This is a genomic window from Chitinophaga cymbidii, from assembly GCF_007992715.1.
GTDB lineage: Bacteria > Bacteroidota > Bacteroidia > Chitinophagales > Chitinophagaceae > Chitinophaga > Chitinophaga cymbidii.
Genome location: NZ_BKAU01000001.1, coordinates 1,037,710 through 1,153,052 on the forward strand (window position 1 = coordinate 1,037,710; position 115,343 = coordinate 1,153,052).

Annotated in this window: 81 protein-coding genes and 2 tRNA genes (2 of these 83 only partly in view); 41 read left to right on the forward strand and 42 right to left on the reverse strand. The window is 53.3% G+C overall.

Annotation, left to right across the window (positions count from 1 at the left end; genetic code table 11):
• On the forward strand, positions 1 to 666 hold the 3' portion of the coding sequence (locus tag CCY01nite_RS04085; protein WP_146858054.1) for a phytanoyl-CoA dioxygenase family protein. 162 nt of this gene lie to the left of the window's left edge; only the last 666 of its 828 coding nucleotides appear in the window; its start codon lies off the left edge, out of view; its stop codon occupies positions 664 to 666.
• Positions 667 to 871: 205 nt separating this feature from the next.
• On the opposite strand, the gene CCY01nite_RS04090 is transcribed toward CCY01nite_RS04085, so the two are convergent.
• The 10 genes from CCY01nite_RS04090 to CCY01nite_RS04135 form a co-directional block, all read right to left on the reverse strand.
• A complete protein-coding gene (locus tag CCY01nite_RS04090) occupies positions 872 to 3,070 on the reverse strand; it encodes a c-type cytochrome domain-containing protein (protein WP_146858056.1) in 2,199 nt (732 codons plus the stop codon).
• 6 nt (positions 3,071 to 3,076) lie between these two features.
• The gene (locus CCY01nite_RS04095; RefSeq protein ID WP_146858058.1) at positions 3,077 to 4,102 is read right to left on the reverse strand and encodes an NHL repeat-containing protein; all 1,026 of its coding nucleotides are present in this window, start codon (positions 4,100 to 4,102) and stop codon (positions 3,077 to 3,079) included.
• A 7-nt stretch (positions 4,103 to 4,109) separates the two neighbouring features.
• A complete protein-coding gene (locus tag CCY01nite_RS04100; protein ID WP_146858060.1) occupies positions 4,110 to 5,564 on the reverse strand; it encodes a DUF1501 domain-containing protein in 1,455 nt (484 codons plus the stop codon).
• A gap of 4 nt (positions 5,565 to 5,568) precedes the next feature.
• Positions 5,569 to 7,890 carry a PSD1 and planctomycete cytochrome C domain-containing protein gene (locus tag CCY01nite_RS04105; RefSeq protein ID WP_146858062.1) on the reverse strand — a complete coding sequence of 774 codons (2,322 nt, stop codon included), beginning with the start codon at positions 7,888 to 7,890 and terminating at the stop codon, positions 5,569 to 5,571.
• Positions 7,891 to 8,098: 208 nt separating this feature from the next.
• Positions 8,099 to 9,367, reverse strand: a complete 1,269-nt coding sequence (locus CCY01nite_RS04110) for a glycoside hydrolase family 99 protein (protein WP_222614304.1) — start codon at positions 9,365 to 9,367, stop codon at positions 8,099 to 8,101.
• Positions 9,368 to 9,471: 104 nt separating this feature from the next.
• Positions 9,472 to 10,794, reverse strand: a complete 1,323-nt coding sequence (locus tag CCY01nite_RS04115) for a glycoside hydrolase family 99 protein (RefSeq protein WP_222614305.1) — start codon at positions 10,792 to 10,794, stop codon at positions 9,472 to 9,474.
• 75 nt (positions 10,795 to 10,869) lie between these two features.
• Positions 10,870 to 11,553 carry a DUF3823 domain-containing protein gene (locus CCY01nite_RS04120; protein WP_146858068.1) on the reverse strand — a complete coding sequence of 228 codons (684 nt, stop codon included), beginning with the start codon at positions 11,551 to 11,553 and terminating at the stop codon, positions 10,870 to 10,872.
• Positions 11,554 to 11,571: 18 nt separating this feature from the next.
• On the reverse strand, positions 11,572 to 13,458 hold the full coding sequence (locus CCY01nite_RS04125) for a RagB/SusD family nutrient uptake outer membrane protein (RefSeq protein ID WP_146858070.1): 1,887 nt from the start codon (positions 13,456 to 13,458) through the stop codon (positions 11,572 to 11,574).
• A gap of 11 nt (positions 13,459 to 13,469) precedes the next feature.
• A complete protein-coding gene (locus CCY01nite_RS04130; protein ID WP_146858072.1) occupies positions 13,470 to 16,610 on the reverse strand; it encodes a SusC/RagA family TonB-linked outer membrane protein in 3,141 nt (1,046 codons plus the stop codon).
• A gap of 104 nt (positions 16,611 to 16,714) precedes the next feature.
• On the reverse strand, positions 16,715 to 18,946 hold the full coding sequence (locus tag CCY01nite_RS04135; protein ID WP_146858074.1) for a GH92 family glycosyl hydrolase: 2,232 nt from the start codon (positions 18,944 to 18,946) through the stop codon (positions 16,715 to 16,717).
• A gap of 276 nt (positions 18,947 to 19,222) precedes the next feature.
• Here CCY01nite_RS04135 and CCY01nite_RS04140 point away from each other — a divergent pair, with 276 nt between their 5' ends.
• The 6 genes from CCY01nite_RS04140 (at position 19,223) to CCY01nite_RS04165 (ending at position 25,413) form a co-directional block, all read left to right on the forward strand.
• Complete coding sequence (locus tag CCY01nite_RS04140) at positions 19,223 to 21,697, forward strand: galactose oxidase (RefSeq protein WP_146858076.1); 2,475 nt, start codon at positions 19,223 to 19,225, stop codon at positions 21,695 to 21,697.
• 110 nt (positions 21,698 to 21,807) lie between these two features.
• Positions 21,808 to 22,434 carry a PAQR family membrane homeostasis protein TrhA gene (trhA, locus tag CCY01nite_RS04145; protein WP_146858078.1) on the forward strand — a complete coding sequence of 209 codons (627 nt, stop codon included), beginning with the start codon at positions 21,808 to 21,810 and terminating at the stop codon, positions 22,432 to 22,434.
• A gap of 62 nt (positions 22,435 to 22,496) precedes the next feature.
• The gene (locus CCY01nite_RS04150) at positions 22,497 to 22,841 is read left to right on the forward strand and encodes a YciI family protein (RefSeq protein WP_146858080.1); all 345 of its coding nucleotides are present in this window, start codon (positions 22,497 to 22,499) and stop codon (positions 22,839 to 22,841) included.
• On the forward strand, positions 22,828 to 24,078 hold the full coding sequence (locus CCY01nite_RS04155; protein ID WP_222614306.1) for an RNA polymerase sigma factor: 1,251 nt from the start codon (positions 22,828 to 22,830) through the stop codon (positions 24,076 to 24,078). The genes CCY01nite_RS04150 and CCY01nite_RS04155 overlap by 14 nt, the downstream gene beginning before the upstream one ends.
• The gene (locus CCY01nite_RS04160) at positions 24,075 to 24,737 is read left to right on the forward strand and encodes a hypothetical protein (protein ID WP_146858082.1); all 663 of its coding nucleotides are present in this window, start codon (positions 24,075 to 24,077) and stop codon (positions 24,735 to 24,737) included. Before CCY01nite_RS04155 ends, CCY01nite_RS04160 begins: the two co-directional genes overlap by 4 nt.
• The gene (locus tag CCY01nite_RS04165; RefSeq protein ID WP_146858084.1) at positions 24,700 to 25,413 is read left to right on the forward strand and encodes a tetratricopeptide repeat protein; all 714 of its coding nucleotides are present in this window, start codon (positions 24,700 to 24,702) and stop codon (positions 25,411 to 25,413) included. The genes CCY01nite_RS04160 and CCY01nite_RS04165 overlap by 38 nt, the downstream gene beginning before the upstream one ends.
• Positions 25,414 to 25,679: 266 nt before the next feature.
• Here the strand turns inward: CCY01nite_RS04165 and CCY01nite_RS04170 are convergent, their stop codons facing one another.
• Complete coding sequence (locus CCY01nite_RS04170; protein WP_146858086.1) at positions 25,680 to 26,426, reverse strand: hypothetical protein; 747 nt, start codon at positions 26,424 to 26,426, stop codon at positions 25,680 to 25,682.
• A 233-nt stretch (positions 26,427 to 26,659) separates the two neighbouring features.
• Between CCY01nite_RS04170 and CCY01nite_RS04175 the strand changes: the two genes are divergently transcribed.
• From CCY01nite_RS04175 to CCY01nite_RS04205, 7 genes are all read left to right on the forward strand, one after another.
• The gene (locus CCY01nite_RS04175) at positions 26,660 to 27,289 is read left to right on the forward strand and encodes an RNA polymerase sigma factor (RefSeq protein ID WP_186830885.1); all 630 of its coding nucleotides are present in this window, start codon (positions 26,660 to 26,662) and stop codon (positions 27,287 to 27,289) included.
• Positions 27,290 to 27,369: 80 nt separating this feature from the next.
• Complete coding sequence (locus CCY01nite_RS04180; protein WP_146858090.1) at positions 27,370 to 28,344, forward strand: FecR family protein; 975 nt, start codon at positions 27,370 to 27,372, stop codon at positions 28,342 to 28,344.
• A 77-nt stretch (positions 28,345 to 28,421) separates the two neighbouring features.
• The gene (locus CCY01nite_RS04185) at positions 28,422 to 31,796 is read left to right on the forward strand and encodes a TonB-dependent receptor (protein ID WP_186830886.1); all 3,375 of its coding nucleotides are present in this window, start codon (positions 28,422 to 28,424) and stop codon (positions 31,794 to 31,796) included.
• 21 nt (positions 31,797 to 31,817) lie between these two features.
• Positions 31,818 to 32,657: a hypothetical protein gene (locus tag CCY01nite_RS04190; RefSeq protein ID WP_146858094.1), complete on the forward strand. Its 840-nt coding sequence runs from the start codon at positions 31,818 to 31,820 to the stop codon at positions 32,655 to 32,657.
• A 143-nt stretch (positions 32,658 to 32,800) separates the two neighbouring features.
• Positions 32,801 to 33,415, forward strand: a complete 615-nt coding sequence (locus CCY01nite_RS04195) for a dihydrofolate reductase family protein (protein ID WP_146858096.1) — start codon at positions 32,801 to 32,803, stop codon at positions 33,413 to 33,415.
• The gene (locus CCY01nite_RS04200) at positions 33,412 to 33,966 is read left to right on the forward strand and encodes a dihydrofolate reductase family protein (RefSeq protein WP_146858098.1); all 555 of its coding nucleotides are present in this window, start codon (positions 33,412 to 33,414) and stop codon (positions 33,964 to 33,966) included. The genes CCY01nite_RS04195 and CCY01nite_RS04200 overlap by 4 nt, the downstream gene beginning before the upstream one ends.
• 8 nt (positions 33,967 to 33,974) lie before the next feature.
• Positions 33,975 to 34,364 carry a DUF1801 domain-containing protein gene (locus CCY01nite_RS04205; RefSeq protein WP_186830887.1) on the forward strand — a complete coding sequence of 130 codons (390 nt, stop codon included), beginning with the start codon at positions 33,975 to 33,977 and terminating at the stop codon, positions 34,362 to 34,364.
• A 1-nt stretch (position 34,365) separates the two neighbouring features.
• Here CCY01nite_RS04205 and CCY01nite_RS04210 read toward each other — a convergent pair whose 3' ends face one another.
• The 4 genes from CCY01nite_RS04210 to CCY01nite_RS04225 all read right to left on the reverse strand — a co-directional run bounded on the left by CCY01nite_RS04210 (position 34,366) and on the right by CCY01nite_RS04225 (position 37,112).
• A complete protein-coding gene (locus CCY01nite_RS04210) occupies positions 34,366 to 34,596 on the reverse strand; it encodes a peroxiredoxin family protein (protein WP_222614307.1) in 231 nt (76 codons plus the stop codon).
• Between the two features lie 26 nt (positions 34,597 to 34,622).
• Positions 34,623 to 34,697 (reverse strand) — tRNA-Pro (locus tag CCY01nite_RS04215).
• A 12-nt stretch (positions 34,698 to 34,709) separates the two neighbouring features.
• Positions 34,710 to 34,798 (reverse strand) — tRNA-Ser (locus CCY01nite_RS04220).
• Positions 34,799 to 35,063: 265 nt separating this feature from the next.
• Positions 35,064 to 37,112 carry a M13 family metallopeptidase gene (locus tag CCY01nite_RS04225; RefSeq protein WP_222614308.1) on the reverse strand — a complete coding sequence of 683 codons (2,049 nt, stop codon included), beginning with the start codon at positions 37,110 to 37,112 and terminating at the stop codon, positions 35,064 to 35,066.
• A 232-nt stretch (positions 37,113 to 37,344) separates the two neighbouring features.
• Here CCY01nite_RS04225 and CCY01nite_RS04230 point away from each other — a divergent pair, with 232 nt between their 5' ends.
• Together CCY01nite_RS04230 and CCY01nite_RS04235 are read left to right on the forward strand one after the other, a co-directional pair.
• Positions 37,345 to 37,863: a hypothetical protein gene (locus CCY01nite_RS04230; protein WP_146858102.1), complete on the forward strand. Its 519-nt coding sequence runs from the start codon at positions 37,345 to 37,347 to the stop codon at positions 37,861 to 37,863.
• Positions 37,864 to 37,878: 15 nt separating this feature from the next.
• Complete coding sequence (locus tag CCY01nite_RS04235) at positions 37,879 to 39,138, forward strand: replication-associated recombination protein A (protein WP_146858103.1); 1,260 nt, start codon at positions 37,879 to 37,881, stop codon at positions 39,136 to 39,138.
• A 67-nt stretch (positions 39,139 to 39,205) separates the two neighbouring features.
• Here CCY01nite_RS04235 and pbpC read toward each other — a convergent pair whose 3' ends face one another.
• The 3 genes from pbpC to CCY01nite_RS04250 form a co-directional block, all read right to left on the reverse strand.
• Entirely contained in the window at positions 39,206 to 41,587 is a 2,382-nt protein-coding gene (pbpC, locus tag CCY01nite_RS04240; protein WP_146858105.1) for a penicillin-binding protein 1C, read from the reverse strand.
• Positions 41,588 to 41,672: 85 nt separating this feature from the next.
• A complete protein-coding gene (locus tag CCY01nite_RS04245) occupies positions 41,673 to 47,240 on the reverse strand; it encodes an alpha-2-macroglobulin family protein (RefSeq protein WP_146858107.1) in 5,568 nt (1,855 codons plus the stop codon).
• Positions 47,241 to 47,270: 30 nt separating this feature from the next.
• Positions 47,271 to 48,746, reverse strand: a complete 1,476-nt coding sequence (locus tag CCY01nite_RS04250; protein WP_146858109.1) for an ATP-binding cassette domain-containing protein — start codon at positions 48,744 to 48,746, stop codon at positions 47,271 to 47,273.
• Between the two features lie 155 nt (positions 48,747 to 48,901).
• On the opposite strand from CCY01nite_RS04250, the gene CCY01nite_RS04255 reads away from it, so the two are divergent.
• From CCY01nite_RS04255 to CCY01nite_RS04265, 3 genes are all read left to right on the forward strand, one after another.
• Positions 48,902 to 49,345 carry a GNAT family N-acetyltransferase gene (locus CCY01nite_RS04255; protein ID WP_146858111.1) on the forward strand — a complete coding sequence of 148 codons (444 nt, stop codon included), beginning with the start codon at positions 48,902 to 48,904 and terminating at the stop codon, positions 49,343 to 49,345.
• A 21-nt stretch (positions 49,346 to 49,366) separates the two neighbouring features.
• The gene (locus CCY01nite_RS04260) at positions 49,367 to 50,113 is read left to right on the forward strand and encodes an SMI1/KNR4 family protein (RefSeq protein WP_146858113.1); all 747 of its coding nucleotides are present in this window, start codon (positions 49,367 to 49,369) and stop codon (positions 50,111 to 50,113) included.
• A gap of 251 nt (positions 50,114 to 50,364) precedes the next feature.
• Positions 50,365 to 51,489, forward strand: coding sequence for a terpene synthase family protein (locus CCY01nite_RS04265; RefSeq protein ID WP_146858115.1), 1,125 nt, complete (start codon positions 50,365 to 50,367; stop codon positions 51,487 to 51,489).
• A gap of 11 nt (positions 51,490 to 51,500) precedes the next feature.
• Here CCY01nite_RS04265 and CCY01nite_RS04270 read toward each other — a convergent pair whose 3' ends face one another.
• From CCY01nite_RS04270 to uvrA (CCY01nite_RS04285), 4 genes are all read right to left on the reverse strand, one after another.
• Positions 51,501 to 53,264, reverse strand: coding sequence for a hybrid sensor histidine kinase/response regulator (locus CCY01nite_RS04270; RefSeq protein ID WP_186830888.1), 1,764 nt, complete (start codon positions 53,262 to 53,264; stop codon positions 51,501 to 51,503).
• Positions 53,265 to 53,439: 175 nt separating this feature from the next.
• Positions 53,440 to 54,150 carry a DUF6048 family protein gene (locus CCY01nite_RS04275; protein ID WP_146858119.1) on the reverse strand — a complete coding sequence of 237 codons (711 nt, stop codon included), beginning with the start codon at positions 54,148 to 54,150 and terminating at the stop codon, positions 53,440 to 53,442.
• On the reverse strand, positions 54,122 to 54,586 hold the full coding sequence (locus tag CCY01nite_RS04280) for a DUF6452 family protein (RefSeq protein WP_146858121.1): 465 nt from the start codon (positions 54,584 to 54,586) through the stop codon (positions 54,122 to 54,124). The genes CCY01nite_RS04275 and CCY01nite_RS04280 overlap by 29 nt, the downstream gene beginning before the upstream one ends.
• Complete coding sequence (gene uvrA, locus CCY01nite_RS04285) at positions 54,583 to 57,417, reverse strand: excinuclease ABC subunit UvrA (protein WP_246129844.1); 2,835 nt, start codon at positions 57,415 to 57,417, stop codon at positions 54,583 to 54,585. The genes CCY01nite_RS04280 and uvrA (CCY01nite_RS04285) overlap by 4 nt, the downstream gene beginning before the upstream one ends.
• A 183-nt stretch (positions 57,418 to 57,600) precedes the next feature.
• On the opposite strand from uvrA (CCY01nite_RS04285), the gene CCY01nite_RS04290 reads away from it, so the two are divergent.
• The 9 genes from CCY01nite_RS04290 (at position 57,601) to CCY01nite_RS26540 (ending at position 76,288) form a co-directional block, all read left to right on the forward strand.
• Positions 57,601 to 58,200, forward strand: a complete 600-nt coding sequence (locus CCY01nite_RS04290; RefSeq protein ID WP_186830889.1) for an RNA polymerase sigma factor — start codon at positions 57,601 to 57,603, stop codon at positions 58,198 to 58,200.
• A gap of 81 nt (positions 58,201 to 58,281) precedes the next feature.
• Positions 58,282 to 59,418, forward strand: coding sequence for a FecR family protein (locus CCY01nite_RS04295; protein WP_146858128.1), 1,137 nt, complete (start codon positions 58,282 to 58,284; stop codon positions 59,416 to 59,418).
• A gap of 243 nt (positions 59,419 to 59,661) precedes the next feature.
• Complete coding sequence (locus CCY01nite_RS04300) at positions 59,662 to 63,048, forward strand: TonB-dependent receptor (RefSeq protein WP_186830890.1); 3,387 nt, start codon at positions 59,662 to 59,664, stop codon at positions 63,046 to 63,048.
• Positions 63,049 to 63,069: 21 nt separating this feature from the next.
• Complete coding sequence (locus CCY01nite_RS04305) at positions 63,070 to 64,647, forward strand: RagB/SusD family nutrient uptake outer membrane protein (protein ID WP_146858132.1); 1,578 nt, start codon at positions 63,070 to 63,072, stop codon at positions 64,645 to 64,647.
• 21 nt (positions 64,648 to 64,668) lie between these two features.
• Positions 64,669 to 65,610 (forward strand): DUF5017 domain-containing protein, encoded by a 942-nt coding sequence (locus CCY01nite_RS04310; RefSeq protein ID WP_146858134.1) that lies wholly within the window; start codon positions 64,669 to 64,671, stop codon positions 65,608 to 65,610.
• Positions 65,610 to 67,016: a sialate O-acetylesterase gene (locus CCY01nite_RS04315; RefSeq protein ID WP_146858136.1), complete on the forward strand. Its 1,407-nt coding sequence runs from the start codon at positions 65,610 to 65,612 to the stop codon at positions 67,014 to 67,016. Before CCY01nite_RS04310 ends, CCY01nite_RS04315 begins: the two co-directional genes overlap by 1 nt.
• A gap of 1 nt (position 67,017) precedes the next feature.
• Complete coding sequence (locus tag CCY01nite_RS04320) at positions 67,018 to 68,991, forward strand: polysaccharide lyase family 8 super-sandwich domain-containing protein (RefSeq protein ID WP_146858137.1); 1,974 nt, start codon at positions 67,018 to 67,020, stop codon at positions 68,989 to 68,991.
• A gap of 12 nt (positions 68,992 to 69,003) precedes the next feature.
• On the forward strand, positions 69,004 to 73,011 hold the full coding sequence (locus tag CCY01nite_RS04325) for a polysaccharide lyase family 8 super-sandwich domain-containing protein (RefSeq protein WP_146858139.1): 4,008 nt from the start codon (positions 69,004 to 69,006) through the stop codon (positions 73,009 to 73,011).
• Between the two features lie 16 nt (positions 73,012 to 73,027).
• Positions 73,028 to 76,288, forward strand: coding sequence for an FAD-dependent oxidoreductase (locus CCY01nite_RS26540; RefSeq protein ID WP_186830891.1), 3,261 nt, complete (start codon positions 73,028 to 73,030; stop codon positions 76,286 to 76,288).
• A 102-nt stretch (positions 76,289 to 76,390) separates the two neighbouring features.
• Here the strand turns inward: CCY01nite_RS26540 and fabF are convergent, their stop codons facing one another.
• From fabF to CCY01nite_RS27145, 12 genes are all read right to left on the reverse strand, one after another.
• Entirely contained in the window at positions 76,391 to 77,653 is a 1,263-nt protein-coding gene (gene fabF / locus CCY01nite_RS04335) for a beta-ketoacyl-ACP synthase II (RefSeq protein WP_146858141.1), read from the reverse strand.
• A gap of 93 nt (positions 77,654 to 77,746) precedes the next feature.
• Positions 77,747 to 79,219, reverse strand: a complete 1,473-nt coding sequence (locus CCY01nite_RS04340) for an MBOAT family O-acyltransferase (RefSeq protein ID WP_146858143.1) — start codon at positions 79,217 to 79,219, stop codon at positions 77,747 to 77,749.
• Positions 79,176 to 80,372 carry a GDSL-type esterase/lipase family protein gene (locus tag CCY01nite_RS04345; protein WP_186830892.1) on the reverse strand — a complete coding sequence of 399 codons (1,197 nt, stop codon included), beginning with the start codon at positions 80,370 to 80,372 and terminating at the stop codon, positions 79,176 to 79,178. Before CCY01nite_RS04345 ends, CCY01nite_RS04340 begins: the two co-directional genes overlap by 44 nt.
• Before the next feature lie 37 nt (positions 80,373 to 80,409).
• Positions 80,410 to 81,780, reverse strand: coding sequence for a GDSL-type esterase/lipase family protein (locus CCY01nite_RS04350; RefSeq protein ID WP_146858147.1), 1,371 nt, complete (start codon positions 81,778 to 81,780; stop codon positions 80,410 to 80,412).
• A gap of 43 nt (positions 81,781 to 81,823) precedes the next feature.
• Positions 81,824 to 82,336 carry a glucosaminidase domain-containing protein gene (locus CCY01nite_RS04355; protein ID WP_146858149.1) on the reverse strand — a complete coding sequence of 171 codons (513 nt, stop codon included), beginning with the start codon at positions 82,334 to 82,336 and terminating at the stop codon, positions 81,824 to 81,826.
• 182 nt (positions 82,337 to 82,518) lie between these two features.
• Complete coding sequence (aspS, locus tag CCY01nite_RS04360; protein ID WP_146858151.1) at positions 82,519 to 84,267, reverse strand: aspartate--tRNA ligase; 1,749 nt, start codon at positions 84,265 to 84,267, stop codon at positions 82,519 to 82,521.
• A 59-nt stretch (positions 84,268 to 84,326) separates the two neighbouring features.
• Positions 84,327 to 85,358, reverse strand: a complete 1,032-nt coding sequence (locus CCY01nite_RS04365; protein WP_146858153.1) for an NAD(P)/FAD-dependent oxidoreductase — start codon at positions 85,356 to 85,358, stop codon at positions 84,327 to 84,329.
• Positions 85,359 to 85,432: 74 nt separating this feature from the next.
• Positions 85,433 to 86,320, reverse strand: a complete 888-nt coding sequence (gene sucD, locus CCY01nite_RS04370; RefSeq protein WP_146858155.1) for a succinate--CoA ligase subunit alpha — start codon at positions 86,318 to 86,320, stop codon at positions 85,433 to 85,435.
• 93 nt (positions 86,321 to 86,413) lie between these two features.
• Positions 86,414 to 87,235, reverse strand: a complete 822-nt coding sequence (locus tag CCY01nite_RS04375; RefSeq protein WP_146858157.1) for an ABC transporter ATP-binding protein — start codon at positions 87,233 to 87,235, stop codon at positions 86,414 to 86,416.
• Positions 87,236 to 87,260: 25 nt separating this feature from the next.
• The gene (locus CCY01nite_RS04380; RefSeq protein ID WP_146858159.1) at positions 87,261 to 88,004 is read right to left on the reverse strand and encodes an MlaE family ABC transporter permease; all 744 of its coding nucleotides are present in this window, start codon (positions 88,002 to 88,004) and stop codon (positions 87,261 to 87,263) included.
• A 52-nt stretch (positions 88,005 to 88,056) separates the two neighbouring features.
• The gene (locus tag CCY01nite_RS04385) at positions 88,057 to 89,088 is read right to left on the reverse strand and encodes a hypothetical protein (protein ID WP_146858161.1); all 1,032 of its coding nucleotides are present in this window, start codon (positions 89,086 to 89,088) and stop codon (positions 88,057 to 88,059) included.
• Between the two features lie 8 nt (positions 89,089 to 89,096).
• On the reverse strand, positions 89,097 to 91,406 hold the full coding sequence (locus tag CCY01nite_RS27145; protein WP_146858163.1) for an NADP-dependent malic enzyme: 2,310 nt from the start codon (positions 91,404 to 91,406) through the stop codon (positions 89,097 to 89,099).
• A gap of 113 nt (positions 91,407 to 91,519) precedes the next feature.
• Here CCY01nite_RS27145 and CCY01nite_RS04395 point away from each other — a divergent pair, with 113 nt between their 5' ends.
• Positions 91,520 to 91,969, forward strand: a complete 450-nt coding sequence (locus CCY01nite_RS04395) for a DUF4293 domain-containing protein (RefSeq protein ID WP_146858165.1) — start codon at positions 91,520 to 91,522, stop codon at positions 91,967 to 91,969.
• A 78-nt stretch (positions 91,970 to 92,047) separates the two neighbouring features.
• Here the strand turns inward: CCY01nite_RS04395 and uvrA (CCY01nite_RS04400) are convergent, their stop codons facing one another.
• Positions 92,048 to 94,849 (reverse strand): excinuclease ABC subunit UvrA, encoded by a 2,802-nt coding sequence (uvrA, locus tag CCY01nite_RS04400; RefSeq protein WP_146858167.1) that lies wholly within the window; start codon positions 94,847 to 94,849, stop codon positions 92,048 to 92,050.
• Positions 94,850 to 95,204: 355 nt separating this feature from the next.
• Between uvrA (CCY01nite_RS04400) and CCY01nite_RS04405 the strand changes: the two genes are divergently transcribed.
• Positions 95,205 to 95,786 (forward strand): RNA polymerase sigma factor, encoded by a 582-nt coding sequence (locus CCY01nite_RS04405; RefSeq protein WP_186830893.1) that lies wholly within the window; start codon positions 95,205 to 95,207, stop codon positions 95,784 to 95,786.
• Between the two features lie 41 nt (positions 95,787 to 95,827).
• Here the strand turns inward: CCY01nite_RS04405 and CCY01nite_RS04410 are convergent, their stop codons facing one another.
• Together CCY01nite_RS04410 and CCY01nite_RS04415 are read right to left on the reverse strand one after the other, a co-directional pair.
• Positions 95,828 to 96,751, reverse strand: a complete 924-nt coding sequence (locus tag CCY01nite_RS04410; RefSeq protein ID WP_146858169.1) for a DMT family transporter — start codon at positions 96,749 to 96,751, stop codon at positions 95,828 to 95,830.
• A gap of 73 nt (positions 96,752 to 96,824) precedes the next feature.
• Positions 96,825 to 98,024 carry a thiolase family protein gene (locus CCY01nite_RS04415; RefSeq protein WP_146858171.1) on the reverse strand — a complete coding sequence of 400 codons (1,200 nt, stop codon included), beginning with the start codon at positions 98,022 to 98,024 and terminating at the stop codon, positions 96,825 to 96,827.
• Positions 98,025 to 98,141: 117 nt separating this feature from the next.
• Here CCY01nite_RS04415 and rlmN point away from each other — a divergent pair, with 117 nt between their 5' ends.
• The 4 genes from rlmN (at position 98,142) to CCY01nite_RS04435 (ending at position 103,225) form a co-directional block, all read left to right on the forward strand.
• Positions 98,142 to 99,182: a dual-specificity RNA methyltransferase RlmN gene (rlmN, locus tag CCY01nite_RS04420; RefSeq protein WP_146858173.1), complete on the forward strand. Its 1,041-nt coding sequence runs from the start codon at positions 98,142 to 98,144 to the stop codon at positions 99,180 to 99,182.
• Positions 99,183 to 99,223: 41 nt separating this feature from the next.
• Positions 99,224 to 100,810, forward strand: coding sequence for a pseudouridine synthase (locus CCY01nite_RS27175; protein ID WP_146858175.1), 1,587 nt, complete (start codon positions 99,224 to 99,226; stop codon positions 100,808 to 100,810).
• A gap of 11 nt (positions 100,811 to 100,821) precedes the next feature.
• Positions 100,822 to 101,544, forward strand: coding sequence for an RluA family pseudouridine synthase (locus tag CCY01nite_RS04430; RefSeq protein WP_146858177.1), 723 nt, complete (start codon positions 100,822 to 100,824; stop codon positions 101,542 to 101,544).
• Positions 101,545 to 101,683: 139 nt separating this feature from the next.
• Positions 101,684 to 103,225, forward strand: a complete 1,542-nt coding sequence (locus CCY01nite_RS04435; RefSeq protein ID WP_186830897.1) for a S41 family peptidase — start codon at positions 101,684 to 101,686, stop codon at positions 103,223 to 103,225.
• Positions 103,226 to 103,560: 335 nt separating this feature from the next.
• On the opposite strand, the gene CCY01nite_RS04440 is transcribed toward CCY01nite_RS04435, so the two are convergent.
• Together CCY01nite_RS04440 and CCY01nite_RS04445 are read right to left on the reverse strand one after the other, a co-directional pair.
• Entirely contained in the window at positions 103,561 to 104,196 is a 636-nt protein-coding gene (locus tag CCY01nite_RS04440; RefSeq protein WP_146858181.1) for a peroxiredoxin, read from the reverse strand.
• Between the two features lie 95 nt (positions 104,197 to 104,291).
• Positions 104,292 to 104,879, reverse strand: coding sequence for a hypothetical protein (locus tag CCY01nite_RS04445; RefSeq protein WP_146858183.1), 588 nt, complete (start codon positions 104,877 to 104,879; stop codon positions 104,292 to 104,294).
• Positions 104,880 to 104,976: 97 nt separating this feature from the next.
• On the opposite strand from CCY01nite_RS04445, the gene CCY01nite_RS04450 reads away from it, so the two are divergent.
• Entirely contained in the window at positions 104,977 to 105,981 is a 1,005-nt protein-coding gene (locus CCY01nite_RS04450) for a helix-turn-helix transcriptional regulator (RefSeq protein ID WP_146858184.1), read from the forward strand.
• A 48-nt stretch (positions 105,982 to 106,029) separates the two neighbouring features.
• On the opposite strand, the gene CCY01nite_RS04455 is transcribed toward CCY01nite_RS04450, so the two are convergent.
• On the reverse strand, positions 106,030 to 106,752 hold the full coding sequence (locus CCY01nite_RS04455; RefSeq protein ID WP_146858186.1) for an outer membrane lipoprotein-sorting protein: 723 nt from the start codon (positions 106,750 to 106,752) through the stop codon (positions 106,030 to 106,032).
• A gap of 85 nt (positions 106,753 to 106,837) precedes the next feature.
• Here CCY01nite_RS04455 and ade point away from each other — a divergent pair, with 85 nt between their 5' ends.
• Complete coding sequence (gene ade / locus CCY01nite_RS04460; protein ID WP_146858188.1) at positions 106,838 to 108,481, forward strand: adenine deaminase; 1,644 nt, start codon at positions 106,838 to 106,840, stop codon at positions 108,479 to 108,481.
• Here the strand turns inward: ade and CCY01nite_RS04465 are convergent.
• Positions 108,461 to 109,552, reverse strand: a complete 1,092-nt coding sequence (locus CCY01nite_RS04465) for an anhydro-N-acetylmuramic acid kinase (RefSeq protein WP_146858190.1) — start codon at positions 109,550 to 109,552, stop codon at positions 108,461 to 108,463. The genes ade and CCY01nite_RS04465 overlap by 21 nt on opposite strands.
• Before the next feature lie 96 nt (positions 109,553 to 109,648).
• On the opposite strand from CCY01nite_RS04465, the gene CCY01nite_RS04470 reads away from it, so the two are divergent.
• The 3 genes from CCY01nite_RS04470 to CCY01nite_RS04480 all read left to right on the forward strand — a co-directional run bounded on the left by CCY01nite_RS04470 (position 109,649) and on the right by CCY01nite_RS04480 (position 113,621).
• Positions 109,649 to 111,502, forward strand: a complete 1,854-nt coding sequence (locus tag CCY01nite_RS04470; RefSeq protein ID WP_146858192.1) for a YfbK domain-containing protein — start codon at positions 109,649 to 109,651, stop codon at positions 111,500 to 111,502.
• Between the two features lie 208 nt (positions 111,503 to 111,710).
• Positions 111,711 to 112,364: a uracil phosphoribosyltransferase gene (gene upp, locus CCY01nite_RS04475; RefSeq protein WP_146858193.1), complete on the forward strand. Its 654-nt coding sequence runs from the start codon at positions 111,711 to 111,713 to the stop codon at positions 112,362 to 112,364.
• A gap of 240 nt (positions 112,365 to 112,604) precedes the next feature.
• A complete protein-coding gene (locus CCY01nite_RS04480; protein ID WP_146858195.1) occupies positions 112,605 to 113,621 on the forward strand; it encodes a PorP/SprF family type IX secretion system membrane protein in 1,017 nt (338 codons plus the stop codon).
• Here the strand turns inward: CCY01nite_RS04480 and CCY01nite_RS04485 are convergent.
• The gene (locus tag CCY01nite_RS04485) at positions 113,618 to 114,223 is read right to left on the reverse strand and encodes a DNA-3-methyladenine glycosylase (protein ID WP_146858197.1); all 606 of its coding nucleotides are present in this window, start codon (positions 114,221 to 114,223) and stop codon (positions 113,618 to 113,620) included. The genes CCY01nite_RS04480 and CCY01nite_RS04485 overlap by 4 nt on opposite strands.
• A 94-nt stretch (positions 114,224 to 114,317) precedes the next feature.
• Between CCY01nite_RS04485 and CCY01nite_RS04490 the strand changes: the two genes are divergently transcribed.
• Positions 114,318 to 115,097: an EI24 domain-containing protein gene (locus tag CCY01nite_RS04490; protein ID WP_146858199.1), complete on the forward strand. Its 780-nt coding sequence runs from the start codon at positions 114,318 to 114,320 to the stop codon at positions 115,095 to 115,097.
• Positions 115,081 to 115,343, forward strand: partial view of an SAM-dependent methyltransferase gene (locus CCY01nite_RS04495; protein ID WP_146858201.1) — the 5' portion only. 451 nt of this gene lie beyond the right edge of the window; the window shows 263 of its 714 coding nt (coding positions 1-263); the start codon lies at positions 115,081 to 115,083; its stop codon lies beyond the right edge, outside the window. The genes CCY01nite_RS04490 and CCY01nite_RS04495 overlap by 17 nt, the downstream gene beginning before the upstream one ends.

Genomic DNA, 115,343 nt, shown 5'->3' on the forward strand with positions numbered 1-115,343 from the left:
ACCGGCAAAAAAACAAAGCTGACGCTTTGGTATACGCCGGGGAATGATGCATACGGACTCCTCACCAAAAGCCGGCGGATGGTGGAAACGGCGGACACGCTCATGGAAGGGAACAGCCAGGTCTGCCATTTTCACAGCAAGCTGATGCAGAAAGAGCCGCGTGTTGGCGGCGCCTGGGAATGGCACCAGGATTACGGCTATTGGTATAAAAATGAATTTCTCTTCCCTGACCAGATGCTGTCTATCATGGTAGCCATCACCGATGCCAACAAAGAGAACGGATGCCTGCAGGTGATCAGGGGAACACATAAAATGGGACGCATTGAACACGGCTTTTCGGGAGAGCAGGTGGGGGCTTCGCAGCATTATGTGGACCTTGCGCTGAAAACCATGCCGCTGGTATACGTGGAGCTGAACGCCGGCGACGCGCTGTTCTTCCATCCCAACCTGCTGCACCGCTCGGAAGCCAACCTATCTGATAATCCCCGCTGGTCGTTGATATCCGTGTACAACAGGGCCGGCAACGTGCCTTATAACGAACCTTCGAAATCCAGTACGGTCCCTGTACAAATGGTGCCTGATGAAGCGTTGCTGGAATGGGAAGCGGAAGAGATCAGTGAAAAAGCGGGATTTCTGGAGAAGGATAAAGATGAAGCATTGAAATAAAAAAAAGGCGGTAAGAATACCGCCCTCAATATTTTTAACCATATCCTATGAAAAACCTTTGCAAAGATCGGAACTGGATCTTTGCCTGTCAACCGGAAATTGGTATATGGCATAATTTGGCTTGTAAACGCGCGGAAAATGACCCTGTTAACTACGATTTAACAAAAACCGGCACTCTTTTACGTGCGGGATTCCCCCTAAATGATCAATTCACGACAATTTCGCTGATAAAGGCCCATCCGGGTTTTCCTTTCGCGTCGTGCCACCTGGGCAGCGAGCGGAGGGGCTGCACCACGAGCTTGATGCATTGCACTTCCGCGGGCGCGAAGTGCACGCGGTCCTGAATCAGCCGTGAAGGCTCATCTTTCGCGGGCGTGGCATGCGTTACTTTTCCGAACGGCTTCAGCTGGTCTTTATCCATGCCGCCCCAGACTTCTATTTTCATGGGCGGGAATATGTGGCCGCGGAGGTTCTGCATCATGCTGAGCAGTACGCTTTGCACGGTGACAGGTTGATTGAAGAGCAGGTAATAGGCGGCCTCGTTTTTCTGATAACCGAACCATTCGCCATTGGCGTAGTTGGCGAAGTCGCCGAGCTGGCCGTCTGTTAGCAGGGCTGTGCTGGTGGGCGCGTATTTCGGGTCAGGACTGGAAGCCAGTATGATCGAATCGGGCGTCACGCCGCGGCGGATGAACGAAGACCGTACCGTCTTGCTGCCATACCACCCGGGTTTGAACGCTTTCGCGATAACGGTCACATTGCTGTCGATCGTGAGCGGAGCGGAATATACAGGGCTGCTGATGCTGTCCGGCTGCGATCCGTCCAGCGTATAGCGGATCTCCACGCCACCGAAAGGATGTTTCATTTCCAGCGCGATGCTTTTGTCAAAAACGCCGGCGGGTGTTTTGATCACCGGCGGGCTCAGCGCAATGATCTCTCCTTTATCGCCCGTAAAACCTGATTCGATATACACCTTCGCGAATTTCTTTTGCAGCGATTGCAGTTGGCTGCTGTCGATCTTCGTATCCCAGACGTATAATGATGAAATGGACAATGCGGGCAACAGCTTCTCGAGGGCGGCAGACGTAATGCCGGTGCCGGATAGCGCCAGCTCCTGCAAATGCGGCAGCCCGCCCAGGTGTTCCAGTCCTTTGGATGTAACGCTGGTGTAGTTGAGATTCAGCTTGCGCAGGTTTTCCAGCTGGCGGACGATCTTCAGGTCTTCATCCTTCACGGGAAGCCGGGCGAGGTTCAGCTCAACGATCTGCTTTTTTAACGGGAGGATCTCTTCGAGCGCTTTGGCGTTGTATACGTTCTTTCCGTAGAGGTTCACGGAAAGCGCGGGTGAATTTTTTCCCAGCGGCACAATGCCCCGGTAGTTATTGTTGAGCGAAGCGATCTTCTCTTCATCCGCCGCTTCAAAATCATAGGAAGGCATGGACTGCTCACCGGCGGGCGACAGGAAGGCGCTGGCCAGTACGCGGAACGAATCTTTTTCCGGCAGGCTGAACAGCTTCGCGTCCGTACCGGCGCCAGACCTGATCCAGGCGTAGAGCAATGCCGCTTCCGTTTCGGTCAGTTGCGGCTTGTTGGCGGGAGGCATTCTTTTTTTGTCTTCCAGCGGAAGATGAATACGTTTGATCAGCAGGCTGGCTTCGGGCTGACCGGGCAGGAACAAGGCGCCCGATTTGCCACCATCCAGCATACCTTCCACATCTTTCAGCGACAGGCGGCCTTTCAGGCTTGATCCGCCGTGGCAGCTCACGCATTTTCTTTTCAGGATGGGCTGGATGATATCCGCGAATATTACCGCTTCTTCGGGGGCTGCCAGCTTTTCTTCGCCGCGGATGGGCGCCAGTACAAAGTTTTCACCGTGTGTAAGGTCCGCGCCCCAGTGCCCGGTTACAATAATGGTGATGGTGGCGATGATGGTAAAGGGCCGTACCCACATTGCTTTCTTTAGCAGCAGGTCGTAGCAGGAATAGAACAGGAAACCGAAAACGGCTACCAGCACGCCGCCCCATTTGTGCCATACCAGCGTTTCCCCGGCCTTATCGCCTTCCAGCGACAGCAGCATTCCCATGACGGCGGCCACCACAGCGGATAGCGCGGCTACCAGCCGCAGCAGGTCCAGCCACTCGTTTTTCTTATCAGCGCCGGTATCCTCGCCAGCATCTGCATCTGCACCCGCGCCCGCACCGGTATCGCTACCAGCAGGAATCCACACCGTAAAAAACGATATCAGCAGCAATACGATCGGGAAGTGCAGGAACATGGGATGCATCCTGCCCGCAACTGCCAGCCACGAAGGTATCTCAATGAAACGTTCAAATGCTACCAGGAAAAGAAGGAAGATGATGCCGCCGAACAATATGCCGTTGCCGATTTTTTTAACCTTTTGCATGAAGCGCTATACTCTTGTGAACTTATAAGGATATACTTTGCCGGAGGCCCATTGCGCCACGTACAGGTTGTCTTCATCGTCTACACATACGTCGTGCGGATTGGCGAATATTTTGTCTGCCTGGCTCATGGGCTGCAACTGGCCGTTCTGGTAAACAGGCTCGGAGCCGCCGATGTTGGACACTACTTTGTTCTGCTTGTCCAGTATCGTTACAAAACCCGAATCGGCCACATTCAGGCCGGGAGACCGCAACACGGCGGCATAGAGATAATCACCTTTGATAACGGGACGGCAAACGCAGGCGCCGGGCAGGGCAATGACTTCCAGCAGCTTTCCATCCAGCGAAAAGCGCTTGAAGCAATGGCGGGTGCGGTCGGTCACCAGCAAGGTGGGCGTTCCCTGTCTTTTATCGATCGTGATGCCATGCGCATTATCGAGATGGGCGGTTGTTTCGCCTTTGCCGCCAAACCAGCTTTTGATCTTTCCCCGCTCGTCATAGTGAATGATATACTGCGCGCCATATCCATCGGCTACATAGAACTCGCCGTTATCGAGGATAACGGTTTCCGTGGGCACGAATGCTTCGCGGTTCTTGTATACGCCGGTGGCTTCCGGGTAATCGATGGTGAGCAATACTTTTCCGTTCAGATCGGTTTTGTACACCTGGTGCCGGTTGGTGTCTGTAATGAACAGGTATTCCTCTCCTCCGGCGGCATGCAGGCTCAGGCCGTGCGCGCCGGGAAATTCATGCCCCCAGGATTGCTGCAGCTTGCCTGATTTGTCGTAGATGAGGATGTTGTTTCTGGTTTCATTGGTCAGGAGGATGATCCGCCCTTTGCTGTCCTGCACCATTTCATGGCAGTCATTCACAGGATGCTGGGAAGGATTCAGCGCGCCCCATTTTGCATTCATTGTATAGCGCATGTTGTTATGCCCGTATACAGGATCGTTCTGATGAGCGAACAGGTCTTTCATAATTCCAAAAGATGCGGCTGCGAGCCCGGTTTGTTTCAGGAAGTGTCTTCTTTTCATGCGCATATCAGGTTAGGATATCTCTTACCACGTGCCCTGCTACGTCGGTCAGCCGGTAGCGGCGGCCCTGGAAGCGGTAGGTCAGGCGTTCATGATCAAAACCAAGCTGGTTTAATATCGTAGCGTGGAAATCATTTACATGTACAGGATTTTTAACGATGTTGTACCCGAACTCGTCCGTTTCTCCGTACACCATACCGGGCTTGATGCCGCCGCCGGCCATCCAGATGGTGAAACAGCGGGGATGATGATCACGGCCATAATTATCTTCAGCGAATTTTCCCTGGCAGTAGTTGGTGCGGCCAAATTCGCCGCCCCATATCACGAGGGTTTCATCCAGCAGCCCGCGTTGCTTCAGATCGGTGATCAGCGCGGCGGAAGGCTGGTCCACATCCTTTGCCTGGCCTCTCATTTCATTCGGCAGGTTGCCGTGCTGGTCCCATCCCTGGTGATATAATTGAATGAAGCGAACGCCGTTCTCGGAGAGCTTGCGCGCCAGCAGGCAGTTGGCCGCGAAGGTGCCGGGCACCAGGCATTCCGATCCGTATAACTTTACGATATCATCGCTTTCATTGGAAACGTCCATGATCTCGGGAACGGCGGTCTGCATGCGGTACGCCATTTCATATTGCTGGATCTTCGCGGCGATCTCGGGATCACCGAAATGCTTCAGCTGTATATCGTTCAGCTCCGCTACCTTGTCCAGCATCTTGCGGCGTGCGGCCCTGTCCATTCCCGCGGGGTCCTGCAGGTACAGGATGGGATTCTCGCCGCTGCTGAACTGCACGCCCTGGTGAATGGAATCAAGAAAACCGTTCGACCATAGTTTGGAATATACGCCCTGCCCGTTGCCTTTGCCGCGTGACAACAGCACGCAAAAAGCGGGGAGGTTCTTGTTTTCCGTTCCCAGCCCGTAGCTCACCCAGGAGCCCATGCTCGGGCGGTTGCCCTGCTGTGCGCCGGTCTGGAAGAACGTGAGCGCGGGGTCGTGGTTGATCGCTTCGGTGTGCATGGAGCGGATGATGCAGAGGTCATCCACTATTTTGGACATATGCGGGAATATCTCGCTGACCCATGTGCCGGACTCGCCATGCTGGTTGAATTTGTAATAGGAACCGACGAGCGGAAATGATTTCTGCCCGGAGGTCATGCCGGTGAGGCGCTGGCCGTTGCGGATAGATTCCGGGAGGTCCTGCCCCATCATTTTATTGAGTACAGGCTTATAGTCGAATGTTTCCAGCTGCGAGGGGGCGCCGTTCTGGAAAAGATAGATCACCCGTTTGGCCTTCGGCGCGAAGTGCGGGATGCCGGGCATAAAACCGGCTTCTTCTTCCGCCGCGCCGCTGAAAAGATCAGGCACGAGCAAAGAGCCCAATGCAACGCTTCCCAGGCCGATGCTTAACCTTGAGAGGAACTTCCGGCGGCTGATGTTGAGCCCGTGCTGTAGCAGTTCGTTTTCCATGAGCTTATGTTTTTGTGATGGCCTCGTCCATATTATAGATCACCTGTATGGTCCTTGTCATGGCGGCAAGATCGGCTGACGGAGGGCTTTTCAGTTTATATTCGCCCACTTCGGTCACCACGTCTTCCACGGTTTCCGGATGGGCTTTGAAATAATCGTCCTGTTCTTTCCAGTATTGCAATAAAATGTCCAGCTCCTGCTGATCCGGCCGCCGGTTGATGATCCGCATGAATGCGCTGGTGATGGATGCATTCGTCTGCTGTTTCCCGGCCACCAGCAAGTCTGCCAGCGCAATGGAGGATTCAAGCACAGTGGGATCGTTCATCATGATCAACGCCTGCAGCGGCGTGTTGGTGCGGGAGCGTTTCACTTCGCACAGATCACGGTTGCTGGCGTCGAATATCATCATGGACGGCGGCGGTACGGTGCGTTTGATGAACGTGTACATGCCCCGGCGGTAGAGCTTGTCGCCATGATCCTGCCGGTAATTAGCCAGCAGTCCTCTTCCCGAAGTAGCCAGCTCCCACAGGCCGGGCGGCTGATAAGGCTTCACGCTCGGCCCGCCGATGATGGGCCGCAGCAGACCGCTGCTGGACAACACCAGGTCACGCACCATTTCTGCGTTCATGCGTATCCGTGGGGAGTAAGAAAGGTATATGTTTTCGGGATCGGCTTTCAGTTTTTCGGGACTGATGACGGATGACTGGCGGTAGGTGGCGGACATGCAGATCTGTTTCACGAGGCGTTTGATGTTCCAGCCGTTTTCCCTGAAATCCACTGCCAGCCAGTCCAGCAGCTCGGGGTTGGAAGGCAGCTCGCCCTGCATGCCGAAGTCCCCGGAAGATTTTACGATGCCGCGGCCGAATATCTCCTGCCATACCCTGTTCACGTAAACCCTTGCTGTGAGGGGGTTTTGCGGGTGGAATAACCATTTGGACAGCCCCAACCTGTTTTTGGGGAGGCTGTCGGGGTACGACATGATAGCAGCGGGCGTACCGGCCGTTACTTCTTCCGCATGCTGATCGTAGTTACCACGGCTAAGGATATACGTTTTCCGCACGGTGTCCATGTCTTTCATGATGGATACCTGCAGGTTGTGCGTATCGGTTTTGTTCATGAAGTTGAGTACACCTTCGAGGTCTTCCTTCGTGATGTCCATGCGGGGATTCTTGGCGAAGGTTTCCGGCCCGCCTACGGTTGATTCCAGCCCTACTTCCTTTATGCTGTTGAAGAACGCGGAGAGCTGGAAGAAGTCTTTCTGGGAGACGGGATCATATTTATGGTCGTGGCATTTGGCGCATTCGATGGTCATGCCGAGGAATGCGGTGCCGAGGGTGTTGGTTCTGTCTACTACATATTCCACACGGTATTCCTCATCTATCACGCCGCCTTCTTCCGTGATCTTGTGGTTCCTGTTAAAGCCGGTGGCCAGCAGCTGTTCCTTGGTGGCGTCCGGCAAAAGGTCGCCGGCCAGCTGCCAGGTGACGAACTTGTCGTACGGCATGTTCTCGTTGAAAGCATGTATCACCCAATCCCGCCAGGGCCATTGCGTGCGGTAGTTATCGTCCTGGTAACCGTGCGAATCCGCGTAGCGCGCAACGTCCAGCCAGGGAATTGCCATGCGCTCGCCGTAAGCGGAGCGGCTCAGCAATTCATCGATCTTTTTCTCATACGCATCCGGCGCCGTGTTTTTCACAAACGCATCTATTTCCTCCGGCGTGGGAGGCAAACCGGTGAGGTCGAGGGAGATTCTTCTGAGCAGCCTTTCCTTGTCTGCTTCTTCATTTGGCGCAAGCCCATGCTGCTCCATTTTTTGCAGCACAAAGAAATCTATTTCATTGGCGGGCCAGTCCGTATGCTCCACTTCCGGCGCGGGGGATTTCACCGGCGGCACAAAAGCCCAGTGCTTTTCATACTTCCCGCCCTGTTCGATCCATTTTTTGATAATAGCGATCTCCGCCTCCGTGAGCGGAGGAAGGTTACTGGAGGGTGGAGGCATCCGCTGTGACGAGTCTGTGGAGCTGATCCGCAGGAAGACTTCCGATTTTTCCGGATCGCCGGGAACGATCGCGTGGGCCTGTGGATTTTCTTTCAAAGCCTTGTAGGCTTCCGCTTCGATATCCAGTCTTAATCCGGCCTCACGTTTATTGGCATCGGGCCCGTGACAGTTAAAACATTTGTCGGAGAGAATTGGTCGTACCTGAAAATTGTAACTGATCTTACCACTGGCGGCTGCGCCTGACGCTGACCTGAAAAAATATCTGGTCGTAAAGATCGCTGCCGCACACAACAAACATAACAGTAGAATTATATATATCTTTCTCATGCCGTAGTTATAACAACTTGATATTTAAAATATTATCCGATAGCTATTTTAAACAAGCCGTTTTTCTGGCGCTGAACGTTGCACTGAAATCCCTCAAAGCCGGGATTCTCCCTTTCTTACTGTAATATATTAAGTTTTGGCAACTTTTCTATCTTAATTCCATTAGTGGTAACCGCTTTAAAACGCAGGGGCAATCGCGACAAGCCGTTTAATTTCTTTGCGGCATGGTGAGCGTCAACGGTTTTTGATGCCGCAGCATGCGCGCCGCCTCTCCCGTCAGCCAGAGATAATGATCGGATGGCTTTCCATCGTTGCCGATGAATGATGTAACAGTGCTTACCGGCGGGTTATCGGTCACTTTGAAGATCGCGGTGGCTTCGTTCACTTCATCGAACATCGCCACGTACAGCATCTCCGCGCCCGCATTCAGCACCGTGGCGATCTGCTGCCAGTAGAAACGCCCGCCCTGCCGGGGAATGGAGCCTACGGGCTTCACATCGTCCGGGAACTCGTAGCGGCTGAGGTTGTGCCAGCTGAAGCCGGGATATACGCAGGGAACATAGTCCACGTTATTTTTCCGGCACCATTGTATGTCCGCGATGGTATTGTCGCGCAGGCGGTCCATATCATTATGTAACAACGGAGAATACCGCTGCACCGTCCATGGCAGCACAATGTCGCAGCAGCGGATCAGCTCATGCAGGTAGGGATCGTTGATGCAATCCGCGTTCAGCTCGCGCCAGGCGGTAGGTACGCCCAGCATCACGGAACAGCCGCCATACACCGGATCATTTTTTAGAAAGTCGATGAACCGTTCCAGCCCGATGTTCCGGATATTGTACGGCCGGTCCGGGAAGCCAACGCCCCAGATGGTCACCAGCGGGCGGCCGCGGTGATGGAGGTAGGTTTTCTTTCCTGTTTGATCCGTCACCTTCAGTTCGTCTACCAGGTACTTCCAGTCTTCGATCAGCGCGGAGCAATCTTCGCCGGAGGCTTTGAGACCGGAAAGGTCGTACATCACAGCGATCGCGCGGCCATACTTTGATGCTGCTTCAAATGCGTTCCGGAGGATTGCGGAGGAGATGGCATCGCGGTTCTTTGCGTTGTTGAAAAAACGCTGCATAAAAACGCCATCCAGGTTGTATTGCTGCATCCATGAAAAATGCAGGTCTACCGTGCTTTTGTCGTGCGAGCTGAAGAACCGCGCGTTTTCGCCGTTCTTCAGCTTCCAGGGTGTGGCGTATGTTTTTTCATATTCGCTGACATCCGGCCACATGTCAATGCCGCTGCGTTCTTCATTGCCGTATGCATAGCGCCTTGCGCCTGTGCCGTCGCCTTCGGCCCGGAACCATCCCTGGTAGCCGGCCATCACGAGCCCTTTGTAGGAAGGATAGGCGGTCTGTTTGCTGTGTTTCAGTTGCGCCTGTGCGGCGATCATGCACAGGAGGCAGGTGATTATCAGAATGCTTTTTCTCATGTTCATCATTGTTTTAAAAGCCCCGCGCCCGGCCGGGCGCGGGGAAAATATCGCGGGCGGATCATCGCATGCATACGCTTGCCGCGCGGAATATTACGGACAGATCACCGCACCGGCTTCGTAGCCGAAAACCCGCTCTCCCCGCGGAACCACCGGCCAGCCTGTCCTGTCAGCCATAAATAATAATCGGAATCAAGATCGCTTTCAATACCCACAAACCGTTTATCCCCATGCAACGGCAGCTCCCCTTCCTTCGCACATTTATAAATAGCCGTTCCTTCATCGATCTCATCAAACATCGCTACGTATAATGATTGTGCGCCGGACATCTTCGCACCGGCGATCTGCTTCCACAGGAAATCGCCTTTCAGCCGCGGGATGGAATTGTATTGCGACGGATCATTTTTCAGGTTGCCCCAGCTGAAGCCGGGAAAGGCCAGCGGCACGTAGGTGACGTTGTTATTCTTACACCACTGGATGTCGCCTGCCAGTTCCGCGCCTGCCACATTATTGTAGTTCTCGTTACGGTAGCGGCCAACGGCCCAGGGCATGATGATATCGCTTTTTTTAATGAGGGCATGCAGCAGCGGGGAGTTCTCGGTGTCGTTCTTCATCGTGCGCCAGTAGTAGGGAACGCCCAGCATCACGGACACCTTTTTCTCAGGCCCTTTCAACCGGCCCACCAGCTTGTCCACATCCGCGATGGTATACTTCCGGTTATCATTGAAGCCCACGCCCCAGATGGTGACCAGCGGCTTTTTGTTATGCCGCAGATAGGTGGGATGTGTTTTGTTATCGAACAAATTGAAGATGCGTTGCAGCTCTTCCCAGTCCTTTTCAAGATAGGCCACGTCCGCGGAGGTGCAGCCGCTGAGGTCGTACATTACGCAGATCGCGCGGTCATATTTCTTCGCTGCTTTCAGCGCATTTTCCAGCACTTTGTTGAAATGCCGCTTGCCTTTGGGATTGGATTCCTTGATCTCCACCACGAAGCGTTGCATGAACACGCCATCGATGCCGTAATCTTTCATCCATTTAAAATGCAGGTCAATCGTTTCTTCATCATACGGACTGTACATATACACATCCGATCCGTCCGGGTATTTGAACGCCGTTTTATAGGTCTTTGTATATTCTTTCATATCCGGCCAGAAGTCCACCGTAGAGCAGCCGGGGAAGAATCCGCCGCAGCTGCCGTTCTGCAGGTGATACCATCCTCTTTCGGAAGCATCGCCTTCCGCGGCGAACCATCCCTGGTAGCCGGCCATCACCAGCTTGTCGTACGACGTATACAGGCAGCCGGTTTCATCGTATACAATTTCTTCCACCGGCGGCTCCGGTGGTTCGGGACCGGGTTCCGTTCCGTTGCTGTTCCTGGCGCAGCTTAGCAACAATATTATTCCTATGCCAATGAAGCTCTTCATCATCGGGTAACATTTTGTGTGGACCAGCCAGCAGCATTGCTACCGGCCGGCCCGCAGTTTTCAATAAAAGTATTTCTATCAAAGCGCTATCTCCACCACAGGCGCGTAGTTCAGCTTGGCCTGCGAAATATCCACCACGGCGCCTGCGCGGAAATAATATTTTCTTCCGGTGGGCAGCTGTGAGGAATAAGCGGACACATCTAACGTAAGCGTATATACGTGATTAGGATCGGACACGGCGTTGATGTCCTGCTCCGCCGCCACCAGCCGCATCGGTTCACCCACGCGGGAATCCGAATGCACATACAGCCCGATCTTGCGGATGTTGGTGGTCACGTTCTGCTGCAGCTTGAAAGTGGCGGTAACGATGTTGCCGCTCTTTGTGATGCTGGGTTCCAGCACACGGAGGTAAGGCGTTACGGTGAAATCCAGGGTGGTTTTCCCGGCGATCCTGATATCCTGCGGCTCCACGTCTATGAAGTTGCCTCTTACCGGCGTAACGGTGTACATGTTCTCGAACAGGAGGCTGTTCTCGTAGGTGCCGTCGTTCTTCACAATGAGGAACTGCGGGGATACGGGATCATATCCATGCTCTATCAGTTCTATCTGTGTGCCGGCAATGATGTCCTGCTCCACCAGCTGTTTGGTGTTCGCATCTATGAAGCGGCCGGAGAGCCCTGCGGTGGGGCCGTCGTAATTATCTTTCTCACAGGATGCGAACGCCACCGCCGCTATTAAAAAGATCGATCTTAACATTTGCATATAAAACAGTTTTTCAGTTTAGTACTGCGGGTTCTGCACAAGGCCGTTGGAGCCGATGCCCGGAATATAGCGGTAGTAGGACCTTTCATTGAAGGTCTTCGGGTTGGAGTTGGGCAGGTTCACCCGCACGAAAATGTACTTCGTGGCCGGTAATGCGCGCAGGTCGCGCAGCGGCAGGAGGGAGTGGGTCATGCGGTTGTTGAACTGCGTATGATATTCCCTTCTGCGGATGAGGTCCCAGAACCTTTTGTTCTCGAATGCCAGCTCCACTCTCCGCTCCCTTTGCACGTTGTCCACGGTCAGCGGGATGTCTACCGTATGGCCCGCGCGTTTGCGGATGTCGTTCAAAGCCTTTGCTGCAGCAGCCGCATCGCCGGTGCCGCTTTCCACCACGGCTTCCGCGTAGTTGAGCAGGATCTCCGCATAACGGAATTCAATAAAATCCGATGTGCTCTGGTTCCAGCCGGGCGTAATGGGATTGAGCTGGTTCATGAACTTCTTGAAGGAGAAGCCGGTGCGGGTGTTGTTGCCACCATAGGTGTCGAAGCCGGAATATTGCGTGGTACTGGCGGCGCCGTAGGTGTAGTAAGTGGTGCCGTCGATGGTGATGTTGTCGTTCGTGCGGATCACGGCCGATCCGTCAGGTTTTACATAACCGGCCTGAATGATGATGGGCGTGCCTTTCCAGGTGGTTTGCGGCAGGATGGCCGTTCCCCAGAGGCGGGCGTCTTTGCCTTTGAAGATATCGTTCGGTGAATCGAAGCGGATATAGTTCAGGGCGGGGTTGTAGCCGTTGTAATCATTGACGTTGCCGCCGGTGACGGTCTGCACGGGTGCGCTGACGCCGGGATTGTCGTACCGCTCATACGCATCCACGAGGTCCAGCGTGGGATTCATGCGGCCGGGGTGCGGCCATCCGTTGGCTACCTGCGCGGGCTGGTACCAGATATCGTAGTTATGGCCGAGGTTGTTGCCGGTCAGCGTATATCCCTTGATCATGATCGCTTCGTTACCTGCCGTATTCGGGTTCTGGAACAGGAGGCGGTAGTTCTCCGCAGCGGCCTCGGGGCTGGCGGGGTCGGGCATGAACAAGCCGTATTTGCCGGAGGTCATGATAGCTTCGCTGGCCTGGATGCAAAGGTTATAATATCCCGCGGCGGCGGATGCGTCCATGCCTACCAGTTCCTGGCTCACGGCGTCGCCGGACAGCGGCGCGCGGTTCCAGAATTTCGCGATGGAAGCGGCGTGCAGCGCGGCGCGTGATTTCAGCGCATAGGCCGTCCATTTGGTAGCGCGGCGGCCGGTGCCATCCCCGAGATTGTCGATCGCCTGATCGCACAGCTCCATCACATAGTCCCAGGTTTCTTTCTCCGTGCTGCGGGGCACTTTGAGGCTTTCCACATCGCTGGTGTATTCCTGCGTGGCTTTGATCAGCGATACGCCGCCGTATCTTTTAGCCAGGCCGAAATAAGCAAATGCCTTGATGAAAGCGCTTTCGCCGATGAGGGCGCGGCGTTCTTCATCGAGAATGTCCAGCGTGGGTATCGCATCGATCATCAGGTTCACATCGCGGATCAGCTTGTAGCCCTGGTCCCACCAGTGGAAATCGCCATCACCAACGAAGTCGCCAAACTCGCTGTGTGCAGCCTCATCCGTTACCATGGCCGGCGCGAAGCCGCCGTTATTGGGATCGCCGCCGTTCTGGTTGAATCCTGCGCGGAAGTAGGCGAAGTCTTCAATGGGCAGCTGGTAATACAGATTCGCCATGTAAAGCTTCACACCCTCGGGATCGCTGAACAGGTCTTCCGCCCGTATCTTGTCCGTCGGTTGCAGCTCCAGCACGGAGTTGCAGCTAAACAGCATCACTCCCGCGAACAGCATTAATATTTTCTTATAGCAATTCATAACCAAAGTCTTTAGAAGTTTACGTTGAGGCCAAAGTTGAAAGTCTTCATGAGGGGATAGTTAAACCCTGCATTGAACAAGCCTTCCAGCCTTTCCGGGTCAAATGCCTTTACGAAGGGATCGGCAAAGGTGAGGAGGTTGAAGCCGCTGGCGAACACCCGTATCCTTTTGATGCCGGTAACGCTGTACAGTCTTGGCTCTACGGTATATCCCAGCTCAAGACTTTTCAGCCTGGCGTAGGAGGCGTCTTTTCTCCACACGGAGCTTTCCGCGTACATTTTGCCCACGTCGCCATTGAAGCGGGAAGCGGGCCATTTGCCGGGTATCCATTCGCTGTTGGGATCATAAGGATCGGCCTTATGCCAGCGGTCGAAGAAATACGCGGGCGTATTGCCGCGGAATGCGAGCACTTCCGCATATACTTCGCTGAAACGTACGGTATACATGGCGGCGCCCTGCCAGAGCATGTTCAGGTCAAATCCTTTCCAGGACATGTTGAGGTTGAGGCCGTAGTTCATCTTGGGATTTTTGCCGGCAGGGTTCAGGTTGCTGTTCGTGCCGTTGGCGCCGATGAAAAGCGGCAACATGTCCCGGTCATCCACCACTCCATCGTTATTTACGTCCGCATACTTGAAATCTCCGGGCAGTTCGCGGATGTTAGCCAGTCCGCCATTCTGGATCGGATATTTCGATATCTCGTCGAGGGACTGGAACTGGCCGAGATACGTGTACGCCCATACGACATCGTTGTACCGGTTGGCAGCACCATTACGCCATTTCTCCCAACTGTTCGTAAAAGGCGTGCTCTCCACGTAGAGGTTCATCATGCGGGAGAAGTTGAAGTTGGCGGAGACGTTATACGAGAACTCGCCGATCCTGTTCTGATGCCCGATGGTGAAGTCGAAACCCTTTACACGGTCGCTGTTGAGGTTTTCCTGCGGCAGCGTGCCTCCGAAAGTATTCGGCAGGGAAACGTTCCTGAAAGCGGGGATGCCTTCGCGGTCTCTTTTATATACGTCAAACTCGAAAGTGAATTTGTTCTTCCACAGGCCGATGTCGATGCCGATGTCCGTCACCTTTGATTTCATCCAGCGAAGCTGCGGATTGGTGATGGCGGGCGCGGCAGCGCCGGTGGTAAGGGAACCGTCTTCAAATTCATAGGTGCCGCCACCGCCGGTAGAAAATCCTGCGATGTACTGGAAGGGATTACCGGCGTCCTCACCTACGATGCCATAAGAAGCCCTGATCTTCAGGTTGCTGATCACCGGCACATTGTCCTTGATGAAATGCTCTTCGGACAGCCGCCATCCGCCTGATATCACGGGGTAGAACGACCATCTTTTATCAGGATGATAACGGTAGGAACCATCCTGCCGGAATGCAAAATCGATCAGGTATTTGCTTTTAAAATCGTAGCTGAGGCGGCCTACGTAAGAAAGATTAGCGGTCTCTGTTTCAATGCCGCTGTTCTCCATTCTGGCCCTTGCGGCAGCATCCACCTGGTCGGTGGTAAAGAAATCATAGAAGCGGCGCAGGTAGCCGTCCCGCACCCAGAACTGCTGCTGTTCTACTACTAGCGTGGCGCCTACGTTATGCACCTGGTTGAAGGTATGCGCGTAATTCAACTGCGCCTGCAGGGTCACGCGGTTGTTGTTGGAGTAGTTGTTGCCGATGCTGGAAGTGCCCACCCGCTGCGGTTGTGGAATGTATTCATCATCCACATAAGTGTACAGCTTGTAGCCTTTCTGCACGTCCTTGTTGGAATAGTTGTTCATGTCGTACGAAGCGAGACCGCGCAGGCTCAGCCCTTCCACAAACGGGAAAGTATAGGTGAGCGCAACGGATGACTGCACGTTACGGTTGATGCTTTCGTTGTAACCGGTAATGCCGGCCTGTGAAAGCGTAACGGGGTTCTGGTTGGAAGGTGTGACCACAGCGGGATACAAAGGATTGTTGTTGGCGTACACCGTTTCCGTGGGCAGCGTTACGCGGGTGCCTTTGAAGATGTTGAAGAAGTTCTCGCCGGGCACCATTCTTACATCGTACCGGCCGGCGATGAACACCTCGGCTTTGAGGTTCTTGTGCAGCATGGTGGTGATGTTGGAGCGCAGGTTGAAGCGCTTGTAGTACATGTCGTTGCTTTTGAGCAGGCCCAGCTCGTCCGCGTACCCGAAGCTGAAGAAGTACTGCGTTTTATCATTGCCGCCGGAAGCGGAAATGTTGTGCTGTTGCTGCATGGTAGACTTTTTCATGGCGGCGTCGTACCAGTCGGTGCTTTCATATCCGGGTGCGCCGTCGATCCATTTTTGCAGCTCGTCTTTCGGGAGAAAGGGCGTACCGCGGCCGAAGATGTCCGCATCGTTCCGCATCTGCATCCATTCCGCGGCATTGGCCATGCGCGGCACGTCTGTCGGTTTCATGATGCCTACCACGCCGGTGTAGTTGAAGTTCACTTCGCCGGCCTGTCCCTTTTTGGTGGTGACGATCACTACGCCGTTGGCGGCGCGCAGGCCGTAGATGGCGGCGGAGGCGTCTTTCAGGAAAGAGATGCTTTCGATGTCGTCAGGGTTCAGGCGCTGAAATTCGGAGGCGCCGTCCCGCGCGATGCCGTCGATCACAAACAACGGCGTACCGAAACCGCGGATGTTGATCATATTATCGAAAGTGCCCGGCTCGCCGCCCAGCTGGCGTACCTGCAGGCCGGCCACCTTGCCCTGGAGCTTTTGCGCCATGCTGATGTTGGTGGTGGTCTGAATATCTTTTGCCGTGATATTGCTTACCGCGCCGGTGAGCGTTTCCTTGCGCTTGGTACCGTAACCTACTACCACTACTGCGTTGAGCTGTTCTTCCGTGGAAACGAGGGCGATGTTGATCGTACTGCGGCCATTGAGCTGCTCCGTAACGGACTGCATGCCGAGGAAAGCGAAGGTGAGCTGTGTGGCCTGTGCGGGGAGGGTAATGGAATATTCGCCGCGGGTGTTGGTGGTAACGCCCACTCTTTTACCGGCGGCGTCCAGGGAAAAGACGCTGACACCCGGGATGGCGGTGCCGTCTTTCGCGTCTGTGACTTTCCCGCTGATCACTTTCTGCTGCGCCAGGAGGCATAGCGGTAAAGTGCATAGTAAAATCACGAGGAAATAAACTTTCTTCATAACGTTTGTTTTCGTTCAGTCGAATAAATAATGGTGATAAAACGGTAATGCGTGTTACCGGGATTTACGGTGGATAGAAAATGGCGTGTAGCATGAGCGTTGAATTAGGTATTGGTGAACAATGCTTTATTGGGCATGGGCCCCATTTCCAGCTCCAGGTGCCCGCCGGCTGTCAGCTGGTCGTGCGTGAACCAGGGGGTGTTGAGCGTTTTGCCGTTGAATTTTGCCTGTTGTATGTATTTGTTGACGGATGAGCAATTGTTGGCGGTGATGCGGAAGGTCTTTCCGTTGGGCAGCCGGATGCTTACCTTGCTGAAAACGGGGCTGGTGATCGTGTACACCGGCAGGCCGGGCGTAACGGGATAGAAACCCATCGAAGTGAATACCACGAACGCTGTCATGCCGCCGCCATCTTCATCGCCGGGGATGCCGAAAATGTTGTCCGCGAACCAGGTTTCCAGCAGGAAGCGGGTGCGCTTCTGCGTTTTCCAGGGTGAAGCGGTGAAGTTGTAGAGGTACGGAATGTGGAAGCTGGGCTCGTTGCCCATGGAGAACTGTCCCACCAGCCCCGTGGCATCCGGGAACTTGCTCCAGAACTCATATTTGGAACGGTCCAGTCCCTCGCGGAACAACTGGTCCAGTTTCTCTTCGAATGCTTTCTTCCCGCCCATCAGGGCCATCAGCCCGGGTATGTCCTGCTGCACCTGCCACATATAGGTGTAACCGTTATTCTCATCGTAATAATCCCTTCCGCCCATGCCGCCATCGAATTTCGGATCGATCATGATCCAGTTGCCCTGCTTGTCTTTCGGCATGAAAAGCTGTTTTTCTTCATTCCAGAGATGGCGGTAATTCCGGCCGCGGGCGGCGAACAGCGCCGTATCTTCATTTTTTCCGAGGTCCTTTGCGAACTGGCCGAGTGCCCAGTCGTCATAACTGTTGCCGAGCGTGACGGCCACAGCCTGCCGTTTCTCGAAATGATGCACTTTGCTTTCGGTTTCTTTTTCGCCGGGATGCAATGCGGGAAAATAGCCGTGTTCGTAGTAATGATCGTCGAGCGGTGTTTTGTCCCCGTTCCGCCAGGGCAGCATGGTAGCGGCGGTGGCGTTCCTGTACATGCCTTCATAGGCTTTCTGCACATCGAAGTTGCGGAGGCCCTTGCGGTAAGCGTCAAGAAAAACGATAGAGGAATGGAAGCCGTTCATGCAGGCGTGGTCGCCGAAGAGCACCGGGAAAGTGGGCACCCAGCCGCTTTGCTCGTACATGCGCACGTACGATTGCAGCATGTCTTCTTCGGCGGCGGGGTCCAGTATCATGCGCAATGGATGATGGGCCAGATAGCTGTCCCACGACCAGTCATCAACATAAAACGGACGTTCATCCCGGTTGACCTTTTTATTATATCCGCTGTAATATTGTCCATCCTCCGTAACGTCCACCATCCTTTCATAACAACGGTACAGGGAAGTGTAGAAAGAACGGCGCTGCGCTTCGGTGCCGCCTTCCACCTGTATCTGCGACATCACCTTTTCCCAGGCCTTCCTTCCTTCTTCCGCCAGCTCATCAAAAGAACGGTCCCGCACCTCCGCCTCAAAATTCTTCCGCGCCTGCTCCGGGCTCACATAACTGATCGCATATTTCAGCACGACTTCCTGCACGGACGCCGGGAAAGTGACATACGCTTTTACGCCCTCTCCCGACACAGCGGCCCGTGATACAGGCTGACCGTTTTCCAGCACGCCATGCTCACCCGCCGCGCTGAACATGCCATATAAATATACCTTCACATCGCCCTGCCAGGTTTCCATACCGGTGAGCACATTGCCTTCCTGGAATTCCCATCTGGCGGCGCCGGGATTATACACATCCAGCAGGATGGACTTATGCGGCACTTCAGGAAAGCGGAAACGAAGGATGCCGGTTTTCTTCCCGGCGGTGAAGTCCACCGTCACCTCCTGATCTATTAAATAAGTGGAATAGCGCCAGGGACGGTTCACTTCCAGGTCATGGTCCCAGGTCATCTTCGTGCGCCACAGCTCCGCGCTGAGCGGCTGCACCGCGGGCTTCACCGAAAAAACCTGGCCGAGGCGGTGAGATACCACGTTCAAGGGAAAGCTGGATATCTGATCGTCCAGGAAATCTTTCCGCTGCGGCGTGAACCGCACCATCTGGTTCGGCACCTGCACCGTGGGACGGGTAGGTTCCAGCAATCTGCCCACCGAACCGATCGTGGGGTCTACGTAATCAAGATTGGACTGCTCCGCGGAATTGGTGGCATTACAGGCCATGCATAACATGCAGCCGAAGAAAAAAATCGATCGTAATTGTTTTTTCATAACCGGAATAAGTAACTCATCGAATATGCATGCAATAAACCCTCAAGTCACTAACAAAAGCATTAACGAAAACGTTAACCCGGAAATTAATTTTATTAATTTTATCAATTGACTGATTACCAAATAAATAAAACGGTATTAATTTTATAATCCGATGGATGATTTTCGTATCTTTTTTAAGTGTAAGTATTACGTATAAGTGCCGCCAGATCGGCTTGCGGCTATTTTTGAATAAGAAATTGAGTACTTTACAGCTCATTGGATAACAAGCCTCCCATGAGGAAATATTTTTACTGTTTAATCTATATTATATTATCTGTTCAGGCAGCCAGCGGTCAGTCACACGGCCTGGAATTTTCCAGTCATGAGGTGGTGCCTGAAAAAAGGACCTCGCTGAACCTGACGCCAGTGGACCCTGTTTGCCTGCGGAACGTTGCGGAAATTTCCTTCGACCTGATGCTGCGGCCGAACCAGGAAACCTATTTCGGATATGTGATGCGGTTGCTCACGAGCGATCATCAGAATATCGACCTGGTTTATAATCAGCGGCTGGCTACGTTCAATTTTGTGGTCGGGGAGATCATCATCGGCAGCTTTGTGATCGATTCGGCGCAGATATTCCGGAGCTGGAACCGGTTTCGCTTCCGCTTTGATGAAAAAAAGAAGGAGGCTTCTTTTTATTATAACGACCAACTGGTGTCCCGCGGCCGGCTGGTGCTTTCTCCCGCACCCTGCTGCCGCGTCTTTTTCGGCACCAACAGTTTTGAAGGATACCAGACGCTGGACGTACCGCCAATGCGCATCAAAGACATCCGCATCAAGGAAGACGGCCAGCTGCGGTATTATTACCCGCTCTCCGAAAGCGCCGGAACGGTGGCGAAAGACCAGGTGGAGCAGCGAACCGCGCAGGTGAAGAACCCCATTTGGGTGAAACCGCGGCACCAGCACTGGGAGCAGGTGGCGGCTTTTGAAACGACGGGCGCCCCCAGCACCGCATTCGACAAAAAAAGAGAGATCCTTTACATCATCACGACAGATTCCCTCTACCAGCTGTCCCTCCGCAACATGACGCTGTCCGGGAAGCCTTACGCCCGCAGCCGGGAGATATTGCCGGCGGGGAACCAGTCGGTGTACGATCATCATCACGACAAACTCTACAATTTCTATATCGACGAACGGAAGGTAAGCACCTACGATTCGCTGCAACGCACCTGGGATTCGGCGTTTGCTTCCACGGAGCTGACGGAATACTGGCAGGCCAACAAGTTCCTCTCGCCCCGGGACTCCTCTTTATATATTGTATGCGGCTACGGCCAGCTGCGTTACAAAAACCTGGTGCAACGCTATCACTTTCCTTCGCGGCAGTGGACGGTGGTGCCTACCAGGGGCGATACGCTGATGCCGCGTTACCTCGCGGCGCTTGGCCTCAATGAAACGAACGACACCGCTTTCATCATGGGCGGATATGGCAGCAACACCGGCGACCAGGCGGTCAATCCCCGGTATAATTATGAACTGACGGCTTACAGCATCGCGGACAGCACTTTCCATCTGCGCTACCGCCTGCCGGAACCAACGCGGCAGTTCTGCTTCGCCAACAGCCTGGTGATCGACAGCGCCGCACAGGAATATTACGCGCTGATCTATCCGAACAACCAGTTCAATTCCTCCCTCCAGCTGATCCGTGGCTCGCTGCATAAACCGGAGTACCAGCTGATCGGGGATTCCATTCCTTATTCGTTTTATGACATCCGTTCCTTCGCCGATCTTTTCTACGCCGCCGTCAACCAGAAACTGATCGCGGTTACGTTATATCATTCCAAAGACGAGATTTCCAGCGTGAAGGTCTATACGCTGGACTTCCCGCCGAATCCCGCAGAGCCGGCGGCGGTCACCGCCACGGGCGGCCGGGGCTACTGGTTCTACCTGCTGGCGGGCATTGGCCTGGTTGCGGTGCTTGGCGTTGTGTGGCTGGCAAGAAAGCGCAAACCTGCAAAGCAAGCCACACCTTTGCTGTTTGAGGAAGAGGAAGTGAAAAGTCCGGATACCTCCGCCATTTACCTCTTCGGGCAATTTGAGGTGTTCGACCGCGAAGGACATGATATCACGAAGCAGTTCACGCCGCTGCTGAAGGAATTGTTCCTCCTCCTGCTCGTTCACTCCATGAAAGACGGGAAGGGTATTGCCACGGAGGAGCTGTATGATATCCTGTGGAACGACAAACTGCCGAAAGATGCGCGGAACAATTTCTCCGTGAACATCGTCAAGCTGAAAGCCATCCTGGAAAAAATCGGCGAGTTCCACATCGGCAGGGAATCCGGCAAATGGAAGCTGGAAGCCTTGCAGGAGCATATCTATATCGACTACGCCCAGTATATCCAGCTGCTGAACACTCCTTCCATCAACGGACTGCTGAGCATCGTGCACCGCGGCGCATTTTTGCGCACCACGCATTACGAGTGGCTCGACCCGCTGAAATTCGACATTTCGGTACAGGTGATCGACATCCTCCTGAAATATGCCGCGGCGGCCGATCCTCATACGGAAGCGGAACTGATCGTGAAGATCACCAACGCCATTTTTCATTTCGACAACCTTAACGAAGAAGCGCTGCTGTACAAATGCAAAAGCCTGATCCATCTCGGCCGGCACAGCATGGCGAAAGAAACGTACGAGAAATTTGCGAAGGAATACCGCGAGAGCTACGGACAGGATTTCGGAAAATCATTTATCGGGATCACGCAACATTAACGCATCATTGCAAAATGAAACGTTAGTCATGTGAAACGGCAGCAAAAACTGATATCAATCATCGCCGCACAGCAGTCCGCCCCGCTATAAATGCCTATTTTAGCATAAAAATGTTTGTATACAGCCGTAAGCAGGAAATCGTCAATGGGTTGATCCATGGCCTGGGGATCGCATTTGGAGTAAGCGGGCTGCCGGTGCTGATCGGGCTGGCGGCGGCGCATGGCAATACCGCGGGCGTGGTGGGCGCGGGGGTGTACAGCTTCTGCTTCCTGCTGCTTTTCACCAGCTCCACCGTATATCATCTTTCCATTGAAACGTCCATCAAAAAGATCTTTCTCGTATTTGACCACATCAGCATTTATTTTCTCATTGCCGGAACCTATACGCCGTTCCTGCTCGTTTATATGAACGATGCCTTCGGCATCTCGCTGCTATCCGTATTGTGGGGATTGACGGTCGTTGGCGTGCTTTTCAAAAGCTGGTTCACGGGCCGGTTCGATTTTATCAGCACGATCATCTACCTGCTGATGGGATGGATCATGATAGTAGGCGGAAGACGTTTTTTTGACGAGCTGCCGCTTTCCGTATTGATATTGATCACCATCGGCGGCGGCCTGTATACGGTCGGCGTGATCTTTTATATGATGGACAAACGGACGTACAGCCATGCCGTATGGCATACCTTCGTGCTGGTGGCGGCTATTTGCCATTATGTAGCCGTGCTGATGGCGATGTAAAAATAATTTGTCCCCATTGGGGAATGTCGATCGTTATTAGATCGAACCATAAAATTTACGACATGAAAGAGTTCTTATTGATCTTCCGGCTCAGCAGCGTTCCTACCAGCAGCCCTTCGCCGGAACAAATGCAGGAAAGGATGAACTGGCTGGCCAGCGTAGCCGCGCAGAACAAGCTGGCTGATAAAGGCAACCGGCTGGCATACGCCAACGCAAAGACCGTAAAACCCGGTGACATTGTTACCGACGGCCCTTTCACCGAAATCAAGGAATTCATCACCGGCTATATGGTGGTGAAAACCGCTACGATCGAAGAGGCCGTTGAACTGGCGAAAGCCAACCCCATCCTCAAAATGGGCGGCAGCGTGGAAGTACGGACCATATTAACGCCGGATGAAAAAGCTTAATGAGCTTTTACCACACCTGTTCAGGTTGGAATATTCCAAAATGACGGCCGTGCTGTGCCGTCATTTTGGCTTGCAACATATTGAAACAGCCGAGGACATTGCCAGCGAAACCTTCCTCAAAGCAACAGAAACCTGGGGCGTAAACGGCATTCCGGAGAATCCCACCGCCTGGCTTTACACCGTTGCCAAAAACAAAACGAAAGATCATCTCAAACGGCTTTCCATTTTCGAAACACGCATCAAAGGAAATATTCAGCCGGAAGCAGCGCATACGGAACCTGATTTTGATTTCACCCAACAGACCATTGCGGACAGCCAGCTGGCGATGATCTTCGCCGTCTGCAACCCGGCCAACTCCACGGAAGCGCAGATATGCCTGGCGCTGCAAATACTTTGCGGGTTCAGTGTGGAAGAGATCGCGAATGCATTCCTCACCGGCAAAGAAACCGTCAAAAAACGACTGCTGCGCGCGAGGGCCAGTCTGCGCAATGATAATTTCCAGATAAAACAGTTGACAGAAGACGCTATCCGGTCCAGGCTGGATACCGTGTTGCGGACCCTGTACCTCCTGTTCAACGAAGGATATTTCTCCCGGTCCGGCGATCACCTGGTGCGGAAAGATCTTTGCTCGGAAGCCATCCGGCTGACGCTTATCCTGGTTGAAAACCCATTGACCAATACCACCAAAGCCAATGCCCTGCTGGCGTTGATGTGCTTTCAAAGCTCGCGCCTGGATGCCAGGGCCGATGATGCGGGAGATGCGATCCTGTTTGAGCAGCAGGATAAAACGCTGTGGAGCAAAGAGCTGATCGAAAAGGGTAATTATTATTTCGTGAACGCCTGCTCCGGCAACGACCTTTCCAAATACCACCTGGAAGCCGGGATCGCCTACTGGCATGCCGCTCCGGCAAATAAAAACAAGTGGGCGCACATTCTGGAATTATACAACCAGCTCATCCTCCTGGAATATTCTCCCATGACGGCGCTGAACCGCACGTTCGCCTTCGCTAAAGTGTATGGCAACGAATCCGCCATTGTGGAAGCGGAGAAGCTGGGACTGGAAGAGATCAATTATTATCATTCCCTGCTTGGTTACCTCTACGCCGGCATTGATACCGGTAAAGCCATCGCACATTATACCACCGCCATCCGGCTGACGCGCTCACCGTCGGAAAAGAAAACCCTGGCGAAAGAGATAGAGCGGCTTGTGCAAAAGAACGGCCCGCCTCCTCTATGAGATGGATAAGTAAACTAAAAGGAAAAAGTACGAACTATCTCCGCAAGTTGAATATTTATCACTCTCAAGCACTAAACCATCTAAAAACCAGCCTGGCAGGAACCGAAGGATTGTTCCGGGAAGCAAATACCAAAATTATTTGGCGTATGTTTGGATTACATCCGTTAAGTAGTGAAGTATCTAATTTTTTTTGCCGGCGGAGAAATCCAAAAACCGACTACATGTTTGACGAACTTATCAAATACAAACACGCTAACCACTTTTTCTTTTCATCTGTTGACAACTTAGCGCAAGTTTGCAACGCTCCGGCAGACAAGAGTGGTGTTTACGTTATTTATGCCTTAAAACGTGGGAAAATAGAACTTATTTATGTCGGGCGTTCCGGAGAAATTAAACGTGATGGCTCACTTTTTATTCGCAAAGCAGGACTTGGCGGACTAAAAGACCGGCTGGTAAACGGGAAACAGTTTGGTGAGCCAAGACGAAATTCCTGGAGGCGGCAGATGCTCTTCGAAGGAATTGAGGCGCTGGATATATACTGGTATGTAACACACAATGAAGAGTTTACCGACTGTCCAAAAATTTTAGAAAATAAGCTGTTATTAAAACATCTGGACATTTATGGCCAATTACCAAGATGGAATAGTAAGCATTTTTAACCGATGCCGGCCTTTGAGCCCGCTGCTGGTTTTCACAATTATCCTCACAAGCTTTGGATGTAAGTCCGCCGGGGATTATTTAAACGAAGCAAATAACCTTTCGGAGAAAGGGAAATATCAGGAAGCCATTTTACTGCTTGACAAGGCGATAGAAAAAGACAGCAAATATGTGGGGGCCTACATCAATCGTGGCGCGGATAAATCAGCACTCGGGGATTATACAGGTGCTATTCATGACTACCAGAAGGCGCTATCAATTGATCCTGACAATACACTTGCGCTATTTAATACAGGTAACGATTATAAAAGACAGGAAGACTACCGGACGTCAATCAAATATTACAATAAAGCTTTTGATTCAAAAGGCGGGCCAGTACTATATTTCGATGCGAGACCAAACGATTTCGTTGATCTGACCGAATTTGATGTTGAGGGATGCGCAATACATTTTGAGCGGGGCATATCTTACTTCTATATTGATAGTCTTCAGCACGCTTTCAATGATTTACATGCGTCAATAAGCCAGAACTATATGATAGGGGATTGTCATTACTGGATTGGCTTCGTTTATTTAAAGACGGGACAACCAGATCTGGCCTGCGAGAGTTTCCTGAAATCAAAGCAATTGGGCAACAAAGACGCGGAGCAGGAATTAAAAAGATACTGCGGCAAATGATAACCGGGTTGAGGTAGTGTATGGGGCTTTGATCTCTATAGGATCGCTGAAGGATCACACCAGGCAAGGTGGACTTGATGCGGAGATGATCTGTGGTTGATCTGAAGTTGAAAAATTGGGGAATAATGGGGCGAAGGAATATTAAGACAATAGAAAGCCTTCCGCAGCGAAGACTTGCAGCAGAAAATGAAAATATAATGTAAGGAGAATGTGGCTTTCAATAGATATATTAACTCATCTGAATACAGCTTTCTGGCGGAGATGGCCTATTCCCGCTGCACCACAGCTGGAGCTGGAAACAGTGACTGAAGCCGTTGCCGCAATACCAGCTCCTGCGGATGTGCCGCCTTGTGAAATATTTCCCCTGTTTTGGGTTCCATCACAGCGATGATATCAGCGGCCAGGTACTTCCTGTTACCGGAAGGTTGCGCGCCGTACATGCCTCTTACCTGCATGGTCACTATCAGTGTTCCCTTACCCGATACATCCACGTCCAGCGCCGCGCCTGCAAATGCCTCCCGCGGGTCCAGCATAATCAGGGCGGTTTCGGTGCCCACCACCCGGCGTTCCGCGAAGTTGATGCGGGCGGCGATCACTTTTACTTCCAGCCTGGTGACGCCTTTGAGCTGTGGCAATGTTTGCGGGGGAATGTGGAATATGCCGTTCCGGGAAAGCGTGGGCGCTTCCGTGAAAAACCGGTCTGTTCCCGTATGCTGATTGAACCGGAAACCTGCCAAAGGGGCGTTATTATTCCTGCCGGCTTCGATAAGAACTTTGTTTAACCGGTTGACGCGGCTGCCATCGAAACGAACATCCAGTTCGCTTGCGAATGCACTGCGAATAAGGCGCCCTTTTCTGCTGGCTGCGCCAAAGCCCAGGGCAGCCCGCCTGGTAGCCGCAGTCTGCCGGACGGTTTCCGGCATGCTGCGGAAGTAGTGTTTACCGTCACGGTAATAGCCGATCATATTGCCGGCTTTCCCCGTAAAGGTGAACAAAGAAGTTTGTCTTGCCATAAAAATGTATTTAGATGAATAATAAATATAACATTACTTCCTGAAAGAAGGTTCGCGAAGCAATTACCGGCTGTCGAAGGCCGGCAAACCGGAGCATAGAAAATGTTCAACGGCCGGCTATCCGGTATTGAATAACGGTCAATGCCGGTCGAATGGGGTTTGGAAAATTTCGAAAGTCTATGAACAGGCTCCTTAACTTTAAGTTAACCTGCCAAAACTACCTTCGCACCACAATGCATCCACCTGATACCTTTTCTTCCTTCACCGATGCTGAACTGGTCGGACTGATGCAATCAGGCCATGAAAGCGCCTTTGCGGCAATATATGACCGCTACTGGGAGCAGCTGTACGTCAGCGCGGGAAAGCGGCTGGGCAATATTATGGTCACACAGGATATTGTGCAGGATATCATGGAAAGCATCTGGATAAAGCGGCACGCCCTTACCACTCAAAACGGGTCGCTGGCGCCCTACCTGTTTACCTTGCTGAAATACCGCGTCATAGATACGCTCGCGAATACACGAAAACAGGAGGTTTGCTATCATGCCTTTGGTCAGCTGCTGGCCTTGCAGGAGCAGCGCATCCTGGAGGGGTTGATATCAAAAGAACTGCAGGCGCACATCGATCTCGAAATCTCCGCAATGGCCGCCAACATGCAGAAAGTGATACGGCTCAGCCGCGAAGAAGGAAATTCCGTGGCTGAAATAGCGCTCCTTTTATCCTTATCTGAGCAAACCGTCCGTAACCTGCTGTCGCAGGCTGTTAAAAGACTGAAGGTTTGCGTAGAACGGTTTTACAGCGACCAGCCCTCGCAGGCGCCATCCGCTTTCATCGCCGCTACGATCGTTTTCCTCGGCCTGTAATGATTGTTTACAATTTGGTAACACCCGTCAGAAGTATAAAATCTCTCTTTCGGCAGTAATAGTACTGAACACGTACTATTATGAATTTCTTTCAGCAAATATTCAGGCGCTATCAGCAAAATACTTCCGGCCGGCAGGAAAAGGAACTGGTAGACCGCTGGTATGACGCTACCGGCGATATGCAGCGCCCCGACTGGATGAACGAAGAACATACCCGGCAGCTAAAGGAAAGCACCTGGCAGCAGGTCACGGCCAATCTCGGGCTGGAAACCTCCACCACCCGGACTACCCGCATCCGCCGGATGCGCCCGATTGCCCGGTACGCAGCCACAGCCGCGATCACCGGCCTGGGCATATGGGGAATGGTGCAATACTTCTCAAAGCCTTCCCGCCAGCATACCGCGCAGCCCACATTCACCACATTCCTGGCCGGGCCGGGCACACAAAAGCATATCACGCTGCCGGACGGAACGGAAATATGGCTGAACAACGGCTCCTCCCTGCAGGTAAGGAACACCTCCAACAACGATACCACCCGCGAAGTATGGCTCACCGAAGGCGAAGCCTACTTCGAAGTGGCAAAAGACCTCAGCAAACCTTTTATCGTGCATGTGGATTCCCTGCAAACCCGGGTGCTGGGCACCGCATTCAATATCCGGGCATACCGGGAGCTTTCAAAGCTGCAGGTGGCCGTAACAGAAGGCCGGGTACAGGTGGGATACAATACAAATGTGCTGGACACCCTTACGCGAAACATGCAACTCGACTACCACCCGGCTACCGGCGAGTTTTCTATTGTTCACAGAGAATCGTCAGGACAGAATGGCTGGCGGGATGGCCGCTTTGTGCTGGACAGAGCGGACTTTAACGAGCTGGCCCTGCGGATAAGGTTGAGGTACGGCGCCGTATTGAACAGCAAAAACGAACGCATCAGGCATACTGCCTTTTCAGCCAGCTTTCAGGCGGGCGCCTCGCTGGAAAGCGTGCTCGAAACCCTGTGCGCTTTATACAACACCCGCTATTCCATCGAAAGAGATACGCTTATTATTCACTAAAAAACTGTCCCGTTGGAGCGGGACAGCAGGATCGCCATTGGGAGATGGCAATTGTTCTATTCAAACAGTATAAAAGTATGAAAAAAACTGTACAGTGTAGTACCGGGAAACGGTGCGCCGGCGGCAAGTCTGTGCTGCTGGCAATGGTGCTGCTGCTTTCCTGCATCGGAAGCTACGCACAAGGGGTGTTAAACAAACGGATCTCGGCGGATTTCCCCGCGGCTTCCCTGATCCAGCGATTAAAAGCGCTGCAGCAGCAATCCGGCGTTACCATCGCTTTTGATGAAAAGGAAATCGGCGCCATGCGGTTGCCGGCGGCGAAATTCAGCAATGCCGAACTGAAAGAAGTCATGCAGCAAACGCTGGCCCATACTTCCTTCAGCTGGAAGCAGGCGGGAACATCTGTGGTAGTGATCGCCAGGCCCGGCGCTGCTTCCGGTGCGGCCGCGCACACTGAACCGGGCAGCATCGCCGGTAAGATCATCGATGGTAAAGGCACAGCATTACCTTTCGCCACCGTCAAAATTTTACAAAGCGGCAAAGCGGTGTTAAGTAATGCGGAGGGCCTTTACAAGCTCAACCTGCCGCCGGGCACCTATACCATTGAAGTCAGTTACACCGGTTACCAGTCGAAACGCATTACCGGCATACAAGTGAAGGAAGGCAAGGCAACCGCGCTGGACATCGTATTGCCGCAATCCACCAAAACGCTGGGCACGGTAGTGATATCGTCCACCTACAACAGAGCCTCTGTGGAAGGGCACTATACCCGGCAGAAGAACGCCGCCACGGTAACGGACGGCATCAGCGCCGAGCAGATCGCACGCACGCCGGACAACGACATGGGGCAGGCGCTTAGAAGGGTTTCAGGTTTGACAACGGTGGATAACAAAACCGTGATCGTACGCGGTATGTCTGACCGCTACAACCAGGCCATGCTGGATGGCGTGGTGATCCCCAGCACTTCCATGAATAAAAGGAATTTTTCTTTCGACATCATCCCCGTGGAAATGGTGAGCAACGTAGTGGTGAATAAAACCGCCACACCGGATATGAGTTCCGAATTCTCCGGCGGCCAGGTGTCCATCAATACGCTGGACATCCCCACACAGAATTTCACCACCATCACCATCGGCACCGGCGGCAACAGCCAGACCACCGGTAAGGATTTTTACCGGCTTGGTGAACGCCACAACAGCGAGTACTTTGGCTTCTTCGACAAATCCGCCAGGAAACCCGAAGGCTTATTGCCCTGGTACTGGAACAATGATGCCATTCAACTGGACGCCCCTCCCGGCACCAGCAACGATCCGGTGCTGGACGACTGGAGCCTGAACCACGAACGCCCGGATCTGAAATATAATGATCTCGATGCGATCGCACAGTCCCGGAAGCTGGATAACGCCGCCCTGAAAACAGTAAAATATACCGGAGCGCCCAACCAGAACTACCGCGTGGCATTGGGCCGCGTGTACAACCTGAAGAATGACATGAAGTTCGGCTTTTCCGCCAGCGCCAACCTGCGCAACGAGCAGAACATCGTTCATTTCAATAATGTGCGTGGACAGGAATTTACAAAAAGCTATATAGACAGTACAAAATACGGACAGAACGGAGCAGGGACCTCTTACCGCTTCAACAGCAGCAGCGGGTTAGTGGGCAACCTGGGGCTTCAGGGGAAAAACTTCAAGGTGGCGCTGAAAAATATGTACGCCCGTACCTATAGTGATAATTACAATGAGTCCGTACGCCTTGATTACAGGGACGAAACGAACCCGATGCGGAAAGAATTGTACCAGTTGCCGGAAGCCATGTCTCTCCAGCAACACCAACTCACCGGTGAATACCAACTGCCCGGAGGCATCCGGTTCGATGGCCTTTTGGCTTATAACAAGATCAGGCAGGAGATACTGGACGAAAGAAAGCTGCAATACCGGCTTACCGCCCAGGTTGGCAATGAATATTATTTCCAAAGCCCCAATTTGCTGACCCATTCCGGATGGTCCAACAATACCGTGGCGCTGGACTCCAGGATGTGGACCGGCATCAATGAACAGGATTATAACTGGGCGGCTAATTTTTCGAGACCATTCGGCATGGGAACTGCACTGACAACGGTTGTCAAGCTCGGTTACCAGGGCTGGACGAAAAAGCGCGAACTTGATGTATTCCGGATGCTGCCGATGACAAGATCCGCAAAAGCCGGCGAGATCCTGGAAAATATCCAGATGCCTTATGAGGTGCTGATGGACCCCGCCAATGTGGGAGCGGGTACCAACCAGGCTTACTACTATGCGGAGAATATCGGTGGAAGGGCCTTCAACGGCAGCATGAACAATCACTCCATATACCTGATGGCCGATCAAAAACTGTTTAATAAACTGAGGCTGGTGTATGGCGCAAGACTGGAATATTATGACCTCAGCAACCGGCAGGCTGAATTGTTGAAGCGCCGGTATGGCAACGACATCCCTGATTACCTGGATTTCCAGGAAGAAACCAGAGAGCAGGACTGGCAATTACTGCCGTCCATCAACGCGACCTACAGCTTTACCAATACATTGAATCTCCGGGCCAGCTATTCCAAAACCGCTATACGGCCGGATTTCCGGGAAACCTCTTTCTTCGGTTTTTATGATTACGAGCTGGATGCCAACGTATCCGGGCAGGATGTAGTGTCTTCCATGGTAGATAACGTGGACCTCCGCCTGGAATGGTACCCCAGTCCCGGCGAGATCATTTCGCTGACCGGGTACTACAAGTATCTTGATAAACCGATCGAACTGGTCAATAATCCTTCCTTTCAGGATGGCAACTACTACGTTTATGCCAACATGGCTGCTGCCAGGAACTACGGCCTCGAAATGGAGCTGCGCAAGAACCTTTCCTTCATTGCCGACAGGTCATGGCTGGCAGACCTGTTCATCTATGCGAATGGAACGCTGCTGAAATCGCAGGTCGATTATGAAGGGCCCTGGGAGTTCAGAACGGTGAATGGTGTCATTGAAAGATACAAAGAACGGGTTCCGGGCATGGACCGTCCGCTGATCGGACAATCGCCCTGGCTGCTGAACATTGGCATCGGGTATTGGGGAGAGTATTTTGGCGCAACGGCGAGTTACAATCATCGGGGATACCGCTCCAATCTGATCATGAAAGACCCGAACGCCATTGAATTTGAACTGGCCCCCAGGCTGCTGGATTTCCAGTTGTATGGAAGGTTCCTGAAGAAAAAGCTGGAAGTCAAGATCAATGCGGCCAACCTGTTGAATGAATGGACCCGCTACTATGTGAACGCAAAAGCATACGAGTATGTGAACGACAACAGCGGTCAACCCAAGTACAACCTGGTAAAAGGCAATAACGGTTATAAAAAAGAAGATGGCGACCTGATCATGTATCGCAGGCAGGAAGGGCTCCGCTTCAGCATCTCTGCTACTTACAAGTTTTAGTCATTGTTAAAATTCCGATCTATGTACAACAACATAAAAAATACTTTCCGTTCCCTGCTGCTGGCAGCTGCACTGGGCGCATGTCAGAAAGCGGAACCGGTGGAAACCTGGACAGATTTTGTAGATGTATCTTTTGATGCAAGCCGGGTTGCACTGGCCAATAGCGGACAGGGCATCTTCATCGCCGCAAAGTATAACGGGTATCCTATCAAGTGGGACCTCAGTCAAAAAAAAATCAAGGTAGTGGAAGGAGAAGGAAAGTTTGAGTTTTATGATATCCGGACGGGGGAAACCGTGGCCGAGAAGACGATTGACGTAAAATCCGGAACAGCTGATGAATACATCCTGTTTCAACCTACGCTTGCATCGCCCGTCAGCTTTATCGACCCCAGGGCCCTGGATAACGAAACCGCCCCGCCGCCGGGGCATATAAAGCTGAAAGTCTCCAATTACGCGCAGGACCTGATCCCTTTCAACAAGGTAGATGTAAAAATGTATATTATGTATTACGACCAGGACTTTAATGAGATCAGGCACGAAGTGGGTATGATACGTGATATCGGAAATTCCGTAGATGAAGGAGATTACCACATTCTCCCGGATGGCGTTCCTGACGGGATCAGCGACTACGCGTACGTATTCGAATTTATGGACAGCGAAACCGGCGCACCGCTGCTCAACCATGGCGGCACGCCTTACTCCAACTACGGGTTCATGCCGGTATATCTTTCCCCTGCGCCGGAAAAGCATATCTTTTCCGTGTACCTGAACACTATAAAAGCCTGGGGGGAAACGCCGGTCTTCATCAGGAAGGGAGAAGATTTTTATGAAATAGCGGTGAACATCCTTAATTACAAATAACATCCCGTCATACCTGTGAAATAACAAAGGCCGGTAAAGCGTATGTTTTACCGGCTTTTTGCATAATTAGCCAATTTGTCGTAAAAGACCCCTCACAATGTCATATTCAACCGCTATGGTTGTGAAAACCTATCATTACTTTTATGAAACAGCATCATAAAATGGGAAGCCTGAAACTACTAATGCAAATATCTGTTGACGGATATGTCGGAGGCCCGGAGGGTGACCTCGACTGGCGGACATGGAACTATGACGACCAGTTAAAAGCGTTCGCGGATAACCTGCGCGATAGCTGCGACATCATTCTCCTCGGCAGAAAAATGGCAACTGTTTTTATTCCACATTTCGAAGAAACGGTGAACGATCTGCAAGCTCAAAATGGCGACAAGACATTGGATGAAAAGTTTGCATACGCGAACCGGATGGTCAGCATGTCAAAAATTGTTTTCAGCAAAACAATGGCATCAATTGATGGAAAAAATGCTGTTGTGGAAAACGGCGACCTTGCAACTGCCATTCAAAACCTCAAAAGCAAAGAAGGTAAAGACATGATCGTGTATGGCGGTGCGGGATTCGTTTCCTCGCTCATCAAAGAAGGATTGATTGACGAGTTCAACTTTTTTGTCAACCCGGTGATGATCAACAAAGGTCTGAGGATTTTTGATTTGCTTGAACACCGGCAAAAACTGTCCCTGATAAATGCAACGCCTTATGCGTGCGGAATTGCAGTTCTAACATTTAAACTCAATCAGTCATGAGAAAAATAATTGCAGGCATCAATATGACGCTTGATGGAAATTGCGACCACACAGCGGGCATAGCGGATGATGAACTACATCAGCATTACACCGATCTGCTGCGTAATTCAGGCATCATTTTATATGGAAGAAAAACATACCAGCTCATGGAAAGCTATTGGCCGGCTGTGGCCCAAAACCCGACCGGCAACAAATCAAACGATGAATTTGCCATAGCAATAGACAACATTCCCAAAGTTGTTTTCTCCCGTACGCTGAAAAATGTTGAATGGGAAAGCGCAACGCTGGCAAAGAAGGATATTCAGGAAGAAGTCCTAGCGCTGAAACAACAAGCAGGCAAAGACATTCTAATAGGCAGCCGGAGCCTGATCATAACCTTATTGAACCTTGGTTTGATCGATGAATTCCAGCTCTGCGTTCACCCGGTTATAGCAGGAAAGGGATTGCAGCTCTTCGAAAATATCAGCGATAGAATAATGCTTAAACTGATAAAAACAAAAACCTTCGCATCCGGTGTTATAGCGCTTTATTATGAGCCCCGCCAAAAATGACCACTCCGATGAAAATCCGCAACCTGGTTGAACTGTTTTCCATTCTTCCTGAAGACGAAAGGATCATTGTAGATGTGCTGCGGCAGATAGTCATTGAAGCGCTGCCGGAGTATTGCAAAGAGAAAATATCATACAATGTACCCTTCTTCTATGGGCATAAAGGCATCTGTATCATATGGCCGTCAACTGTTCCTCGGGGAGGTATCAAAGAAGGCGTTCTTTTAGGTTTCTGGTATGGGAACAAACTAAATGATCGCGATGGCTTTCTGTCGCACGGCACGAACAAACAAATTTTCTATAAGATCTATCATACCCCGGAGGAGATCGATGAAAGACCTATAAAAAAGCTTTTGAAGGAAGCGATCAAACTAGATGGCGCTTTCAGGAGAGTATCCTGATTTATTCTCCGGCGGAGGCAGGGCCTAACAGTTCTTCCAGTTTGCTGAACAGCTTCTCGCCGCGGAGGTTCTTGGCTACGATAACACCATCCGGCCCTACGAGCACGTTGGAAGGAATGGAGCGGATGCCGTACAGCTGGCCCGTGGCATTATTCCAAAAACTAAGATCGGGATTGAAGAACGCCCCCGCGGAAGTGGAAAATAAAAAAGCTCCGGGAATCTTGACTGGCAAGTATCTCGGAGCATTTTTAAAGCTTGTCGGGATGGCAAGATTCGAACTTGCGACCTCCTGGTCCCAAACCAGGCGCGATGACCGGACTACGCTACATCCCGTACCTTTTTAAGCGGTGAGGGCGGGATTCGAACCCGCGGTACAGTGTTACCCGTACGACAGTTTAGCAAACTGCTCCTTTCGGCCTCTCAGGCACCTCACCTACGCTTTGCAGGGCTGCAAAAATAGGAATTATTTGCAACTTTCCAAAAGTGCCGGAAACATTTTAAAAAGAGCTTTCCGGCTGATAATGAGCGGTAAAAAAGAAACCGGTGCAGCAAAATAAGCAGCTGCACCGGCGATTGCCATTTGGGGTTAGAATGATGGACAGGCCGTTTGTGATGACAGCCCAAAGATCTAACACCCATCAATATTTGTAAAGCGTATTACTACTGAATTTCAATGAGTAGAAATACGCAAAATTCATTTTACCAGATCACCACGCGGCTCGCGGCGGGCAGTACCATCTTCGATCCTTCGCCGCAGCTCCAGGCTTCCGCGAACTCGGCCATGTGCGGCAGCGGGCCGTTGATCCGGTAGCGCGCGGGGGAATGCGGGTCTGTCTGGATCTGGTTGCGCAGCCCGGCTTCGGTGATATTGGCATGCCAAACCTGCGCCCAGCCGAGGAAGAACCGTTGCTTCCAGTTATACCCGTCGATCAGGGCAGGCTCTTCCTTGCCTTCCAGGGATTTTTTCAGGGCATAATAAGCCAGCGTCAGGCCGCCGAGGTCGGCGATGTTCTCACCGATGGTGAGCGCGCCGTTGATGGAGAAGCCCGGCATCGCCTCCAGCCCGCTGAAGTAGGTGATATATTTTCTAGCCAGGGTGTCGAAGTTCTGGCGGTCCTGATCGGTCCACCAGTTCTTCAGGTTGCCTTCGGCATCGAACTGTGAGCCCTGGTCATCGAAGCCATGCGTGAATTCGTGGCCGATCACTGCTATGATACCGCCGTAGTTGATGGCATCGTCCGCATCAGGATTGAAGAACGGCGGCTGCAGGATGCCCGCGGGGAACACCACTTCGTTGTTCAGCGGGTTGTAGTAAGCGTTCACCGTCTGCGGCGTCATCAGCCATTCTGATTTGTCCACTTCCTTGCCGATCTTTTTGATGGCCTCCTTGTGGCGGAACAACGCAGCGCTGACTACGCTTTCGAACAGTTTGTCCTTCTCCACGTCGATGCTGGAATAATCCTTCCATTTATCCGGGTAGCCGATCTTGTAGGTGAAGGCCTGCAGCTTCTTGTGGGCCATTTTCTTGGTGGAATCGCTCATCCAAGTAAGTTTGTCGATGCGCTCCCCGTATACGGCGCGCACGTTCTCGATCATCTGGGATACTTTCTCCTTGCTGGATTCCGGGAAATATTGCTTCGCGAACAGCTTGCCCAGCGGCATGCCGAGCATACCGTCGGTGGAGCGGATAGCGCGTTCCACGCGGGGGCGCTGCGCCTTGCGGCCGGTCATCACCGTACCGAAGAAGCGGAAGTCCTCGTCGTCGAACTGCTTCGGCAGGTAGCCGGCAAAGCGGCTCAGCAGCTGGAAGCGGGTATATGTCTTTAACGTTTCGATGGGCGTGGCTTTCAGCAATTGCCCGCCTTTGGAGATATAATTCTTGTTCTGGAGGATGAGGGTGTCTGTTTTAACATCCTGCTCATCCGCGAAAGCTTTCCAGTCGAAGGCCGGCGCGAGGGTGGACAGCTCGCTGAAAGCGATCTTGTTATAGGTCTTCACCGGGTCGCGCAGCTCCACGTTGGTGAGCTGCAGTTTCGCCAGCGCTGTTTCAAAAGCGAGGATGGTGGCGCCGGGGTTGGCGTCTGTGAAACCCGCCATGGAGAACATTTTGTCCACATGCCCCTGGAACTCCTTCCGCACATTTTCGGTGCTGGAATCGGTCCTTTCATAGTAGCTGCGCTCACCGAGGCTCAGCCCGTCCTGCCCGCCGTACACGGCGTTCATTTTGCTGTTGCGCGCATCGGCTTCCACGCCAAAGCCCGCCCAGGTGCTCACGCCGATCTGCTGCAGCTCGCCGCAGACCTTCGCCCAGTCTTCCAGGGTGGTAACGCCGTTGATCTTGTCCAGGTAAGGCTTCAGCGGCTCCAGGCCACGCTTTTCAATGGTTGTTGTGTCCAGGAAAGCGGTGTAATAGTCTGCAATCTGCTGTTCTTCGGAGCCTTTGGACAGGCCGGTGCGTTTGGCGATCTCCAGGATGATGCCTTTGAGGCGTACTTCCTTGTTTTCCTTGTCCAGTATGTTAAACGCGCCCCAGCGGCTGTCTGTGCCGGGAATAGGATTGGCCTTCTTCCAGTTCGCATTGGCAAAGCCGTCGAAATCCTCGCAGGGACTGATGGACTTGTCAATGGAAGTAGTGTCAAAGGCCGGGATTTTGGCTGTCTTGTCCGGACTGGCCGTATTACAGGCGGCACAGGCAGCGAGCGCCAGTGCGGCCAGCATATGCCTGCCGGCAGGTTTGTTTTGATGCATATCTATCAGGTTTAGTCCGATAAATTTATTGAAGATTGCGCATTTATGAGCATATTGATTGGATAAACGGCAGGATCGCTGGCCCGGCCGCCGTTGTGTCACTCCCTTCAGCGGCCGTATTTCTCTTCACCGGAATGCCAGGCGCCGCCAGCTGTATTGCCAATGGTTTGTGCCTCCCGGCTACTTCTTCCCCCATATAATTCGTAGGTTTGCAGGGTAAACGTTTTTGCTTATGTCCTTTTCTTTTGGCCTGTTCCGTTTCCTTACGTATGGCAATATTTTCGTGGTCGGGCTTTTTATGTTGCTGATGCTGATGGCCATGCTGGTGGCGCCTTCCATGACCTCTGTGGTGATCTCGCTGATGATATCCGGTGTTGTGCTGTACCATAACATCCTTTGCCTGCAGCTGCAACGCAGCACTATGGAGCCTTCCGTGCCGCTGAAAAGGAATTTCCCCCCGCTGCTGATCATTGTCAGTGTGCTGAGCTTCATTTACAGCATGTTCGTGTTCAGCACGGTCATCGAAATGGCAAGACTGTCTTCCGGCGAATTTGCGAAAATGACGATGGGCGGGCAGATGAAGCAGGAAGAGGTGACCGCTGAAATGCTGGATACGATCCGTAAAACCGTGCTCGTACTCTTTGGCATCCACGGCCTGGCCATCGCCGCCAACTGCGTCCTGTCCAGCGTCTTCCTCAATAAGTGGAAGAAAGAACGGCAGGAGGAGAACGATTCATTCCTTGATATTTAAACCCGGTATAGCATCATGCGCGCACCATTGGCGGAAAGATTGAGACCCGCTTCCCTGAACGACCTGGTGGGACAGGAACACCTCACCGGCCAGGGCAGCATCCTGCAAAAAGCAATACAGCAGGGCAAAGTACCTTCCATGATCCTCTGGGGGCCGCCGGGCGTGGGCAAGACCACCATCGCCAATATCATCGCCAATTCCCTGCAGGTGCCGTTCTACACCCTCAGCGCCATTTCTTCCGGCGTGAAAGACATCCGCGAGGTGATCGACCTGGCCAAACAGCGCCATGCCGTGTTGTTCATCGATGAGATACACCGGTTCAACAAATCGCAGCAGGATGCGCTGCTGGGCGCCGTGGAAAAGGGCATCATCACGCTGATCGGCGCTACCACGGAAAATCCTTCCTTTGAAGTGAATGCGGCCTTGCTCTCCCGCTGCCAGGTATATGTGCTCAAACCGCTCGGCGAAGCGCAGCTCCGGCAGCTGCTGGATCAGGCCATGCAGAAAGATGAGTGGCTGGCCTCCAAAAAGATCGAGCTGAAGGAAACCGAAGCGCTCTTCAATATCGCCGGCGGCGATGCCCGCAAGCTGCTGAACCTCTTTGAGCTGGTGGTAGACACCCTTTGGGAAGAAGACCCCATCATCTTCACCAATGAAAAAGTGATGGAGATCGCGCAGCAGCGGGTGGCTATTTACGATAAAAGCGGGGAACAGCATTACGACATCATCTCGGCATTCATCAAATCCATCCGCGGCAGCGATCCGAATGCCGCCGTTTACTGGCTGGCGCGGATGATAGAAGGCGGTGAAGATGTGAAATTCATTGCGCGGCGGATGGTGATCCTCGCATCGGAGGATGTGGGCAACGCCAACCCCAACGCGCTTTTGCTCGCTACCAGCTGTTTCCAGGCCGTGAACCTCATCGGTCATCCCGAAGCCCGTATCATTTTATCGCAATGCGCTACTTACCTCGCGTCCTCGCCCAAAAGCAACGCCTCCTACATGGCTATCGGCGCGGCACAGGGGCTGGTATCGCAAACCGGCGACCTGCCGGTACCGCTCCATATCCGCAACGCCCCCACGAAGCTGATGAAGCAGCAGGGATATGGAAAAGGATATGAATACTCGCATAGTTACGAGAACAATTTCTCCATGCAGGAATATCTGCCCGATGCCATCAAAGGCACTAAACTCTATGATCCGGGGAAGAACCCGCGGGAAGATGAGCTGCGGAGGTATCTGAAGGCGCTCTGGAAAGAGAAGTACGGGTATTGATCCGGAAAACGCCGGAGAAAAAGCAGGCGGTTGCGGCCGGCCATGAAAATTACAGCATTTCATCCGGTCACTTTTCCTTCTCCAATATTTCAAACGTCTGCCGCACCTGTTCCCCATCATCATCTACAATCGTAATAACATGCTTCCCCGCGGACGGCCGCAAAGGCATCTGGTGGAAATCCGTTGTTGTACCTACAAATGCATTATCCAGGTGCCAGAAGATCCTTGCGCCGGGATGCCGGTGCGTGGCTTTGAACACCGTTTGCCCCCGCGATCCGTCCAGCTCCACGGGTACGTATATGCGTGCCTGTGGCCTCGGGTAGATCAGCTCCATCGAACGCCCCTGCTCCGTTTCCGTGATGCATCCCGGTTTCCAGGGTGGTAATGCGGCATAGCTGTGGGTAGCTTTGTAATAATGTTCCATCGCCGGCGGCAATACGAACCAGGGTTTATGCTGCATGCGGTGAGGCGGCTCACAGTCCGCCGTAACGCGGTAGCGGCCGGTGGCGTCCAGGTGTATCAGCTGGTGATACGGACAAACAGCGGAGCGCAAGCCCGCGGCGGGAACGGCCAGCATATCCGCGTCTCCGCAATATTCCCCGGCGCGGTAGCCGCTTTGCCGGCATACCGCAATATTCCGCAGTTTGGCAACCGGCGCGGGAAAAGAACCAGAGGTACGCAGCAACCGGAAAATATCGAACATCACCGGAGCGGCGGTGGAGATGCCCGTCAATCCCGGCCGGCCTTCGCCGTCCGCATTCCCCACCCATACGCCTACCACATGCTGCGGCGTTACCCCGATGGCCCATCCATCCCTGAAACCAAAGCTGGTGCCCGTTTTCCAGGCGATCCGCTTCGATGATGAAAATTGCTGCCACACAAATTCCTCACCGGGCCGCATCACTTCCTCCATCGCCTGAAAGGCATACCAGATGGCGCTTGCATCCAGCAGGCCGTATTGCGACGGCACATGCCGCGAGGGCAGCGTAACATCGGGACGGTAACCGGGAGCATGATAATCATCCGCATCGTATTTTCCGTTGTACTGTTCCAGGTGCAGCATGGTGCGGGCGAGGCTGGCATATACGCCGGCCAGCTCCCACAGCGAGGTTTCGCCGCCGCCGAGTATCATGGAGAGACCGTAATGATAAGCGGGTTTGCTCATGGTGCTGATGCCCAGCTTTCGCAGCAGCAGCAAAAAGCGCTCTGAACGGTACTGCTGCAGCATGCGCACGGCGGGAATGTTCAATGAGCGCGCCAGCGCCTGCGAGGCGGGCACTGCGCCGTCGTACCCGAGGTCAAAGTTTTGCGGAACGTATCCGCCCATCTGCGTGGGAACGTCCGCCACGAGCGTGTGCGGCAGCAGGAGGCCGTCGTTCAGCATGGCTGCGTACAGCAGGGGTTTCAGTGTGCTGCCGGGACTGCGGGGCGCCTGTATCACGTCCACATAACTTTCCATTTCAGGATCGGCGGGATCATACACATTGCCAACGTATGCCAGCGCCAGGCCGGTTTCCACGTCCAGCACCAGCGCGGCGGCATTGTTGATGCCGTTGGCCCTGAACTGGCGGTGATGACGCAGGAGGATGTCGTTCACATTTTCCTGCAGCTCGCCGTTCAGCGAAGAGCGAAGCCGTGTAGGCGCTTCCGTTGGATGCTTTTTATAGTCGGCCCGGAAACGGTCGAGCAGGTGCGGTGCGAGCTGGGGTAAGGGATGCGGTTTGTCGGGCAGCGGTTCGATGGATGACAAAGCGCAGGTGGCGCTGTCGATCGTACCGTTTTGCCAGAGTTTTTTCAGCAGATCATTTCGTTTACGCATGAGCGTTGTACGGTTCCTGCCCGGATGGATCAGCGCGGGGCTGTTCGGTAATACGGCCAGGGTAGCCGTTTCGGCCCATGAAAGCTGGTTGGCGTTCCGGCCATAGTAGCGCCAGGCCGCCGCTTCCAGCCCTACTACGTTTCCGCCGAAGGGTGCATTTCCGGCGTATAAAGCAAGGATACTTTTCTTTGAACGGGAGAATTCCAGTCTGGTGGCCATCAGCATTTCTATCGCCTTTTGCCACAGGTTGCGTGGTTTGTTGCGATAGAGGCGGACCACCTGCATGGTAATGGTGCTCGCGCCGCTGACCACGCGGCCGCCGGAAATATTCTGCCGGATGGCTCTGCCGAGTGAAAGGGGATCTACGCCCCAGTGGTAATGAAAACGTTTGTCCTCATACGCCAGAATGCATTTTTCAAACTTCTCGGGCACCTGTTTGTCCGCCGGAAAGCGCCACTGCCCGTCAGATGCGATAGTGGCGCCGAGCAGTTCGCCTTTGCTGTCTTCCAGCACGAAAGACGTAGGTGAAAGAAAGAGCTTGCGGGGCAGCATGAAATAATAAGCGATCAGCAGCACCGCGAGGATGCCTAACCGCCATTTTCGTTTGATCGCCCATTGTTTAAAGCGCATCCATTTCATAATCTGCTATCGCAACAGCGCCGGAGCATGTACTCCGGCGCCCTGTTTTTAGTTTTTACCTGACACGCTATTACAGCTACTTCACCACTTCCACCCATCTGCCGGGTGCAAAAGCATGTATCGTATTATCGTACATCGCTTCGCAGGAAACGGCCGGAAGGTAGTACCTGCCCAGGTAAGCGGCATTCAGCAATACCTGGTAAGTCACTGTTTTATTCTCTTCAAGATTGAAATATGTGTACACTCGGTCATCGCGGATATCACGGTAAGTGTAGGGCGATGAACGCATGGTGCTGTCGTTGCCCATGAGGCGGGTATTGATGATCTCCCAGCCGGAAGGGAATACCTGCGTGAGCGCCATTTGCTCGTAGTAGCCGCGCCTGCCGGGATTCTTCAGCGTAACAGTGGCCACGAAGTCTGTTCCCTGCTTCAGCTGTTCCGGGTCCAGCGCCTGGCCGTTCCGGCTGTTGTACTGCACCTGCATGTTCAGCACGTCCGGGTTGTTTTCCGCGTAAGGATTGGTGCCTGCTTCCGGCTGGCCTTTGAGGATCAGGCGGGCGTACAGTACATTCTGTCCTTTGTTCTGCAGCTGTACATGGCCGTCTGTTCCCTTGAACGCCACCGGCGTCTGCGATACATATGAATTGCTGCTCACATTCCCGTTCGCGCCGTTCAGGCGGTAGGTGAAGGTCATCTTTCCCCCGGCCTTGTTCACACCGCAGAACTTCGCTACGGCGATCAGCGCGAATGCGGTGGTCTGGGTGCTGTACCAGTCGTTCTGCCCGAGGCGCGCCGCTATCTGCCGGAGCAGTTCATTGGCGGTGTTGCGCTGGCCCATGATGGTGAGCGTTTCCAGGATCATGGCCTTGTCACGCAGATCGGAGCCAAAAGTTCCGCCGAGTTGCGTATATGGCTGCACGTTAGTGCTCAATCCTTTGATAAGGCTGTTGGCTGCTTCCGTCTGCCCGGCCAGTTTATAAGCACCCGCCAGGCGCCATTTTGCGGCGACGGACAAATACTGGAATTCTTTCAGGCGGTTCATGGCGCCCAGCTCGGGTGTTTTGGCCATGGCCAGCAGGTATAACCGGTACGCCTGTACGAGGTCGCCGCCGATATAGTTATAGCTGCTGGGGCTCCAGCTTACGGCTTTGTTGCGCTGGAATTTCTTCCAGAGATCCAGGAACCCCGCCGGCAAAGCGTACCCCTTCGCCTGCGCTTCCAGCATAAAATGGCCCACATAGTTGGTGCTCCATTCGTCCGCCTCACTGGCGCCGGGCCAGTATCCCAGCCCGCCGCTCGTCAGCTGAAAACCTTTGAGCCGGTTCAGCCCCGCTTTCACGTTCCTGTCGATCTCCGCGGTTTGCTTCTCGCCAAGGTCCATCAACTGCGACAAAGCCAGCTGGGGAAACACGGAAGAAGTGGTTTGTTCCACGCATCCGTGCGGGTATTGAATGAGGTATTCCAGCCGTTTGCCAAGGTTCATGGCGGGAATGGTGGACACTTCCAGCACGCCGCTGTTGGTGCCGGGCATGCCCACAGCATTGAACGCCGTGTTCCAGGACGCGCCGGGCTCCAGCGTTTGCTCCATTACGTTCGTGAGGTAAGGATTCGGGTTACGCACGTCCAGCTCCACGTTTTCTTCCGCGCTTTCCTTGCCGCTGCTGGCCGTGATCTTGAACTTGCCAATGCCTACCTGCGACCGGATCTTCACATCAAAATAAACCATCTGCTCGCCGGGCTGCGGGAAGCTCACCTCTTTCGTGCTTTCGCCCAGCACTTCAAAGAAGGCGTTGGAGGAAAGCGTTACCCTGGCTTGCCGCACCTGCGGTTCCAGGCCGAAAACGGTTACCGGCAGCTGTAGGGTTTCACCGGGACCGAGCACTCTCGGCACGGTGGCGAGCAGCATCAGCGGTTTCTTCACGGCGGCGGTCTTCTCCGCGGAACCGTAAGCGCCCTCCTGGCCTGCTACTACCATCGCCTTCACGGAACCGATGTAAGGCGGCAATTTGAATTTATGCGTTTTCTTTTCTCCCTTCCGCAACGCGAACGGCCCCATGAATTTCACCACCGGTTTGAAGCGGTTGGCTTTGGCAGCGCTGGCGTTTTTGTCCAGCCCCTCGTCACCACCGATGCTCAGGATACGCTCCAAATCAGCACCCCAGGCGCCCAACACATAATCGAACAGGTCCCAGGTTTTCACGCCGAGTGCTTCCCGCGCATAGAAAACACTATGCGCGTCGGGCGTTTTGAAGCGCGTGAGGTCCAGCAAACCTTCGTCCACCACCGCGATCGTATAGGTCATGGCTTTGCCGTTGGTTTCGGACACGGTGATGGCCGTTTCTGTTTCCGGGCGCAGCGTGGCGGGCAGGCTCACAACGGGTTTGAGAATGGTATTCGGATCTTCCACCAGCACGGGAATAGTGCCGTACATGCGGATGGGAAGGTCGTTCGCTGTTTGTGCATGCGGTTGCAGCAGGCTAACGTTCACGTATATATTCGGCGCCATGCTCTTGTCCGCTTTGAAGCGGTACACGGTCTGCCCCTTCTCCGTTTTGATCCAGTCCGTTTTCAGCACCTTGCTGCCGGACTCGATGCTGATCAGCCCGCGGCCGCCTTCGCTGCTGGGGATGGTCAGGGTTATTTCTTCTCCTACATTATATTTCTCCTTGTTGGACGTAAATACGAGCATGGCGGCTTCCGCGGGATTCTCCTTTTGCAGGCGCTCCGCGAAAGTGGGCCAGTCGATGTACACGGACTGCCCCGTTACGTGACCGCTCTCCGGATCTTTTACCCGCACCAGGTAGCGGCCCCACTCCGGCTGCCGGATCATCAGCGGGTACATGCCTTTGCCGCCGCGCAGGGTGACGGTTTTCCTTTCAAGCAGCTGGTTATAATTGTCCTGCGTAAAATTGCTGAGGTCATTTTCATTTTCATCCCACCACCAGCGCCAGCGTACTTTGTACAATTCCACTTCCACATCGCGGGTGCCGCCTTTCAGCTTGCCGTTCGCATCCACGTTCACAATGCTCACCTGGTGCACTTTGTCCGTTACCAGCATGCCGGTGAGGCGGTCGCCTTCCGGTGCGCTGACCCCCACATAGGAATCGAACACATGGTAAGGCATGGAAAAATGATCGATGCTGAAATCGCCACCCGGCTCAAATACTTTCACTTCAAAGTTGGCCCGCAGTACGCCCGGCGCGCGTTCACCTACCGGGATGCTCGCCGTCACCGGCGCCGCGCCGCTTTCATTCAGCGGTCCGTCGAAAATGGTTTTGTTCTCCGTGCTGAACCGCGTGGTGGGGTCATCAAAATGATACCCGTCGAATTTCGGGAAAGCGGTGGCCTGCGAGCGCAGGGATACATCTACTTTCGCTTTGAGACTTTGCGCCGGGGCGCCGAAGAGCCAGGCGGCGGACAGGGTGCCGCGTGGATTTTCATCTTTTATCAATGCCTGCTGGTTGCCGAAATCCAGCTTTACTTTCAGCCGGTTGGGTTTCACCGTTTCAATGCGGAGGTTCTTCGTAAACACGGCACCGCCTGCTTTCACCTTTGCCAGCCAGCTGCCGGTGGGCGCTTCCGCTTCGGTGACCGTATGGAAATTATAGAATCCGTTCAGTGATTCATGCTGATGGATGCGTTTGTAAAGCTGGCCTTTCGGATTGTACAATTCAAGCGTAAGCGGGTGGTTCGGCGGCAGCTTGCTGTCTTTATCTTCCAGGAGGAAAGTGAGATACAGGGAATCGCCAGGGCGCCATACACCGCGCTCTCCGTACAAAAATCCTTTCATCCCTTCCTGCACTTCTTCTCCTTTTACGTCAAAGCGGCTCAGAGGCAGCGAGCTTCCGTCATCCAGCTTTAAATATCCTCTTTCATTTTCACGCTTCGCGATCAGCAGGTAGGGCTTGCGTTTCAGCTCGAAACGGGCGAAGCCGTCGCCATCGCTTTTGGTGCTGAATATTACTTGCTGCTGATAGTCGAGCAGCTGCAATTCCACGCCGGACAAAGGTTTCGCATCGCGTATATCCGTTACCGCTACCAGCATACTGTTGTCATTTCCCCGTTTGGCGATCAGCCCGATGTTGGAGGAAATGATATTGCGGGACGCCCATCTTTGTTTGTTATAGTAGGAATTGGTGCAGGGATCATCGCGGTCTGACCAGCTGTAGCCGTAAGGATAGTAGCTGTCGTACCGCCGCCAGAAAGCATCATCCTCATCAATTTTTTCTCCGTAATAATAACCGTCCTCATCGCTATTTTCCTCCTCCTCTTCTTTATCATCTGTTCCTTTGCAGGCGTACACCGCATAGTCTTTCCGGAAACCGATGGTTACGCGATAAATGGCGCCGGGCTCGGTTTTGACGAGATTTTCCAGGTCGAGGCTGAACCTTGTGCGTTTGTGCAGGTTCAGCGACTTGTCCGCATCCAGCCGGATCGTTTTCTGAACAACGGGCCTGGCTACACGCCGGAGCTCTTCATCGCCATTAAGGTTATTGCGTTGCAGATATTGGGGGATGTTATTCTCGTAGATCCGCATCACCATTACGTCCACCGCTTTCAACCCCACCGCTTCAAACGGCATCGCCAGCTTGCCGCTTTGCGGCATGATCACGCCTTTGCCGGGAATGCTGACGGAGGGCAGGCGGTTTTCGAAATTGACGCTGGCGGAAAATGTTTTGCCGAGCCTTTCATCGAATGCATTGAGAACGCCTTCGTTCACCACGATGGAATAATTGCCTTCCAGCCTGTCCGGCGCATACACACGCACTTCGCTGCCGTCTACCGTGTAGCGCAGCTCGCTCACACCGCTGATACCGATCAGGCCGTCCAGGTTCTGGCTGGCGTTGATGGGGTCGGAGAACTGCACCAGCACGCATTCTTCGGGATCATACACCGGCTTGATGTCCAGCACCTTGAAATCGCCGATGGCCGGCACTTCCACCGCTTTCGCATCTTTCTTATCCGCGCCGATGGACTGCCCGTTCCAGGCGATTTCCAGCTGCTGCGCTTTCTGCGCACGGGCGATGTTGCCGATGGTGAACCGGTAGCTGCGGTTGGCTACATCATGCTGCCAGGTGATATTTGTTTTGGCGCCGGGATATTTTGTGGTGATGATCTTTTCCACGGCCTGCACGTCTTCCGCATCCGCGGTGAACACCATGCCGGTGAAGGTCATGCGGTCCCCGCTGGCGCCAGCGGACCGGAGGCCCATCAGCTCCACATCGAACGACGGCTCGATCACCTGGAAATCAAATTCGAATTTTTTCAGATCGGCCGGAACGTCCATCACTTTACCAAGACGAAAAACGGCTTCATATTTTTTACCGGGTTCCAGATTCTGGTCCGGCCGGAACTCCACGGTGGTGGCATCCAGCCAGTAGGCTTTCCCTTTAATGGAAGGCGAGAAGGAAAAGATACCTTCTTCCAGCGGTTCATTCTGTGTATGCGTTACGTTTACATCTCCCGCAAGCTGTACGCGGATGGCGCTTTGCTTTGATATGATCCCGGACGTATAGGCTTCTATGTACTTTGCAAAAGCCGGGTTCATCTCTTTTGCTTTAGTGCTGCATGCTACGATGATGGCAGTCAGCCCGAGGCTTAACAACAGGTAGGTCAGGATCAGGTACCGTTTGTTCAGGTGCATAATGAGGTTTTTAGTAAGGATGTATTAAAGTTATATCATTTTGCCATTGCTGATGCGCAAAAAGTTGTTGACGCATTCGGGCAGCTCTTCCACGTAATGCGTTACGTAGATGAGGGTTACGGGGATATGTTTGCACAGGGTTTCTATGACCTGTGAAAAATGATTTTTCTGATGTGCGTCGAGGCCCTGGCAGGGCTCATCGAAGATGAGCAGCGGCGGATTCTTCACCAGCGCACGCGCGAGGAGCACCAGCCGTTGCACGCTGGCGGGCACCTGTTTGAAAGGCGCGTCCGCATATTGCGCGATCTCGAGCACCTGCATCCATCCCCGCGCTTTCTCCAGTTGCGCCGGCGTACATGCGCGCACGTAGCCGATGGTATCGAAGAAGCCGGAGCCTGTTACCTGCAGGCAGGTGGCGGCGGAAGAAAAATACTGGTGCAGCTCGGGGGAAACAAAACCGATCTTTCGCTTGATGTCCCATATGCTTTCGCCGCTGCCGCGCTTGCGGTCGAACAGCGTGATCCTGTTGGCGTAGGATTGCGGATTGTCTGCATTGATCAGGCTCAGCAGCGTGGATTTGCCGGAGCCGTTATGTCCCAGCAAGGCCCATTTTTCGTTGGGGCGGATGGTCCAGTTGATGCCGTCGAGGATCGTGTTCTCACCATATTTTACATGGATGTTTTCCATCTGCACGATCGTTTCAAAGGATTCGGGCACCCTGTCCGCCGTGAGCTTCCGGATCAGCTGCGGGTCCACTTCCAGCGCGGAGAACGTACTTTCCTCCTCCCGGTATTGCGCCAGGAATGCCTCGCGGGTATAGCTCCCCGCAACGCGCCCGTCTTCCAGGTGCAGCACGTGGGTGATGCTTTCGGGTATCTCGCGGGGCGTGGTCACCAGCACGATGGTGGCGCCGGACTCGATGGCGTGGTCCACGATGCCGTGAAAAGCCAGCCTCGACTGCACGTCCAGCCCCATGAAAGGGTTGTCCAGCAACAGCAGGGAAGGTTTTTGAAGAAGGGCTTTGGCGATCATCACGCGGCGGGTTTCGCCGTTGGACAGCTTGATGAGTTCTTTTTTCAGCAGCGGACGGATGTTCAGCGGTTCCAGCAGGGGGTCGCCGGACTGGCCGTCCAGGTATGCCTCCACAGTAGGTGCGTCCGATGCGTCCATGCTGTTGAAGCGCTGCTGGTAGTAGAAATCGGTGGTATGCGAAAGGTTGCGGAAATCGTGGTGATGCCCCACCAAGGCTATGAGGCGGCGGTAATTAAAATAGGGGTCTGTGATGCTATGGGTTTCGCGGTAGCGGTCATAATAATGGTGTACCACGCGGCCGTTGATCACGTTGTTCTTTCCCAGGATGGTATTGAGCAGGCTGGTTTTCCCCGCGCCGCTGCCGCCCACGATGGCCCAGTGCTCGCCGGAGCGGACCTCCCAGGTGAGCCCGGTGAAGAGGGTTTTATCAAGATTGCGGACGGTCACGTGCTCAAGGGTCAGAAATGGCTGCATATTTCAGGAATGTTTGATCTGATGGTTTCCGGGGGGCTAATTTCGGCATCCTGCACCAGAAATCATATCTCCGGGCCTGATTATTTTGCCAACTGGTGCGGAGAGCGGAAAAAGAGGCAAAAAGGTTTGCAAAAATATCGTACCTATGCAACGGTATGATCCAATGGCAAGTGAAGACATTCGGGGAACTGAGCCTTGACGAGCTTTACCGGCTGCTCCGGCTGAGAAGCGAAGTGTTTGTGGTGGAGCAGCATTGTCCGTATCTGGACATGGACAACAGCGATCAGCAGGCACTGCACGTATCCGGGTACACAGCGGAAGGTCTGGCGGCATATACGCGCCTGTTCGCACCGGGCGTCAAGTCGGACATGGCGTCCATCGGCCGGGTGGTCACCGCACCGTTTGCGCGGGGAAGCGGGCTGGGTAGGCAGCTGATGGAACGGTCCATCGCAGAAGTGAAAGCGCAGTGGGGCGATACGCCGATCAGGATCAGCGCGCAGCTCTACCTTCAAAAGTTTTACGAATCACTGGGTTTCATCAAAAAAAGCGACGTATACCTGGAAGATAATATACCCCATATCGAAATGGTAAAAACATAGTATTCAATTTAAAACAGTAACATGACACCACTCGAACAGCTCAAGACGATGCTGCCTGAAAGGTATCACACCTACAAGAACGAAGAATATACGATCGAGTTGATGCCCGGACTATCAGATGAGGAGATCGATAGCGTAGCACGCCAGCTCCCTGGCAGGCAGGTCCCCGCCGAGATCCGGGAACTGTTGCAATTCACCAGCGGATTTTTATTTTTCGGCCTTGACGCTATTACGTTTGATGGCGTGAGGGAATTTGATATGCTCAACCTTATCCCTTTCCCGGTACGCCTGGCGGGAGACGGTTATGGCAATTATTTTGTGGTGGACGTGGACAGAAGCGGCAAATGGGGGCCCGTACTCTATGTGCTCAATGATCCGCAGGTGATCATCAAACATTCCGAGAATGTAACGGAGTTCCTGCAGGACATTCATGCTTTCGGTAAAAGGACCGGCGCTTCCACGCTGGACGTTATTCATAACTCCACCATGGAAGACATCTGGGAGCGGAACAACGGCTTCATCACCCACGAAGACGCCCGCTATTCCAATGATCCGCAGCTGGAAGCCTTCGCCCGGCAGATACCCCGCCATTACATGATCGCGGACCTGCGGGATAAAGCAGTGCGCTCCGGTTTTGCCTGGGGCAAATTCGGCACCAACATGCGCAATGCGATCCGCGACCGGGAAAACCTGATCTGGGGCATTGAACGGAAACCGCCGCAGCAGCGGAGACCGCCGTTCAACAACCGGCAACGTTCGTTCAGATAAAATCATAAAGCGCCTCCGGGCGCTTTTTTTATGCCCCTTCCGCATCAGCATAACACGTTTAGATCATTTTTACTAAACACGTTTTTTACGTCAGGCAGCATATCAGCTACTTTTATATTAAACTAAACCCTATCTGAAATTTGCCCGCAATCCAGCCGCAGGCGGTCGTCAACATCATTGTCCAAATGCGTAACTTATCATTGGTTAACAAGCTGTTAACCTTTGATTTTCCTCATTTAAAACCAAATGTTATGCAACACCATCATGTGAAAGAAACCACCAGGGAAACACTGGAAAGGGTAAAAAGCGAGTATTCCCAATTAGTTAAGACTACCACATTTTCCCTCCAGGAGCTGTTCAACTCCGCGGACTTCCGGCTGGAAGAGCACTGTAAAACCTATCAACCCCATCCGGGTAGCGAGCAGTTAACAAAAGAAGCCCGGGCTTTCGGGGAGCAGTACGGCATCTGGCTGGACAATGCCAAACATTACATCAGCTGCGTCCTCTTCGTTTTTCCCAATGCCACTTACGAAAGAATGGCGGCCATGGTAAAGAACAATGCCATTGATTACTACCTGAACGACACCATGGGCAGGGACGTTTTCTGCTACCTCAGCCCCCGGCAGCAGCTGAACGCCCGGCACCTCATCTACCGGATGTCCTGCATAGACGAAACGCTCGATACGGTAGACAACGCCCATCCATTAGAGCTGGCCAATGCGGCGATCCTGAAAGACATTCGTGAAACGTCCACCACGGAATGGTTCACGCAGTTCCTGAAGCTGTACAACCATCATATTGCGGTGACGCATAAGGACTGCAATGTGGCCGGCCTCGGGTTCATTCCGTCGGTGGATAAATACATCGAGATGCGCAACCACACTTCCGGCATGCCGCACATCGTGATGCTGGTGGAATACAGCACCGGCGTGTTCCTGGACTGGCAATGGCTGGCCCGCATAAAAGTAGTGCAGCGGATGAAGCGCATGCACAGGGCCGCTGCGCTGATCGGCTGCCTGATGAACGACCTGTTTTCGTTCGAGAAAGAAGTGATCGACAACGATTCGGATTCCAACCTGCTGATGTCTGTGGCGATGAACAACCCGGACATGTCTCTTTCCGATGTGATCCAACATTCCGCCGGCATCGTACGGGATCTGCTGGTGGAGTACATGGAGCTGTCCGCGCAGATCGAAAATAAATGCCGTCAACTGCCCGCCAGTGAAGCGGTGATGGTGAGCAAGCTGCGCATACACCTCGCGGACCTGGACAGAAGCGTGCAGGCCAGCTGGACCTGGCAGGTGTACACGAAGCGTTTCAAGCGGTTTGATTCCATCTGGGAAGAAACACAGCTGGCAACGCCGGTAACCGCGTAATGTAATGAAGATTATTCCAGTAACTCCTGGCTGTTATGATGCAGGTGCGCTTTCAATACCTTGATCAACGAACTGTAATTGATTGGTTTTTCAATAAAAGCATCAGCTCCTGCCTTGATAAAGGCGTCCCGCGTTTCCGCATAGGCATCACCGGTTGAGATAATTACTGGAATATCTTTCAGCTCCGGCGTACGTTTCAGGTACAGCAAGGTTTCCTCGCCGTCCATGACCTCCATATGGTAGTCCATAATAATGATGTCCGGGATGTGCTTTTCCACCTGTACGATCAGGTCCTGCCCGTTCTTCACCCATATGGTATTGCAGCCGATGTGGCTGAGCAGGCGGCAAAGCAGCTGCGCGTTCAGCTCGTTATCTTCCGCCAGCAGTACGTGAATGTTGCCAAGACCGTCCAGCGTTACATCTTCCTCCGGCTCCGGCAGAATATCGCCGGTACTTCCTTCCTGCATGGGAAGCACTACGGTGAAAACGGTTTTATCTTCCCCGCTGTCCACCATCACCGTTCCACCCATGGCGGTTACTTTTCCTTTTACAATGTAAAGCCCCAGGCCGGTGCCTTCGATGTATTTGCTTTTGTCGGTCACGAAGGGATTGAATATCTGCTCCTGCTTTTCGGGCGGGATCACGGGGCCTTTGTTGCTGAATTGCAGGCTCCACCGCGTGCCGGCGCCCTGGATGTGCAGGTGCACCGTCGTATTTCTATCGGCATACTTGATGGCGTTCGCGAGCAGGTTGGTGGTCACCTGGTGTATCTTGAGAATGTCGTCGTGCAGCACGGCCGGCATTTGCGCGAAGGTGAGCTTCAGGTGGATGTTCCGCGTTCTGGCGATGACCTTGTTCACTTCTATGATCCGGGTGAAGAACTGCTCAACCAGGAAGCTTTCCTTTTCGGTGACTTCCATCATGCCGGATTCTATCTGCGCCATGTCCAGCACATTATTAACGATGCTCCGGGCATTCTTGATAGCGTCCAGCTGCTGGTCTACCAGTGTTTCAACGGACTTCAGCCGGTCATCCAGCCGTATCTCCCGCTTTAACAGCTGGGCTACACCGTAGATGGCGTTCAGCGGCGTTCTGATCTCGTGCGTGACCTGGTGAACGAAGATCCTTTTGAAGTAGTTGGCTTTTTTCAATTCTTCGTTGGTGTCATTGCTTTTGATATATGGCCGGCTCACAACGATGATCAGCAGCAGGATAGCGCTGATGATCATGGTATGCATCAGGAAAGCGGTGTTATAGCTGAGCGGGATAGGTGTAAACCATTCAAAATAATAACTGGTTTCAATGAGCGCCAGTGTAAGAATGGCGGCAACAAGACAAATCCGCCGCAGCCTGTCGTCTTTGAATATCAGGTAGATGATCGATATCAGAAAAATGATCATGGCCTCCAATGCCACCACATTGCTCAGCAATATGCTGAAATACATGATGGAAGCGCACTGCACGAGGTATACTGTGAGGCTGGCGGCGAGGTATTTTCTTTTGAAGTTGAGGATGACAACGGAAAACGTGATGATGAAATCGAGGATGACCGGGCCGAGGATAATATCCCACCGGTCCGTCAGCGCCAGGAATACCGGCGTGATAGCGATCAGCAGCATACAAATGGAAACGCTGATGGCATTGACGATGAAAATGCGCCTCCTGGTGTCATCATCCTGAATACCTCCGGTGCCCGCGTTCAGCAGCCATGAAAATATCTTTCGTATTCTTTTCGGGATAACTTTCGCCAGCAAACCGGCAGATGTAACAGCCATAAAGTTCATAGAACATTAAGAAATAGTTGTAGGGTATTTTTATTCTTTATCCAAGCTAAAATTGACAAACTAAAAGGGTTCTCGTTCGTACCTGTATTAAAAATACAGTATTTATCAATCCAGCGGATATTTAATTTTAACGGGAATTACGCAAATATGTTTGTGTTGATAAGGTTTACAAAGTTACGGCCTGTTTCACTTTCCATATCGGGAACAAATAAGATATGGTGTATTGCATGTCGAACGCGCTTCCTTTATATCCTTTCCCGAAGCCGGGGATCACCAGCGGCGGGAAGTCCCGCTTCGCCAGCTTGTTATTGATGAGAATGCGTTCATGCAGGCTCCATCCAAGATAGAAATTCTTCAGCACTTCCACTTTGATGCCTACCGTCAGCTCCACCCAGTGCGCCATGGCGTTCGTTTTAGGATAGCTGCCTTTGGTGTTGCCCCAGTAGTCGTTGTAGATGGTGTATTCCGGCACTTCGTAGCTGAACAGCGCCAGGCCGTAACGCATGCCGCCGTAGATCATGAAGTTCTCGCGGGGCACCTGTTTCTTCAGCAGGTTATAGTTTGCGCCGATGGTCAGCGAGATGCCGTTGCCTTTGTAGGTGTAATTGGTATCTGAATGGGAGGTGTTGTTATAGCCAAGCTCCGAAGCGATGTACAGGCGGTCGTTATACCGTCCGTCCAGCGTTACCGTTACATCGGTGCGGTATGGCTGGAAAGCTTTTACCGCGAACCGGGTAAGGTCCAGCCCCACACGAACGCCGGCGGGCACGGCCACCTTTACCTCCGGCAACGAATCCTTCTTGGGGGATTGCGCGCTGGCGGCAAGGGCCTGCAGCAACAGCAGGGCGCTAAAAATGGAAGGTAAGGTTCGTTTCATTGCCGGTTGTTACGTTATGGTTGCGTACCTGTATGGATTGGAGAACGTTCGTGGTATGAATGATCGTGTCCAGCGTAAAATAAGTGGCGAACCCGCAGCCGGCGGACACAAAGTGCGGCTGGCGGCGGTAGCGGAAAATGAGCGTGTCCGCAATGCGCGTGGAATCCGTCTGGAAATAGAAACGGCTGCTGTCCGCCGTTCTGTCCAGCGAAAACTGGATGCCGCTGGTGGGATTTTTCGCATAGATGCTGTCGTCTTCCTTGCCGAAAGCGTAAAGGGTGACCTTTGGCATGGTGGTGTCTTTCTCCACGTTGTTCAGCACATACCGGAAGTTCGCGCGCAGCTCTGTGCGCACGTCCACATCACATACCTTGGTATCGTCGTCACAGGCCGCCAGGCAGGTGAGGGCGCATATCATCAGCAGGGCATATCTCATTGCTTCAGTTCTTTTTTCAAAAATATGGCGGTGTGGCTGTCTTTGCATTTGCTGACTTCTTCGGGCGTGCCGGCGCAGAGTATCTGGCCGCCGCCGTTACCGCCTTCCGGCCCCAAATCTACTACCCAATCCGCAACTTTCACTACGTCCAGGTTATGTTCTATCACGAGCACGGTGTTGCCTCTTTCCACCAGCTTGTTCAACACGTTGAGCAGCAGCTGGATGTCCTGGAAATGCAACCCGGTGGTGGGCTCGTCCAGGATGTAAATAGTTTTGCCGGTATCTTTTTTGGACAGCTCGGTAGCTACCTTCACCCTTTGCGCCTCGCCGCCCGAGAGGGTTACGGCGGACTGACCAAGGGTGATGTAACCCAGACCAACGTCCTGCAAGGTTTTGATCTTGCGGTAAAGATAAGGTACGGGCTGGAAGAAGTCTACCGCCTCTTCCACCGTCATGTCCAGCACATCGGAAATAGATTTGCCTTTGTAGCGGATTTCCAGTGTTTCGCGGTTATAACGGCGACCGTTACACTTTTCGCAATGCACATATACATCCGGCAGGAAGTTCATTTCTATCACACGCACGCCGGCGCCTTCGCAAACGTCGCAGCGGCCGCCTTTTACGTTGAAAGAAAAACGGCCTGCGTTGTAGCCCCTGATCTTTGCTTCGGGCACCGCGGCGAACAGCTGCCGTATCTCCGTGAAGAAACCGCAGTAGGTAGCGGGGTTGCTACGCGGCGTGCGGCCTATCGGGGACTGGTCTATCTCTATCACCTTATCCAGTTCCTCCAATCCCTTGATGCTTTTGTAAGGCATCGGCACGAGTTTGGAATCGTAAGCGTGGCGGGAAAGGATGGGATATAATGTTTCGTTGATGAGCGTGGATTTTCCGCTGCCGGATACGCCGGTCACACAAATGAAAGTGCCGAGCGGCAGCTTCAGGTTGACGTTCTTGAGATTGTTGCCGGTAGCGCCTTTCAGCTCCAGGAACTTGCCGTTCCCCTTTCTTCTTTTTTCCGGCACGGCGATCTCGCGGATACCGTTGAGATACCCCGCGGTGGCGGTGTTCAGCTTGAGCATTTCCTTCGGTGTGCCCTGCGCCACGATCTGCCCGCCGTGTATGCCGGCGCCGGGACCGATATCAATGAGATGGTCCGCATGCAGCATGATATCCTTATCATGCTCCACCACGATCACGGTGTTGCCCATTGTTTTCAGATTGCGCAGCGCATCGATGAGGCGCATGTTGTCCCGCTGGTGCAGGCCGATGCTCGGCTCGTCCAGGATATAGGTGATGCCCATCAGCTGCGAGCCGATCTGCGTGGCGAGGCGGATGCGCTGGGATTCCCCGCCGCTGAGCGTGCGGGTGGCGCGGTTGAGCGTCAGGTAGGTGAGGCCCACGTCCAGCAGAAAGCTGAGGCGCTCGCGGATCTCCTTCAGCACGTCTTTCGCGATGGTATTCTGTTTATTGTCCAGCCGCTTTTCCACGTCGGAGAACCATTCGGCCAGCCTGTTCAGGTCCATTTCGCCCAGTTCGGAGATATTTTTATCGTCCACTTTGAACATGAGGCTTTCCCTTTTCAGGCGGGAGCCGTTGCATTCGGGGCAGGTGGAGAGCTGCATGAAGCTCTCTGCCCAGTTGCGCACGGCGTCGGACGATGTATCATTGAAATAGCGGCGCACCATGTTCACCACGCCTTCGTATTCTGTTTCGTACATCTGGGCGCCGTTGTCGTCGAAGCCCATGTCCACTTCCAGCTTGCCGTTCTCGTCGCCGTAAAGCAGCACGTTCATGGCTTTCTCGGGTATTTTGCTGATAGGCGCGGAGAGCGAGAACTTATATTTTCTGGCGAGCTGCTGTACTTGTTTGAAGGTGAAAGTATCGCGCGCCTCGCCGAGGGGCACCAGGCCGCCTTCGTTGATGGACTTGCTGGTGTCCGGCAGCACCTCTTCCATATTGATCTGGTAGATGGTGCCGAGACCCTTGCAGCGCGGGCAAGCGCCGTATGGCGAGTTGAACGAAAAAGTGTTGGGCGATGGTTCTTCGTAAGAAATGCCGGTGTCTTCACACATCAGCTGACGGCTGTATTGCGATACCTTGCCGGTATCATGGTCCATCACGAACATCAGCCCCTTGCCCATCTGCAGCGCTTTCTGCACGCTCTGGCTGATGCGCACACGGGCATCTTCCTGCACCTGGATGCGGTCTATCACCAGCTCGATGTCGTGGATCTTGTAACGGTCTACCTGCATGCGTTCCTTGAGGTCCATCACTTCTCCGTCTACCCGCACTTTCAGGTAGCCCTGCTTGCGCATCTGTTCGAACAGCTCGCGGTAATGCCCTTTACGGCCGCGTACCACCGGGGCGAGGATCACCAGTTTCTTTTTAGGGAACCGGGAAAAGATGTGCGCCATGATCTCTTCTTCCGAAAAGCGCGTCATGCGTTTGCCGGTGTTGAAGGAATAGGCTACGCCGATGCGGGCGTACAGCAGGCGGAGGAAGTCATATATCTCGGTGATGGTCCCTACGGTAGAGCGGGGATTTTTGTTGGTCGTTTTCTGTTCGATGGAAATAACCGGGGAAAGGCCCATGACCTTGTCCACATCCGGCCGTTCCATATCGCCGATGAACTGGCGGGCGTAGGCGGAGAAGCTTTCCATGTACCGGCGCTGCCCTTCCGCGTAAATGGTATCGAACGCCAGTGACGACTTGCCGCTACCGCTGATTCCCGTTATGACCACCAGGCTGTTCTTGGGTATCTGGATGTCCAGATTCTTGAGATTATGCTCCCTGGCGCCGTAAACCTCTATTTTCTCGTCACTTTGAGCCACCGGAGCGGGTTTTCCTGTAGTTTGTTGCTTTTGCTTTGCCATATAGTTCTCCGAACACGAAATTCAAGGTATCAAAAATACGCTTTTTTCGGGTGGGATCGGCATTTTGAGGGGATTGGTTTTGTGCCGGTTGCACATTAACGTGATTTAACTAAATTTATGTCAAAATCGGGATGGGCGAGATTGACTGAGAGTTTCCAACATAATGAAAAAGAACTATTACGATTGATGGCGGCAGGCGATGAGGCCGCCTTTCGTCGTTTCTTTGACCATTATGCCCCATCCATCTTCACCCTGGTGGAACGCCTCACCCGCTCGCGCCCGGATACGGAGGAAATTTTGCAGGACACTTTCATGAAGATCTGGTCGATGCGGGAAAAGCTGGCGGACATCGGGCAGCCAGGGCACTACTGCTATGTGATCGCCCGGAATATGGCGATGGACCGCCTGCGGAAGTTCGCACGGGAAAAGACATTGCAGAACAGCATCCGGGAGATGTTCCCTCAAAGCCACGATCACAGCGCCGAAGCCGCGATGATCTCCCGCGATTACCAGCTCCGGCTGAACGAAGCCCTGCAGCAGTTGCCCCCCAAACAGCAGGAGGTTTACCGCATGAGCCGGGAGAACGGCCTGAGCCACGAAGAAATATCGGAGCAAACCGGACTTTCCAAAAGCCGGATCAACAACATTCTCGTTGCCGTGCTCAAACATATAAAATCCCGGCTCGGACTGCCGTCCGGCCTCACGATCCTCGGCGCCATGGCGCATTTTTTCCATCGCTGAATTTTTTTTTGATAAAAACGGTTATTGCTGCTTCCGGGGAACGTCTATATTCAGGCGGGCGATAAATCCCCCTTTTCCAACATGCCAGTTACCGACAGATTACGCTATCTGCTACGCAGTTATATCGATGGCAGCTCCACACCGGCAGAGCTGCAGGAGCTTTCTGACCTGCTGCCCACCGTGGAAGACGATGTGCTGGAGGAATTGGTGGATGAGGAGTATGAAGTGATCAAACTGCTCGGCGCCAGGCAGGATGCCGACTGGAATCGCTTATTTAATAACATTGTCCGCTCTCCCCGCAGCCGCTCCCGCTGGTGGCAATATGCCGCTGCCGCAGCCGTAGTGCTGGGTATCGCCGGCAGCGCGTACTATTTTGCACAGCGCCCGGAAAAAGAAGCCGCTCCCCTTACGCAATCCACGCCTGTTGAAGTACAGCCTGCCCGCTCAGGCGCGGTGCTCACGCTTTCCAACGGTCAGCAGATCGTGCTGGACAGCGCAGCGGACGGCAACATCGCCAGCCAGGGAAGCACACAGGTTTCCAAGGTGAACGGAAGACTGGTGTATTCCAGTGCGGATGCATCCTCCAGAGAAATAGTCTACAATACCGTGTCTACTCCCCGCGGCCGGCACTTTCAGCTGGAGCTGCCGGATGGCACCAGGGTTTGGCTGAACGCCCTTTCATCCCTGAAATATCCGAATGTTTTCAACGACGGGGAACGCAGCGTAACCTTACAGGGAGAAGGTTACTTCGATGTCGCCAAAGATGCCGCGAAGCCTTTCCGGGTAAAAGTAAACGGGCAAACCATAGAAGTACTCGGCACCGGGTTTAACGTGCAGGCCTACACCAGCACCATCGTCACTACGCTGATCGAAGGCGCGGTGAGCGTAAACAACGGCAATAGCCGCACAGCGCTTAAGCCAGGCCAGCAGGCCGTTTCAAACGATCAATCCATACAGGTCCGCCCTGCGGATATGCAAAAGGCCGTTGCGTGGAAAGAAGGCGAGTTCCGCTTCCGGAGCGATGATATGAGTAATATTATGGACCAGCTATCACACTGGTATGATATAGATGTGAGATATACCGGCAAACTGCCGGAAAAGCGCTACAGTGGTAGTATCAGTCGCCACGCCAAAATCGAAGAAGTGCTGGAAATGCTGCACGTATTAACAGGCGCCCGTTTTGAACTGAAAGACGCCGAACTAACTGTTATACTTTAATTAAAAAAACAAAAAACTACGTTATGACATGATGAAATGCCACCATTAAAGCAAATCCACGTATGGGCCTGAAATGAAAAACGGAAGTGTTTGCAGCACTCCCGTTGATTAAGGGTCATTCATAAACCTTTTGAGCAATTTATTTTAACACCTTAAGTGTTCCAAGTTATGATTTCCTTTTTGTTCAGCAAAATAAGGAGGGGGCGATGTCTATGCCCGCTATTTTGCAAAATTATCCTCGTTATGAAGTTAACGGCTTTCCTCTTTTTGATAATGATTGCCGGTGCCAGCGCCAAAAGCGTGGCCCAGAAGATCACCTTTTCTTTCCGGCAGGCCACGCTGGAAACGGTATTTTCAGAAATTGAAAAACAGGCAGGTATCCGCTTTTTGTACAACGACGACGTGGTGCACAATGCCGGACCGGTTACCCTGCAGGTAAAAGAGGCTGCCATCGATGATGTGATGCAGCTGCTCACCCGAGGCCGGGAACTCAACTACCGGATGGTGGCCGGCACCATCGTTGTTTTGCGCAACGGCGCATCCGCGACTGCCGTGGCAGACAGTAGTATCACCGGCACTGTAAAAGGCCCTGACGGCAGCCCCCTGCCTGGCGCCTCCGTGAGTATTAAAAGCAAACCCGGCACCGGTGTGATCACCGATGCAAATGGCCGCTTCAAATTAAACGCCGGTAGAAACGCTACGCTCGTTGTTTCCTACGTGGGAATGCAATCGAAGGAAATAGCGTTGAACGGGAAAACCAGCCTCCATATCTTGCTTGAACAATCCGATTCAAAGCTCAATGAAGTACTGGTCGTAGGTTATGGTACCGTAACCCGTAAAGACCTGACCGGCTCCGTAGCGTCCGTGAATATGGAAGACCTGAATAAAGCACCCGTCGCTTCTTTTACCGAAGCGCTCGCAGGCCGTGTGGCCGGTGTACAGGTCAATTCCGCGGATGGACAGCCCGGCGTTGAACAGAACATCGTGATCCGTGGCGCCAACTCCCTCACACAAAACAACGCGCCACTTTATGTAGTAGACGGCTTCCCGATAGAAGACATACAGGCCGCCGCTTTGAATAACGAAGACATCGAATCGATCAATATCCTGAAAGACGCATCCGCCACCGCCATTTATGGCGCCCGCGCGGCAAACGGCGTTGTAGTGATCACCACCCGGAAAGGCAAGACCGGCAAACCGGTCATCAATTTCAGCACCTCACAAGGCTTTCAGTCCATTCGCAAAAAAATGGACATGATGGACCCGTATGAGTTCGTGGAATACAATTATGAGCTCAAACCCGCCGTGACCGACCAACGATACCTGTCCGGATACGGCAGGACCCTCGAAGACTACCGCGGCGTTGCCGGGCTCGACTGGCAGCAGGAGATCCTTGCCAATACGCCCATCACCAGCATGTATAATTTAAGCATGCGCGGCGGAAACGCGGATACGAAATACACCCTCTCCGGTGCGCTGTTCGATCAGGACGGCATCCTGCGCAATTCCGGGTATAAGCGTTACCAGGGCCGTCTCGGGATCGATCAGAAAATCAGTTCCAAAGTAAAAGCCGGTGTAAGCATCAACTACAGCCATATCGCCAGAAACGGTCAGCCGGTCGCTCAGCCGGAATCCAACACCAACCAGTCGACCGCCCTGCTATACAGGGTTTGGGGCTACCGGCCTGTTGCAGGTGCACCCATCAATCTGCTGGAAGAAGAAACCGATGAAGAAGCGCTGACCAACAACGAGATCAGGCTCAACCCTGTGATCACGAACGATAACGAGTTCCGGCGTAACAAGCTCACAGATATTATTGCCAATGCTTACCTGGAGATTGCGATCACACCGCAACTGACCTTCCGCACCACCGGAGGTTTGAATAACCGCTTGCAGCGCAGCGAGGCATTCTTCAATTCAAAGACCACACAGGGATCACCCAAGAACCCGATGAACACACGCGGCCAATGGGGCTCCGTTATTACAACACAGCGCAACATCTGGAACAACGAGAATACGCTCACTTACGATCGTAAGTTTGCAAACGGTCATCGTATGAACGTTATCGGCGGTTTCTCCATGCAGGGTATTACGGGTGGCTCTAATGGTTCCGCAGCAACGCTCGTACCCAATGAAGAACTGGGTATAGACGGCCTCGATGAAGGCGTTCCATATTCCGTGACCGCCAATTCCACCCGCTCGGCGCTGGTATCTTTATTCGCACGCGCCAACTACAACATCGGTTCACGCTTCCTGTTTACCGCTACGATCCGTGGAGATGGTTCTTCCCGTTTCTCTTCCGGCAACAAGTGGGGGTATTTTCCGTCAGGCGCTTTCGCCTGGAATCTTGGAGAAGAAAATTTCATCCGCGACCTCGGGTTCGTTTCCTCTGCTAAAGTACGCACCAGCTATGGTGTTACCGGCAATAACCGGGTAAGCGATTTCGCCTATCTCGCCAGCCTGCTGATGCCCGTCCGTTACGCTTACTCATTCGGGAACGGCACCCCTACCAATGGCGTGATCCCCGGTGACGCAGGCAACGCCGGACTCAGATGGGAAAGCACCCGCCAAACCGATCTCGGTATAGACATCGGCCTTTTTAAAGAAAGGATCAATCTCACCGTTGACCTGTATCGTAAAAATACGGTAGACCTGTTGCTGAACGCAGATGTTCCATTCACCACCGGGTATGGGAAAGCATTCCGCAATATCGGCGAGATCAGGAACGAAGGCCTGGAGATCGCGCTCAATACCGTAAACATACGCACCAAAAAATTCAGCTGGGAAAGCTCGTTCAATATCAGCTTTAACCGCAACAGGATTGAAGCATTGAATGCAGACCAGCAAAACCTTTTCGGGTTCGTAACGGTGTTTACGCAATACAATAACGCTGCGTTGTACCTGTCACAGGTAGGCCAGCCAGCGGGCATGTTCTACGGTTATATTTATGACGGGGTATATCAATACGACGATTTCATCAAAAACAATGATTCCTATACGCTGCGCTCCGACAGGCCGGATAATGGTAACGACCGCAGCACGATACAACCCGGAGACATCAAATACCGTGATCTGAACGGAGATGGTACGGTAGACAGCTACGACCAGGCGATCATCGGCAACGGTATCCCCCTGCATGTAGGAGGCTTCACCAACAACTTCACCTGGCGGAATTTCCAGTTGAACACCTTGCTGCAATGGTCTTACGGCAACAACATCTACAATGCCAACCGCCTGTTCTTCGAAGGCAATTCCCTGCTCATCTCCGATCTGAACCAGTACAAAAGCTATACAAACCGCTGGTCTCCGGAAAATCCAACCAATGCCAACTTCCGTGCCGGTGGCCAGGGCCCGGCGGGCCGCCATTCTTCCCGCGTTCTGGAAGATGGTTCCTACCTGCGTTTAAAAACCGTTTCGCTGGGATACAATGTTCCGGCAAAGGTGATCCGCAGGCTGCATCTGCGCGCATTGAACGTGAACGTGGCCGCGCAGAATCTCATTACCTGGACGAACTACTCCGGTATGGACCCGGAAGTATCCGTTCGTCACAGCGTACTTACACCTGGCTTCGATTACTCGGCGTATCCGCATGCGCGCACCATCGTGTTCGGCCTGAAAGCCACTTTGTGAACGAATTAAAAATTATTGATGATGAAATCCACCACTTTCATATTTATCCTGTTAGCAGCGATGGCAGGCACATCCTGCAAAAAACTGCTGGACACGAAACCGACCGATTTTCTATCCCCGGTAAATTACTATCAAACGGACAAGCAGCTTGATTTCGCATTGGCAGCGGTTTACGACGTGATGGGCGATGCCGGTTTTTACAAGCAGATCTATACCGCACGTATGGGCAATGAAGCAGACGATGGGTTCTATTTCCGCAATACCGTGATCGCCGGCGTGCAGGTATATAATTTTTCCCCGACAGACAATGACGTACAGAATCTCTGGCAATCGTTATACGATGGCATCAACCGCGCCAATATGCTGCTGGCGGCCATCCCCAACGCCGCCTCCGCCTCTGACTCGGCGAAGTCGCGCATAAGAGGCGAAGCATTATTTCTGCGCGGATACTATTACTTTATGCTGGTGCAACACTGGGGCGGCGTTCCACTGATCACCGAGCCTACCACTTCCGTGAATAATGTAGACATTGCCAAATCTACTATCCGCGAAGTATATACGCAGATCCTGAAAGATATGGAAGAAGCAGAAGGCCTCGTGCTCAGCTCTCCCGCAGCGATCACGGCCGGCCGCGTCAATAAATCCGCTGTACGCGGACTGCTGGCAAGGGTCAATCTCTTTATGGCTGGTTATCCCTTACAGGAAACCGCACGTTATACCGCGGCACGCGACTGGGCGCTAAAGATCATGGACGATATGGAAGCAGGCCACCGGCTGAACCCCGACTATCAGCAGATTTTCATCAACTACGCGCAGGATAAATACGACATCAAAGAAAGTATCTGGGAAGTGGAGTTCTGGGGTAATAATACCAATGCCTATAATGAAACCGGATGCGTAGGCGCATGGCTCGGCATACAATCCTCCGATCAATCTATCGGTGTAGGATACGGTTTTGTCAATGCAACTTCGCGGCTGTATAAGTTATATAACGAAAATGATCTGCGCCGCGACTGGAATATTGCGCCGTTCTCCTATTCCGGCACTACCAAGGTGGCCAAAGCCTCCACACCGGCCAGCGCCCTTTGGACGCGCAACTGCGGGAAATTTCGCCGCGAGTATGAAACACTTACGCCCAAATCCAATAATGCAACCCCGCAAAACATGCCGCTGCTACGCTATTCAGACGTGCTGCTGATGTTTGCGGAAGCAGACAATGAAGTAAACAAACAGCCCTCCGCGAGAGCCTTTCAGGCGCTCAACGAAGTGCGCCGCCGCGCTTTCGGCAAATTATTACCGGACGCTACCAACATTACGGAGTTTGATATTTCTGGTCTGGACTATGAATCATTCCAACAGGAGATCAGGGACGAACGTTCCCGGGAGCTGTGCTTTGAGCTGTTCCGCAAGCAAGACCTTATCAGATGGGGCATTTTCATCACCAACATGAAAGCGATCGAAAACATGGTATCGCTGGAAGCATCCGGGCAATATTATTCGCTGGCGTTCCGCAACGTATCGGCCCGGCACCTGCTCTTCCCGATCCCCGCCAGGGAACTGGCACTGAACAAAGCCCTTCGTCAAAATGATAATTGGTAATCATCAATATGATCTTTTTTTATGAAAGTATATCAACGTAACTACGCAATCCTCATCATTTGCCTGATCACACAGCTGCTGACTGCCTGCAGCAAGGAGCTGGAGATCAATGGCGGTGTTCCCGACCTGGCAGTAAGCCTGGCCGACAAAACATATAAAGCCGGGGAGCCGGTGGAATTTCAGTTCACCGGCAGCGCGGGGCTCATCAGCTTCTACTCCGGCGAAACATTTCATGAATATGCCTTCAGGGAAGGCAGAACCGTAGAGGCCGGAAAATTGCTGCTTTCATTCAACAGCAACGTACAATACGGTAACCAGGCCAACCAGTTCTCCGTGCAGGTATCTTCAGATTTCAATGGCAATTATTCTTCTTTTGAGCATATCAGGGCCGCTACCTGGACGGACGTTACTTCCCGCTTCACCATCGGCACCAATGCGACCTATGTGGCTTCCGGCGTGAAGGACATTACCGATCTTGCGGTGGACGGCAAGCCGCTGTATGTTGCCTTCCGGTATATTTACCGGCCTTCCGCACAATACGGCACCCGCAGAACATGGCGCGTACAGAACTTCCGGCTGATATCTTCCACAACATCGCTGGGTGATCAGACGATAGGCGACATGGGCTCTTCAGGTTTCACGCTTGTGGATGAAAATCCGGACACGGAACCTGCCGTATCCACCATTACCGCTACCACGCTTACCCTGGCAGGTACGGCCATCACACCGAGCCTGCTCACCAGCGAAAACTGGATCGTAACCAAAGCCTTTCCCACCGGTGCGATCGACATGGGACCCGATCGTCCCATACCGGTTAAAGGTATTGCGGATGCGCCCATCAGTACATTCAACTACGTTTACGAAAAGCCGGGCACTTACGAAGTGCACTTCGTTGCTGCAAATGCCAACATCGACGGCAGTAAGCAAACCCTGCAAACGTTAAATATTACAATCGTACCGTAATGCAATACCGCCCGCTCGCGATACTGGCCGGCCTGTTCTTTGGAACAAACGCCGCAGGCCAGGTGGCACTGCCATCGCTGTTCGCAGACAATATGATCCTCCAGCAACGGTCGTCTCCCGCTATCTGGGGCAAAGCAGCGGCAGGCGCCACGGTAAAAGTGGTCCCGTCGTGGAATAAGAAAACGTACACCGCAGTTGCCGCGAAAGACAGCACCTGGAAGCTGTTCATGGACACGCCGGCGGCCGGCGGGCCGTACACCATTGCTATCAGCAGCGGCAAACAGCAGCGTGTGTTGAAAAACATCCTGCTCGGTGAAGTATGGCTTTGCTCGGGACAATCCAACATGGAGATGCCGGTGAGAGGAGCTACGAATCAGCCGGTTTTGCATGCCAATGATATCCTGATGGATGGAGACGACCCGGAGATCCGGCTCTTCAAGGTTGAACGCACCGCCAGCAGTACTTCGCAATACGATTGCAACGGCACCTGGCACGAAAGCTCCGGGCAGGTCCTGCGGTATTTCAGCGCAGCGGGCTACCTCTACGCCAGGCTCCTCCACAACAAGCTGAAAGTGCCCGTAGGCATGATCGCAGCATACTGGGGCGGCACCAAGATCCAGCCGTGGATGCCGCACGAAAGCCTGGAAGCGTTCGGCATTCCCGTACCGGACACGGCGTCCGGACCAAATGGCCCACGCAGATCGGCCGCATGGCTGTACCAGGGAATGATCGCACCGCTGGCGGGTTTTGGCATCCGTGGTTTTCTATGGTACCAGGGCGAAGCGAACATTAACGAACCTGCCTTGTACCGCGAGTTGTTACCGGCGATGGTAAAGGGCTGGCGGCAGCAATGGAAAGACAGCAGTCTTGCTTTTTACTACGTGCAGCTGGCGCCGTACGCGTATAACGGAGAAGACTCCCTCTCATCCGCATACCTCCGCGAAGCGCAGCTGCAAAGTCTTCGCAGCATTACCAACAGCGGCATGGCCGTCACGCTCGACGTGGGAGAAAGAACATGCATTCATCCTGCCGACAAATACACCGTTGCCAAGAGACTCGCATGGCTGGCGCTCAATAAAACCTATGGTTTTAAAGGCGTCAGCTGTGATGGGCCCGTTTACGCATCGCACACCGTGAAAGACGGAAAGATGCTGCTGCTTTTCAAAAACGCAGAGAATGGAATTACATCTTACTACAAACCGGTTACCTCTTTTGAAATAGCCGGTGCGGATAAAAAATTCTATCCCGCGCAGGCGCTGATCACCAAAGAAAAAGGCATTACGGTGTGGAGCGACAAAGTAAAGGAGCCGGTGGCGGTGCGATACGGGTTCCGCAACTGGGTGCAGGGCGAATTATACAGCAACGAAGGCCTGCCATTATCATCCTTCAGAACAGATAACTGGTAAGATGAACACGCGCAAATTATTACTCGCCACAGGCATCGTGCTTTGCAGTCATTTTGTTGTGGCACAGTATCCGGCAGACAGCATCATCGCGCGCCGCGCACGGGAAGCGGCCGGAAACTTCAACAGCAGGAAGGCGCAGCAGCTCGCTGCTACCTTGCAGCCTGATGGCACCTGGAGCGACATCGATTACAAAAACCGACAGAAAGGCGGATGGAAACCGTTAGATCATCTCACCCGGTTAAGTACGATGGCCGCTGCATGGGCAGCGCCCTCATCACCACTATATCACAACAAACAACTCTGGAACGCCTGCAGCAAAGCACTGGACCACTGGCTGCAGCAACGTTACCAATCCACCAACTGGTGGTATAACGAGATCGGCGTACCTCGAATGGTACTGGAAATTACTGCGCTCGCGGGGCATCGGCTAAGTGCCACGCAAAGGGAAGGTGCATTGCAGCTGCTGGGTCAGCACCGGGTAAGTGGAGCAGGAGCCAACCTTGTCTGGAGCGCTGACCTCGCACTGCATTATGGTGCGCTGACCGGGGATACAGCGATGATCCGCCGCAACCGCGATCTCATTGTTGAAAGCATTACGATCGGCGAGCCGGAAGGCATCCAGCCGGATTACAGCTTCTTCCAGCATAAAGAAAGATTGCAGTCGTATCACTACGGCTCCTCCTTCTTGCGCGATAACCTCCTGCTTGCCTGGCAGCTTCACGGAACACCGTGGGCCTTTCCTCCGAAGAAGCTGGAGTTGCTCTGTCATTACATCCTGCAAGGCTTACAATGGATGAGCAGGAACCACTATACCGTTCCATCCACGCTGGACCGCGCCGTAAGCCGGCCCAATGCTCTCAAAACACAAACGCTGCTCGCCGCGGCCAATCTCCTGAAAGCAATGAATATCACCGCGCTCGATGGCATGATGATCGCGTATAACAACAACATGCGGAAACCTGCCTTTCATGCATTTCCGTATGCAGACTTCACCACGTTTCATCAGCCCGGGTTCAGCATTTTCCTGAAAACTATCTCTACCCGCACCCTGCCTACGGAATACATGAACGGAGAGAATAAGAAAGGAGGCTTGCTGAATGCTGGCAACACTTTTCTGATGGCAGACGGCAAAGAATATTATAACCTGATGCCTTTATGGAACTGGCAATATTTGCCGGGCATCACATCTTTTCATGCAGACGCAAAGCCGGAAAGGCAGCCCTATGCGGGGATCGTAGGCGATAGTGCCTGCGGCCTTTCGGCTATGCATTACGCGATCGGGAAAGACAGCAGCCATCTCCGCGCCCGGAAATCCTGGGCAATGTGGAACAACGTGATGATCGCCATGGTAGCTGGTATTGAATATGAAGAGATCAACACGCCGGTATTCACGGTGCTGGACCAGTGCCGGTGGAGAAGACCCGTAACCACCTCCTCGAAGCGGGAGTTGGCAAAACCTGGCCAATATATGTTGGCGAAAAAAGAATGGGCATACCAGACGCCCTTCGCTTACGTCCCCCTTACCGAAAACGCTTTGCAGATAGACCTGAAAGATACGACCGGCAACTGGCAGGCCATCAACCAGGGCAAATCTGCCCGGCCCGTAAATGGAAAAGTGCTGGAGATAAAAATGGAACATCTGCACCAGGAGAATCTCGCCTATGCCGTGCTGTACCAGCCACGCGAAAACGATGTACATCGCTGGGAAATATTGCGAAACGATACCGCCTGCCAATCTGTGCTGTTTACAGACGGCACCCTGATGACCACCTTTCATACGGGAACGGACCTACGTTGGAAAAATCATGTACTGAAAACCGACCGGCCCGTTTTGCTGATGATCAGGAACGATACCCTTTATGCGAGTGATCCGCTACACCTGGGCGGCACCTTGCAGATCACGATAAACGAACAGGTAAAAACCATTATCCTACCAGCGGAAGGCACAACGATTCAACAGAAAATCACCATTTAAACTTCCACGCACATGAAAAATTTTACCCCCTTATTTCTGCTGCTCATCACGCTGCAGGTCACTGCGCAAACGCGGGTACGCTCTACTGCCACCGGCGGAAGCTGGAATAGCACCAGCACCTGGGTGGGTGGCACCGTTCCCGGCCCGAACGACACTACCGAAATTGCCGCGGGCGCTACCGTTACCGTGAATGGCAATAGTACCAATACCGTCTGCGGAAGGCTGGAAGTATCCGGCACCGTGGAATTTTCGGCGGACGCGTATCCCCTTATCATCAATGGTCCGCTGGAGATCAGCAGCACCGGCGTTTTTAAGGCAGTAAAGGCTTCAACCTCCTTTGCAAAAGCCGTGACCATCCATGGCAGCATCAACAACAACGGAACATTGTATGCACCTTACGCTATTGAAGGCACAACCCCTTCTACCACCGGCGGCATCACCATGGGGCAGGCATCCGCCATTACCGGCATCAGCGGCACCGGCACTTTCAGCGTGTTTCGCCAGCTCACCATCGATAACCCGTATGGCGTGAACCTCAATGTTGTATTATCTGTTTCCTCCAAACTCATCCTGCACAATGGTCTTTTTAATAACAGGACCAACCTCACGCTCAACAATACTTCCGTGGGCACAGGCCCGAACGGGGCAGCTACCAGCTCCGGCAATATTCGCCTGGAACGTTCGCAACTTTCCTCGCTGGATGATCCAATGACGGTCGGTGGCAGCGCATCTTATTTCGTCACCTATTACACCAATACCACCGGGGCCGGCAATATGATCACGGAGGGCTATGAATTGCCCTCCAGCCGCTCCTTGCACGGCATTACGGTCAACAACGGCGGTGGTGTAAAGATCAACGATAATCTTACCGTAATTTCTGCGTCCGTACCGCTGGTATTGACGAATGGTATTGTGAACGTTGCAAAAGGTAAAACGCTGACTTGCAGCAACACGGGCTATGCAGGTTCATCCGGGGCCACTGCCAGCTTTGTACAAGGCGGGCTTTCACTTTCCGTTGCCACCACTGCAGCCAATAGAACGTTTCCTGTGGGCTTTGGTGACCAGCGCAGGCAGATCGTACTGAAGAACGCAAAAGCGTCCACCGGCACCATGCAGGTGAGATTTGAAATTGTTGACACGGCCGGCGGAACAGGAGCTACTGGCATCACGATCGCCCCGTCGATGAAACGCCGGGGCAGCATTGCCAGCGGCAGTCTGCATAGCTTTACCGGCCTTACTTTCACGCTTGGCACAGACGAGAACGATTATGCCGTCGGTAACATTGCCAGCTCCGCCACCTGGAACGGCACTTACCAGGATATGGGGGAAGGGTCGAGAACGCTTACCACCGTTAGCTCGCCGGAATCATCCTATACCAGCATCCGGACTTATGCCATGGCCGTGCCGGACGTTGTATGGTCCGGCGTGATGGATTCCCTGAGAACAAAATGGACTTCCCTGCTTACCGGATCCCCCTTCAACATCTCCGATCCTGATATTGCAACCCGCGTTGCATCCGTGAATACAAGCGGCTACAATAACTGGAACAGCATGATCAAAGACACAGCGGGACGTACCAGGTTGTGGGCTGATATCGACCATTCCTCCTCTGCAGATATCACCACCAGCTACTCCCGGTTGAAACTAATGGCCACGGCGTATGCAACGGAAGGCGCCGCACTGTATCACAACGATACCCTGAAGAACGACATCACCTGGGCACTCGACTGGTTGTACCGTTTTCACTATAACGAGCATATCACCGTGCCCACTACAGGAGGTACGAACAATTGGTGGGACTATCGCATTGGCGCCCCACTGCGGCTCAACGACATCGTAATATTGATGTATGATTCACTGGATGCCAACCGTCGCTTCCGATATATGGCAGCAGTAGATAACAGCACGCCCAATGCGGGCGATTATACCGGCGCCAATCTTGCCTGGGTCAGCACCGTGATCGCCATCCGTGCCATCGTCGTAAAAAGCCCTTCAAAACTACTCTACGCCCGCAATTCACTGAGCCCCGTATTCCAGTACGTTTCCTCCGGGGATGGCTTCTATACAGACGGTTCATTTATCCAGCACAACTACCAGCCCTACAACGGCGCCTACGGCCTGTCGCTGTTCACCAGTATTGCAGACATCCTGTTTCTATATGGCAACACATCCATCGATTTTACAGATCCTGCAAGGAACAACGTGATAGACTGGGTGTACAATGCATTTGAACCGCTCATCTACAAAGGCGCCATGATGAGTATGGTACGTGGCCGGGAAATCAGCCGCGCATCCGCTACCGAACACATCAAAGGGCGGAATTTCACAGAAGCACTGATCGAATTCTCGGATATCGTACCGGCATCAGACGGGGCACGCATGAAAAAGCTGGCCAAACATTATCTGCTGACGGACAGCACATTTGCAACACCCTATACCAGCCTCGGTTCTATCCATAGCCTGAAACTTGCGAAAGCCCTGATCAATGATGCCGGCGTTTCGCCGCGTGCAGGTTACAATATATATCAACAGTTCGCGGGAATGGACAGAGCGGTGCAGCACACCGCCAATTACGCTATCGGCGTAAGCATGCATTCCACCCGTACTTACAACTACGAACGCATCAACGATGAAAACCTGAAAGGCTGGCATTTATCAGATGGCATGACGTACCTGTATAACAAAGACCAACAGCAATATGACAACTTCTACTGGCCGACGGTGAACATGTACCGTTTGCCAGGCACCACCGTAAAAGAAAATACGACTGCTACGCAAAACAGGAACAATCAAAGCGCCTGGGCCGGAGGCACCAGCTTACTGGGCCGCTACGGTGTTTCAGGAATCCAGCTTTCACCATACGGGACCACGCTGCTTGCAAAAAAAGCATGGTTCTTTTTCGGCAACAAAATGGTTGCCCTGGGTGCTGGTATAAAAAACAGTGATAATGAAAACGTGTCCACCTACATCGATCAGCGGAAGATCCCTTATGTGAATACCGCTACCTTTATGGTGAATGGTGTGACGCAATCTTCCAGTTTCGGCACCGAAGCCTCACCGGCTCTGTTCAACAACGTATCGTGGGCGCACCTTAGCAGCGTAACGGGAGCAGACATCGGGTATTATTTTCCCGATGCTCCCGCATTACGTGGTCTTCGCCAGGAGCAAACCGGGCGCTGGAGCGATATAGCCTCCGGCGAGAGCACCACGCTGCGCACACAACGGTTCATCACCTTATGGCAACCGCACGGTAATCATGCCAACGATAACGGCGCCAGCTACAACAAATATGCATACGTATTGCTGCCGGGGTTCAGCGCAAGTGAAACAGAAGATTTTGCGGATAATCCAGACGTTACCATCCTGCGGAATGAAGCGGGCTCACAGGCTGTGCATGAACCGTCTACCGGTATCACCGGCGCTGTTTTCTGGGGCGATGCCAACTCCTATATCCCCATGAACGGTGATACGGCATATCTCTACTGCAACAAAAAAGCCGCGGTCATGCTCATGGAAAAGGAGGATACGATTGCATTCGCCGTATCAGATCCTACACAGCTCAATACCGGTACGATTACGATCAGGCTGCACAATACGGCTTCGTCCGTATTATATAGCAGTCCGAATATCAGCGTTACCCGTCTTACGCCGGACATCCAGTTCACGGTAGACGTAGCAGGACTGAAAGGCGCCACCAGCGAGCTGATCCTCGCGAAAACCACTTCCCCGTTCATGGCTTTCAGCAAACCGGAAACTATGGAGCACACGAACGATCTCAGCTTCGATATTATTCAATCCACATCCAGGCGAAAGGTAGAATACGTGCTGCAAACCAGGTATTCAGGGCCGGGTACTATTACGTTGATGGACATCAGCGGCCGCGAGATCTTTTCCAAAGCGGTCAATGTCGCTCGGGGACAGAACAGAAGCGTGCTGCACGTGCCCTATCATCCTTCGGGCGTATATGTAGCGGTACTGAAGCTGAACGGGAAGACGTATACCAGCAAGTACATCCGATAAAACAAACAACACGATCATGAGGAAATTGATTTTTTCCATTTCAACACTGTTCATCACCTGTGCTGCCGGCGCACAGCAGAAAGTACCTGTTTCCATAGCCATGGGAACGGTGCAACAGCAGCTGCAGAGGATGACAGCCCAACAAACTGACGTAACGAAGTATCCACGCACGATCAAAGACGGCATCACCCGCACGGTAAAATCATCAGACTGGACCAGCGGTTTCTTCCCCGGCACCCTGTGGTATCTCTACGAATACACCGGCGATGCAAAATGGGAAACACTCGCGCGGCAATGGACTGCCGGCCTTGAAAAAGAGAAACGCAACAAAGGCACACATGACCTGGGGTTCATGATGTATTGCCCCTTTGGCAACGGCTACCGTCTCACGCAAGATCCCGCCTACCGGCAGGTGCTGCTGGAATCCGCGGCGTCACTGGCATCCCGCTTTAACGCCAAAACAGGCACGCTCAAATCGTGGGACAAAAAAGAATTTCACTTCCCCGTGATCATCGACAACATGATGAACCTCGAATTGCTTTTCTGGGCCACCCGGGTAACGGGTGACAGCAGCTATTACAAAATAGCGGTATCGCATGCTGACCAAACGATGAAGCATCATTTCCGCAAGAACTATAGCAGCTATCACGTGGTAGATTACGACTCCGTCACCGGCCAACCCTTGCGGAAGATCACCCACCAGGGATACAGCGACCACAGCGCATGGGCGCGCGGCCAGGCGTGGGGGCTGTATGGTTACACGATGGCTTATCGTTTCACGCAGGATCAACGCTACCTGCAACAGGCGGAAAAGATCGCGGCGTTTTACCTCGGAAAGCTCCCTAAAGACAAGGTCCCCTACTGGGACTTTGACGCACCGCGCAGCAGCAAGCCACCCCGCGACGCATCCGCTGCGGCCATCACCGCATCGGCATTGCTGGAACTATCAAAATATACGAACAACAAAAAATACTTCACGGCGGCGGAAGACATGCTGGTGAGCCTTTGCTCGACCACCTACATGGCAGCGCCCGGCAGTAATAATTACTTTCTGCTGAAGCATTCTACCGGCCACATGCCGCATCGCTCGGAGATCGATGTGCCGATCAACTATGCCGATTACTACTTCGTAGAAGCGTTGTTGCGTTATCAACCTGTACAAAGTATTAAAAAAGCAGATGTAGTGGTGTATACCGGAAACCCCGGCGGCATCACGGCCGCCATTGCGGCAGCACGGGAAGGCGCCAGCGTATTGCTGGTAGAACCCTCCCCGTACCTCGGTGGCATCGTAGCGCAGGGCGGGCTTTGTGTTTCGGATATCGGTCACCATGAAACTATTGGTGGCCTTGCAAAGAACTTCTTTCAACAAACAGCGGATTATTACAGGACTACCTACGGTGAACGTTCGGAACAATGGAAAGCATCTGTGGTAGAAGGTTTACCCGGTGCATCATTTGAACCGAAAGTCGGCGAACTGGTGTTTGAGCAAATGTTGAAAGCATATCCCTCTATCAAGATCGTACGCAATGTTTCCCTGGTAAAAACCTGGCAGCAAGGCAAACAGATCCATGCCATCACGTGCAAAAATCTGCAAACCGGCGACACCGTGCATCTACAAGGCAAGGTGTTCGTAGATGCCAGCTATACGGCAGACCTTGTGGCCATGGCGAAAGTAAGTTACCTGCTGGGCACCGAAGGCAAGCACGTATTCGGTGAGCCATCTGTTCCTGATCAGTCTTCCCGGGCCATCCAGGCATTCAACTACCGGGTAACAATGAGCAATGACCCGGCAAACATGGTGGCAGTCAGCAAGCCGGCCGCTTACGATGCAGCGGCTTACGACATCCGGCTGGCAGGTCTTCTGAAAGACAGCACCACCAGGGTTTTCAAAACCTACTGGAAACTGCCCAATAAAAAGATAGATGCCAACATCGCGGATTTCCCCGGCGTGAACTGGACCTATCCCGAAGCGGATTACGCAGCACGCGCAGCCCTCGAAGCAAAGCACCGTAATAATTCGCTGGGCTACATCTATTTCCTGCAGAACGATCCGCGTGTACCTATGCGCATGCAAAAGGAAGCCAGAACATGGGGCCTTGCGAAAGACGAGTTTACAGACAATGGAAATTTCCCTCGTCACATCTACATCCGTGAAGGAAGAAGATTGAATGGCGCTTACGTCATGCGCCAGCAGGACCTGCAGCAGGACCGCGAGAAACCGGACGCCATTGCGCTCGGCAGTTACTCGATGGACAGTCATGCTACGACCGTTATCCGCAAATCGGACGGCACCCTGGGATACTCCGGTGGCGGTATCTGGGAGCCTGTGAAAGCTTATGAGATCGCCTATCGCGCGTTAGTACCCAAAGCCACGGAATGCACGAACCTGCTGGTTCCCGTTTGTATGTCCTCCACCCATATGGCATGGACTTCCTTACGCATGGAACCTGTGTTCATGATGACGGGCGAAGCCGCCGGCATTGCCGCTGCCATGGCCTTTGCCCACAACACGACGGTACAAAACGTGCACACCGCCACACTCCGTCAGCATTTAAAAAAGCACGGCGCCCTGGTGAACCTGTTACCCGAGACCGTGGCGGATTTCGAGTGGCAGCCGCGGGCGCCCCGCGTTGGGGAGACCGTTACGTTCACGGTTAAAACAAAGCCTGGCAATACGCAGCCGGTTCGTTGCTATTGGGATTTCGATGGCGACGGAAAGCCGGATGCGAACACACTGGAAGTTAAGCAAACCATGAAAGCGGATAAAGTACAGTTAGTGAGCCTTGTTGTGGAAGACGCCTCCGGCAAGCGATCACTGCCCTTTGCACGTACTGTAAAAGCAGGAAACGGCAAGGGCGGAGACATCCAGATAGATTCCGAAGACAGCACCCACGCCCGCCTCAAACTGGTTAAGAAAGCCATGGCGCAAACGCCTTACTGGGGCAACTTCTATCATACGGACGGAAATGTAATGAAAGGAAAATCTTCCGCTACTTATCTACCTGACATTGAAAAGGCCGGCAAATATGATGTGTATGTTTCCACAGTGCCCGGCAACGGCAGAAGCAGCCATACGCTGGTAGAGCTGGCACATGCGAAAGGCACGGAAAGGATCTATATTGATCAGCGGAAAGGTGATCCTTTATTCGGACTGATCTTTCTCGGAAGATTTGAATTCAGGCCGGGAGGTGCGGCAAGTCTTACTATCCGGAATAATGATCATGGGAAGTATATTTTGTATGATGTTGCGAGATGGGTGTTGAGGTCCACGAACTAAAGGCAGCATTTTTTATCAGGGGACTGTCTAAAAAGTAACTAAAAAACCGGGATAGAAGAAGAATCTTCATCCCGGTTAATGCTTTATACTTATACCAGTTTATTATCCCTTAAACTTCGCAAACGCTGCAATGGCGTTGTGCCCGCCGAAACCAAACGTGTTGCTGATCGCAACATTGATGGTACGGTGCTGGGCCTTGCCGAGCGTAAGGTTGAGATCGGAGGGGATGTCTTCTCCGAGTTCGGTCGTATTGATCGTGGGCGGTACGATGTCGTTCTGGATCGCTTTGATACAGGCGATCGCTTCAATAGCGCCGGCAGCACCTAACAGGTGACCGGTCATAGACTTCGTAGCGCTGATATTCAGCTTGCCGGCATGATCGCCGAATACGGCCTTGATCGCTTTCAGCTCGCTGACATCTCCCAGCGGCGTGGAAGTGGCGTGCGCATTGATATAATCCACATCTGTAACGTTCAGGCCGGCATCTTCCAGCACTTCTTTCATGCCCAGCTGGGCGCCCAGCCCTTCGGGATGGGTAGCGGTCAGGTGGTAAGCATCGCAGCTCATGGCGCCGCCGACCATTTCGCCGTAGATGGTGGCTCCGCGGGCGATAGCATGTTCATAATCTTCCAGCACTACCGCGCCGGCGCCTTCGCCCATCACGAAACCGTCACGGTCCTTGTCAAACGGACGGGAAGCGTGGAGGGCGTCGTCGTTGCGGGTGGACAGGGCTTTCAGTGCATTGAAGCCCGCAATGCTGGCGCGGGTGATCGGGCCTTCAGAACCTCCGGCGATGATCATTTTGGCCTTGCCCATGCGGATATAGTGGAAAGCGTCTACCAGCGCGCTGTTGGAAGAAGCGCAGGCGGACACGGTGCAATAGTTGATGCCCATCAGTCCATATTTAATGGCGATCTGCCCTGCCGCAATGTCTGATATCAGGCGGGGGATAAAGAATGGGCTGAATTTCGGGACGAAGTTGGCGGCCGCGAAGTCCAGAATCTGCTCCTCGAAAGTCTGCATACCACCGTTACCGGAAGCCCAGATCACGCCAAACTTGCTGCGGTCCACCTTTTCCAGGTCCACACCACAGTTGTGAATGGCTTCATGTGCAACGACCATGGCGTACTGTGTAAAGGTGTCCATTTTACGGGCTTCCTTTTTTTCTATGAACGCATCAATGTCCAGCCCCTTCAGTTCGTGCGCGAATTTTGTCTTGAATTCGGTCGTATCGAACTTGGTGATAGGGCCGGCGCCACTTTTTCCGGCTTTCAGGTTTTCCCAGAACGTGTTTACATCATTACCGATCGGCGTGATAGCTCCCATTCCGGTGACCACAACCCTTCTCAGTGTAACAGTACGCATAAATTTTATTTGAATGACAAAAGTTAAGGACGCAAAGGTAGTTACTTCTTATCAGGAAAACGCATACGCATGAAGAAAAAATAACATACACCGTTAAAATTGAAAATAGATGGGAATCATGGGCACGGTTGTTTTCACCTGGGCGAGGAACCAGATGAATACCGTCATCACCGCTACGCTGCCCCAAAGCGGCAGGCGGGCAAGACGGAATTCCAGTTTTTGTTCCGTGGCGGCGGGAAGGAAATGCAGCAGGTAGCCAATGCCCATGAGGATGAATACCTGCGGGTAAGCGGTGAGCACCTCCGGCAACAGATTCCCCTGGAAGTCGTACGCCACCTGGCGGATCAGCGCCCATGCATCCGCGAAGCTGGCGGCATGGAAGAATATCCAGCAGAAACAAACGAGGTGAAATGTAAAAAGAATACCGCCGATCTTCCAGAGGCGCTTGTTAACAGGGGCAAATTTTGCCATCCGCTGCCGCCACACTTTATCCACCGCCAGCGCGCCGCCGTGAATGCCGCCCCAGAGAATGAAGTTCCAGCTGGCGCCATGCCAGAACCCGCCGATCAGCATGGTCAGCAGCAAATTGATATACTGCCGCAGCTTGCCTTTTCGGTTGCCGCCGAGGGGAATGTACACATAGTCGCGGAGCCAGGACGATAAAGAGATGTGCCACCGGCGCCAGAACTCCGTGATGGAGCTGCTTTTATAGGGTTTGTCGAAGTTCGGGGGAATGGTAAAGCCCATCCAGCGGGCGATGCCGATGGCCATATCCGAATACCCCGAGAAATCGCAGTAGATCACTAGCGCGTACGCATACACGCCGAGCAGGCATTCGATGCCGGTATGGCGGGAAGGATCATCGAAGATGTACTGCACGAAATTCTGGTACACGAAATCGGAGATGACCACTTTTTTGAAAAGACCGCCCAGGATGAGGAACATGCCCTTTCCCACGTCTTCCCTGTTCAGCACGTAAGGCTGCCGGATCTGCGGGATGAAGTCTGCCGCCCGGACAATCGGCCCCATCATCAGTTTCGGGAAAAATGACAGGAAAAAGAGATAGTCCATGAATTTATCCACCGGTTTGATCTCACGGCGGTATACATCGATCGTATAGCTGAGGTTTTCGAACGTATAAAATGAAATACCGATGGGCAGGAGAATGTGCATCGGCGTGATCCGTCCGGCGCCGAGGTCGTTCAGGATGCCGATGAAAAAATTCGTGTACTTGAAATACACCAGCATGCCGATGTTGATCAATACGCTGAACCAGAGCAGCCCTTTGCGCACTCCTTCCCGCTGCTCGCGGTGAATGCGGTTGCTGAGGTAAAAATCCACGATAGCCGAAAGGATCACGAGGCCAACGTATTCATTGCAGGCTTTATAGAAAAAGTATAGGGAAAATACCGTGAACACCCACACCCTGCCCCGCTCGTGCTTCCGCACCAGCTGGTAGCACAACAGGAAGGCGGCGAAGAAATACAGGAAAAACGCGCTGTTGAAGAGAATAGGGTCTGCTTCATTGTATTTCAGCACGTTCCACAGGTTTTCCAGGAAAGGCATCGGTTAAATTTTTTATCCAGTCATCATATGCCGCTGCGATCGTTTCAAACAACATCGTTCCCTGCAGCGTATATCCATATGCGTTAAAATGCAATTTGTCGTTACTCCATCCGCGCAGGAATCTTTTATCCGCGCGCATGGCGTCGTAAAAGTCCCAGCAGGCGTAACCGTTATCCCTGCAATACTGCAGTATCTCCGCGCGCAGCACCGCTACCTGCGGATTGGCGGCATAGGTTACGCGGTAATACGTGCGCTTGTTCTTCCGGTAGGCCACGCGCCGTTTCTTCTTCATGCCGTAGGGCGGCGTGGTGAACAATACTTTTGCGCCGGGTGCATGTTCCCGCACCGCTTTCATCGTTTTGTCCATTTCCTGCCGCAGCTGCGCGGCGGTGACACCGCCAAAAGCTTCGTTGGTGCCGAGTGACAGGATCAACAGCTGCGGGCGCAGGATGCGGAGCTGCACCGGGAGCGTGGCGGCATGCTGGTTATAGTGCATGAACTGCGCGCCGTTGATGCCGATGGCATGGTACAGCACGCCCTGATGGCCGTTCTGCAGCACCGCGCCGTAAAAGCGGAACAATCCCTTATGCTGCGGCCAGCTCAGGCGGAAAGCGTAGATGCTGCTGTCTGCCGTGATGGTGGCCTGCTGCATGTTTTCGGGGAAAGCAGTGCTGTCTTCGTGTATCCTCACGGTCAGTTGCTCCATATCCCCAACGGCCTGCACCGGCGCCTTACCAGTGCCGGCATCGTAAAAGATCTGTATGTTGTCCGTGCTTCCCTGTTTTATTGTGCAGGAAAGCGACGGCGAAACCTGCGACGTATGGATCGTCATCCCGCCAGGCCCCGGCCAGTATACCTGGTATCTTTCCACCACGCGGACGGAAGACCAGCGAATATGGCTGCTCCAGCGATACGCATCCGGACCGTTCGTACGCGCCAGGTTGTAGGGAAGCACCCATCCGGGGCCCGCATCGCCGAACTTCTGTTTCAGCCCGGCGGCGGCCGCTTCCGGCAGAAAGCCCGCCTGCACGTGCGAATCACCGAGGTGAAAAATGCTCACCACCTGGCTGTCCGCCCGCCGCAGCTGTTCAAAGAGCGGATACAGGGCCGTATCATTGAAAAGAAAACGCGATGTCTGTGCGCTGCTTTTCATGCTACATCCCATACATCCCAAAATGACAATGAGCCCGCTAAAACGTCTCCTGCTGATATTCATCCATGATCGCTTTGTATAACAAGGCGCCTACTTTGGAGGCCCCGCGGAAATTGAAGTGTGTGTAATCCCTGTTCGCCAGCGCCGTATCGCCTTCCACCCATTTTGCCATCGCGCCGTCGCCACCCATGGCGGAATACAGGTTCCAGTAAGCGATGCCGCGTTTTTCCGCTACGCGGTGCTGTACTTTCAGCAATGCTTTCACACCGGGAGCGGTGACATATTTTCCCTGTTTCCGGTATGATTTATCCGCCGTGCCTACGATCAGGATGGAGGTTTGCGGGAAGATGCGGTGAAGGGAATCCACCACTCTCACCATCGTTTTACCATACCAGTCGTATTTCGTGTTTTCCGGCCTGTATAATACGTTCGCGCCGTAATGCAACACAATGAGATCGTACGGGCGCACCGAGCGCATCTGCCGCCACATGCCGCTGCTGAGCCGGGCCAGTTCTATGCCGCTGATGCCGCGGAAGGAATAATTATCGAGGAAGATGCCGTTGCGGCTTTCAAAGCAAACGCCATAAAACGGCGTTTGTTCGTCACCGTTAAACTTCAGCGTCAGAGCGCGGGCGGTACTGTCTGTTGTGAACGAGTAGGCATTGATCTTCCTGTTGCCGCCCAGCTGCAGGGGCTTGTTGTTCACCATCACGGTCCTGCCGCCGGAGCCATAGAGCAGGCTTACTTCTTCAAACTGATCGAGGCGTTCACGCTTCACCGGCGTATAGCGCACCCAGCTGTCCGCCGACGGCACGAATACGTGCCCGGAAATGCCCAGCTCCGTGCCGCTTGGCGGCGTGTTCATGAAATGATAATCGGTCCAGTTCCCGGAATACGTATGCCCGATGGAAGTACGGAAGCCGGATACCACAGAGGTGGCCGGCACATATCCTACGCCTTCGCCTCCGAAGTAGGCTTGCAGGCTGTCGCGGAGGTCTTGTGTGATAAGGTCCCCTTCTATCATGGAATCGCCGAAGTAGGCGATGCGCACTTTCTTGCGTTGACCCGTTCTGAGCGCTTTCAGCGCCTGCATGAAATATTGCATGCCGCCGCCTTCTCCTTCCGCGGTGATGCCATAATCGAGAATACCGCTGTAGGTAAGGAAGTCGCGCCGCACGGCAATGGCAACGCTGTCCGCTGTGCTGTCCGTCGGGGGCGTGATCTCCTGGGCCACGAATGATGTGTCCGCTGCGGGCTCCGGTTGCCGGAGGTCCGCCAGGATGTCCAGCCGGCGCAAGGTATGGCCACCGATGGAAAGACCGTTCTGAACGAGGGATAACGCTGCCAGGCAAAGCAGGGTTCCCATCACAATGACGAGCGGATAGGGATGTTTATTTCCGGTGGGCATGATAAATTACGTGTGTCCGTTTCCGTGATTTGTCCCCGCAAATCTATTGTTTTGCCAGCTTTAAATCACCATCCAGTTCATATAATTTATAACGTTTGATCACGTTCGTCACCCGGTCTATCCATACCTGTCCGGCGGAAGAGTAGTTGGACTGGATGAGCTTCTTCAGCCACTCCTGGTAATCGGCATTGCCTTTCATGCCGGCATACCATTTACGGCGGGTGCATAATCTTGCGAAGTAGCGGAAGGACGCGGTATCCGATGCAAATTCACGGTATACGGAGCGGTAGGTTTCCCCGCGTTTGGCGAGGTTGTTCTTTCCTACGATGCCGAAGTGATTGTTCAGCAGCTTTGCATTTCTGCTGGTCCCGCTGCCGGATTCCAGCATGGCAACGCCAAGGATCACACTGGCGGGAACGCCTGTTTCTTTCATGAGATCAACTGCAACGGGCTCGAATTTCTGAATGTACTTTTTGGGGATCTTCTGTGCCGAGACTGCGATAGAGGTGGCCAGCATACCACCGAGCAGCAACGTTCTTTTCTTTCTTAAAAGCATGCGCTTGTTTTAAATGAACCAATCCGCACGGGGGCTTTTTCACCGGACAAAATTACATCAATCAAGATACATTTAATGTAATTAATATGTTAATGTGTTATAATTTAAGTTTATTCTGATATTATATTAACAGGAAACGCTGCGGCCTTCAACCCGCAGCGTTTCAATAGCAATAATATTTCTTACTTCAGCAAAGACAGCTTCAGCTCATCCAGCTGCACCTGGTCGATCTCGCTGGGTGCGTCGAGCATTACATCGCGGCCGGAGTTATTTTTCGGAAAGGCGATGAAGTCGCGGATGGTTTCATTGCCGCCGAGCAGGGAGCAGAAACGGTCGAAGCCGAACGCGATACCGCCGTGCGGGGGCGCTCCATATTCAAATGCGCCTAACAGGAAGCCGAATTTATGGTTGGCTTCTTCCTTGCTCATGCCGAGCGCGGCGAACATTTTTTCCTGCAGGTCTTTCTGGAAGATACGGATGGAACCGCCGCCGATCTCGGTGCCGTTCAGCACGATGTCGTAGGCATTGGCTTTGATCTTTTTGTATTGTGCGGGATCGTCCATCAGGTGAATATGTTCAGGCTTGGGCGCGGTGAACGGATGGTGACGCGCTACCCAACGGTTCTCTTCTTCCGCATATTCGAACAGCGGGAAGTCGATCACCCAGAGCGGTTTGTATTCGTCCTTGTTGCGGAGGCCGAGGCGTTCGCCCATTTCGAGGCGCAGTTCGCTCATGGCTTTGCGGGTGCGTTCTTCCTTGCCGGCGAGGATGAGGATCAGGTCGCCGGGTTGTGCCTGGCACTGGTCCGCGAAAAGCTGCAGCCCTCTTTCGTTAAAGAATTTATCGATGGAGCTTTTCAGCGATCCGTCCGTATTGTACTTGATATAGATCAGGCCCGTCATGCCGATCTGCGGGCGCTTCACCCATTCGGTCAGCTCATCAAGTTGTTTGCGGGTGTATTCGCTGCAGCCTTTTACGTTGATGCCTACGATCAGTTCGGCTTCATCAAATACTTTGAAACTGTTGCCGCGGCCGGGCTCACCAAGGTCTACCAGCTTCATTTCAAAGCGGATGTCCGGCTTGTCGTTCCCATAATATTTCATGGCGTCGTCCCATGTCATGCGCGGGAACGGTTCATGGAATTCGATCCCTTTGATCTCGTGGAACACATGTTTGGTCATTTCCTCGAAGTTCTGCAGCACATCTTCCTGGTCCACGAAGCTCATTTCGCAGTCGATCTGTGTGAATTCCGGCTGGCGGTCTGCACGAAGGTCCTCGTCCCGGAAGCATTTCACGATCTGGTAATACCGGTCGTAACCGCTTACCATCAGCAGCTGCTTGAAGGTCTGCGGAGATTGCGGCAGGGCGTAGAACTGGTTCGGGTTCATGCGGCTGGGCACCACAAAGTCACGCGCGCCTTCGGGAGTGGACTTGATCAGGTAAGGCGTTTCAATATCCATGAAGCCCCTGCTGTCCAGGAAGTTCCGCACGGAGCGGTTCACCCGGTAGCGGAGCGTGAGGTTCTGCTTAACGAGGTTGCGGCGGAGATCGAGGTAACGGTATTTCATGCGCAGCTCATCGCCACCGTCCGTATCGTCCTGGATGGTGAAGGGCGGCGTTTTGGAGCCGTTGAGCACGGTAAATTCGGATACGGTGATCTCTATATCGCCAGTGGGAATGTTGTTATTCTTGCTGGTACGTTCGGTTACGGTGCCTTTCACCTGCAAAACGAATTCGCGGCCCAGCGGTTGTTTGTCCAGCTGCGCATTGAGGCTTTCGCCCAGCAACAGCTGTGTAATACCATAGCGGTCGCGCAGGTCTACAAACGTAATGCTTCCAAACTTGCGGACGGTTTGCACCCATCCTGCCAGTGTTACCGGCTGCCCTGCATGTTCCATGCGCAATTCACCACATGTGTGCGTTCTGTACATTATTCTAAGCTTTTCTTTTAATTAGGGAGGTCAAAGATAAGATATGGAGGTCTGAAAATCTACCTCAAAGCATTAAAATACCGTTTAATATCTATTTCCGGGGGTAAGGGCGTGGCTTCCAGCAGGTGGCGGACGAATTGCTCGGCGGCCCAGGGGGCCAGGGAACAGCCTTTGGAACCCATTCCATTAAAGATCCCTACCTGCGGGAAGCGGGGGTGCATGCCCACCAGCGGGCGCCTGTCCGGGCCGGAGGGGCGGATGGCGGACAGATGGGCTTCCACGGTGTAAGGTACCTTCAGCAGTTGCCGCAGGCTTTCTTCTATCTCCGCGCGCTTCTCCGCCGTGGGCGCGGCATCCGCATAGTCCCAGGAAAAAGTGGCGCCGGCCCAGTACGTGCCGTCTTCAAGGGGCACCAGCGTAATGCCTTTCTTGATGATATCGCGGGTGTGGAGCGCGGCGCGGATCACGAGCGCTTCGCCTTTGTTGGGCAGGAATTTCAGCTTGCCGAACCAGGGGTTGGACGGGCTGTCCACCCCTTCGCAGAAGATGACGGCGGCGGCGCTTACATCTCCGTAGCGTACGCCCTGTTCCGTGATGTTCAGTGCTGCTGCGTTAAAACGTTCTGTTCTGAGGTGCAGGCGCTGCCGCCAGGCGGGGAGCAGGGTGTTGAGCTGCACGTTGGCGCCTTTTACGATGCCGGCGCCGAAAGGCTGATGCAGGGTGGCTTCGTGGCGGGGAGCTTCGGGCTGTTGCATATAAGGCGTTGCTGGCAAAGCTGCCGCAAACGCATCCCGCATCTGCGCCGAAGGCCATACGTTCCAGATATCGCGCTCATGAAAGCAGCTGATCCCGAGTTCCGCTTCCATTTCCCGGTAAGTACGCACCGCCAGCGGATATATCGTTTCGTATAGCCATGCCAGTTCAAACTTCCTGCCGGATACCGGGTTGATGATACCGGATGCGGTGCGGGAAGCGGTACCCGGCCGGGCATCGTCGTACATCAGCACCCGCTTGCCGGCCTTTTGCAGGAACCAGCTTAGCATGGTGCCGGAAATGCCCTGCCCAACGAGCATGTAATCGTACATCTGCATAAGACCGCAAAGGTAACCAGAATAAAAAAAGGCTGATCATTGTGATCAGCCTCAAAAATGATAATGAGTTATGTTCAGGCAGGTACTGCTTTTCCGCTCAGTACTTCCGCCATTTTCTTTCCGATGTCGGCCGGACTGTCCACTACGTGAACGCCGCAGGCGCGCATGATCTTCATTTTAGCTGCTGCGGTATCGTCCGCACCGCCGATGATAGCACCGGCGTGGCCCATACGGCGGCCCGGAGGCGCGGTCTGGCCGGCGATGAAACCAACTACAGGCTTGCGGGGATTCGCTTTGATCCATTCTGCCGCTTCTGCTTCCATGCTACCGCCGATCTCGCCGATCATGATGATCGCATCGGTTTCGGGATCGTTCATCAGCAGTTCCACGGCTTCTTTGGTAGGCGTTCCGATGATCGGGTCGCCACCGATGCCGATAGCGGTAGAAACGCCCAGGCCGGCTTTCACCACCTGGTCTGCCGCTTCGTAAGTGAGGGTACCGGATTTGGAAACGATGCCCACGCGGCCTTTCTTGAAGATGAAGCCGGGCATGATGCCTACTTTGGCTTCTTCCGCGGTGATCACACCGGGACAGTTAGGCCCGATCAGGCGGGTGTTATGGGATTGCAGGTAGCTTTGGGCTTTCACCATGTCCTGCACGGGAATTCCTTCTGTGATACAAACTACCAGCGCGATGCCGGCATCCGCGGCTTCCATGATCGCATCGGCGGCGAATGCCGGAGGCACGAAGATGATGGAAACATCCGCTCCCGTTTCTTTTACCGCATCTGCCACGGTATTGAATACCGGGCGGTCCAGGTGGCTGCTGCCGCCTTTACCGGGGGTTACGCCACCTACCACGTTGGTGCCGTATTCAATCATTTGTGTGGCATGGAAAGTACCCTCGGTGCCGGTAAACCCCTGCACGATCACTTTACTGTCTTTATTAACTAAAACACTCATCGCGACTGATTTATTTGATGATTTTATTGATTCTTCCTGTTAAGGCGGGACAAAAATAACGGATAATGGCTAAAAAGTAAAGCGGGGGATATATTAACTATTTGTCTTATTTCCGCCTTCCTGCTTGCCGCCGCGCCATTTATTGTCCTGAAAGTACTCGCTCTGGCGCATTTCCTTGATATCCTGGAAGAATTCGGAGGCGAAGATGAAGTCGTTCAGCTTTTTGTCTTTCGCGAAAATAATGTCCTTATTGCTGCCTTCCCACTGTTTAAGGCCCTGGTGCATGTACATGATATGGTCGCCGCTTTCCATAACGGTGTTCATATCGTGGGTATTGACCACGGTGGTGATGTTGTATTCCGCCGTGAGGTCCTTGATGAGCTTGTCTATCACGAGGGAGGTCTGCGGGTCCAGGCCGGAGTTGGGCTCGTCCACGAACAGGTATTTCGGGTTCAGTACGATGGCCCTGGCGATGCCGACCCTTTTTTTCATCCCGCCGCTGATCTCGGCAGGGTATTTTTTATTGGCGTCCTTGAGGTTCACACGGTCCAGGCACTCCTGCATTCTTTTCCGTTTTTCCTTGTAGTTGCCGCGGGCGAACATATCCAGCGGGAACATCACGTTTTCTTCCACGGTCATACTGTCAAACAGCGCGGAGCCCTGGAACAGCATGCCTATCTCCTGCCGGATGGGTTTCTTTTCCATATCGTCCATCGCGGTAAAATCCTTTCCGTTATACAATATCTGTCCGCTGTCCGGCTTGATAAGCCCTACCATACATTTCATCAATACGGTCTTTCCGCTGCCGCTGGCGCCGATGATAAGATTGGTCTTACCGGCTTCCATTTTGGCGGATACGTCCTGCAGGATCACTTTTTCTCCGAAGCTTTTGCGAATATTGATCAATTCTATCATAAAAAGGTTCGTCTCGGTTTGAAGGTTAGAGCAGCATGGCCGCCAGGAGGTAATCTGTGAACAGGATCAGGATGCAGCTTACTACCACTGCTTTCGTGCTGGCGCGGCCGATCTCCAGTGCGCCGCCTGTCACATTATAGCCGTAATAGGCGGGAATGCTGGAAATGATGAAGGAATAGGTGAATGCCTTGCTCAGCATTACAAACACATTATAGCCGTCGAAAGCGGCTCTCAGCCCTTTCATATATTCTTCGGAGGAAATGATGCCGCTGAGCATGCCGGCCTGCAGGCCGCCCCAGATGCCGAGGAACGCGGCGATCACCACCAGGCAGGGAATGGTGATCAGGGCCGCCAGTATCTTAGGACCAATAAGGTATGCTTTTGTGTTGATGCCCATGATCTCCTGCGCGTCGATCTGTTCGGAGATGCGCATGTTGCCCAGTTCGGAGGCGATCTTTGATCCTACCACGCCGCCAAGCACGATGCAGACCATCGTGGGCGCCAGTTCCAGGATCAGCGTGTCCCGCACGATCTGCGCGATGGTGGACTTCGGGATGAAGCCCGCTACCAGCTGGTAGGCGGTTTGCACGGTGGTCACCGCACCCAGGAAGAGGGAGATGATGAACACTATCCCTAACGACCCAACGCCGATGTCCGTACACTGGTGCATGAATTCCTTCCAGTACATCCGCATGTTTTCCGGGCGGGAGAACATGCCTTTTATCATCAGTATGAACCTGCCGAAATGATAGAAAAACTTAAACTCCATAACTGGTCAAAGATACTTGAAAATCGGTTTGAAGCACAAGATGTGCTTTTAATTAACGCAGGCTGTTTACCAGCAGGCGTTTCAGACTGCGTTCAATGATCTCGCCCATGGTCTTGCACCTTGCAAAAACGGGATCATGATAATGTTGCGCCAGCTCTTCACCAAGCTGGCTGATCTTCTCGGGAAAGGATACACGGTCTGTCATGATCACGTCCCGCAGGTCTTTGATGCGGTGCCGCTGCGTTTTGATGCGCCGCGCAATGAGCGACCGCTCTTCCTGCTGGTACTGCTTCACCACTTCCGCATTCAGGTGCTGCATGGCCAGTTCCACGAACACGCGGTTCTCCTTGAAGAACTGCGGCATGTAGAGGGTTTTCTTGCCTTCGTAGAACTGCTGGTCGAAGTCGATCGCGCGGATGCGGAACTGCACATCATCAAAGTCTGGCGTAATATCGAAGATGAAATTGTAGGAGCGCATGTCGCCCAGCAGGCGCACAAAGCAGCGCTCGTTGAATTTTACGAACTCCTTGGCGATCCTTTTTTTGTTGAACTCCGGCCGGTCGAGATAATCTTTCGCGAACTGGTCGCCCGGCACGCCGGCAATATGTTCTTCCACCAGCGTATTCCCGTCCACCAGGAAGTTCATCCAGTACGGCGATACGATATGTTCCAGCTCCAATCCGTAAATGCGCGATGCATCCGCGATCTTGATGTAGAAATAATCGTATACCTCGTTGTAATTGTTGACGATCTTGATGCGGAAGGGATGCGAGTTACCGAAGGTGCAGTAATCGATCCGCTCGATGTGCAGGTGTTCTTCCGCCGACTGGTCCCCGCCCGCTTTGAGAATGGAATAGATCCGCTTCAGCCCGGCATGCAGCTGCGCCGTCATGCTTTGCGGGTAGAAAACGGATTCCCAGAGCGTGTCTTTACCGGCTTTATCGTACACCGGGATGCCGGAATCGTAGTATTTCAGCTCCTCGTAAGATACGGGCAAAGGCATTTCCCGCTCGTACAGCTTCAGGTATTTTCTGAATGCCGGGTTGAGCGGGAAGAATATCTTTTTACGGGAGATGGATTGCATCGTGAAAATTACGAATTTTTCTTCTTCCCGTTCTTCTCCTCGGTTTTGCAGCATTTCGTTTGTGCGTCTACAACCGCGATCAACACTACGTTTACGATCTGCCGCACGGTGGAGCCCAGCTGCAGGATGTGCACCGGCTTTTTCATGCCGAGCAGAATGGGACCGATGGAATCGAAACCCGCTACTTCCTGCAGGAGGTTGTACGCTACGTTGCCTGCCGCGAGGTTCGGGAAGATCATGGTATTCACATCTCCTTCTATCAGTTCGGAGAAGGGATAGTTGTCCTGCAGGATTTCCTTGTTGAATGCCATGGCGGCCTGTATCTCACCATCCACGATGAGGGTCGGGTCTTTCTGCTTCACGATCTTGCGCGCCTGGCTCACCAGCAGCGCTTCGGGCGTCTGGCTGGAACCGAAGTTGGAATAGGATACCATGGCGATGCGCGGTGTGATGTTGAACTGGCGCACTTCTTTGGCTACCAGCAGGGTGATGTCCGCCAGCTCTTCCGCCGTGGGATTGAAGTTGACGGTTGTATCGGCCAGGAACAAAGGCCCGCGTTTGGTATTGATGATATACATGCCGGCTACACGCTTCGCGCCTTCTTCCATGCCTATTACCTGCAAGGCGGGGCGGATCGTGTCCGGGTACTTGCGCGTGAGGCCAGAGATCAATGCATCGGCTTCGCCGGTTTCCACCATCATGCAACCAAAGTAGTTGCGCTCACGCATGATCTTCTTTGCTTCGTAGAGGTTAAATCCTTTGCGCTGGCGTTTCCGGAAGAACAGCTCTCCGAAGTGATGGCGTTTGGCGGCCATTTCTTCGCTTTTCGGATCAACGATCTGTGCATTGTCGATCTCGATGCCGTTCTCTTCCATCAGCTGACGGATGCGCTTTTCGTTGCCGAGCAGGATGGGAATGGCGATATCTTCATCGCTTACCACCTGTGCGGCTTTCAATATCTTGATGTTGTCTGCTTCCGCAAATACCACGCGGCGCGGATCTTTCCGGGCTTTGGAGCCGATGACGCGGAACAGCTGGTTGTCCAGTCCCAGGCGGTTGTTCAGCTCCACTTTATACGCTTCCCAGTCTGTGATCTGCCCCTGCGCCACACCGCTTTCCATGGCCGCTTTAGCCACTGCGGGCGCTACGGTGCTCAGCAGGCGGGGATCGAGGGGTTTGGGAATGATATAGTTCGCGCCGAACACAAGGTTGCGTTCGTTATACGCCAGGTTCACAATGTCCGGCACGGGAGATTTGGCCAGCTCGGCCAGCGCATGCACGGCGGCGAGCTTCATGGCTTCATTGATCTGCGTGGCCCTTACGTCCAGCGCGCCGCGGAAGATGTAGGGGAAGCCCAGTACGTTGTTCACCTGGTTGGGATAATCGGAGCGGCCGGTGGCCATGATCACATCGGGACGGGCTTGCGTAGCGGTTTCCCAGGGGATTTCGGGATCGGGATTGGCCATCGCGAAAACGACGGGGTTCTTCGCCATGCTTTTCACCATTTCAGCCGTCACCACATTCCCAACAGAAAGGCCGACGAACACGTCCGCGCCTTTCAGCGCTTCGGCCAGCGTGTTCACTTTGGAGCTGGTGGCGAATTGCTGTTTCATCTCGTCGAGGTCGGTGCGTTGCTTGTTCAGCACACCGTCTTTATCGAACATGATGAAATTGGCGGGATTGGCGCCGAGAGAAGCATATAATCTTACGCAGGCCATGGCGGCGGCGCCGGCGCCGTTCACCACGAACTTTACTTTTCCTATTTTTTTCTTTACCAGGTCCAGCGCATTCAGCAGGGCGGCGCTGGAAATGATGGCGGTGCCATGCTGGTCGTCGTGCATGATGGGTATCTTCAGCTCCCTGCGCAGCCTGTCTTCAATGGCAAAGCATTCGGGACTTTTGATATCTTCCAGGTTGATGCCGCCGAAAGTGGGCTCCATCGCTTTTACCACCCGCACGAACTCATCCACATCTTTCGTATTCAACTCAATGTCAAACACATCAATGTCCGCAAAAATCTTGAACAGCACGCCTTTCCCTTCCATCACGGGTTTGCCGGCTTCGGGGCCGATATCTCCGAGGCCAAGCACGGCGGTGCCATTGCTGATAACGGCCACCAGGTTGCCTTTGGCGGTATATTTATAAACGTTCTCCACATCGCGGGCAATTTCCTTGCAAGGCTCCGCCACACCGGGCGAGTAAGCCAGCGAAAGGTCCCACTGGGTTTTGGTATCTTTCGTAGGTATGACTTCTATCTTGCCGGGTCTGCCTTGCGAATGGTAATCGAGTGCATCCTGCTTGTTGAGTTTTCTGGCCATAGAGATTGTATTGGGCGTGCAATATACGAAGTATCCGGGGTACGGGGCCTAGAACGTTCGTGCAGGTTCGCAGGAATTATTTACTTTTACGGCGTTAAACATTGCCAAATATCATGATACAACGCATCCAGACCCTCTTTTTACTGCTGGCCGCCGCTGCGGGAGGCACCATGGGATACTTCAACCTGTGGAAAGCCAAAATATCCAAAGGCCCCGCTATCAGCGAGGAGTATTTTAACGCCACATCCAGCTATCTGATATTTACGGTATTGATGGTGACTACTTTGCTGTCACTTGTTTGCGTTTTCCTCTATAAGAACCGCAAGCTGCAGTTCAGGCTAACGGTATTGAATATACTGCTGGCCATCGGCGTGCTGCTGCTGATCTATTTCAAGGTGCAGGACAATGCCAATGCGATCATCAACAGCGGCGGCACCATTGTGCAGGCTTCTTTCCTGCTGCCGGCGTTCCTGCCGGTGGTAATGGTGGTGTGCCTGTTCCTTGCGGCCCGGGGGATTTACAAGGATGAAAAGCTGATCAAGTCGCTGGACAGGCTGCGGTAATTCCGCCGTCCGGCGTAAAAAATAAAAAGACGGATGTGCCGAAGCATCTCCGTCTTTTCTTTATTGATATCGATCTCCTTACAGGAATTTTCCCGTGTAGCTTTCCTTTACTTTTTTCAATCCATCCGGCACACCGGCGTACAACAGGTTGCCGCCGCCTTCGCCGCCTTCCGGCCCCAGGTCTATCGCCCAGTCCGCCGAGCGTATCACATCCAGGTTGTGTTCGATCACCAGCACGGAATGCCCCTGGTCTATCAGCGCGTTGAAGGAGCTGAGCAATTTTTTGATATCATGAAAATGCAGGCCGGTGGTGGGCTCATCGAAGATAAAAAGGATATGCCCCTGCGCCTTGCCTTTGCCGAGGAAGGAAGCGAGCTTCACACGCTGCGCCTCGCCGCCGCTCAGGGTGTCCGAGGACTGGCCGAGCTTTACGTAGCCGAGGCCCACATCGCTTAACGGGCGGATCTTGTTCACCACATCTTTTTCATCTTTGAAAAATTCGATCGCTTCGTCCACGCCGAGTTCCAGGATGTCGTAGATGTTCTTTCCCTTGTAGGTCACTTCCAGCACTTCGTCCTTGAAACGTTTGCCGCCGCAGCTTTCGCAGGTGAGATGCACGTCCGCGAGGAACTGCATTTCCACGATCACTTCACCTTCGCCTTTGCAGGCATCGCAGCGGCCGCCATCTACGTTAAAGGAAAAATGCTTCGGCTGGAAACCGCGCATTTTGCTGAGCGGTTGTTTGGAAAAGAGGTCGCGTATCTCGTCGTATGCCTTGATGTAGGTGACGGGATTGGAACGGGAGGATTTGCCGATGGGGTTCTGATCGATCATCTCGATCTGCGTGATATAATCGAGGTCCCCTTTCATGGCGCGGTGCTGGCCCACGCGGTCTGTGAACTCGCCTTTCAGCTTCATCAGTGCGGGGTAGAGGATTTGCTTTACCAGCGTGGTCTTACCGGAGCCGCTCACGCCGCTTACAACGGTGAGGATGCCGAGCGGAAATTCCACATCGATGTTCTTCAGGTTATTCTGGCGGCAGCCTTCGAGTACTACCGAGCGCTTCCATTTGCGGAGGTGCGCCGGCGGCTCGATGCTGAGCTGTCCGCCGAGATATTTGCCGGTGAGGCTTTTGCCGTCTTTTAATATTTCAGGATAGGTGCCTTCGAAGATCACTTCCCCGCCGAGGTGGCTGGCCAGTGGCCCCATGTCTATGATGTAGTCCGCGTTTTCCATGATCTGCTCATCGTGCTCCACGATTACTACGGTGTTACCAAGGTCGCGCAGCTCGTGCAGCACATTGATCAGGCGGTGCGTATCACGCGCATGCAGCCCGATGCTCGGTTCATCCAGGATATACAGGGAATTGGTGAGGTTGCTGCCGAGCGTACGCGTGAGCTGTATGCGCTGGCTTTCGCCGCCGCTCAGCGTATTCGCCACACGGTTTAAAGTAAGGTAGCCCAAACCTACGTCCAGCAAGGTCTTCAAACGATGATTCACTTCTATCATGATGCGTTTGGACACCTGCTGCTGGTATTCGTTCAGCTCCAGCTTGTCGAACCAGACCTTCAGTTTCTCCACCGGCATGTCTACCAGCGTGGCGATGCTTTCGCCGCCGATCTTCACATAGAGCGCTTCTTTACGGAGGCGGGCGCCTTTGCAGGTGGGACAGGTGGTGCGGCCACGGTAGCGCGCCTGCATCACGCGGTATTGTACTTTGTAGAGGTTCTGCTCTACCATTTTGAAGAACTCGTTCAGACCGTAGAAATGTTCATTCCCTTCCCACAACAGCTGTATCTGTTCGTCCGTTAATTCGGAAATTGGCTTGTGAATGGGGAAGCCGAACTTGCGCGATGCTTTGATCAGCGCTTCTTTATATTCCCCCATCTTTTCCCCGCGCCATGGCGCTACGGCGCCTTCGAAAACGCTCAGCCGCTTGTCAGGGATCACGAGATCGGGGTCTATGCCGAGCACCTGGCCGAAGCCTTCGCAGGAGGGACAAGCGCCGTAGGGGTTATTAAAGGAAAAAAGATTGGGCACCGGCTCTTCGAACTGGATGCCGTCCAGCTCAAAGCGGTTGGAGAATTTCTGTCCGATCTTGCCGTCCACTTCCAGGAAGCAGTCGCCTTCCCCTTCGTAGAAAGCCGTTTGAATACTGTCCGCGATGCGGTGTTTGTCATCTTCATCAAAATCCTTTACCACAATGCGGTCTATCAGCACGTAAGTATCTTTCGCGAGCTTTAGTGTTTTCTGTTCCAGCAGCTCTTCGATGCGCACGAGCGCGCCGTTGGCGTACAGGCGGGAGAAGCCTTTCTGCATGAGGATGTTCAGCTCTTCGGCGGGCTTGCGGTTGGCATGCTGGCGGAAAGGCACGAGGATCTGCACTTTGCTGCCGGCTTTGAGACCGGAGAGGTAGTCCACCACATCGCTCACTTCATGTTTCTTCACTTCTTTCCCGGAAACGGGGGAATACGTTTTACCGGCGCGGGCGTAAAGCAGGCGGAGGTAGTCGTACAGTTCCGTCATGGAGCCCACGGTGGAGCGGGGCGTGCGGGTGATGACTTTTTGTTCGATGGCGATAGCGGGACAGATGCCTTTGATATAGTCCACATCCGGCTTGTTCATCCGCATGAGGAACTGGCGGGCGTAGGCGCTGAGGCTTTCCGCGTAGCGGCGCTGGCCTTCGGCGTAAAGGGTGTCCATCGTGAGGCTGGATTTGCCGGAGCCGCTGACGCCGGTGACCACCACCATTTTATTGCGGGGGATAGAAACGTTTACATTCTTGAGATTGTGTACCCTGGCTCCTTTGATGAAAATATGGTCCTGCGGGCTTACTGGTTCGCGTTCAACGGTTACTTCCCTGGATTTTTTTGTGCGCATAGAAGCACAAATTTAAGGATTTCGGGAATGGGATGAGGGCGTATCCTTTTTTTCTAATATCCTAGAAAACAACTAATTAAACAATTTCATAAAGTAAACTTTATTTATTATTAGATTTTATCCGCTCCGGAAATCCCGAATCCCGCGCCCTACGTACATTTTTAATACCAAATTTATTTTGCGGACATTGTTTTATTCAACTATTCCGCTATATTTGCAATAACCGGGTCTTATACCTAATATGGCCAAAATTCATTACTAAAAAACTGGACATTATCGCATAAACTCTACGCTATCACACAACCTACTGACTGTTAAGTCCGTACTATTTACTAACCGTTATTGGTAGACGTTTATGCAAGTAATGTACAAACTGAATGACGAACAACTGATCACCCTCTTCAGGAAGGGGCACTCTTCAGCCCTGGAAGAACTGGTATACCGGCACAAGGACAAGCTATTCACCTCTATCGTATTGCTCGTTAAAGACGCTTTTCTCGCTGAAGATATTTTTCAGGATACCTTCATCAAGATCATCGACACCATTCGCGCAGGACGTTACACGGAAAAAGGCAAGTTCCTTCCCTGGGCCATGCGCATCGCTCACAACCTTTGCGTAGACCACTTCAGAAAGATCAAACGCACTCCGCTTATCAAGACCAGTGACGACAAAGATATTTTCAATGTTTTAGGATTCAGTGAACCCAGCGCGGAAGAGCAGATGATGACCCGCCAGAGCCACGACAATGTGCGCAAAATGCTGGACCTGCTGCCCGAAGAGCAGCGCGAAGTGATCATCCTCCGCCATTATGCGGAACTGAGCTTTAAAGAGATAGCCGACCTCACCAGCGTGAGTATCAATACTGCATTGGGCCGTATGAGATATGGCCTGATCAATCTCCGGAAGATGATGACGGAGAAGCAGATTTGTTTGTAACCTTTTTTTGCTTGCCATGAACGGGCGGTGGGATGTAATGTCTACCGCTCGTTTTTTATTGTTTCCGTTTTTCCTTTTTTACCGATCAGCAATACGCCCGCCAGTACCAGCGCGGTGCCCACCAGCTGCGGCCAGGTGATGGGCTCATCCAGGAAAATGTACGCCTGCACGATAGTGGCTACCGGCCCGATGCTGGTGATGATCGCGGTATTGCCGGAACCGATCTTCCGAATACCTTCACTGGTAAGGAATGTAGGGATCACGGTAGACACGATCGCCATCTGGAAGCACAGCCAGTAAGTGTGGCCGGAAAAATGACGGACTTCCGTGCCGTGCTTCACGAAGTACTGCGCGAATATGCCGACAGCGGCCACCATCAATGCATACGCCGTAAATTTCATGGAGCCGATGCGGGGTATCAGCTCTCCACCGCCAACAATGTAAAAAGCATACGTGACCGCACAACCCAGTACCAGCAGGCATCCTGTGATCACCGAGGGATTCCATTCCTGCTGCACATCGCCCATAAATGCCACCACCATGCCCAGGTAAGCGATCAGCAAGGCGATCCATTGTATCCGCTGTATCTTGCGGCGGAAGGCCACGGCGCCGATCAGCAGGGCGAAAGTCGGGTACAGGAAAAGGATCAGCCGTTCCAGGCCGGCGGAAATGTAGGCCAGTCCCATGAAGTCGAACAGGCTGCTGAGGTAATACCCCAACAGGCCAAGAATCACCAGCCACAGCCATTGACGGGGCGTCAGCTTTACATTATCGGAACGGCGGGCGAGCAGCCAGGCGGTAACAACGTAAAAGGGCAGGGAAAACAACATCCGCAGCGCCAGCATGGAAATGGCGTCGATGGTTTCCGTGCGGTAGACCAGCTTTACGTAAATAGCCTTCGCGGAGAACATAAAAGCGCCGATCAGGGCCATAGCGAAGCCGAGGGCGTAGTTGGATCTTTTCATGGTTTACCGGGCAAAGATCGAACAGTATTTTTTTAGATGCCGGTTTCGATTGATGAAACCGGTTTAAAACGGATCAGACCTTTTCAAATACGATGGCTGCACCCTGCCCCACGCCCACACACATGGTGGCGAGGCCGTATTTCACGCCGCTGCGGCGTTTCATTTCATGCAGCAAAGTAGTGGTAATGCGGGCGCCGCTGCAGCCGAGGGGATGCCCGATGGAAATGGAGCCGCCGTTGAAGTTGATCCTGGCCGGGTCCAGCCCCAGCTCACGGATGCAGGCAAGCGCCTGTACGGCAAACGCCTCGTTCAGTTCTATCACGTCCAGATCCCCGGTGTTCAGTCCGGCCCGTTGCAGCGCCTTTGCGGTGGCGGGCACCGGCCCGATGCCCATGATGGCGGGGTCTACACCCGCTACCGCCATGGATTTTATCACTGCCAGCGGCTGCAGGTTAAAACGTTTCAGGGCGCTTTCGGAAACGATCAGCACGGCGGACGCGCCGTCGTTGATACCGGCGGAATTGCCGGCGGTGACGGAGCCGTCTTTCTGAAAAGCGGGGCGCAGTCCAGCCAGCTTCTCCAGGCTGGTTTCCCGCGGATGCTCGTCCCGCGAAAACACCACCTGCTCCTGCTTGTTCGGTGTGATCTTCACCGGGATGATCTCGTCGTCCCACAAACCCGCGTCCAGCGCCTGTTTATACTTGCGCTGGCTTTCAAAGGCGAATAGGTCCTGCTCCTCCCGGCCGATCTTCCACTCCCGCGCCACATTCTCCGCGGTTTCACCCATGGAGAAAGGATAATATACGTCCGCCAGCTTCTTGTTGGTAAAGCGCCAGCCGATGGTGGAATCATAGATCTCGGTCTTCCGGCTGAAAGCCCCGTCCGCCTTTGGCATCACCAAAGGGGCGCGGGTCATGCTTTCCACGCCGCCGGCGAGGTACACGTCCCCTTCCCCGCACATAATGGCCCGGGCAGCGTCCATAATGGCCTGCAGGCCGGAAGCGCAGAGGCGGTTCACGGTGTTCCCCGCCACGGAAACGGGCAGCCCGGCCAGCAAGGCCGCCATCCTGGCCACATCCCGGTTGTCTTCCCCCGCCTGGTTGGTAGCGCCGGCAATGACATCTTCAATGGCCGCCGGATCAACAGAGGGATTGCGCTCCAGGAGCGAACGGAGCATCAGGGCCAGGAGGTCATCGGGACGAATAGTGCTCAATGCGCCACCATAGCGGCCAATAGGGCTACGGACGGCATCAACGATATAAGCTGCTTGCATGGTATCTCGGTTGAAAGTTTGCCTGCGAATTTATTGTAAGTATTCGGGATAACCTGACGGGGCCGGAATCCTTCGTTTCCGCCGCTCAAATCCGAAATATGGACGTACCTTTGCGCGATGATGAGGAAGCAGAACATTAGGCATTTGAGCCTGCCGCAGCTCCAGGAGGTGTTTGCCACAATGGGAGAGAAGCCTTTCCGGGCGAAACAGGTGTATGAATGGCTGTGGCTGAAGCAGGCGCCGGATTTTGAGTCGATGACGAACCTGAGCAAGCCTTTGCGCGCCACGCTGGAGGAAAACTTTTCCCTTCCTTCCATCAAAATAGATACCACCCAGCAGAGTTCGGACGGCACCATCAAAAGCCGCTTCCGCCTGCACGACAATCACCTGGTGGAGGGCGTGCTCATCCCCACTTCCTCCCGGCAGACCGCCTGCGTATCTTCCCAGGTGGGCTGCAGCCTCAGCTGTAAGTTCTGCGCCACGGGGTATATGGACCGTAAAAGGAACCTGGAATTCGACGAAATATTCGACGAAGTGGCCCTTATCAACAAACAGGCGCTCGAACAATCCGGCAAGAAGCTCACCAATATTGTATATATGGGGATGGGCGAACCGCTGCTGAACTATAAAAATGTGCTCAAATCCATCGAACGCATCACCTCGCCGGACGGCCTGGGCATGAGCCCCAAAAGGATCACGGTGTCTACCGCCGGAGTTGCCAAGATGATACAGCAGTTGGGCGACGACCAGGTGCGGTTCAACCTCGCCCTTTCCCTCCACGCGGCGAACGATAAAAAACGCAGCGAGATCATGCCGATCAATGAGACCAACAACCTCAAAGTACTGGTGGAGGCGCTGAACTATTTTTACAAAGCCACGCAAAACGAGATATCTTTCGAATACATTCTTTTTAAGGATTTTAACGATTCGGAAAAGGATGCGGACGAGCTGATCAAAATATACCGCCAGGTACCGGTGGACCTTGTGAATATCATCGAATACAACCCGATCGATCATGCAAGGTTCCAGAAACCGACGCCCGAAGCAACAGAAGCGTTTATGGATTATCTCGGTAAACACCGCGTGAATGCGCGCCTGCGCAGAAGCCGCGGAAAAGATATTGACGCCGCCTGCGGCCAGCTGGCGAATAAAGCATAGCATTTTTTACTGCAGGAATGCAGCAACTTTAAATATACAGCATGAAAAAAAGCAGACCCGCTAAAAAAGGGTTCACACCTTTCAAGGAAAACCGTAGTAAATCAGGCGCCCCGTCAGACTTCCGTCCGAAAAAAAGATTCGGGGGGGATGATGATGACCGGCCGAAGCGGGGTTTTGATAAAGAGGATGATCGCCCGAAGAGAAGTTTTGGCGATGGAGAAGATAGACCAAAAAGGAGCTTCAGCAAAGAGGATGATCGCCCCAAGAAACGTTTTGGTAGCGATGACGATCGGCCTAAAAGAAGTTTTAGCGATAGAGAAGATAAGCCGAAAAGAAGTTTCAGCAAAGATGATGACCGCCCGAAGAGAAGTTTTGGCGATGGAGAAGATAGACCGAAGAGAAGTTTCAGCAAAGATGATGATCGCCCGAAGAAACGTTTTGGCAGCGATGACGATCGTCCTAAAAGAAGTTTTAGCGATAGAGAAGATAAGCCGAAAAGAAGCTTCAGTAAGGATGATGATCGCCCGAAGAGAAGTTTTGGCGATGGAGAAGATAGACCAAAAAGAAGCTTTAGCAAAGATGATGACCGCCCGAAGAAACGTTTTGGCAGCGATGACGATCGTCCTAAAAGAAGTTTTGGCGATAGAGAAGATAAACCTAAAAGAAGTTTCAGTAAGGATGATGATCGCCCGAAAAAACGATTCGGTAGCGACGATGACGAGCCGAAAAGAAGCTTTGGCGACAGGGAAGACAAACCCAAAAAACGCTTTGCGGACGCTGACGGCAAGCGGAACGACGCCCCCGGGCGCCCCCGCAAAAGCCTGCGCAAGGCGGAAGTACATGGTCCCAAACCCAAAGCCAAAAGCACCCGCAAACGCATCGCCCTGGAATCCCCCGCCACCGAAGCTGTTGAAAGCGAAATGCCACTGAACAAATTCATCGCGCATTGCGGCATCTGCAGCCGCCGTAAGGCAGTGGACTATATCAAGGAAGGCCAGGTGCTGGTAAACGATGAAAAGATCATCGAACCGGCATTCAAGGTAACCGCCAAAGATGTGGTGAAACTCAACGACAAACGCATCTACCTGCAAAAGAACCTCGTTTACGTGCTGCTGAACAAACCCAAAGGTTACATCACCACCACCGACGACCCCGAAGGCCGCAAAACGGTCATGGAACTGGTAGAAGACGCCGCCGAAGAAAGACTCTTCCCGGTTGGCCGGCTGGACCGCAATACCTCCGGCCTGCTGCTCCTCACCAACGATGGCGAGCTGGCGCAAAAACTCGCTCATCCCAAGCACAACATCAAAAAGATCTATCACGTAGAGCTGGACAAACCGCTGACCAAAGCCCACTTTGAAGCCATCATCGCCGGCGTCACCCTGGAAGACGGGCAGGCACTGGTGGATGCCCTCGGTTATGTGGACAATAAAGACAAAAAACAGGTGGGCATCGAAATACACAGCGGCAAAAACCGCATCGTACGCCGCATTTTCGAACACCTGGAATACCAGGTGGAGAAGCTGGACCGCGTTATGTACGCCGGCCTCACCAAAAAGAACATCAACCGCGGCAAATGGCGCTTCCTGACCGAAAAGGAAGTGATCCTGCTCAAACATTTCAAATAGGCCATCCGAACGTGCGCATAGAACCATTCATCATATTCGAAAACGACGATTTCATCGCTATCAACAAGCCGTCCGGGCTGCTCACGATCCCGGACCGGCACGATAACGCGCTCGAAGCCCTGTCTACCCTGCTGAAAAACAAATACGGGCAGATATTCACGGTGCACCGGCTGGACAGGGATACCAGCGGCATTGTGGTATTCGCCAAACATGAAGCGGCTCACAAATACCTCTCACAGCTGTTTGAATCCCGCGACGTGGAGAAATACTATCTCGGGCTGGTGACGGGCGAGCTGTCCGAACCCTCCGGCAGCGTGAACGCGCCCATCATGGAGCATCCCGTGCAGAAAGGGAAAATGGTCACCAATGCCAAGGGCCGCCCTTCGCTCACCGATTATGAAGTGCAGGAAGCATTCGGGCTCTTCAGCCTCGTGAAGCTCCGCATCCACACCGGCCGCACGCACCAGATCAGGGTGCATATGAAGTCCATCGGCCATTCCATTGCGGTGGACGAGTTGTATGGCAGCAAAACGCCGGTCTGCCTGTCCGCCATCAAAAAGAAATTCAGGCTGGGGAAATTCACGGAAGAAGAAAGGCCGCTGCTGAACAGGCTGGCCCTGCATGCCTTTCAGCTGAAATTCACGGACGACAAGGGCGTGGCGCATACGCTGGAAGCGCCGCTGCCCAAAGATATGCAGGCAGTGCTGCAGCAATTGCGGAAACATAAGGGGTAGGGAGGCGACCAGGCCGGTTAAACCATTGACAATCTGTGCAGTCAATATAAAGTGGTCGTTGGAATCCATGCATTCATCGGTTTGTTGCTCCCAATCTGCCCGATTTGACGTAACTTTTCACAGTAAACCGATTTTCGTTATGATGAAGCTCAGGATTGCCGCCTACGCAATACTTGTGGCGGCAGCTATGCCCGCCTGCAAAAAAACCACAACGGAACCTACGCCGGACCCGCAGCCCGCATCGGGAACGCGCCTGCAGCTAAGCCTGGATTCCCTGTACCTCTATGCTAAAGAAACTTACCTCTGGTACAACGCCCTGCCGGACTACAACACCTTCAATCCCCGCTCCTATGCGGGATCAGACGAGTTTGCCAGCCTGCAGGCCGAACTTTACAAGATAACGCAGTACAAGATCAACCCGGAAACGACCAAACCGTATGAATATGTCGAAAATTCCAGCCATGCCAAATATTCCTTCATAGAAAAAGGCAACGCGGCGCAAGGGATCAAAGGCACGGTAGACCTGGAAGGACAGGGCGATGACTTCGGCCTTGGCTTTACCATCGTGGATAACGGGCTGACAGACCTCCTGTATGTGCGCCTCGTTGAGAAAGGCGGGCCGGCCGCCACTGCGACCATCACCCGGGGCTGCCAGGTGACGGCCATCAACGGTGTACCGGCTGTGGTAACCGCCTCCGCGGTGAATGCCGCAATGGCGGGTAACACCATTCAGCTCACGCTGAAACGGCCCGTGACAGGCGAAACGTTTACCCGCACCCTGACCAAAAGCACTTACACGAACGACCCGGTTTATACCTACAAAACCTTTACAGACGGCGCAAAGATCACCGGGTACATCAACCTGGCCCGCTTCTCCCGCCTGTCGAATGCACAGCCCAGCCTGGACAAAGCTTTCGCCGAATTCGCCACCAAAAAGGTCAATAACCTGGTGGTGGATCTGCGTTATAATGGCGGCGGCTATGTGTCCACCTTTGAATACCTCGCCAACCTCATCGGGCCTTCCAGCCTGAACGGGAAAGTGATGTACAAGGAGATATTCAACAAGTTGCTGCGGGAAGGCAACGCCCCCATCCTCAAAGCTATCCCCTACCTGGATGCCAACAACCAGCAGGTGGTGCAGAACGGCAAGAAGCTGACCTATGCGGATGTGGACTATTCAGAGCAGGGCAATACGAACTATTTTTCGAAAAAAGGAAGTCTCGGCGCGATCAGCAACGTAGTGTTCATTGTCAGCGGCAGTACCGCCTCCGCCAGCGAACTGGCCATCAACAGCCTGAAGCCTTATATGAACGTGGTGCTGGTGGGCTCCGCGCCCAGGACCTATGGTAAGCCCGTTGGGTTCTTCGGCATCGGGATCGATAAGTTCACCGTGTACATGAGCCAGTTCAGCAGCGTAAATTCCAACAATGAAGGAGATTACTTCGCAGGCTTTGAAAGGGACATCAGCTCAACCGACGATGTGACCCGCGATTTCGGTGATCCCCAGGAAAATGGCCTGGCTAAAGCGCTGGCCTACATCAGCACCGGCGCCATGCGTACCGCCGATGACCGTATCATGGTGAACGGAAAAGTCATGAACAGCTCGGAAATAACCACGCAAAATGTTGGTGCTGAAGGATTTAACGGGATGATCGAAGAGCGCAGAAGATTGAAACAATAAAATATTCCTCTTTTTTGCAAAAGCCGCGGACCATGTCTGCGGCTTTTTTTATGCAACCCTACAAGCTTTTACAAAGGTATCTATAGGGTATCACTAGCGTATCTATAGGGAAGCGATAACGATGCCCTTACTACCGGGCATAAAAAAACGGGGAAAAATCCCCGTTTCGTAAAATCAAAAACCAACCATTAAAAAAAACGATCAGGAGCTGACCTTTACGGCCCTCTCACTCCCTTAATATTTTTACTTCTTTGTCAGAAGGATACAATCAACACATGAAGCGGTAAGCTGTTTCATAACACGGTTATGACCGTCAGATCAGGCAGCGGCCCGGGTTATTTGTTAGGCTGCGGCGTTGTTCTGAGGTACGGCTTGATGATCTTGTGCCCTTTCGGGAATTTAGCCGGAATATCTTCTGTTTTTACAGCGCCGGTAACGATTACGTCTTCTCCGTCTTTCCAGTCTGCCGGGGTAGCAACGCTATAATTGGCGGTCAACTGCAGCGAATCGATCACCCGCAATACTTCCACAAAGTTGCGGCCGGTGGATGCAGGATAAGTAATGGTGAGCTTCACCTTCTTGTCCGGCCCGATCACAAACAAAGACCGTACGGTAAACGTCTCCGAAGCATTCGGATGGATCATACCGTACAGGTTCGCTACTGTTTTATCTTCATCCGCGATGATCGGAAAAGATACATCGCAATTCTGGGTTTCGTTAATATCATTGATCCAGCTCTTGTGTTTGTCCAGCGGATCTACACTGAGCGCCAATACTTTAACATTACGTTTGGCAAATTCGCCATTCAGCAATGCAGTTTTGCCAAGTTCTGTGGTGCAAACAGGGGTAAAGTCAGCAGGATGGGAAAACAACACACCCCAGCCGTCGCCGAGATATTCGTAGAAGTCAATTTCTCCAATGGTCGTTTTTGCTTTGAAATTGGGAGCAGTGTCCCCTAACCTTAAACTCATATAACACTGTTTACAGGAACCAAAAATACAGATTTCCTACAAACATTATAGACTTAAAGGATTTTTTTTTAGGATTTTTTGGAATTTTTCCTTTTTTACCGGGTGGACAGCTGTTTCCAGGCATGGTAGGCCAGGGAATATTTGATATCGTCGGCCAGATCGGCATGCTCCCGGGCGCTCTCCTCGTCAAAATCCAGCTCCAGGTAGCCCAGGTACAGCTCATAATGCTTGCCCAATGCCTGCATGCACTGGTCTACTTTGTGCTGCCAGGCTTCTTCGCGGGTGCAGGGCTCTGCTTTGCGGATGTAAAAACAGCTGTCGCCTGCATAATCTTCCCAGTCGTGATTCCCTTCAAAATGCGGGCTGGTAAGGTGAAAACGGAGGTTATCAAATAAAACCGCCTCGCCGAGTTGCGCCTCAAAATCAATCATTTCGGGGATATATTCCATATGTTCCAGCTTCTGCACAATGGCCATCTGCACCGCCTCGCTCTTGTCCTCGATCGCGCGCAGCATGGTGTTCAGCACGTCGTAATTCGTTACAAAATCGCATTTGCGCCAGCCGTCCGCTGTTTCCAGGTACCCCCAGCAGGTGAGGTAATGCGAATCGTCCAGGATGATCTGCCCAACCTTGATAGCGGTTACTTCCTTTTCTCTTGCGATGTTTACAGATACCTTTTTCATAATCCCTTATATTTAACGATACAAAAATATCAGGGCCGGACGCAGGGGATATGCGTAGTAAATTTTTTTATTTTTACGCCCTACCAAACACGGTGACATGCCTAAGAATAAAGACGCCCTTTCCCGGTATCGCTGGATAGATGAACGTTTGCGCAATAAACGCCTGCCAAAACCTACGCTGGACGACCTGGTAAGATATGTGTCTGACAAAATGGACGATACCGTTGCTGTGCGCACGATCCAGAAGGATATTGAAGACATGCGCAATGATCCCGAGCTGAACTATTTCGCCCCGATCCGGTACAACCGCAGCTCGAAGGCTTATCATTACGAGGACGAAAACTTCTCCATCAGCAACAGTCCCATTGACGAGGCGGACCTCCAGGGCCTGGAAGTAGCCATCGGCATCCTGGAACAATTCCGCAGCCTGCCCGTGATCCAGCGCTTCGAAGACGCCATCCTCAAAATAGCGGCCAGCCTGAAAATGAACCGGCAGGAGCTGGAAAACCGCGGCCTCATCAAATTCAGCCGCGGCAGCCAGTACAAAGGCGCGGAACTGATCCCCGAGATCGTGGACGCCATCAAGCACCTGGAAGTGATCCGCATCGCCTACCAGAGCTTCGACCGCAGCGAGCCCAAAGAACACTGGGTGGAACCCTATCACCTCCGCGAATACAACCACCGCTTCTACCTCATCGGTAAAAGCCAGAAAGCAAAAGGCGGAACAGTGCTCACCTTCGCGCTGGACCGCATCGTGCAGCTATGGCCCACCAACAAGCATTTCGACGAAAAGAACTTCGACGACGCCAGCTACTTCCAGCATGCCATCGGCATCACCGTTACGGAAGGACAACCGGAAAATATTGTGCTGTCCTACACTCCTCACCAGGGCAAATACGTGAAAACGCAGCCCATGCACCCCTCGCAGGTGATCCTGAAAGATGATGAGGAAGAATGCCGCGTAGGGCTGCAGATCGTGATCAACCATGAGCTGATCATGCTGCTGCTCAGTTCGGGGGGAAGAGTGAAGGTGCTGGAACCGCAGCACCTGGCGGACAGGCTGAAGCAGGAGGCGGAGGAAATGCTGAAACGATATCAATAAAAAAAGCCGTCGGTATGACGGCTTTCCTGTTTAAATATTTTACACGAATTACTGCGCAGCTGGCTTCTCAAACAGCTTCTCATCGATCGCTGTGTTGTATTCATATTTACCGAAGTCCATTTTCATGCCCATCGGCAATTGCTCGATCGTGGCCGCGTAAACATACCCGTCCGCCGTTTTCTTGTAATTGCTCAGTATTTCCGTGATCTCCACTTCCTGCCCCTGTATATTTTTGGAAGAGATCCTTTTGCTGACCAGGTATGTTTTCGTATCCAGCAGGATATCCGTTACCGTGCCGTTCTTGCGGGTCAGCTTGATCTTGTAAAACTCTTGTCCGTCCTGCGTTTCCTTGCCGATCAGTTCCGCGGTATGGCCTTTTGCCTTGTAGTCGTACAGATCGCCGGTAAGATCCAGTTCGGAAGCGGCTTCCTTCACCACTTCAGGGTCCGAATCAACAGGAGCCTGCTGTTGCTGCACCGGCATGAACATCCAGCCGCCTTTGGTGGAAATGACCTGTGTGTTGGTAGTGCCCATTGCATCGAAATCAACGCGCATGGCCTTATTATGAACGCTCCAGGTCTTGAACGGAAATTCCATTCCCTGGATCTGCATGGTGCCTTCTGTTGCCTGTGATTTGACGGATTGGATCTTGTCCGCCCCGCCCATTGCTTCAATATGTTTACCGACTACTTCGTCGATCGTCTGTGCTTTTGTGGTGATTGTTACCGCTACCAGGGCGAGGGATAGGGTTAACATTGTAATTCTTTTCATAAACAGTTTTTTAATTGTGATACAAATGTATCTTTTTAATGATAATGGCAAAGTCTTTTGAAGGTTTTTGCCGAGTTTTACGTTCATGAAACAATTCGAGGTTGCCGGCCACCTGGTAGACATTCCCGGCAGAAAGACCTTTCCCGCCGTGGTGACCGTCACCGGTGACCGTATCACAAAGATCGCGCCTGCCGAAGGCGCGGTGCCGCAGCAGTTCATACTTCCCGGCTTTATTGATGCTCACGTACATGTGGAAAGCTCCATGCTGGTGCCCTCGGAATTCGCGCGGCTGGCCGTTTGCCACGGAACGGTGGCTACGATTTCAGACCCGCACGAGATCGCCAACGTACTCGGTGTAAAGGGTGTGGAATATATGCTGGACAATGCCGCGCAGGTGCCTTTCAAATGCTGTTTCGGCGCCCCCTCCTGCGTGCCCGCTACTGTTTTTGAAACCGCCGGCGCCGCCATCGATGCGAAAGATGTGGACATGCTGCTGCAGCGGAACGACATCTACTACCTCTCCGAAATGATGAACTATCCCGGCGTGCTGCAGCAGGACGCCGAAGTGATGGCGAAGATCGCCGCCGCCAAACGGCTCGGCAAGCCGGTAGACGGCCATGCGCCCGGACTTCGCGGAGCGGATGCGGCCGCTTACATCCAGGCGGGCATCAGCACGGACCATGAGTGCTTCACGCTGGAAGAGGCGCTGGACAAGCTGCAGCATGGCATGCACATCCTTATCCGCGAGGGCAGCGCGGCCCGCAACTTTGAAGCGCTGGCGTCCCTGCTGCAATCGCATCCGCAAATGGTGATGTTCTGCAGTGATGACAAGCATCCGGACAACCTGGTGGAAGGCCACATCAACATATTGGTGAAACGGGCGCTGGCAAAGGGATACAACCTGTATAACATTCTGCAGGCGGCCTGCATCAACCCCGTAAAACATTACAACATGCCGGTAGGGCTATTACGGGAAGGTGATCCGGCGGATTTTATCGTGGTCAATAACCTGGACGATATGGCCGTTCTGCAAACTTTCATCAATGGTGAAATCGTAGCGGAAAATGGCGTAACAAAAATTCCTTCCGTTCCCATCCTCCCGGTCAATCAGTTTAACTGCGATCCTGTAACAGCAGCCGCTCTCCGCATGGAAAGCAACGAACCGGAAGTGACGGTTAAAGTGATCGAAGCGCTGGAAGGACAGCTGATCACCAATGCGCTGACCGCAACCCTGCAGGTAAAAGACGGGGCCGTTGCCGCTGATACGGAAACGGATACACTAAAGATCGTGGTGGTAAACCGTTATCACAATGCCCCTCCGGCACTGGGTTTCATCCGGCATTTTGGCTTGCAGAAAGGCGCTATCGCCTCCACCGTGGCGCATGACAGTCATAATATCATCGCGGTGGGCATGGATGATGAAAGCATCTGCGAAGCCATCAACCAGCTTGTCAAAAGCCAAGGCGGCATTTGTGTGACAGACGGGAAAAACAGCAGCGTATTGGCTTTGCCGGTAGCGGGATTGATGAGTGCGGAAGACGGATATGCGACGGCCAGCGCCTACAGCAAACTGGATGCAGCGGCCAAAGCGCTGGGCAGCAGGCTGGATGCGCCTTTCATGACCTTATCATTTATGGCGCTGCTGGTGATCCCTCACCTGAAGCTCAGCGACAAAGGATTATTCAACGGCGATATATTTGCGTTCACCTCAACCTTCGCCGAGCCATAAAGTACCATTCACGCTATCACGGGAAGCGCCCGTAACGGAAGCCAGCACGTTGGGCTGCTGGCGCCACCGCAGCGCACCGATCAACGCCATGACCAGGGCTTCCTTGTAAGCGGCCGTCTGCTCGTCCGCTACGATCACCGTAATGCCCATCGGCTCCAGGCGGTCCTGCAACTGCAGCACCAGGAAGCGGTTGAAAGCGCCGCCGCCCGTGATCAGCAGCTTTTTCCCGGTAGTTTCCTCACCTGACACCTGCTGCACGCCGGCGGCTACCTGTTGCGCGATATGCTCCACATACGTACGCAGCTTGCCCTGCACGGAAAGCGTGTATTGCCCTATCAGCGGCAGGATCACGTCCGTTCCGAAATCATTTGCAAGGGATTTGGGGAAGGATTGTTTGTAATACGGCTGGCTGTTCAGCGCCTCCAGCAAAGCGTTATCCGTTACGCCGCCGGATGCCAGCGCGCCGTTCTCGTCATAATTTTTTCCCAGGGCAGCGGCGAGTGCGTCCAGCACGCGGTTGGCGGGACAAATATCAAACGCGCGGAAAGTTTCCCCGTTCTTCGCGGAAAGGTTGGCGATGCCGCCCAGGTTGAGCCAGTAATCATATCCGGCAAATAACAGCTGCTCGCCTATCGGCACGATGGGAGCACCCTGCCCGCCAAGCGCCACGTCCATCGCACGGAGATCGCTGATGACCGGCAGGCCGGTGACCGCGGCAATAGCGGCCCCATCGCCCAGCTGCGCCGTCATCCTGCTTTGCGGCATGTGAAAAGTAGTATGCCCATGGGATGCGATAAAATGCACCCGGTGTTCCAGCTGATGACGTCCGATGAAAGCCTTCACCTGCTCACCGGTGTAGTGACCATAAGCGGTATGCAGCAGCATGTAATCGCGGGCGTTCATGTCAATCGCGGTTTTCAGATCTTCCTTCCACTTTTCGCTGTAAGGAATACATTCCGATGCCTGGATCATATAAGACCAGGCGCCCCGCACTTCCGTCAGCTCCACAAAAACAATATCCAGCCCATCCAGCGAACTGCCTGACATTAAACCGATTACATTATATACCATGCCGCTTTTTTTTGCAAAGATAACAGGATGGGAAAAAACTTTTATGGAATACCTGTATTGCGCTGCATCCTTCTTGCGGAATTAAATCCTCCTCTTATGAAAAAGATCACTGCATGGATGCTTTGCGCCCTGATCGCCTTCGGCGCCTCCGCTCAAAACAAAACATATACCGGCCTTGTGCTGGATGCGGCCGGTAACCATCCGCTGCCCGGCGCGCGGGTGCTGGTCAAAGAAACCAGCCAGGGCACCGTTACTGATGCGGTGGGCCGGTTCCAGTTCACGGCCCCGCTGGATTCTTTCACCTTGCAGGTGCTGTTTACCGGCTACCAGCCGGTGGAGCGGCGCGTTTCCCGTGCGGACGCAGAAATCCGTATCCTGATGCATGCGCAGCAACGGGCTTTGCAGGAGGTGGTGGTAACGAGCTACCCGGTGCAGCGCAAAGTGAACATGACCGGCGCTATGGTGACGATGTCCGCCAGGCCACATTCCTTCGTTAAAGCGGAAGACCGCTACAATACCAACGACTACAGCCCGATCAATGAAAACATCTTTCACCGGGTGAAGCGGAAACCGCTCAGCACTTTTTCTTCGGATGTGGACAGGGCTTCCTATTCGCAGGTACGCCAGATGCTGAACAGCGGCCAGCTGCCGCCGGTGGACGCCGTGCGGGTGGAGGAACTGATCAATTATTTCGATTACGCCTATGCCGCGCCCGTGAACGGCGATCCCGTGGCGATCCACACCGATCTCGCCACCTGCCCCTGGAAGAAAGGGCATCTGCTGGCGCGTATCGGGCTGCAGGGCAAGCAGGTACCGGCGGCAGACCTCCCTGCCTCTAACCTGGTTTTCCTGCTGGACGTGTCCGGCTCCATGTATGCGGACAACAAGCTGCCGCTGGTGAAACAGGCATTCAAAGTGCTGGTGCAGCAGTTGCGGCCGCAGGACCGGGTGGCGGTCGTAGTGTATGCCGGCGCGGCGGGCATGGTGCTGCCATCCACTTCAGGCGGGCATAAAATGAAGATCATCGATGCGCTGGAAAGCCTCACTGCCGGCGGTTCCACAGCAGGGGGGCAAGGCATCCAACTGGCCTACAAAACAGCGCAGGAGCATTTTATCCCCAAAGGCAACAACCGGGTGATACTGGCTACCGACGGGGATTTCAACGTAGGCCCCTCCAGCGACGGAGCGCTGCAGCGCATCATAGAGCAGGAACGGGAGAAAGGCATTTTCCTCTCCGTGCTGGGCTTCGGCATGGGCAACTATAAGGACAACAAGCTGGAAACGCTGGCGGACAAAGGGAATGGCAACTATGCGTATATCGACAATTTTGAAGAAGCGCGCCGCACCTTTGTAACGGAATTCGGTGGAACCCTCTTCACCATTGCAAAAGACGTGAAGCTGCAGGTGGAGTTCAACCCGAAATTCGTACAGGCTTACCGGTTAGTGGGTTATGAAAACCGGCTTTTGAACGATGAAGATTTTAATGATGATAAAAAAGATGCGGGCGATATGGGCGCGGGGCATACGGTGACCGCACTGTACGAGATCGTGCCGGTGAATGTTCCCATGCCGGAAGGCGGCGGCACGGACCCGCTCAAATACCAGGAAACGGCGGCTGTCAAACATAACACCGCTACCGCCACAGAGGCATTCACCGTGAAAATGCGCTACAAGGAGCCTGACGGCAAAAAGAGCAAACTGCTGGAAAAGGTGCAGTCCACTCGCGTTGTCCACTTCCAGCAAAGCCCGGAAGATCTCCGGATGGCGGCGGCGGTGGCCCAGTTCGGTATGTTGCTGCGCAACAGCCAGTTCAGCGGCAGCGCCAATTATGATCATATCATAGGGCTGGCGAGCGGCGCGAAAGGCCGGGACGCGGAGGGTTACCGGGCGGAATTCATTCAGCTGGTGAAGAAAGCGAAACTGCTGCAGGAAACCATAGCGGCAAAATGATATTTCCCGCGGTCTGTCAGCCGGAACTGCTGTTTTTTCCGGCACACTGGTGGCATACCGGCTTTACAGAAAATCAGGATTGCAGGTGGATGGGGAGCACGCGGCACGCTTCCCGTCCACCACTGCAAATTCATCCTGAAAATCCCCATCAAACCCGCGTCCTATCAAAATAAAGTGGTATTTTGCTCCCTGCAAAAAGGCAGGGCATATGATAATAAATTTGAGTGAAACCAACTCGCTGATCGGGGACTGGGTCAGCGAGATCAGGGACGCAGAGATCCAGACCGACCGGATGCGCTTCAGGCGAAACCTTGAAAGGCTCGGCGAAGTGGCGGCCTACGAGATCAGCAAAACACTCACTTACACCGACAAGGAAGTGCAGACCCCGCTGGGGTTCGCGAACTGCCGGGTGCTGAAGCATCAGCCCATCCTGGGCACCATCCTCCGTGCAGGGCTGGCGCTCCACCAGGGCCTCCAGAATTATTTCGACAAGGCGGACCATGCATACATCTCCGCGTACCGCAAACATAACCGGGACGGCTCCTTCGAGATCAGCCTCGAATATGTATCCTGCCCACCGCTGGACGATCAGGTGCTCATCCTTTCCGATCCCATGCTCGCCACCGGCGCTTCGCTTGTGAAAACCATCGACCACCTGCAGGCATTTGGAAAACCGGCTCATATCCATATCGTTACGGCCATCGCCTGCACCATCGGCATTGAATATGTACAAAGGAACGCAGACGCCAACATCAGCATCTGGGCCGGCGACATCGACGACGAGCTGACCGCCAAAGGCTACATTGTGCCGGGCCTGGGAGACGCCGGCGACCTGGCCTTCGGGTCCAAATTACAACAGTAACAAAATCATCCAGACGGACGTTATATTATCGTAAAGGCCAACAATATTTCCAGTGATCTGACGTTATGCAAAAGCATCGACCGGAAAACATCAGACTGTTCTACATCCTGCATTGCACATTTTAAATCTATTATAATTGTTTACTGTGGCTGCTTTCGTTATATAGATTTAATTTGAAATATGAAATTAGTTTTGTACCTTCACATTGTATAGCGTCCCTATATGCTTTAACCGAGAAGTATGAAAAAAGCTCTACTCCTATTAACCATAGCCCTTTATGTTGCCTTCAGTCCAGCTAAAGCACAGGACCCGCATTTTACGCAGTTTTTCGCGTCACCGCTTACTTTGAACCCGGCCTTTACCGGCTACTTTTCCGGCGACCTCCGGCTTGCCGGCAACTACCGTTCACAATGGCGCAGCATTGCGTCGCCTTATATCACCGGTACATTATCTGCTGATTTCGGCATTCTGAAAAATACCATTTCTTACACGGATACCTGGGGGGTGGGCATCCTGGCGCTGTACGACAAAACCGGCGCCGGCGCTTTAACGTCCAACTACGTAGGCATCAGCACGGCTTATCACAAGGGGCTGGACGTGGAAGGGAATCATACGCTGGGCCTCGGTCTGCAGGCCGCCTGGGTGCAGAAACGCATCGACCAGAGCAAGCTGCAGTTCGAAAACCAGATCGGGGACAACGGGTATGACCCGGCGCTTCCCAGCAACGAGAGCATCGTTACGCCCAATATTTCCTACCTCGATTATAACGTGGGATTGCTGTACAGCGGGCTGGTGGGGGAATCTTCCAACCTTTACATGGGGGTATCCTACTACCACTTCACGCAACCTACGGAAACGTTCATGGGGCAGGACAATAACCGGCTCAGTTACCGCTACACTGTACACGGCGGCGGCTCCTTCCCGGTGAACGGCAATAACCGCATCCACATTAGCGCGCACTATATGAGGCAGAACCAGGCCACGGAAACCACTTTCGGCGGCGCTTACGGCTTTTTGCTGAACGACATGCAGGATGCGCCGACCACTTTTTACGTGGGCGCCTGGTGCCGTTTAAAAGACGCTGTAAATCCTTACCTCGGACTGGAATTCAGCAGTTTCAAAGTGGGGCTTTCATATGACCTGAACACTTCCACCCTGAAGCCCGCATCGAATTACCGCGGGGGGATGGAACTGTCTGTGATCTACATCAGCACCAGGAACGAAAAGAACAACAGAACGCTCTGTCCGAAGTTCTAAAGCCCTTTCCCTTTGCTCACCCAGGGATTTCCTCTTACAGAAAAACGGTAAGGCAGATAAGCGTCATCCAGCGCATAGGCCACACCTACCCGCGTGCCCGCCACGATCTCTTTTCTCGGCACCCGGAGCGCATCTTCTATCCAGAGCACATTGCCGGAGAGGCTTTCGCCGGTCAGCTCCGTGGTGATGCCGAGGGCTTTGGACAAACTGCCGGGGCCCGCTGTGAGCGTGGTATCCAGCTTCTGCTTGCCGCATCTCCACAACATCGTATCAATTCCTTCCACCGGCTCCAGTCCACGCACCAGCACCGCATGCGGCACATCCTTCACGTTGGTGACCACATTGAAAAGATGATGAATACCATAGCAGAGGTACACATATGCCACGCCTCCCGCGCCGTACATGACCTCCGTTCGCCGGGTACGGCGGTTGTTCCATGCATGTGAGGCCCTGTCCGTTGCACCGCGGTACGCCTCCGTTTCCACGATCCTTCCGGATGTACGCCGGCCGCCGATCTCCGTTACCAGCAGCTTGCCCAGCAGCTCCTGCGCTATCTTCAAAACATCCGGCCGTTCATAAAAACTATTTTCCAGTTTAGTCATGCTGCAAAATATTATTAATTTAGCTACGTTACATTCGTTGTTCCTAAGTTACTCCTTCATACCTGTTTCGTCATTACTAAAAAAAGAAGGACCGTTGTTTTCACTAAGAGAAGTACTCGAAGCCATACAATCCTATGGTAAAGCGCATCAATTTATCACACAGCACCGGCTGTGGAAGTGGATCTATATACCCGGCATCATTTACTGCATCCTGTTTGTTACCGGCATTTATTTCGTTTGGGATTACTCCGGCGTGTTCATTGACTATGTGCTGAACCTGCTGACGCTGAAGACCTGGATCGAGGAGCTGCAGAACGGATGGGTGAACTTTCTTTTCCTGCTGGTGGGCTTTGCGGTGCGGATGGTGTTCCTGCTCATGTATTTTTCGTTCTTCAAATATCTTTTCCTGATCGTGGGCTCGCCGGTGTTCGCGTACCTGTCGGAGAAAACCGAAGCGATCCTGCAGAACAAGGACTTTCCTTTTTCTTTTTCACAGTTGATGAAGGATGTGGCGCGCGGCATCAAACTATCGCTCCGCAATCTTTTATACCAGACGCTTTTCATGCTCATCATTGCGATACTGGCCTTCATTCCGATACTCGGCTGGCTGACGCCGCTCATAGCTCTTTTCGTGGAATGTTATTATTTCGGTTTTTCGATGATGGATTACAGCTTTGAGCGCCGCCGCTGGTCGATGGGACAAAGCATCAAATACATCGGTCAGCATAAAGGCATGGCCATCGGCAACGGTCTTGTTTTTTACCTGCTGATGTTCATTCCTGTGATCGGCTGGGTGCTGGCGCCTTGCTACGCCGTGATCGCCGCCACCATTCACTTACAACAACAACGCCTGCCTGATGAGCCAGCCCGGTAAAGTATATCTCATCCCCACCGTATTGAGCGCGGACGCTTTGTTCTCCCTGCCTGCCTATATCACGGAAACGGTGCGGCAGCTCCGGATCTTTTATGTGGAAAATGAACGCACGGCCCGCCGCTTTCTGAAGGCGCTGGACAAAAGTATCGATATCGATTCACTGCAGCTGCTGCTCATGAACGAGCATCATCCGCCGGACCTTACGCTGGCGCGCAGGCTGCTGCAGGAAGGGAAAGAGATCGGCGT

Excerpts from the sequence above, each read along its gene's own strand:
- aspS (WP_146858151.1), bottom strand. The coding sequence starts at position 84,267 with ATGTACAGAACGCACACATGTGGTGAATTGCGCATGGAACATGCAGGG.
- CCY01nite_RS04205 (WP_186830887.1), top strand. The coding sequence starts at position 33,975 with ATGAAAATCCGCAACCTGGTTGAACTGTTTTCCATTCTTCCTGAAGAC.
- CCY01nite_RS04105 (WP_146858062.1), bottom strand. The coding sequence starts at position 7,890 with ATGAGAAAGATATATATAATTCTACTGTTATGTTTGTTGTGTGCGGCA.
- CCY01nite_RS04315 (WP_146858136.1), top strand. The coding sequence starts at position 65,610 with ATGCAATACCGCCCGCTCGCGATACTGGCCGGCCTGTTCTTTGGAACA.
- CCY01nite_RS04260 (WP_146858113.1), top strand. The coding sequence starts at position 49,367 with ATGACACCACTCGAACAGCTCAAGACGATGCTGCCTGAAAGGTATCAC.
- CCY01nite_RS04380 (WP_146858159.1), bottom strand. The coding sequence starts at position 88,004 with ATGGAGTTTAAGTTTTTCTATCATTTCGGCAGGTTCATACTGATGATA.
- CCY01nite_RS04455 (WP_146858186.1), bottom strand. The coding sequence starts at position 106,752 with ATGAAAAGAATTACAATGTTAACCCTATCCCTCGCCCTGGTAGCGGTA.
- CCY01nite_RS04450 (WP_146858184.1), top strand. The coding sequence starts at position 104,977 with ATGCCTAAGAATAAAGACGCCCTTTCCCGGTATCGCTGGATAGATGAA.
- CCY01nite_RS04325 (WP_146858139.1), top strand. The coding sequence starts at position 69,004 with ATGAAAAATTTTACCCCCTTATTTCTGCTGCTCATCACGCTGCAGGTC.
- CCY01nite_RS04175 (WP_186830885.1), top strand. The coding sequence starts at position 26,660 with ATGCATCCACCTGATACCTTTTCTTCCTTCACCGATGCTGAACTGGTC.
- CCY01nite_RS04440 (WP_146858181.1), bottom strand. The coding sequence starts at position 104,196 with ATGAGTTTAAGGTTAGGGGACACTGCTCCCAATTTCAAAGCAAAAACG.
- CCY01nite_RS04140 (WP_146858076.1), top strand. The coding sequence starts at position 19,223 with ATGAGGAAATATTTTTACTGTTTAATCTATATTATATTATCTGTTCAG.
- CCY01nite_RS04120 (WP_146858068.1), bottom strand. The coding sequence starts at position 11,553 with ATGCAAATGTTAAGATCGATCTTTTTAATAGCGGCGGTGGCGTTCGCA.
- CCY01nite_RS26540 (WP_186830891.1), top strand. The coding sequence starts at position 73,028 with ATGAGGAAATTGATTTTTTCCATTTCAACACTGTTCATCACCTGTGCT.
- CCY01nite_RS04185 (WP_186830886.1), top strand. The coding sequence starts at position 28,422 with ATGAAAAAAACTGTACAGTGTAGTACCGGGAAACGGTGCGCCGGCGGC.
- uvrA (WP_146858167.1), bottom strand. The coding sequence starts at position 94,849 with ATGCGCACAAAAAAATCCAGGGAAGTAACCGTTGAACGCGAACCAGTA.
- CCY01nite_RS27145 (WP_146858163.1), bottom strand. The coding sequence starts at position 91,406 with ATGGCCAGAAAACTCAACAAGCAGGATGCACTCGATTACCATTCGCAA.
- pbpC (WP_146858105.1), bottom strand. The coding sequence starts at position 41,587 with ATGCGCTTTAAACAATGGGCGATCAAACGAAAATGGCGGTTAGGCATC.
- CCY01nite_RS04180 (WP_146858090.1), top strand. The coding sequence starts at position 27,370 with ATGAATTTCTTTCAGCAAATATTCAGGCGCTATCAGCAAAATACTTCC.
- CCY01nite_RS04265 (WP_146858115.1), top strand. The coding sequence starts at position 50,365 with ATGCAACACCATCATGTGAAAGAAACCACCAGGGAAACACTGGAAAGG.
- CCY01nite_RS04195 (WP_146858096.1), top strand. The coding sequence starts at position 32,801 with ATGAAACAGCATCATAAAATGGGAAGCCTGAAACTACTAATGCAAATA.
- CCY01nite_RS04435 (WP_186830897.1), top strand. The coding sequence starts at position 101,684 with ATGATGAAGCTCAGGATTGCCGCCTACGCAATACTTGTGGCGGCAGCT.
- CCY01nite_RS04345 (WP_186830892.1), bottom strand. The coding sequence starts at position 80,372 with ATGAAAAGCAGCGCACAGACATCGCGTTTTCTTTTCAATGATACGGCC.
- CCY01nite_RS04445 (WP_146858183.1), bottom strand. The coding sequence starts at position 104,879 with ATGAAAAAGGTATCTGTAAACATCGCAAGAGAAAAGGAAGTAACCGCT.
- CCY01nite_RS04355 (WP_146858149.1), bottom strand. The coding sequence starts at position 82,336 with ATGCTTTTAAGAAAGAAAAGAACGTTGCTGCTCGGTGGTATGCTGGCC.
- CCY01nite_RS04250 (WP_146858109.1), bottom strand. The coding sequence starts at position 48,746 with ATGCAGCCATTTCTGACCCTTGAGCACGTGACCGTCCGCAATCTTGAT.
- CCY01nite_RS04095 (WP_146858058.1), bottom strand. The coding sequence starts at position 4,102 with ATGAAAAGAAGACACTTCCTGAAACAAACCGGGCTCGCAGCCGCATCT.
- CCY01nite_RS04350 (WP_146858147.1), bottom strand. The coding sequence starts at position 81,780 with ATGCCCACCGGAAATAAACATCCCTATCCGCTCGTCATTGTGATGGGA.
- CCY01nite_RS04135 (WP_146858074.1), bottom strand. The coding sequence starts at position 18,946 with ATGAAAAAACAATTACGATCGATTTTTTTCTTCGGCTGCATGTTATGC.
- CCY01nite_RS04340 (WP_146858143.1), bottom strand. The coding sequence starts at position 79,219 with ATGCCTTTCCTGGAAAACCTGTGGAACGTGCTGAAATACAATGAAGCA.
- CCY01nite_RS04395 (WP_146858165.1), top strand. The coding sequence starts at position 91,520 with ATGATACAACGCATCCAGACCCTCTTTTTACTGCTGGCCGCCGCTGCG.
- CCY01nite_RS04415 (WP_146858171.1), bottom strand. The coding sequence starts at position 98,024 with ATGCAAGCAGCTTATATCGTTGATGCCGTCCGTAGCCCTATTGGCCGC.
- ade (WP_146858188.1), top strand. The coding sequence starts at position 106,838 with ATGAAACAATTCGAGGTTGCCGGCCACCTGGTAGACATTCCCGGCAGA.
- CCY01nite_RS04270 (WP_186830888.1), bottom strand. The coding sequence starts at position 53,264 with ATGGCTGTTACATCTGCCGGTTTGCTGGCGAAAGTTATCCCGAAAAGA.
- CCY01nite_RS04090 (WP_146858056.1), bottom strand. The coding sequence starts at position 3,070 with ATGCAAAAGGTTAAAAAAATCGGCAACGGCATATTGTTCGGCGGCATC.
- CCY01nite_RS04280 (WP_146858121.1), bottom strand. The coding sequence starts at position 54,586 with ATGAGATATGCCCTGCTGATGATATGCGCCCTCACCTGCCTGGCGGCC.
- CCY01nite_RS04165 (WP_146858084.1), top strand. The coding sequence starts at position 24,700 with ATGGCCAATTACCAAGATGGAATAGTAAGCATTTTTAACCGATGCCGG.
- CCY01nite_RS04470 (WP_146858192.1), top strand. The coding sequence starts at position 109,649 with ATGAAAAAGATCACTGCATGGATGCTTTGCGCCCTGATCGCCTTCGGC.
- CCY01nite_RS04245 (WP_146858107.1), bottom strand. The coding sequence starts at position 47,240 with ATGCACCTGAACAAACGGTACCTGATCCTGACCTACCTGTTGTTAAGC.
- CCY01nite_RS04130 (WP_146858072.1), bottom strand. The coding sequence starts at position 16,610 with ATGAAGAAAGTTTATTTCCTCGTGATTTTACTATGCACTTTACCGCTA.
- CCY01nite_RS04110 (WP_222614304.1), bottom strand. The coding sequence starts at position 9,367 with ATGAGAAAAAGCATTCTGATAATCACCTGCCTCCTGTGCATGATCGCC.
- upp (WP_146858193.1), top strand. The coding sequence starts at position 111,711 with ATGATAATAAATTTGAGTGAAACCAACTCGCTGATCGGGGACTGGGTC.
- sucD (WP_146858155.1), bottom strand. The coding sequence starts at position 86,320 with ATGAGTGTTTTAGTTAATAAAGACAGTAAAGTGATCGTGCAGGGGTTT.
- CCY01nite_RS04465 (WP_146858190.1), bottom strand. The coding sequence starts at position 109,552 with ATGGTATATAATGTAATCGGTTTAATGTCAGGCAGTTCGCTGGATGGG.
- CCY01nite_RS04200 (WP_146858098.1), top strand. The coding sequence starts at position 33,412 with ATGAGAAAAATAATTGCAGGCATCAATATGACGCTTGATGGAAATTGC.
- CCY01nite_RS04310 (WP_146858134.1), top strand. The coding sequence starts at position 64,669 with ATGAAAGTATATCAACGTAACTACGCAATCCTCATCATTTGCCTGATC.
- CCY01nite_RS04150 (WP_146858080.1), top strand. The coding sequence starts at position 22,497 with ATGAAAGAGTTCTTATTGATCTTCCGGCTCAGCAGCGTTCCTACCAGC.
- CCY01nite_RS04480 (WP_146858195.1), top strand. The coding sequence starts at position 112,605 with ATGAAAAAAGCTCTACTCCTATTAACCATAGCCCTTTATGTTGCCTTC.
- CCY01nite_RS04225 (WP_222614308.1), bottom strand. The coding sequence starts at position 37,112 with ATGCATCAAAACAAACCTGCCGGCAGGCATATGCTGGCCGCACTGGCG.
- CCY01nite_RS27175 (WP_146858175.1), top strand. The coding sequence starts at position 99,224 with ATGAAAAAAAGCAGACCCGCTAAAAAAGGGTTCACACCTTTCAAGGAA.
- fabF (WP_146858141.1), bottom strand. The coding sequence starts at position 77,653 with ATGCGTACTGTTACACTGAGAAGGGTTGTGGTCACCGGAATGGGAGCT.
- CCY01nite_RS04305 (WP_146858132.1), top strand. The coding sequence starts at position 63,070 with ATGAAATCCACCACTTTCATATTTATCCTGTTAGCAGCGATGGCAGGC.
- CCY01nite_RS04155 (WP_222614306.1), top strand. The coding sequence starts at position 22,828 with ATGAAAAAGCTTAATGAGCTTTTACCACACCTGTTCAGGTTGGAATAT.
- rlmN (WP_146858173.1), top strand. The coding sequence starts at position 98,142 with ATGATGAGGAAGCAGAACATTAGGCATTTGAGCCTGCCGCAGCTCCAG.
- CCY01nite_RS04275 (WP_146858119.1), bottom strand. The coding sequence starts at position 54,150 with ATGAAACGAACCTTACCTTCCATTTTTAGCGCCCTGCTGTTGCTGCAG.
- CCY01nite_RS04385 (WP_146858161.1), bottom strand. The coding sequence starts at position 89,088 with ATGCAATCCATCTCCCGTAAAAAGATATTCTTCCCGCTCAACCCGGCA.
- CCY01nite_RS04170 (WP_146858086.1), bottom strand. The coding sequence starts at position 26,426 with ATGGCAAGACAAACTTCTTTGTTCACCTTTACGGGGAAAGCCGGCAAT.
- CCY01nite_RS04100 (WP_146858060.1), bottom strand. The coding sequence starts at position 5,564 with ATGGAAAACGAACTGCTACAGCACGGGCTCAACATCAGCCGCCGGAAG.
- CCY01nite_RS04295 (WP_146858128.1), top strand. The coding sequence starts at position 58,282 with ATGCCAGTTACCGACAGATTACGCTATCTGCTACGCAGTTATATCGAT.
- CCY01nite_RS04375 (WP_146858157.1), bottom strand. The coding sequence starts at position 87,235 with ATGATAGAATTGATCAATATTCGCAAAAGCTTCGGAGAAAAAGTGATC.
- trhA (WP_146858078.1), top strand. The coding sequence starts at position 21,808 with ATGTTTGTATACAGCCGTAAGCAGGAAATCGTCAATGGGTTGATCCAT.
- CCY01nite_RS04300 (WP_186830890.1), top strand. The coding sequence starts at position 59,662 with ATGAAGTTAACGGCTTTCCTCTTTTTGATAATGATTGCCGGTGCCAGC.
- CCY01nite_RS04365 (WP_146858153.1), bottom strand. The coding sequence starts at position 85,358 with ATGCAGATGTACGATTACATGCTCGTTGGGCAGGGCATTTCCGGCACC.
- CCY01nite_RS04190 (WP_146858094.1), top strand. The coding sequence starts at position 31,818 with ATGTACAACAACATAAAAAATACTTTCCGTTCCCTGCTGCTGGCAGCT.
- CCY01nite_RS04230 (WP_146858102.1), top strand. The coding sequence starts at position 37,345 with ATGTCCTTTTCTTTTGGCCTGTTCCGTTTCCTTACGTATGGCAATATT.
- CCY01nite_RS04485 (WP_146858197.1), bottom strand. The coding sequence starts at position 114,223 with ATGACTAAACTGGAAAATAGTTTTTATGAACGGCCGGATGTTTTGAAG.
- CCY01nite_RS04410 (WP_146858169.1), bottom strand. The coding sequence starts at position 96,751 with ATGAAAAGATCCAACTACGCCCTCGGCTTCGCTATGGCCCTGATCGGC.
- CCY01nite_RS04405 (WP_186830893.1), top strand. The coding sequence starts at position 95,205 with ATGCAAGTAATGTACAAACTGAATGACGAACAACTGATCACCCTCTTC.
- CCY01nite_RS04125 (WP_146858070.1), bottom strand. The coding sequence starts at position 13,458 with ATGAATTGCTATAAGAAAATATTAATGCTGTTCGCGGGAGTGATGCTG.
- CCY01nite_RS04320 (WP_146858137.1), top strand. The coding sequence starts at position 67,018 with ATGAACACGCGCAAATTATTACTCGCCACAGGCATCGTGCTTTGCAGT.
- CCY01nite_RS04255 (WP_146858111.1), top strand. The coding sequence starts at position 48,902 with ATGATCCAATGGCAAGTGAAGACATTCGGGGAACTGAGCCTTGACGAG.
- CCY01nite_RS04160 (WP_146858082.1), top strand. The coding sequence starts at position 24,075 with ATGAGATGGATAAGTAAACTAAAAGGAAAAAGTACGAACTATCTCCGC.
- CCY01nite_RS04235 (WP_146858103.1), top strand. The coding sequence starts at position 37,879 with ATGCGCGCACCATTGGCGGAAAGATTGAGACCCGCTTCCCTGAACGAC.
- CCY01nite_RS04115 (WP_222614305.1), bottom strand. The coding sequence starts at position 10,794 with ATGATGAAGAGCTTCATTGGCATAGGAATAATATTGTTGCTAAGCTGC.